Origin of the sequence: Sphingomonas sp. Leaf28, assembly GCF_001421685.1 — a bacterium.
Taxonomy (GTDB): domain Bacteria; phylum Pseudomonadota; class Alphaproteobacteria; order Sphingomonadales; family Sphingomonadaceae; genus Sphingomonas; species Sphingomonas aurantiaca.
The window spans coordinates 455758-570141 of the sequence record NZ_LMKX01000008.1 but is presented as its reverse complement, the minus strand read 5'-3'; the positions used below and the strand labels follow the sequence as shown (position 1 = coordinate 570141).

Genomic DNA, 114384 nt, shown 5'->3' with positions numbered 1-114384 from the left:
AAGCGACGGAAAATCATCGGTCGCGGGAGTGCGCGCGGGACTGGTACTGCCATTCCCGGGGAGGCGGGAACCGATCGTGGCTGGGTGGAATAGCACCGCCTTATCCTTCTCCCCTCGGGGGAGAAGGTGGCCCGGCAGGGCCGGATGAGGGGGCGTGAGGCTCAAGACCTCACCACTCCCCTCACCCTTCCCACGGCCAGGCGGCCGCGGGCCCCTTCCCTATCCCCGTAGGGGCGAGGGAAAGAGTCAGCTTACGCCTGCGGAACGCCCGACGCTGCAGCAACCTCGGCTGCGAAGTCGGACTGCTCCTTCTCGATGCCTTCGCCGAGCTGGAAGCGGACATAGTCCACCAGCTTGATCTCGGCGCCCGCATCCTTGCCGGCCTTGGCGACGACGTCGGAGATCTTGGTCTTGCCGTCCATCACGAACAGCTGGCTGACCAGCGCATGCTCCTTGCGGTACTTGGCGATACCGCCTTCAACCATCTTGGCGATAATGTCGGCAGGCTTGCCCGATTCGGCGGCCTTCTCGGTCGCGATCGCGCGCTCGCGCTCGATCTCGCCCTCGTCGAGGTCGGCTTCGTTCAGCGCCTTCGGGAAGGCGGCTGCGATGTGCATCGCGAGCTGCTTGCCGAGCGCCTGGAGAACCTCATCCGAAGCCTCCGATTCGAGCGCGACGAGCACGCCGATCTTGCCGAGGCCGGGGGCAGCGGCATTGTGGATGTAGGGCACGACCGCGCCCTTGCTGACTTCCAGCGTGCGCGAGCGGCGCAGCGACTGGTTCTCGCCGATCGTCGCGACGTTGTTCGTCAGGACTTCCTCGACGGTCTTGCCCGACGGCATCGCCTGCGACTTGAGCGACTCGATGTCGCCACCCTTGGCGAGCGCGATCTGCGTCACGTCACGGACGAACGACTGGAACTGGTCGTTCTTGGCGACGAAATCGGTCTCCGAGTTGACTTCGACCGCAGCACCCTTGGTGCCCGACACGGCGACGCCAACCAGGCCCTCGGCCGCGGTACGGCTGGACTTCTTGGCAGCGGCAGCGAGACCCTTGGTCCGCAGCCAATCCATCGCCTGATCCATGTCGCCGGCGTTCTCGCTGAGCGCCTTCTTGCAATCCATCATGCCTGCGCCGCTCTTTTCGCGCAGATCCTTGACCATTGCTGCCGTGATATCGGCCATGTCTCTCATCCTTGTTTAGGTCTGAATGTAGTTGCGGGCGAGGCAGAGCCAATGCCCTACCCCGCCCGCATGACGGTTCGACGACGACGCTTACGCGTCGATCTGGCGCTCACCCTCAGCTGCGAACTCGGCAGCGGTATCGGCATTCGCCGCAGCCTGCGTCGTGTCGGCGGTTGCCTCGACGGTCGGCTCGGCCATGGCCTCTTCCTTCGGCGGCTCGATCATCGCGCCGACGTCAGCACCGGTGCGGCGCTGCTGCTCCTGGCCGCCACGCGTCGCGGCGATCGCGATCGCCTCGCAGTACAGGCGGATGGCGCGGGCGGCGTCATCGTTCGCGGGGACCGGGAACGCGATGCCGTCCGGCGAGACGTTCGAATCGAGGATCGCCACGACGGGAATACCCAGCGTGTTCGCTTCCTTGATCGCCAGCTCTTCCTTGTTCGCGTCGATCACGAACATCACGTCGGGAATGCCGCCCATGTCGCGGATGCCGCCGAGCGAAAGCTCGAGCTTGTCCTTCTCGCGGGTGAGCTGAAGGACTTCCTTCTTGGTCAGGCCGACGGTGTCGCCCGACAGCATTTCCTCGAGCGTCTTGAGACGCTTGATCGAACCCGAGATGGTCTTCCAGTTGGTGAGCATGCCGCCCAGCCAGCGATGGTTGACGAAGTGCTGGCCCGAACGACGCGCTGCGTCCGCGACGGGCTCCTGCGCCTGACGCTTGGTGCCGACGAACAGGACCTTGCCACCACCGGCGACGGCCGACGAGACGAACTCGAGCGCGCGTGCGAACAGCGGCACGGTCTGCGAGAGGTCGAGGATGTGGACGCCGTTACGATCACCGAAGATGTACGGCTTCATCTTGGGGTTCCACCGGTGAGTCTGGTGGCCGAAATGCGCGCCCGTTTCGATGAGCTGCTGCATGGAGACGACTGGTGCCGCCATAGGGATATATCCTTCCGGTTGTGCCTCTGGGAAGCGGATGACGTCCTGGCCGAATGACCGTGACGCACCGGGCTATGATGCCTCCCATGCGGGGTTAGAGGCGCGCCCCTTAGCGTGGCTTTACCCGAAACGCAATCGCTCAACCACAGCTTGACTCATGGAACGCAATGAGAACATAAAGGGCTCAGAGAGGAACAGATGTTCGACTCGGCGCGGAATCACCCCGGCAGGGCGAGATTCGAAATGCGACGAGTGGAACGATGTTTCTGACCAAGTGTTTGCGGATATTAGGAATTTGTTCGCAACTCATAGGAAGGCGGACGTGATGTTGGTTCTGAGCTTCATGGTTTTTGCAGGTGCATTCGCGGTCGCAGGCATGATGATCGTATCGTCGATCGCGCCACAATGGGATCGCATCGTCCGGCTTGCGCTGGGCAATGTCGAACCCGCCTTCCAGCCGCTCCGGACGCTCGCAGTCGCCGAGCGCCGGATCGCTGTCAGGCGCTGGGCGTCGACGACGACTCCGTCGTCCGCGCGCCGCTGGAACGCTGCCGCCTGATCTTGGCGTAGCTGGCGATGCTGAACGGCATCGAGATCAGGTACAGCACGCAGATGATGCTGAGCGTATGCCATGGCGCGCTCACCATCGCGGCACCGAGCAGGACGACGAGCGCGAGGGCCTCGAACCGCACATTGCTACGCAGCTTGAGCGAGCCCCAGGAATAGGTCGCGACGCTTGATACCATCAGCAGCGCGATGAATGCGACCCATGGCGCGACGAAATAGGGCGATGCGAAGCGCGCCTCGTCGGTCCAGAACCAGAAGAACATCGGCATCAGTGCAAGGCCGGCGCCGGCGGGCGCTGGCACGCCGGTCAGGAAACCGGCAGATTTATGCGGCTGGTGACTTTCGTCGATCTTGGCGTTGAACCGCGCGAGGCGCAGCGCGCAGAATACCGCGAAGATTAGCGCGCAGATCCAGCCCACCCGCGGCAGCGCGGCGAGCGACCAGAGATAGACGATCAGGGCCGGCGCAACGCCGAACGAGATCGCGTCCGACAGCGAATCGAGTTCGGCACCGAACCGGCTCTCGCCATGCAGCATCCGCGCGATCCGGCCGTCGAGGCCATCGAGAACGCCCGCGACCATGATCATCGCAACGGCGCTTTCCCATTGCCCGCCGATTGCGAATCGCACGCCGCTGAGACCCGAGCACAGCGCAAGCGCCGTTACCGCGTTGGGCGCGACCGCGCGCAAGGGAAGCCCACGCGGCGCACGGCGCGTGCGGCCGAAGCGTCCCCGCCCGCGGCCTTCGATCGAATCGGTCGAGCCGTCGTCGATATCGTCGCGGTCCATCACTGCGCGATACCCCCGACTGGCACGCCACCGACACGACCCAGGACGGTCTCGCCCGCGATGCTGCGCTGGCCGAGGCATACCTGCGGCACGACATGATCGGGCAGATACACGTCGACCCGGCTGCCGAACCGGATCAGGCCGATCCGCTGGCCAGCTGCGACCATGTCACCCGCCTTCACGAAGCCCAGGATACGGCGCGCAACGAGGCCGGCGATCTGCGTGAAGCCGATCCGCATTCCGGTGCGGTCCTCGACCACGAAATGCTGGCGCTCATTCTCTTCGCTCGCCTTGTCGAGATCGGCGTTGAGGAACTTGCCCGAGATATAGACCACCTGACGGATCGTCCCAGCAATCGGGGTGCGGTTGATGTGCACGTCGAACACCGACATGAAGATCGAGACGCGCACCAGCGGCGCATCGCCGAGGCCATTTTCGCCGGCGAGCTCGCGCGGGATGGGAACGCGCTGGATCATCGTGATCAGCCCGTCGGCCGGTGCGACGACCAGCCCCTCGCCCTGCGGTGTGGTGCGGACCGGATCGCGGAAGAACGTCGCAACCCAGATCACCACGCCAACCATCGGCCAGAACAACACGTGGCTGACCATCGCCAGCAGCAGCGTGACGCCGGTCGCGATCGCGACGTATTTGTGGCCTTCCGGATGGACTGCGGGAAATCGCCATTTGACCGTGGAGGTCGTGACGGGCGGCTTGTCGAGCGATGCCATAACGCGCGGGTCTATCCGTGCACGACGCGCGATACAACGATGAACCGGCTTTTCCTTACAGGGCCAACGGTTGCCGGGTGGTTGGCCAACGGTTGATCGACGCGACGCGCTCCCCTAGACGCTCGTCAAACCCCTCCCCCGAAGGACGCGCACATGGCGAAGATCAAGGTAAAGAATCCGATCGTGGAGATCGACGGCGACGAGATGACCCGGATCATCTGGGAATGGATCCGCGAGCGCCTGATCAAGCCGTATCTCGACATCCAGCTCGATTATTACGATCTCGGCGTCGAGCATCGCGACGCGACCGACGACCAGGTCACGATCGACAGCGCGCTCGCCACGCAGAAGCACGGCGTCGCGGTGAAGTGCGCGACGATCACGCCCGACGAGCAGCGCGTGACCGAATTCGGCCTGAAGAAGATGTGGAAGTCGCCGAACGGCACGATCCGCAACATCCTCGGCGGCACGATCTTCCGCGAGCCGATCGTCATCAAGAACGTCCCACGCCTGATCCCTGGCTGGACTCACCCGATTGTCGTTGGCCGTCATGCGTTCGGCGACCAGTATCGCGCGACCGATTTCCTCGTCCCCGGCCCCGGCAAGCTGCGCCTCGTGTTCGAAGGCGATGACGGCGCGACGATCGACCGCGAAGTGTTCCAGTTCCCGTCGGCGGGCGTCGCGATGGCGATGTACAATCTCGACGATTCGATCCGCGATTTCGCACGCGCCTCGATGCATTACGGCTTGAACCTGAAGTGGCCGGTGTACCTGTCGACCAAGAACACGATCCTCAAGGCCTATGACGGCCGCTTCAAGGATCTGTTCGCCGAGGTGTTCGAGGCCGAGTTCAAGGACAAGTTCAAGGAAGCGGGCATCGTCTACGAGCATCGCCTGATCGACGACATGGTCGCCAGCGCGCTCAAGTGGAACGGCGAGTTCGTCTGGGCCTGCAAGAACTATGACGGCGACGTCCAGTCGGACCAGGTCGCGCAAGGGTTCGGGTCGCTCGGCCTCATGACCTCGATCCTGCTGACCCCGGACGGCAAGACCGTCGAGGCCGAAGCCGCGCACGGCACCGTCACGCGCCACTTCCGCATGCACGAGCAGGGCAAGGCGACCTCGACCAACCCGATTGCGTCGATCTTCGCTTGGACGGGTGGCCTGAAGTATCGCGGCAAGTTCGACGATACGCCCGACGTCACGAAGTTCGCCGAGACGCTCGAGCGCGTCTGCGTCCAGACGGTCGAGAACGGCCACATGACCAAGGATCTCGCAATCCTGATCGGCCCCGACCAGCCCTGGATGACGACCGAGCAGTTCTTCGAGCAGGTCCGCGCGAACCTCGAAGCTGAAATGGCCAACTGGGCGTAACTGGATTCCCCCGCTCCCCGATGACGGGAGCGGGGTTTTTCTTCGGCCACTGCCCCCTTCCTGTCATCCTGACGAAAGTCAGGATCAAGAGTAATAAAGGACCGTCCTTCGTGGCTCTGGATCCTGACTTTCGTCAGGATGACGGAGGGGGAGATCAGACCCGAACACCACATGCCACCCATGCAACACCACGGGTGACAATTCCGCCACGCCTCCCCTAAGGTTGCAGGCATGGCATTACGGCTCGACAACCACAGCTTCAGCGACGCGCTCGTCATTCTCGGCGCTGCCGGGCTGGTGATCCCCGCATTTGCGCGATTCAAGGTGAGCCCGGTCATCGGGTTCATCCTGGTCGGATTGCTCGTCGGCCCCGCCGGGCTTGGTGCGCTCACCGGCGTCGCGCCGTGGCTCTATTACCTCACCATCTCGAACCCCGAATCGATCGAGCCGTTCGCCGAGTTCGGGATCATCCTGCTGCTGTTCTCGATCGGGCTCGAACTCTCGTTCAAGCGGCTATGGTCGATGAAGCGGCTGGTGTTCGGCACCGGCGCGGCCGAGCTGATCGGCTCCGCGCTGATCATCGGCGTCGCGCTCCACTTCATCGGCCAGGGATGGGCCGGCGCGATCGGGCTGGGGTTCGCGCTCGCGCTGTCGTCGACCGCGCTGGTCCTGCCGCTCGTCGGCACCACCGGCGCGGTCGGGCGCGGCGCGTTCGCGATGCTGTTGTTCGAGGATCTGGCGCTCGTCCCGATCATCTTCGTGCTCGGTGCGCTCGCGCCGACTGCAAGCGCCGATGGCTGGGCGGATATCGCCGGGGTGGCGTTACGCGGGGGCCTGACGGTGGTCGCGATGTATGTCGGCGGGCGGGTCGTCCTGCCGCGGCTGTTCGGACAGGCCGCGCGGACCAAAAGCCCCGAGCTGTTCCTTGCAGCGTCGCTGCTGGTCGTCATCGTCGCCAGTGTCGCGACCACCGCCGCCGGGCTGTCGCCGATCGTCGGCGCGCTGCTCGCCGGGCTGCTGATCGCGGAAACCGAATACCACAGCGAGGTCGAGGTGATCACCGCGCCGTTCAAGGGCCTGGCGCTCGGCGTGTTCCTGATCTCTGTCGGCATGAGCCTCGACCTGCGGCTGATCGCGCAGAACTGGCCGTCGCTGCTGCTCGCGGTGACGGGCGTCGTCGCGGTCAAGGCGATCGTGACGTTCCTGTTCCTGCGCGTCGCCAATTCGCGGCGCGGCGTGGCGGCCGAGACCGGCCTGCTGATGGGCAGCCCGTCCGAGACGACGCTGATCGTGCTCGCCACCGCCGCGCAGGCGCAGCTGATCCTGCCCTCGACCGCGACCTTCTGGCAGACCGTCACTGCGATCGGGCTGACGATCACGCCGCTGCTCGCCAAGCTCGGCCGCACCGTCTCGCGCCATCTGGAGAGCCGGTCGGTCGCCGATACGAGTGATATCGAGATCGACGACGACGGTCCGGGCACGGTCGTGATTGGCTTCGGCCGGGTCGGGAACATGGTGGCGGACATGCTCGCGGTCCACGGTCAGAAATATGTCGCGGTCGAGGCGGATATCGATTCGGTCGAAGCCGCGCGGCGGCAAGGGCACCCGGTGCTGTTCGGCGACGTCTCGCGCGCGGAACTGGTCGATCGGCTGAAGCTGCACACGGCGAAGGCACTGATCCTGACGATGGACGATCCCGTACTGACGGTGCGGCTCGCGCGGCGCGTGCGTGCGTTGGCACCGGACCTGCCGATCGTCGCGCGTGCGCGCGATACCGCGCACGCCGCCGAGCTCTACCGCGCCGGTGTGACGGACGCGGTGCCGGAGACGCTGGAGAGCTCGCTGCAACTGGCCGAGGCGGTGCTGGTCGATCTCGGCGTGGCGATGGGGCCGGTGATCGCCTCGATCCACGAAAAGCGCGACGAGCTTCGGCAGGAGATCAAGAAGGCGGCGGACATGCTGGTCGAGCCGCGTATCCGGAAGGCCAAGCGCACGCCGCGCTCCGCGTAGCGCGGCCGGTCATAGCGCTCCTTGTTCTCCCGCGAAGGCGGGAGTCCAGTCTGGGTCCCCGCCTTCGCGGGGAAACAGGGTTGGTGGATTGCTGAACGCCCATCCCTCCACGACGGATGGCGAGTTCAGCCATGCCAACCCACGCACCACCCCGGCGAAGGCCGGGGTCCAGTTGGAAAGGTCGTTGTAACGGAGCTCCGCTACTCGTTACCTCCGTCCCCCAACTGGGCCCCGGCCTTCGCCGGGGTGGTAGATGTATAGTCGTAGCTCAGTCATGCCCGCCTCCGGCGCAGGGCCGCGCAATCTAAGCCACGCTCGCCCGACTGGTCATCAGCGGCTGGATCCGCGTCCCGAACGCCTCCACCCCTTCGAGGAAATCGTCGAAGGTGAGCAAAACGCCGCCGGTGTTCGGCACCGCAGCCATCTCGTCGAGCATCCGCGCGACGCTTTCATACGAGCCGACCAGCGTGCCCATGTTGATATTCACCGCGCCTTCGGGGGCGGCGAGCTGGCGGACGTTGGTGTCCTTATTGTGCGTGTCCTTCGCGCCCTGATCCATCAGCCACGCGATCGCCTCGACATCGACGCCCGCGTTGTAATGCTGCCACTTGGCCATCGCCGCGTCGTCGGTTTCGGCGGCGATGATCATGATCAGGACGAAGACCTGCACGTCGCGACCGGTCTTCGAAGTCGCAAGCGCGAGGCGTTCGTTGTTGACCGCGAACGCGGTGGGCGTGTTGACGCCCTTCCCCAGACAGAAGGCATAGTCCGCCCATTTGGCGGAGAAGGCGAGGCCGTCGTCGGACGATCCGGCGCAGATGATCTTCATGTCGCCGGTTGGCCTGGGCCAGACCCGGCAGTCGGTCATCTGGTAATAGTCGCCCTTGAAGTCGGACGTCCCCTCGTCCCACAGCTCGCGCAGGATGTGCGCATATTCGTCGAGCATCGTGTAGCGGTTGCGGAAATGCTCGTCGCCGGGCCACATCCCCATCTGCGTATATTCGGGCGGCTGCCAGCCGGTGATGAGGTTCAGCCCGAACCGGCCATGGCTGATCGAGTCGATCGTGTTGCACATCCGCGCTGCATAAGCGGGCGGGATGAGCAGAGTCGGGCAGGTCGCGAAGATCTTGATCCGCTCGGTGACCGCAGCAAGCCCGGCCATCAGCGTGAAGCTCTCCAGCCCGTAATCCCAGAACTCGGTCTTGCCGCCAAAGCCGCGCAGCTTGATCATCGACAGCAGGAAATCGAGCCCGTGTTTCTCGGCCGCCTGCGCGATCGCCTTGTTGAGATCGAAGCTCGGTTTGTACTGCGGCGCGGTTTCGCTGATCAGCCAGCCATTATTGTTGATGGGAACGAAGACGCCGACCTGCATATGCCGCTCCTATTCGCCGTCGAGCCAGTCGAGCAGCCACATGTTGAAATGCGCCGCCCGCGTGACGTTGCAGGCGTGCGCGCCCACCGCCATCCGCGCGAGCAGCGCACCGGGGATGCCGGCGGCGAGCTTTTCGGAAGCGGACGGCGGCACCAGCATGTCGTCGTCCGACGCGACCAGCAGCGTCGGCACGCGAATCTCGTCGAGGCGGCCGGCGATGTTGAAGCGCCGCACCGCCGCCACCCGCCGCTCGATCATGTCCGCGCCGGGGAAGTGCGCGAGGAGCACCTCCTCCTCGTCCTGGAGCGCATCATGGTGATCGGCGATCCATTGCGGCGGGTAGAGGAACAGCGGCTGCGCGTGGAGATAGGCGCGCGGGCCGCTGTTGCGCAGCAGTGCGAGCCGCGTGTCGAAACAGCGCGCGGTGTGGAGGTCGAGCTTGGCCCAGCCGTTGATCACGACGAGCCGGTCGAGCCGGGTGGGCGCTGCGAGCGCGAGCGCGAGGCCGATATGCCCGCCGAGCGCGTGGCCGATAAAGGTGCAGCGATCGATCCCGATCGCATCGATCAGCGCGACGACGTCGGCGGCCATCGCCTCCACGGTGAGATCGCCCGCGACATGGCGATCGGAGCGGCCGGTGCCGCGGTGATCATAGGTGATGACGCGGTGGCGGGCGGCGAGCGCGGCGAGATTAGGCTGCCAATAGCTGCCCGATCCGCCAAGACCGCTCGACAACAGGATCGCCGGCCCGTCCGGCTGGCCGTGCGACTCCCAGTGGATGCCGCCTGCGTCGGGCATCAGGCGAGGTGGGCGATGCTGGCGATCTCGACAAGGCAGTCGGGTTTCACCAGCTCGGTCTTGATGCAGTAGCGTGCGGGCTTGGGGCCGGGGAAATACTCGGCATACACCGTGTTGAACGCGGCATAGTCGGCGAGGTCTTTCAGGAAGATGTGGTTGAAGGCGATATCCGCCATCGTCGCGCCCGCGGCCTCGAGCGTTGTCTTGATCGTCTCCAGCACCGCGCGGGTCTGCGCCGCGGCGTCGCCGACATGCAACACGATGCCCCCCTCGCCCAGCGCCAGCACCCCCGAGACGTACACCGTGTTGCCGGCCTTCGCCGCCGCCGAATAGGGCGCGATCGGGGTCGGGAACTGCGGCGGGTTGATGGCGTCGAACGGCATGGTCGGCTCCTCTACCTCCGTTCGCCCTGAGCGACGTCGAAGGGCATGGGTGGTGGCGGGGCTTCGAGTTCGCTCAGCACGAACGGGCGTGTGCGGTGCGTCACTTCGGCAACTGCCCGAACGAGCCGCAGAAATCGCTGACGGTGCTGACCCAGCCGAAGAATTTCTCGACATTGTAGACGGTGGCCGCCTGCATCTCGGGCGGCCCGAGGTGATGCGTCGCATCCTCCAGCATCACACCGAAATATTCGAGGTGGAAGCCGTCGCGCAGCGTGCTCTCGACGCAGACGTTGGTGGCGATGCCGACGAAGACGAGGTTGCGGATGCCGCGCGACCGCAGGATGCTGTCGAGCTGCGAATTGAAGAACGCCGAATAGCGCGTCTTGTGGACGCGGATGTCGCCGGGCTGGGGTTTCAGCGCATCGACGATCTCGTAATCCCAGCCGCCGCGCGCGAGGAATTGGCCGTGCAGTTCGGCGCGCGCGCGCATTGTCTTGAGCGCATTGGACTTGTGCCAGTTGGGCGAGCCGGGGCCGCCCGCCTCGACATAGTCCGCGTCCCAACCGTTCTGGAGGAAGACCACCGGCATCGCCGCGGCGCGCGCGGTGGCGAGGACCTTGGCGATCTGCGCGATCGTGGCGGCCGCGCCGGCGATGTCGAAGCCCGCGGTGTCGACATAGCCGCCGGGCGACGCATAGGCGTTCTGCATGTCGATGACGATCACCGCGGTTTCGGTGGGATCGAGACGCAGCGCCTCCGGCCGCGCGGGCAGCGTGACGGCGTTCGCCTCGTTCGCACCAGTACGCAGGATCGGGGGGCCGACTGTCATTGTGACAAGCTCGCTGGATCGTCGGCATTGTGCAAGTGCGAAATGATCTGGGGTGGAAGCGTATCCAGCCAGCCCCAAACAAGTGTGTATCCCCGCGAAGGCGGGGACCCAGACTGGGCTCCCGCCTTCGCGGGAGAACAAGGAAGCGAGAACCGCACGCGCATCGCACCTCACCCCAGGCACGCCACGCACCAGCCACCATCGTCATCTCAGCGAAAGCTGGGATCTCCCGGTTCGGGCCGCAGCGCATGCCACGTGAAGGTCCCAGCTTTCGCTGGGATGACGGGCGGTGCTGTGCCCGACTTTGGTGTCTCAAACGTCGGTGACACGACGCGTCCCTCCGCCGCCGTCGCCCTACACCGCCACCAGCGCATAATCCTTGAACCGGTCGCGCAGCGCCGTCTTGAGCAGCTTCCCCGTCGCCGTATGCGGCAACTCGTCGACGAACACGATCGCGTCGGGCAGCCACCATTTGGCGACATGCCCCGCCAGATGCGCGAGGATCGCCTGCTCGCCAACCTCGCTGCCGGGCTTGCGCACGACGATGAGCACAGGCCGTTCGTCCCATTTGGGATGGTACACGCCGATCGCCGCCGCCTCCGCGACGCCCGGACACCCGACAGCCGCGTTTTCGAGATCGACCGAGCTGATCCATTCGCCGCCCGACTTGATGACGTCCTTCGAGCGATCGGTGATCTGCATCGTACCGTCGGTATGGAGCATCGCGACGTCGCCGGTGTCGAACCAGCCCTCCGCATCGACCGCATCCTCGTCCGCGCCGAAATAGCGCTGGACGACCCACGGCCCGCGGACCTGGAGCTTGCCCGCGATCGACCCGTCGCGCGGGAGGACGGTCCCCTCGTCGTCGACGATGCGCAGTTCGATCCCGAAGGGGACGCTGCCCTGCTTGCCGACGAGATCGAGCTTCTCGTCATGCGTCATGTCGTCCCAGTGCGGCGGCGCGAAGCCCGCGGTGCCGATCGGCGAGGTCTCGGTCATGCCCCAGAGGTGCTTCACATCGGCGCCCATCCGCATGATCCGGTCGATCATCGCGCGCGGCGCCGCCGAGCCGCCGATCGTCACCAGCTTCAGATGCTCGGGCGCCTCGCCGGTCGCATCCATATGGCCGAACATCGCCAGCCACACGGTCGGCACGCCCGCCGAATGCGTGACGCGCTCCTGATTCATCAACCGGCACAGCACCGCGGGATCGTTCACCGCCGAATAGACGACCTTGGCCCCCGACAGCGCGCAGGCGAACGGCAGCCCCCAGGCGGCGGCGTGGAACATCGGCACGACCGGCAGCACCACCGCGCTCGGCGACAGATCGAATACCCAAGGCGCGACCTCCGCCATCGCGTGGATCATCGTCGAGCGGTGCGTGTAGAGCACGCCCTTCGGATTACCCGTGGTGCCGCTGGTGTAGCAAAGCATGCACGGATCGCGCTCGGGGCCCTCGACCCAGTCATAGTCGCCATCCTCGGCATCCAGCAGCGCCTGGAAACCGTCGGGCCCAAGATCGTCGAAGCAGATATAATGGCGGACGCTGGTCCACTGGCCGCGCAGCCGGTCGACGAGCGGCTGGAATGCCTTGTCGTAGAGCATCACGCGGTCTTCGGCGTGGTTGGCGATGTATACGAGCTGTTCGTCGAACAGGCGCGGGTTGATCGTGTGGATCACGCCGCCCATCCCGATCGTGCCGTACCAGGCGACGAGGTGATACGCATGGTTCATCGCGAGCGTCGCGACGCGGTCACCGGCCGCGACGCCGAGCTTTTCGAGCGCCTGCGCGAGCTTGCGCGCGTCGCGGGCAATGCCCGACCAGGTCGTGCGCGTCTCGCGACCATCGGCCCAGTAGCTGACGAGTTCCCTCGCCCCGTGTTCGCGCGCGGCGTGGTCGATCAGCCGGGGAACACGAAGCTCGAAATCCTGCATTCCACCCAGCATTCTCGCTCTCCCAAGCTGTTATCCGACCAGAGCGAGCCTCGTTTCAGAGGTCTTCAGCTCCACCTTGGTCACACCGTGCAACGACTCGATGTGCTCCGCAAGTTCGCCGTCGAGCAGGAAGTCGCGGCCGAGCAGCACGCACAGCTCGCCATCGGGCAGTTGCGCCTTCACCCGCACCTCGCCGCGCGCACCGCGATGGTCGGCGAGCAACGATGCGAGACCGGCGAACGCGGCCATGTCCGAGATCGTCACCACGACCTGGAACCGCGCGAGGTTGGCGAGCCCCTCGAACGGCTGGATCCGCTTGATGCTGACGCGCGGCGTGTCCTCGCCGGGCTTGCGATCGAGCTCGACGGTGATGAGCCCGCAGCCGCCGGCCTTGGCGGCTTCCTCCAGATCCTTCGAGACCTGCTCGTCGAAGCACGTCGCCATGAACTGGCCGCTCGCGTCCGAACACTGCGCCATCATGAACCGCTTGCCGCGCGCGGACGTGCGGTAGCGCGCGTCCTCGACCAGCACCGCCATCGTCGCGCCCGCGCGGCTGCCGTCGTCGGGGATGTTGAGTTCGGACAGCGCGGTATAGGCGCGCGCGCCGTGGCTGTTGGCGATGTGGCGGTGGCGATCGACCGGGTGCGCGGAGAAATAGAAGCCGAACGCCTCCTTCTCCTGGTCCATCCGCTGGCTGAGCGTCCAGCGCACCGACGGCGGCAGCTTGATCGCGTCGCCCGCGGGTTCGGCATCGCCGAACAGCCCGCCCTGCCCGCTGGTCTTCTGCTCGTGCGTGCGCGCGGCGATCGCGAGGATCGTCTCGGCGGTGGCATGGATGCCCGCCCGGTTGGGCTCGAACGAGTCGAACGCGCCCGCGGCGGCGAGCGTCTCGAGCTGGCGCTTGTTGAGCAGGCGCGGATCGACTCGCTTGGCCAGCTGGTCGAGCCCGGCGAACGGACCGTTCTCGACGCGCTCGACGACGAGCTTCTCCATCGCGCCTTCGCCGACGCTCTTGAGCGCACCGAGCGCATAGCGCACCGCCAGATTGCTTCCCCGCGAAGGCGGGGACCCAGTCTGGGCACCCGCCTTCGCGGGTGAACAGTCTTCTTCCTCGTTGTCGGGCAGGACCTCGACGTCGAACTCGGCCTGGCTCGCATTGATGCACGGCGGCAGCGTGACGATGCCCAGACGCCGCATGTCGTCGGTAAAGATCGCCAGCTTGTCGGTCTGGTGGAGGTCGTAGCACATCGAGGCGGCGAAGAATTCGTGCGGGTAATGCGCCTTCAGCCACGCGGTCTGATAGGCGAGCAGCGCATAGGCGGCCGCGTGGCTCTTGTTGAAGCCGTACCCTGCGAACTTGTCGATCAAGTCGAACAGCTCGTTGGCCTTCGCCTTCGGGATGTTGTTCACCTTGGCGCAGCCCTCGACGAAGATCGCGCGCTGCGCGTCCATCTCGGCCTTGATCTTCTTGCCCATCGCGCGGCGCAGCAGATCGGCGCCGCCGAGCGAGAAGCCGGCGAGGATCTGCGCGGCCTGCATGACCTGTTCCTGGTAGACGAAGATCCCGTAGGTCTCCGACAGGATCGTCTCGAGCGCGGGGTGCGGATATTCGATCGTCTCGGTGCCGTTCTTGCGGCGCCCGAACGACGGGATATTGTCCATCGGGCCCGGTCGGTACAGCGACACGAGCGCGATGATATCGCCGAAATTGGACGGGCGCACCGCGGACAGCGTGCGGCGCATGCCCTCCGATTCGAGCTGGAACACGCCGACCGTGTCGCCCTTCTGGAGCAGCGCGTAGACGCCGGCATCATCCCATTCGAGCGCGTCGAGATCGACCTTGACGCCGCGCTTGGCGAGCAACTGCACGCCCTTCTGGAGCACCGACAGCGTCTTCAGCCCGAGAAAGTCGAACTTCACGAGCCCTGCGCCCTCGACATATTTCATGTCGAACTGCGTGACGGGCATGTCCGAGCGCGGATCGCGGTAGAGCGGCACGAGCTGTGCGAGCGGCCGGTCGCCGATCACCACGCCCGCGGCGTGCGTCGACGAGTGGCGCGGCAACCCCTCCAGCTTCATCGCCAGATCGAGCAGCTTTCGCACGCCATTGTCGTTGGCATATTCCTTGGCGAGCTCGCCGACGCCGTTCAGCGCGCGCTCGAGCGTCCAGGGATCGGTCGGGTGGTTGGGGACGAGCTTTGCGAGGCGGTCGATCTGGCCATAGCTCATCTGGAGCACGCGGCCGGTGTCCTTCAGCACCGCGCGTGCCTTCAGCTTACCGAAGGTGATGATCTGCGCGACCTGGTCGCGGCCATATTTCTCCTGGACGTAGCGGATCACCTCGACGCGGCGGGTTTCGCAGAAATCGATGTCGAAATCGGGCATCGACACGCGTTCCGGGTTCAGGAAGCGCTCGAACAGCAGCCCCAGCTTGATCGGATCGAGATCGGTGATCGTCAGCGCCCAGGCAACGACCGAGCCTGCGCCAGACCCACGGCCCGGGCCGACCGGAATGTCGTGATCCTTCGCCCATTTGATGAAGTCGGCGACGATAAGGAAGTAGCCGGGAAAGCCCATCTGCACGATCACGTCGACCTCGAACGCGAGGCGCTTGCGATACACCTCACGCCAGCCGTCCTCGCCCTCTCCCTGCAGCTCGGTGATGCGCGCCAGACGCTTTTCGAGCCCGGCCTCGGCGTCGTCGCGCAGCAGCTTGGCCTCGCCCTCGATATCGCCGGCGAGGCTGGGGAGGATCGGCTTGCGGTACGGCGCCATCACCGCGCAGCGCTGGGCTACGACCAGCGTATTGGCGATCGCCTCGGGCAGGTCGGCGAACATCTCGTGCATCACCGGGGCGGGCTTCATCCATGCTTCGGGGCAGCTGCGGATGCGGTCCTCGGTCTCGACATAGGTCGAATGCGCGATGCAGAGCATGGCGTCGTGCGCGTCGCCGAACGCGCTTTCGGTGAAGCAGCACGGGTTGGTCGCGACCAGCGGCAGGTTGCGCTCGTACGCGATGTCGATGAGATCGGCCTCGGCCGCCATCTCGGTCGCATCGCCGCGGCGCGACAGCTCGATATACAGCCGGTCGCCGAACAGCCCCTGAAGGCGGTCGAGATAGGCGCGGGCGCGGTCGGGTTGGCCTTCGGCGAACAGCCGCGCGAGACCACCCTCGCCGCCCGCGGTCAGCGCGATCAGCCCGTCGGTGTGGCGTTCGAGCGCGGCGAAATCGACATGCGCGGGCATTTCGATCGGGCGGTCGAGATGCGCCATCGACACGAGTGCGCAGAGGTTGTCGTAGCCCTTTGCGTTCTGCGCATAGAGCGCGATCCAGTCGAACGGGGTGGCGACGCCGTCGGGCATGTCGGGGCGGCTGAGGCCCAGCATCACGCCGATGATCGGCTGCACGCCGTCCTTCTTGGCGGCGTCCGAATAGGCCATCGCGGCGTACAGCCCGTTGCGGTCGGTCAGCGCCGCCGCGGGAAAGCCCAGCGCGCGCGCCTGCTTGGCAATCGCCTTCGGATCGATGGCGCCGTCGAGCATGGTGTAGCAGGAGAAGACGCGGAGCGGGACGTAACCGGAATGCATCGATAGCAGGTAGGCGCTCGGGCGTGATTCGACCAGTCGCGTTGGGGGATGAGCAGGGCTGGGACGCGATGAATTGAGGTGGGAGTGTGGACGGCGGGGCTTGCGGCGCCTCCGCCCAAGCTTCGTCCGTCATCCTGGGCTCGACCCAGGATCCAGAGCCGCGGGCGACGGACTGCGTGGCTCTGGATCCTGACTTTCGTCAGGATGACGGGAGTGTGGGTTGAGGACGGCGCCGGCACGCAAGACGGGCGCACTCGAATATTCGGTAGCATTGTTCCCCCGCGAAGGCGGGAGCCCAGTCTGGGCCCCCGCCTTCGCGGGGGAACACGCTTCTTCTCGCGGGTGCCCCCCAAACACCACCCCGGCGAAGGCCGGGGCCCAGTTGGGGGACGTTGCTAACTAAGGTCTACGCTTTGTTACTGCGACCTTTCCAACTGGGCCCCGGCCTTCGCCGGGGTGGTATGGGGGTGCAGGGGTGGCAGTCGAAGTGCCGGTGGTAGCGGAAGTTCTACAGCAGCTTCTCGATATCCACCCGAATATCCGCCGGCTTGGTCGTCGGCGCGTACCGATCGACCACCCTCCCCTCCCGATCGACCAGAAACTTGGTGAAGTTCCACTTGATCGCCTTCGACCCGAGCACACCCGGGGCATCCGCCTTCAGCCGCTCGAACAGCGGATTCGCGTCCCCACCATTGACGTCTACCTTCGCGAACACCGGAAACGTCACGTCGTAGGTCAGCGAACAGAAATTCGCGATCTCCGCCGCATCGCCCGGCTCCTGCCCGCCGAACTGGTTGCACGGAAACCCGAGCACCTCGAACCCGCGCTCGGCATAGTTGCGGTGGAGCGCCTCGAGCCCCTCATATTGCGGTGTGAACCCGCATTTGGACGCGGTGTTGACGATCAGCAGCACCTTGCCGCGATACGCCTCGAGCGCGGCGGGCGTGCCGTCGGCGGCCTTGACGGTGAAATCGGTGATCGCGGTCATGCAGCACTCCCGTGGCGGCTAAGCAGATACGTCAGGTTCTGACGGACGCCCGGCCATTCATGCGCCAAGATGCTGTACACGACAGTATCGCGCAAGCGGCCGTCCGCCATCACCTGATGCCCGCGCAGCACGCCGTCGCGTTTCGCGCCGAGCCGTTCGATCGCGGCCTGCGACCGCTTGTTGAGGCTGTCGGTGCGGATCTGGACGCATGCGCAGCCGAGCGTCTCGAACGCATGCGTCAGCAGCATCAGCTTGGCATCGGTATTGACGCCGGTGCGCTGCACCGCGGTCGCGTAGAAGGTGCCGCCGATCTCGAGCCGCCTGTGCCCCGCGTTCATCCGCATGAAGCGGGTGCTCCCGACGACGGTGTCACCTGCGACCACCGCGAAGATCCGCGCACGGCCGAACGCCTGCTCGCGGAACGCGGCGTCGAACCAGCGATCGGGCGCCTTCATCATCGCGACGTTGGCGTAGAACAGGTCCCACAGATCGTCCGCCGACGCGGCGGCGACGAGCGCGTCCTTGTCGTCGGCGACCAGCGGGCGGAGCGTGACGTGACGCCCGACGAGCGTCGGCGTCGCGTCCCAGGTCACGCCAGCCGACCTTCGTGGAGCCGGAACACGCGGTCCATCCGCGCGGCGAGGCGCTCGTTATGCGTCGCGACCAGCGCCGCGGTGCCCTGCTCGCGGACCAGCCGGACGAATTCGGCGAAGACGATGTCGGCGGTATGCTCGTCGAGATTGCCCGTCGGCTCGTCCGCGAGCACCAAAGCCGGCTTGTTCGCGAGCGCGCGGGCGACCGCGACGCGCTGCTGCTCGCCGCCCGACAGCTGGCTCGGCCGGTGCGTCAGGCGGTGGCCAAGGCCGAGCTGCGTCAGCAACTCCGCCGACCGCGCATCCGCCTCGGCGCGCGTGGCGCCGTGGACGAGCTGCGGCAGGACGACGTTCTCGGTCGCGTTGAAATCCGGCAGCAGATGATGGAACTGGTAGACGAAGCCCAGGCTGTCGCGGCGCACCACCGTGCGTTCATGCGCGTTGAGCTTCGACGCCTCGGTGCCCGCGATCTTGATCGATCCCTGGAAGCCACCTTCGAGCAGCCCGACCGCCTGCAACAGCGTCGACTTGCCCGACCCCGACGGCCCGAGCAGCGCGACGATCTCGCCCGGCGCGATCGCGAGGTCGACGCCGCGCAGCACGTCGATCGTCGCGCCACCCTGCGTGAAGCTCTTGGTCAGCCCGCTCGTCTCCAGGACATAGCCATAGGCCTGCTCGCTGCGACGATCGATCGGAAGGCCATTATTCATAACGCAGCACCTGCACGGGGTCGGTACTCGCCGCTTTCCAGGCCGGATAGAGCGTCGCGAGGAAGCTGAAGACCAGCGCCATCAGCGCGATCACGATGATCTCGACCGGGTCGGTCTTCGACGGCAGCTCGGTCAGATAGCGGATCGACGGATCCCACAGATCCTGCCCGGTGACGAGCTGGACGAAGTTCACCACGCCCTGCCGATAGAACAGGAAGACGAAGCCGAGCGCGAGCCCCGCGACCGTGCCGAGCGCACCGATCGTGGTGCCGACGACGATGAAGATCCGCATCAATCCGCCGCGCGTCGCCCCCATCGTCCGCAGGATTGCGATATCGCGAGTCTTGGCGCGCACCAGCATGATCAGCGACGACAGGATGTTGAACACCGCGACCAGGATGATGATCGACAGCACGGTGAACATCGCGACCCGCTCGACCGCGAGCGCCTCGAACAGCTGCGCGTTCATCGTCCGCCAGTCCTGGATGATCGCGCGGCCGCCGATCTTGTCCGCCAGCGGCTTGAGGATCTCGCCGACCTTGTCCGCGTTCACCGTCTTCAACTCGACCATGCCGGCCGCATCGCCCATCAGGAGCAGCGTCTGCGCATCCTCGATCGGCATGATGATATACGCCTTGTCGTAATCATAGACGCCGATCTCGAAGATCGCGCCGACGGTGTAGCTGACGATACGCGGGACCGTGCCGAACGGCGTCGTCTGCCCCTGCGGGCTGAACAGCGAGATTTCCGACCCGACCTGCGCACCGAGCGATTCGGCGAGCCGCGAGCCGATCGCGATCCGGCCGCTGCCTTGCGTGATCGAGGACAGCGAGCCCATCAGGACCTTGCCCTGGATCGTCGAATTGCGCCGGATGTCGTCGACGCGCATCCCGCGTACCAGCACCGCCTCGGCGCGACCATTATAGGTGGCGGCGAGCGGCTGCTCGATCAGCGGCACCGCGCTGGTCACGCCCGGAGTCGCGCGCGCCTGCGCGACGATATCGCGCCAGTCGGGCAGCTTGCCACCGACGCCCTGCACCACCGCATGGCCGTTGAGCCCGACGATCTTGTCGAACAGCTCGGCGCGGAAGCCGTTCATCACGCTCATCACGATGACGAGCGCGGCGACGCCGAGCATCACCGCGACCAGGCTGATCGAGGCGACGAGGAAGATGAACGCCTCGCCCTTGCCCGGCAGCAGATAGCGGCGGGCTATCATCCGTTCATAGCGGGACAGGATCATGGGCAGCCGGGTTCGATCGTTAGGGAAACAGTCCTGCGGCTCTAGGACGCGGCCCCGCGCGAGGCAACTGCGCCCGCGCGGACCGCCACCATGGGTATGACCGCGCCCGATGGCTAGATTGGTATGTTGCGCAATCGCCACAGCGCGTATCCAATCGTGCCGCCGCCCTCGCAAATATCGTGACAAAGCCCGCTGACATAACTAGCAAAAACCTTGCTGAGACACAGGCAACGGCCGTGGTTCGGGGACTGCTTTTACGCCGCACCGAAGGTGCAGAGCGGAAGCACAAAAATGGGGGCTGACGAGCGATCGTCACGCAGGCGCCCGGATCGGCAACGATCCGGGCGTTTGCTTGTCCGGTAGAGTTCATCACAGTCTCTATACTTTGCGGCGCCGTTCGGAATGGTGATCGCGCCGTCGCGGCTGCTACCGCCAGAACACTCCGCGACGATCATTACTATCGACGCACGTATTCTTCCGGAAAGATGCCGCGCCTGCATGACGGGGCGCTCCGTGCAGTCTCGTCTGCTACGCGCGGCCCATCTACCCTTCCGTAAGCGATCGACAGGGACGGCACAGATGTTCAGCCGGCCAAATCTCGAGGATGGAAGCGAGCCTGGCCCCGCCTGTTATGTCTTCTGCTCTTCCCCAGGCACGCCGCTATAGGGCGTCGCCTTGTTCTCGCTCGGCTTGGCGTCGAAGCTGTTCGATCGCTTATGGTCGCTGCACGCCCCCAGGATCAGCAAAAGACCCGGCAGCAGGACGCGCATGTGAAGTTCCGATTTCATGGTTCCCGCCGCTACGCCCTATCGTGTCGCAACCCGGCATGATTTCGGTGCCAACGCTGAAACGGGAGGTTCAGGCTTCCCGCATTCAGGCGTGGCGAACGGGGCTTTGGCTGGAAGGCACTGCGCGCTCGCTGCGCCCCCAGCAAAACGGTTAGTCCGCGTCCGACCCGGCGGCCAGACGCTCGGCGACCAGTGCGGTGACGACGGCCTGGAGGACGTGGATCGCCCAGCGCTCTGCCGCCTTGCGCGGTCCGGCGTTGATTTCACCATCGGTGATGCCGAGGACCGGCGCGATCCCGGCGATATTCACGACGTACAATGCCGTGCCGTACAGCACGCCGATCGCGGCGGGCGACAGCGACGGCGCCGCGCGCTGGATCGCGGGCAGCGCCGCGGCGAACGCGGCCGAAGCGCCGAGATGGTTGGCGAACTCGACCGCGCTGGTGCCCGCGTCGCCGATCACCGCCCGCGATCCCGTCACGTCGTCGATCCAGTCGACCGCATCGCGATCGAGCGTCTTCGTGAGCACGCCGGTCTTGCGACCCGCCACCATCACCGCCGTCGTGACCAGGCCAGCCACTAGCCCTCCGGCAATCGCTGCTTTGTACCGCTGCATGTGAAACTCCCGTCGATCGTTCTACGCCAAGCGCCAGTAACGCATCGGCGATCGGAAGCGGTCCCGAACAGGTAAAGCGAGCAGTTCATTGATATCGCAGCGCCCGTGCGGGTTCGCTCCGCGCGACGCGGAGCGTCTGGCCCAGGATCGTCGCCACCGCGATGCTCGCGGCGAGCGCGACGGCGCCAACGAACAGCCAGGGCGACAGCGCGACCCGGTCGTCGAACCCGGCCAGCCAATGCTCCATCGCGTAATAGGCAAGCGGCACCGCGATCATCGTCGCGATCAGCACGGGTTTCAGAAACTGCCCGATCAGGAGCCGCAGCACGTCGGTCGTCGAGGCGCCGAGCGTCTTGCGGATGCCGATCTCCTTCACGCGCCGCGCGGTATCGAACGCCGCAAGGCCATAGAGCCCGATGCAACCGATCGCGACCGCGAGGACCGCACCGATCATGAACAGCCGCGATCGCTGGACGTCCTGGCGATAGAAGGATTCGTAGAGTTTCTGATCGACCGTCACCGCGGCCGGGGGCACCGCCGGCGCGATCCGATGCCACAGCGTCTCGATGCGCGCGAGCACCGGCGCGGCATCGCCCGCAGTCCGGACGACCTGAACCGAGCGATAGCCGCCATCGGGCCGGTAGCTATAGGCCAGCGCATCGACCGGATCGCGCGGCGTGCCGAACCGCATGTCGTCGACGACACCGACGATCCGGACCGCGCCGGCATCGCGGGCCACCACCTGATCGATCGCGTCCGCGGGGCGCGCGAACCCCAGCCTCCGGACCGCGGTGCGGTTGAGGATCACATTCGGCAGTCGCGCGGGCGGATCCTTCTCGCCATTGCCGATGTCGAGCACGAAGCGGGCGGGATCGAACAACCGCCCCGCAATCAGTCTCGCGCGATAGGTTTCGAAAAAGGCGTCTCCGACCGTGCCCTGGACGATCATCGGGGGGTCGCCGGTCGCCCCCGCGCGGTGCATCTTGCCGATCGCGAAGCTCCCGCCGCCGGGCACGATGCCGCTCGTCGTCACGGCCGCCACGCCCGGGATAGCGCGGATCGCGGTCGCGAGTTCGGTCCGCTGCGCCGGATCGAGCGCGCGGTCGCCAAACCCGTTCACGAGTATCAGGCCATCACGACCGAAGCCGATATCGGCATTCTGGACGTGGCGGGCCTGCGCGACGAGCACCGCCGTGCCGATCATCAAACTGGTCGCGATCGCGAACTGGAGCACGACCAACGCCTTGCGGACGCGGGCCCCGGTGCGGTCGCCCCCCGGAGTCTGTGCCGCGGCGAGCACCGCGGCGGGCTGGAACCGCGAAATCACGAAGGCGGGATAGAAGCCTGCGAGCAGCGTCACGAGCACGACGAGCGCGGCGAGCGCCGGCAGGATCGATCGCGCGCCCCAATAGACCAGCATGAGCCCCGTCCCGCCGATCGCGTTGACGAACGGAAGCGCGATCTCCGCCAGCGTCAGGCCGACCAGCGCCGACAGCGTCACGGCGACCAGCGCTTCGCCGAGAAGCTGGACGACCAGCATGCCGCGCGTCGCCCCGAGCACCTTGCGCATCGCGATCTCGCGTGCGCGCATCCCTGCCCGCGCGGTCGCCAGGTTCACATAGTTGAGCATCGCCAGCAGCAACGCGACCGCCCCCACGGTGCCAAGCACGGTCACGACCGTGCGGCTGCGCCTGTCCGCGAGGTGCAGGTCGGCGAGCGGCGTGATGTCCTCGGTCAGGAACTTGATGCTGTCCGCGTTGAAACCCGGATCGGGGTGGCGACGGATGAAGGTGGTGATCCGATCCGCGCTCGCGGCATCGGGCAACGACAGGAAGGTCGTCACGCCGTAGCCGGCGGATTGTTCGTCGGCGGCGGGCCGCGCGGGCATCGCCGCGAACAGATCGCTGACATAGGTCGTGTTCGCGGGCAGGTTCGCGATCACCGCACCGATCCGGTAGACCGCGGGCTTGCCGTCGCGCGCGACCGTCAAGGTACGGCCCAGCGCGCTGGCCCTGCCGAAATAGGTCTCGGCGACCATGCGGGTGACGACGATGCCATCGGGGCGTGCGAGCGTGCTCGCGATATCGCCCTCCAGCACCGGCGACGGAAAGATCCGGAAATAGCCCGGATCGACCAGCGCGAGCCTGGCGGTGGCGCTGCTCTGCCCCGTCAACACCGTGGCGGTGTCGTACGGTGTCATCCGCACGCCGACGAGCCCGGGAAACGCGGCCCTGAGCTGCGCCAGCAGCTCGGGCGACGAGGGGATCTGGAACCGCGGATTGCCCGGAAACTGGATGCTGCGCTCCACCTTCCACACCCGCTCCCACCCCGGCAGCACGCGGTCATAGCCCGTCTCGAACCGCACGAAGAGGAAGAGCACCAGGAACACGGCAACGCCCAGCGCGAGCCCGCCGATGTTCAGGATCGCGTACAGACGATGCCGGGCGAGCGACCGGTACAGGGTCAGCAGTGCAGCGTGCATAATGATGATCCTATTCGTAGCGCAGCGCGCGCGCGGGCTCGGCGCGCGAGACGCGCCACGCCTGGCCGAGGACGGTGGCGCTCGCGATCAGCACCGCGGCGAGCGAGGCGCCCAGGAAGACCAGCGGCGACAGCGCGATGCGGTCGTCGAACCCGGCCAGCCAGCGTTGCATCGCGACATAGGCGAGCGGCCAGGCGACGATATTGGCCAGGATCACCGGCCGCATGAACTGCCCGATCAGCAGCATGAGCACGTCCGCGGTCGACGCCCCGAGCGTCTTGCGGATGCCGATCTCCTTGACGCGTCGGGTCGTGTCGAACGCGGCGAGGCCGTAGAGCCCGATACAGCCGATCGCGATCGCCAGGACCGCCCCGATCGTGAACAACCGCGAGCGCTGCGCATCCGCCTTGTAATAGCGCCGGAACAGATTGTCCTCGACCGAGCGCGCGTCGAACGGAACGCCGGGCACGACTCGCTTCCACGCCGCCTCCATCGCGGTCGCCATCGCCTTGGGATCGCCGGCATAGCGCGCCGCGGCATAGGGCGAGAGGATGTCGATGCTGTTGTAGCTATAGGCGACCGGATCGACCGGATCGCGCGGACTGCGGAACCGCACGTCGTCGACCACGCCGATGATCGTCGATGGCCGACTGCCGTCGTTGATCGCCTGCCCCAGCGCTGCGGCGGGCGATGCGAAGCCCAAGGCGGTGGCCGCCTTGCGGTTGATCACGATATTGGGCCCGGTCCGCTTGCGCTGCTCGAGCGTCAGCAGCGCGCGATCATCGGCATGCGCGGTATCGAACAGGCGACCGGCAATAAGCCGCGCGCCATAGACCCTGAAATAGTCGCGGCCCGTATCGACATCCATGACCGACGTCTTCACGCTGGAGCCGCCCGGTCGGGTATAGCCAGAGAAGTTCGTCGTGCTCTGGTCGCCCGGCGCGTTGTTGCCGACCGTGACGCCGGTCACGCCCGGCACCGCCGCCAAGGCGCGCAGGATCGCCGCGCGTTGCGGCGCGTCGATCCCGCCCGTCATGAGCGACCGCACGATCATCAGCCCGTCGCGCCGGAAACCAAGATCGGCGTCGCGCATATGCGCAGTCTGCGCCAGCATCGTCGCGGTCGCGATGGCGAAGGCGATGGCAATCGCGAACTGGATCACGACCAGTCCGCCGCGCAGCCGTGCCCCGGCGCGACCACCGCCCGGCGCGCGCGTCGACGCGAGCACCGCGGCGGGCCGGAAGCTCGACAGCACGAAGGCGGGATACAGCCCGGCGACGAGCGCAATCCCCAATACCAGCGCCACGAGCGGTGGCAGGATGCCGTCTGCCCCGAGATACCCGACCGCGAGCTTCGTTCCGCCGAGCGTGTTGACGAACGGCAAGGCGATCTCGGCCAATGCCAGCCCTATCAATGCGGCCACCGCGACGGTCGCGAGCGCCTCGCCCAGAAACTGTCGCATGAGCGAACGGCGCGTGCCGCCGAGCACCTTGCGCATCGCCACCTCGCGCGCGCGGAGCCCCGCGCGTGCGGTCGCCAGGTTGACGTAATTGACGATCGCGATGAGCAACGTCAGCAGCCCGACCGCGCCCAGCGTCGTCACGATCGCGCGGTCGCCAGGGGTGTACAGGTGCATCGCGGTCATCGGACGCAACGACTGGAAATACTCGCCCTTCTTGATGTTGCCGCTATAGGCGTGCGCGTCGAGGAACGAGGGCAATTGCGCCTCGAACGCGCGCGCTGCCGCGACATCGGGAAAGCGCAGGATCGTCGTCAGCGATGTGCTACCCCAATGATCCCACCATTCGTTGCCGAACCGCGCGCGGACGAGTTGCGCGAACATCTCGCTCTTGATGCTGACATTGTCGGGCATGTCGCGCAGCACGGCGCCGATACGATAGGGATAGGTGTTGCCATCGATCGATAGCTGCAGCGTCTGACCGATCGCCGGCTGGCTGCCGAAATATTTGCGCGCGGCGGCCTGCGTAACGACGAGCCCGTTGGGATCGGCGAGCGTGGCGGTCGGGTCGCCCTCGATCGCCGGATAGCGCATCAGATCGAAGAAATTCGGATCGACCGTGGCCAGACTTTCGGCGGTCGCCTGCGCACCTTGGCGGACGGTCGCGGCGACATCGGCATAGCGCGTGCCGACGAGTTGCGGATAATCGGCCTTCAGGATCGTCAGTTCGCTGCCCAGCGTCTCGGGGCTGGTGTCGGCCGGATAGCCGGGCATCGCATAGCGCTCCTCGAGCACCCACAGCTTGTCCTGCGCAGGCAGCACGCGGTCGAACCCGGTCTCGAACTGCACGAACAGGAACAGCACGAGGAACGTCGCGATCCCCAATGCCAGGCCGCCGATGTTGAGTGCGGCAAACAGGCGGTGGCGCGTCAGCGACCGATAGAGGCTGGTGAGAACGGACACAGGCGGTTCCTTCAGGCGTCGCGGGCGGGTTTGGTCGCGGCGAGATGGCGGACGAGGACGACGACGAGTAGCAGCAACACCAGCGTCCCGAGCGATCGGCGGATCATGCCACCCGCCGCGCGGACGACAGGATACGACCGTCGAGCATGTGCACCGTGCGCTTGGCGATATCGGCATGCGACGGGCTGTGCGTGACCATCACGATCGTTGCGCCCTCCGCATTCAGCTGGCCAAGGATGTCCATCACCTGCGCGCCGTTCTCGGTATCCAGATTGCCCGTCGGTTCGTCCGCCAGGATCAGCCGCGGTTCGCCGACGATCGCGCGCGCGATCGCGGCGCGCTGCTGCTGCCCGCCGGACAGCTGGTGCGGATGGTGGCGCTGGCGGTGCGCGATACCGACTCGGTCCATCGCCGCCGCCACCCGGTCCTTCTTCTCCCGCGCGGGCATCGATCGATAGGCAAGGCCGAGCGCGACATTCTCCGCGATCGTCAGCTCGTCGATCAGGTTGAAGCTCTGGAACACGAACCCCAGCCGATCACGACGTAGCTTGGCCAGTTCGGCCTCGGGTGCGCGCGCGATGTCGGCGCCTTCGAACAGGTAGCGGCCATCGGTCGGCCGATCGATCGTGCCGATGATGTTGAGCAAGGTCGACTTGCCGCATCCCGACGGCCCCATGATCGCGACGAATTCGCCCGCCTCGACGGCCAGGTCGATCCCGCCGAGCGCGGTCGTCTCGATCTCGTCGGAGGCATAGGTGCGGCTGAGGTCCTGAAGATGGATCATGATCGGTCCTATCGGATGAGAAGCGTCTGGAAGGGGGCGTAGGTGTTGAGCGCGGTCGTCACGATCCGCTCGCCGGGTGCGAGGCCGGAGACGATCTCGACCTGGTCGGGATTGCGCCTGCCGGTGACGATCGCGCGGCGCACCGCCCTGGCGTCACCGTCGAGCACGAATGCGGTGGTCCCGCCCGCGTCGAGCCAGCCGCCCGACGGCACGACCACCGCGGGCCGATCCGCACCGAGCACGAGCCGCACGTCGAGGGTCTGGCCGCGGTTCAGCCCGGTGGGCGCCGCGCCGCGAAACGCCAGTTCGATACGAAACCGGCCCTCGGTCACCTGCGGCAGGACCTTGAGCACCGCCATCGGGTAGCTGCGCCCGTCGAGATCGGCGGTGGCGGCGAGCCCGGTACGGACGCGCCCCAGATAATATTGATCGACGTCGGCGGTCAGCTTCCACTGTCCCTCCGAATCGATCTGCCCGACCGGATCGCCGCTCTTGAGCGTCTGTCCCGGCTGCAGCGTGAACGCGGTCAGCCGTCCCGCGACCGGCGCGCGCAGCACGAGCGCGGACAGGCTCGCGCGCACCATCGCGAGGCTTTCGCGCAACTGGCGTGCGGTCGCGGCGATCCCCGCGGACTGATCCGCGAGCGTCGCCCCCGCCTGCGCCATGCCGGCATCGAGCGCGGCGACGCGCGCGGTCTGGAACGTCACGTCCTGGCGTACCGGATCGATCGCGGCACGCGTGATGATCCCCTTGTCGAACAGCACCTGTTTCTGCGCGAGCAACGTCTGCGCCTGGGACAGCGCGTTGCGCGCGTCCGCGACGTCGCGGCCGCTGGTCTGGCGCGCGGTCTGCACCGACAGCCGCTGTCCGCTGATCGCGCTAAGCTGTCCGGCGATATCGGCAGAGCGGCTGGCGACATCGAGTTCGAGCGCAGGATTCGACAGCCGCGCGAGCGGCGTGCCCGCGGCGACCATCACGCCGTCGCTCGATGCGATCTCGGCGACCTGCCCGCCCGAGATCGCGGTCACGAACACGGTGTGCAGCGGCGCCACCTCGGCCCGCAGCGGCACGTAATCGCGGAACGGCGCTCGCGTGACCTCTCCGGTGCGGATCGCCGCGGCATCGACGGTCAGCGCATTGGCGCCCGGCATCAGTAACCACAGCATCCCCGCCGCGACGACGATCGCGAACAGGATCGCACCGCGCACGATGCGCTTGCGCCGCTTCGCGTGCGGGCGCTCTATGCGCCGATCCATCGCGGCGCCGGTTCCGGCCAGGGTTTCCGTCATGCGGGCAGTGTACGCGACCGTCGGACGATACCCTAAGATACTGGTATTGTTCGAGAGTTCGTGATCAGCTTGGATGAACGAACACCATAACTGTACCGACTGTCCGTTTCCGGACACTATGGCGGGCATGTCAACCGAATCGCACATCCTCGTCATCGACGACGATCCCGACATCGCCAAGGCAGCACGACTGTTGCTCGAGCGGCACGGGATGCGCGTGTCGACCGCGGCCGACCCGGACTCGGCATGGGTCCTGCTGGCGGGCGAGCCGGTCGACGTCATCCTGCTCGACCTGAATTTCGCACGCGGGCGGACGAGCGGCGACGAGGGGTTCGCGATGCTCGACCGGCTGATCGCGGCGGATGCGCGCGCGGTCGTGATCGTCGTCACCGGGCATAGCGGGATCGCGGTCGCCGTGCGCGCGATGCGCAGCGGGGCGGCCGATTTCGTCATCAAGCCGTGGCACAACGAACGCCTGCTGACGACGGTCGAACGCGGCGTGGCGCTGCGCCGCGCGAGGCTGGAAACCGCAGCAATCCCGCCAGTGTCGGGCGGCGTCCTGCTCGGCGACAGCGCGGCGATCGCCCGCGCGCGCGACATGATCGCACGGATCGCGCCCACCACCGCGCCGATCCTCGTCCACGGCGCCGCGGGCACGGGCAAGACTTTGCTGGCACAGCTGATCCATCAGGCCTCGGCGCAGTCGCACGGGCCGCTCGTCACGCTGGATGCCGAGGCGGCAGATGCGGCGAGCATCGCCGGTTGCGCCGCCGAAGCGGCGGGCGGAACGCTGGTGATCGATCATATCGACCGCCTGCCGCGCGCGCTGCACGCCGATCTGCTGCGCAGTCTCGGCACCGTCCGCACGGTCGCAACCACGCGCCGCGACGGCGAAGGGCTGCGCACGGGGATAAGCGAAGATCTGCTCGACCGGATCGGCACGATCCCGATCGCGCTGCCGCCGCTTGCCGAGCGCGGAGACGACGTGCTGCTGCTCGCGCGGCATTTTCTCGCGCTGTTCGCCTATCGCCACGGCAAGCCCAACCGGCCGCTTGGCGACGATGCGGCACAGGGAATCGCGGCGGATCGCTGGCCGGACAATATCCGCGGCTTGCGGCTGGCGATGGAGCGCGCGGTGCTGCTCGGCAACGGCGCTATCTACACCGCAGGCGACATCCTGCGGTCGCCCGACGTGACTGCGCCGCAGCCGCTCGCGCCGGATCTGTCGCTGGCCCGCAACGAGGGAACGCTGATCGCCGCGGCGCTCAACCGCCACGCCTTCAACGTCAGCCGCGCCGCCGCCGACCTCGGGCTGACGCGCGCTGCGCTCTATCGACGAATGGCGCGCCATGGCCTCTGACCGGGTTCGCCGCATGCTCCGCACGCTGGTCGTCGCCGCGGTCGGCGCCGCCGGCGCGGTTGCCGCCACGCGCGGCCTCTATGCGACGGCGGTGCTCGCCGCGCTGATCGCGGTGTGGACTGCCGCGCTCGACCTGGTCGACACCCGCCCGCAGCGACCGGTACCGCCGCCGCCTGTCCCTGTTTCGCCCGGCGAGGAGGAGCGGCGGCGGCTCACCGCCTATCTCGATCTGTCCCCCGCCCCGCTGGTCGCGCTCGACGATGGTCGCCTGCACGTCGTCAACCGTGCCGCGCGGCATCTGCTCGGCGCGAACGACAGGGTCGTCGATCCACCCAAGGGCCTTGTCGCTGCGCTCTCCGACACCCGCCCCGGCCGCACCGCCACGATCGACATCGGCCGTGACACCAATGTCCGCAGCTTCGCGCTGGCCACCGGCGACCTCGCGCTTGCCGGGCGGATGACCCGGATCGGCGCGCTGATCGATATCGATGCCGAGTTGAAGGGGGCCGAGGCCGCGGCGCTGCGCGATCTCGTCCAGGTGCTCAGCCATGAGATCGTCAACGCACTGACCCCGATCGCCTCGCTCGCCGAGACCGCGGTCGCGATGCTCGACGATCCGGACCCCGCGCTGCCCCAGATACGCGATGCGATTCTGACGGTCGCGCGTCGCGCCGCCAGTCTCCACCGTTTCGGCGAAAGCTACCGCGCGCTTGCCAAACTCCCGGCACCCGCCCCGGAGCGCCTATCCGTCACGCCGTTCGTGAGCGATCTCGAGGCGCTGTTCGTCACCCGCTGGCCGACGATCGCGTTCAGCACGGACCTGCGCGAGGCACCCGCTCACATGCACGCGGATCCGGATCAGCTGACCGCGGCGATCTGGGCGGTCCTGCAGAACGCCGCCGAAGCGTTGCACGCCACGCCAGCCCCGAGCGTCACCCTGGCGATCCGCGCGCAGGTCGGGCAAACGCTGGTCACGATGACCGATAACGGGCCAGGCATCCCGGTCGGCAACCAGGCCGACATCTTCCGCCCATTCTTCACCACCAAGAAGGAGGGGTCCGGCGTAGGACTGGCCCTCGCCCGCCAGATCCTGCGCGGCCACAATGGCGATCTGACGCTCGCGCACTCCAGTGCAGGCGCGACCCGTTTCGAGAGCATGGTCCCGTCGATCGCAGCCGGTTGACCGCGCCTGGGCTTACCGCAGGACCAGCATGACGTCGGCAAACCCCGACGCCATGCTGGTCACCGTCACATCAGAAGCGAACGCCCATCGCATACACGACCTGTTGCCGGGTCGGCTTCAGGCTCGCGGTCAGCACGTCGGTCTCCGCCGAGACACGACCATAGTTGGTATAGACATACTCCAGTCGACCATAGACGCCGCTGCCGACCGAGGCTTCGATACCACCGCCCACATGGAAGCCGTCGAACGTGCGGCCTACATTCTCGTCCGGGAGAATGAATTCATAGTCGCGGTAGTCGACCGATACGCGGCCGTTTGAATACCCGCCCTTGCCATAGATCAGGAACTTCTGGTCCAGGACGACGCCCACGCGAGCGCCCGCCGTGATGTTGCGCCCAGCACGCAGGCACAGGCGATCCGCGCCGTACAGTTCGCCGCAGGCCTTGACCGTGGAACCTTCGAGGCCCGCATAGGCACCGATGACCATCTTGTTGTCGGGGCTGAAATCGTAACCGACTTCGCCACCATAAGACACGCCGCTCTTGTCGGCCGACTGGCTGACGCGATTGCCCGCATCCTGCAAGGTCGCGCGAATATCGGGGTTATCCCAACCGGCGCGCAACTCTATGCGCGGCCCGTTGAACGTCTGGACGATGTCTTGCGCCGAGGCCGACGTGGATACGAAGGCAGCCGCGACAACGGCTCCCATGGCAACGATCTTCATTGATTCCTCCCGTAGCGAGCGCGATCGCCAGCTCCGGCCTTAAAAGCGGAATTGAATTAACAAACTGAATAAAATGGTACTATTTCTGTCCAAAAGCGGCAGTTGCGCGAAATCGGTGCAACGCGACGCCGCGAGTAGATCGCTGCGCTCCTATCGACAAAGGCGATGGCTGAGGCGCGGTGTCAAATCAGCAAATCTGAGGGCGAGTATCATGGCGAGAGAGCCGGCATGGCTGAAGGCAGCCAAGTCAAAACTGGGTACCAGAGAGGCTGACGGATCCGCAAACAGCGCGACCATTCTCGGCTGGGCGAAGCGGCTCGGCACGAAGGTGCTGGGCATGGTCTACAACGCCGACAGCGTGCCGTGGTGCGGCGTGTTCGTCGCCTATTGCCTGCAGGAGGACGGGATCGCGCCGGTAGCGATCGCCGTGCGCGCGACGTCGTGGGCGACATGGGGTCAGGCGCTTCGCCCCGAACGGCTGGCGCCTGGCGCGGTGCTGGTATTCGAACGTCCGGGCGGCGGTCATGTCGGCTTCTATGTCGGCGAGGATGACGCGGCGTATCACGTCCTCGGCGGCAATCAGGGCGATGCCGTCACCATCGCAAGGGTTGCCAAGGATCGGTGCATCGCGCGGCGCTGGCCGGACGGCCGCCCCGTCATCGGCAAGCCGGTCCAGATGGCGGCCCGCAAGCCGATCTCGACGGACGAGGCATAGTCGAGGCAACCGGAGCTTAACGATCGCGCGGTACAGCGGCGCGCTCTACTTCAAGGATCCGCGATGAAGCGCCTCTGGTCTTGCGTCCTCCTACTCGCGATCGCGCAGCCGGCCTGGGCCGGCGGCGATGATGCGCCCTATTATGGCCCGATGAAGCGACGTGGGATCGGCTTCGAGATCGGCTACAAGGACAGAACCGAAAAGGACGGATCATGGCGCATCGACGCCGCGATCCATGCCCGCGGCGATGCGATCGACATGGCGTTGTACCGCGCCGCCGAGCGTGCCCATGATCTGGGCTACCGCTATCTGTTCCTGCTGGGGGGCAGCGAATCCAGGTCACGCGCACTCAACATGGCGACGGTCTATGCTCGACCGAGTCAAGACGCGGGGCCGCCGATCGGCTGCCGGTCCAGGAAGATGACGAGCTGCTACACGGCCGACGTGCTCGAGATCCTGCGCATCCTCGGCGGTCCGGACGGTGCTCAGCCCGGGGTGCCGATCTTGGCAAGCCGCGACGCGTTCGGTCGGGAGGTGTATCTGTCGGGCTATGGAACCGGGGGTGTCGCGTCGCTGGTACCCGGCGGCATCGCGCGAAGTGGCATGACGACGATCGTCGATGGCGGAACCTATATCCGGGGTTCGAACCTCCGGCCATCCAGGCGCGCGGTCGACCCCGTCGCCGGCGCTGCCCTGCCTTTGCCCGCGCCCACCGCGATCGTCGCATCTCCGGTCTTCAGATACGTGCCGCCCAGCAGTTCGCCCCCCACCGCCGAGGTCGACGCCGATGCGCGCTTCGACCGGGCGCTCAAGGCAGCCCAGCCCGTGCGCGGACGGGATCCAAAACTCGGCTGGACGATCAGCGATTGATCGACCGGGCTGAACGCGACGATCGTTTCGTCAGCGGATCGCCCGGTGTTTTCCGGTTGCCCGTCGCGCCAAAGCGCGTTTGGTCCTCGTCGCGGTAGCTTGCGAAGGGTGTGATGCTGCCAATGCGAGATCGGGACTTGGCTAGCGGCTTCCCCCTATAGTGCCATTCGTACCGAACTGCCTAGGTAACGCGAACAATAAAAATCATGCTTTTATTAGTACTTGCTGTAACGCCCCCTAAAAGGGGGCCTAAAAACTTGTAAATATGGGCTCATATCATCCAGATGAGTCATCTAAGCCAATTCGGTTATATCTGCTCTTATGGTTACCACCTAGTGAGGGGTAGCCATGATCTTAACGTGCATCATGCAGCGGGTTTTTCGAACGAATATTCCCGCTATACATAATTGGTTTGTGACGACCGGCATGGCGGGCATGGCCCTGCTGACTATCTGCACACCGGCGCACGGTCAGGCAACGACGATCTCCGATTTTGAGGGCGTCTGGAAGATAGCGAAACCATCCAACAGCCTCGAAGCTTCGACGCCGGTCGTGCTGACCGCGGAAGGACGCAAGGCTCTTGCGGAAAACAAGCGCCTCAGATCGCAACACAAGTACGACGATTACGATATCACGATATCGCGCTGTTCGAGCCCGGGCGTTCCGCGGCTCATGCTGACGCCGATGCGGTTCAGGATCTGGCAGCGGCTGGGCGTCGTCACGTTTGACTTCGAATGGAACCGCGCCCTGCGTCAGATCGACATGCGCGGGCGGCCGACCGAACCATTGCTCGCGCCGCAGATGACCGGCCAGACCACCGGGCGGTGGGAGGGCGACGCGCTGGTCGCCGAGACGGTCGACGTAAGCGATCGCACGCTGATCGACGATATCATGCCGCACAGCAGTGACATGAGGGTCACCGAGCGCATCCGACTGGTCGATGCCGACACGCTGGAAGACCGGATCACGATCGACGACCCGATCTATTACGCAAAACCCTGGGGTGGCGTGGTCACCTACACGCGACAGCCCGCCACGCCGTTCTTCCCGGAGCATGTCTGCCTCGACCGTCGCGACACCGCTGCGCGCGCCATGCGTGGGAAATGAGCAGCGCGAACGAACTCGGAGCATCCAGCATGACCGCTTACCGCAAGCATTCATCCCGCGCCCGCATGCTGGCCCTGACGGCCGGCATCCTCAACCTCGGCGCAGGCGTCGCCGTTGCTCAGATGGCGGCACCGCCGCCCGGTGGACCTCCGTCGGGCAACGCCCCCGCCCCTCCACCCCCGGGCCGCGGTCCCGGGGCGGGGTTGGCTCCGCCGCCGCTCCCGCCGCTGACGGAGGCGCAGAAGATCCTGACCGCGCTACCGCCGCCGATGAAGGCCGGGCTTTTTCCGCAGCCGCCGGTAACCGCCGACGACCCCGTATCGCCCGCGGATCCCCGCGATTTCCAGGGCATATGGTATCACGATCAACCGCTCGAAGTGCGCATCCAGAAGGACATGTACGGGGCGGAGCCGCCCGTGACGATGGCCGGCGCCAATGTCATCGCCCGCCGCGTCCGATCCGCCGAGGCCGGAAAGCCGTTCATCAACGCCTCCGCCAAATGCCTCCCACCAGGTCCGCAATGGCAGCGCGATCTCAATTTCCCCTTCCAGATCGTGCAGGGAAAGACCTGGGTCGCGTTCATCTTCGAGGAATATCATGGTCGATGGAACATATCCCTCGACCCGAAGACCACGCCACTGCCCGGCGGCACCGACTTCATGGGGCGCTCGATCGGTCATTGGGAAGGCGATACGCTCGTCGTGGAAAGTACCGGTTTCAAGCAAGCGCTTTGGCTCGATGTCGACGGAACGCCGCTCTCGCCCAATGGTCGCCTGGTTCAGCGCATCCGCAAGGTGAACCTTGGCGACGGCAAACCCTTCCTCGAGATCATAACGACCATCGAAGACCCGCAATATTACACCCACCCCTGGAACATCGTCAGGCGGTTCGCGTGGCATCCCAATCTACCGGTCTTCAAGGAATATAATTGCGAAGAACAGGTCGGCGATCCGAGCGGCGTAACCGATGCCGGGCTCGTCGCCGAAACAGCGGATTAAAAACAAAAACAGAGGGTGGATGCTATGAACAGGAAGGTTTTGCTGCTGATGGCGGCGAGTCAGGCCGCACTCTTCGGCGGGACCGGAGCAGCCAGCGCACAGACCACGCCGGTCGCGGCCCAGACGACACCGGCGAACGCGACGGACACGCAATCGTCGAGCGAGCTGCCCGACATCGTCGTCACTGCGCAGCGCCAGTCCGAGACGCTGCAACGTGCTGCCGCCTCGGTCAGCGTGCGCTCGGGATCGGATCTTCTGGCCGCGGGCAAGTTTGCGCTGAGTGCCATACTGGAGGACGTGCCCGGTGTCAGCGGCGGCGCCGCGGCGACCCCGACCGGCATGGCGGGATCGTCGTCGGGCAACGACTCGCCCGCCGCCGGGCTCACCATTCGCGGCATTCCGTCCAATTCCGGCGTCGGTGGATCCGCGACATCGATCGCGACGTCCGCCGCGATCTATGTCGACGGCATCTACAATGGCGTCGGCAGTTCGTACGATATCGACCGCGTCGAGATCCTGCGCGGTCCGCAAGGCACGCTATACGGCCGCAGCGCGACCACCGGTGTCGTCGTGATCAAGACGCGCGACCCGGCGCTCGGCATCGTCGAGGGCAACATCGCCGCAGAGGCCGGCAACTATGATCTCGAGCATTATTATGGCGCGGTGAACGTCCCCCTCGTGTCCGACGTCATCGCGCTGCGCGTTTCGGGCAATTACTACAGCCGCGACGGATATGACACGCATGACGTCGACAAGGGCGAGCTCGGCTATCGCGGCGGCGCGATGCGGAGCACCGATTTCCGCGCAAAAATGCTGATCGCGCCGACCAGCACCTTTTCGGTCCTGCTCGGCGTCGCCGGCCAGAACAACAAGATCTACAGCTCCGGCAATTCGATGAACCTGCAGGCCGACGGGACCTACGACAAGCTCTATGGCGACGTCGGGCCGGGCACCAACAAATTCCGCCAATATTGGGCGGAGTTCAATCTCGACCTTGGCGGCGCCAATCTAGTGTATATCCCGGCATTCCGCACATGGACGTCGAGCGCGTTGAATTACGGACGCGTGCCGGCCATCGGCCTGGCCGTCGATCAGGACATCTCCACGCCCAAGGACGAGTTCATGACGCACGAGCTTCGGCTCGCGTCGCAGCAGGGCGGCAAGCTGAAATGGCAGATCGGCGCGCTATATTATCAGAACGACCTGCGCAGCATCGTGAAGGCGACCGACGGCTATTCCGGCGCGCTGTTGTACAACTCCGACGTCGCCAAGAAAACGACCGCGGCCGGCGTGTTCGGCGAGGCCACATACGCGCTGGCCGACACCACGCGGCTGAACGCCGGGCTGCGCTACGATTACTCCAAGGTCGCGGTCGACCAGACCTATACGGCCAATCTCAACCTGTGCTGCGGCGGCCCGCTCGGTTCGACGACCTATGGCTATCCGGAGATCCTGCAAACCCAGACGCTGTCCGGTCAGGAGGGGAAACGGACGTATCGCAACGTCACGTACAAGGTGCGCCTCGAACATGACCTGAGCCCCCGAAACCTCCTCTATGCGCTGACGTCGTCCGGGTTCTCACCGGGCGATCTCAGCGTGACAACCGGCAGGACCGGCGCCCCGAGCGCGGTCGAGTTCAAGACCGAAACGCTGACATCGTATGAAGTGGGATCGAAGAACCGATTTTTCGGCAACCGCCTTCAGGTCAATGGATCCGCCTTCTACTATGTCTATGGCGGCTATCAGGTCGGCAACATCAACATCAGCGACATCATCGGGCTGACCGCGTTCACTGCCATCTCCGCCCCGGCCCGCGCCTATGGCGGCGAGCTGGAAATCTCCTTCCAGCCGACGCCGCGCGATCGCATCGGAATAAACTCGAGCTACACCAAGGCGTATTTCGTCGACAGGCGCGAACAAGCAGTTCCCGGCAGCACCAGGACCTTCGACTATTATTTTTCGCGCAAGGACATTCCGAACGTCATCCCCTTCCGGACTCAGGTCAATTACGATCACGACATCGACCTGTCGGATGGGTCGAGCATCACGCTGCATGGCGACGTTCGGTTCCTGAGCACCTTTTACTCGGCCCCACTCAGGCAGAACCTGGTGGACGGCGCGCTGGACGCCGCGCGCACGGGATCGCAATTCGTCGAGGACGTTACCGCAACATGGCGGTCGCGCGATAACCGGCTGTCGCTGTCGGCCTATGTCCGGAACGTCAGCAATAATCGGTACAACATCAATGCCGGGGTCAACCTGGCGGGCGTGAACGCGACCGGACAGGGCCTGATCGCGGCCACCCGCGAACTGTCCGATCCGCGCACATACGGCCTCGTTCTCAGCACGAAATTCTAGACCGCCACGAAACGGCGGCGGTCGAGCGCATCAATCGCAAGAGGAGATGATGGGATGATGGTTGCCAAGAAACGTGCCGGCATGCGGTTGGCGTGGCTGCCACTTCTGACGGGCGTGGCGTTGAGCACGCCTGCACCGGCCGCGACGAATACGCCCGCCGAGATCGTCAACGAGAACCTCGTCCTGGACTTCTACCGCGCGCTCGACGCCGCCAACGCGGCCGGGACCATGGCCCAGCAGGCACGACACATCGCTGAGCGCTACCTCAGTCCCGATTACATCCAGCATCGCGAGGGCGAGTCGGGACAGGGCACTGCGCGCGAAGCGTTTATCCGCAACGCCGAGGCCGTTCCTGCCGGCCCGCTTCCCCCCGGCATGAACCAGCCCGCCAGGCGCGTCGCGCTGATGGCCGACGGCGATCGCGTCATCCTGGTCACCAGCCGTGACGTTCCCGACGCATCGGGTCGCATCCGCCCGGTATTCCTCTTCAACATGTTCCGGATCGCGGGCGGTAAGCTCGCAGAACATTGGGATGCGATCCCCGCGCAGATCGGCAGCCCGCCACCAGATGCGCGGCCCATGCCCCGCTGACACTGGCATGACGCCCTCGGGCATCGGTTACGCATAGCTCTTCTCTGGGGCCCGGGCGCATCGTCCGGTCGGCGCGAAACGAGGGCAGATCCGCCCCTTGCGGGACGGGATGAGACCGGTTGCTATGGGAAGTTGGCGGAGAGGGTGGGATTCGAACCCACGGTACCCTCGCGGGTACGCCGCATTTCGAGTGCGGTACGTTCGACCACTCTGCCACCTCTCCGCAGGTCATCCGAAGCTCTGCGAACAGCGCCTCCGATCGGTCGAAGCGCGGCCTCTAATGAAGTGATCCTGGGGACGCAAGCGGATTTTGGCCCTGCGCGCACCGCTCGGCGCGTTTTCCTTGTGCGGCGCAAAACAGCCCCTAAATTGGCGGATATGCCCCGACACGATAGTATTGCCCACGACATCACCAGTCCGCTCGTCCCCGTCGAGGTGGTCGCGCCGCCGATCTCGCACGCGAATTTCTCGATCGGCGACGTCGTGCGCCACCGGCTGTTCGATTTCCGCGGGGTTATCTTCGACGTCGATCCGGTCTTTGCGAACAGCGACGAATGGTATGCGGCGATCCCCGAGGATATTCGGCCGTCGAAGGACCAGCCCTTCTACCATCTTCTCGCCGAGAACATGGAGTCGAGCTACGTCGCCTATGTCAGCCAGCAGAACCTGGTGCCCGACGATAGCGACGAGCCGGTCGACCATCCGGCGATCTCGGGCCTGTTCAGCGATTATGCGGACGGCCGGTACGCGCTGCGACAGGTTCACCGGCACTGAGGCGAATCGGACCGCTGGCAAAAGCCGGTTCCAGATCCGACGCGCGAGTCGGGCCTGGTCCGCCGTCCGTGCGGCGGAATAATTCCGCATCCGGGCCCTGACGATGCGACGGCAGGCGGACGACCTGCACCCTTAAACACCCCGTCGCCGCCCCTTCACGGTTGACAACGCCCCCCCCCTCGCTTAGCTGCCCGGCTTCTCCCGGCGGACCTTGCGTTCGTGGGGCACATGTATTTGGAAAGTGACAAGGGCCATGTTCGCAGTCGTGCGCACGGGCGGCAAGCAGTATCGCGTCGCCGCCGGAGATAAGATCGTCGTCGAAAAGATCGAGGGCGATGCAGGGGCGTCGGTGACGCTGGGCGATGTGCTGCTGGCGGGCGAAGGCTCGGAGCTGCGCTCGGTCGAGGGTTTCACCGTCGCCGCAGAGATCATCGCGCAGGCGAAGGCGGACAAGGTCATCGTCTTCAAGAAGCGTCGTCGTCACAACTATCGTCGCAAGAACGGCCATCGCCAGCAGCACACGATCCTGAAGATCGTGTCGGTCGGCGGCCACACTGCAAAGAGCAACGAGGGCGAAACCGCCCCGGCCGCTCAGGCATAAGGAGTAGCTTCAGATGGCACATAAGAAAGCAGGCGGCTCTTCGCGCAACGGTCGCGATTCGGCCGGTCGTCGTCTCGGCGTAAAGAAGTTCGGTGGCCAGGCGTGCGTCGCTGGCAACATCCTCGTGCGTCAGCGCGGGACGAAGTTCTACCCGGGCACCAATGTCGGCATCGGCACGGACCACACGCTGTTCGCGCTGGTCGATGGCCGCGTCGTGTTCAGCCAGGGCAAACTTGGTCGCAAGTTCTGCTCGGTCGAGCTGGCAGCGAACGACGTTGCCGACATGGCAGCAGCAGCCGAATAACATCGGGTAACCATCCGGGTTGCCCACCAGGGTGACCCGGGTCGCGAAAGCGAACCTGAACAAGGGAGACGGGTCACCCCGGCTCCCTTTTTTATTGCTCCCTCCCCCTCGCCTGTCGCTGCCCTGTCATTCGGACATGGCAGGGCGTCAGGCGCGATGCGTGAAGGAGAGAGCCGTGTTCGCGCGCACCAAGAGACTGACGTTGCGGCCAGGCTGGCCGGAAGATGCGCCTGCATTGGCACGGGCGATCGGCCATGAGTCGGTCATCGCCAAGCTGGCGCATGCGCCCTGGCCCTATACGCTGGACGATGCCGAGGCGTTTCTGGCGCAGCCGCGTGGCGCGCACGACCCCCATTTCCTGATCGAGACGATGGACGTCGGTACGCCGCGACTCGTCGGCGGGATCGCCATCCGGGCGGCGGAGGCGGGCCATGAACTCGGCTATTGGCTGGCGCCGGACGCCTGGGGTCGCGGCTATGCGACCGAGGCCGGCGTGGCGGTGGTGGCAATGGCCCGCCACGCTCTGGGCCTGCGCCGGCTGGACGCGTTCCACTTCGTCGACAACCCGGCGTCGGGGCGTGTGCTGGCGAAGCTCGGGTTCCGACCCACAGGTCGGATCGAGCCGCGGACCTCGCGCGGGCGCGGGGGCGAGGCGCCCGCGGTGATGTTCGAACTCGATCTCGATGACGATCGATGCGCGCCGATGCCGATGGCGGCGTGAGCCGCGCGCCTTTCCCCTGAGAGTACGACTCCACCCCGGCAAAGGCCGGGGCCCAGTTGGCATGGTCGTCGTAACGACGCGATGATTTCCGTCGGTACCGTCCCCCAGCTGGGCCCCAGCCTCGCCGGGGTGGTGCATCTGGTGACGGGGCGACTCCCCCCACCTCCCTTTGGCCCGCAAAAGCGGGGATCCCGAATCGGCAGGCATGGTTGCTTTCCCCACGGAAACCTCCAAACAGGGATCAACATTCTTTACTTACAGCGATGTAAATAGGTTCCCGTCCCGTGACGTCACCACCGCGCAAGCGCCTCTCCCCCACCGAATCGCGTGACGCCGCCGTCGAGGCCGCGCGCGCGCTGCTCGTCGAAAGCGGCCCCAGCGCCGTCACCTTGAAGGCGGTGGCGGGCCGGATCGGGCGGACGCACGCCAATCTGCTCCACCATTTCGGCTCGGCGGAAGCGCTGCAGACCGCGCTGATCACGCGGATGGCGGCGGATATCGTCGGCACGATCGGCGCCGCGGTGCTGCGGGTGCGCGCGGGCGAGCTTGATCCGCGCGAAGTCGTCGAGATGACGTTCGACGCGTTCGGCAAGGGCGGTGCGGGCGCACTGGCAAGCTGGATGATCCTGTCGGGCAATACCGACGCGCTCGACCCGATTCTGACCGCGATCCACGATCTGGTCGACGAACTCGCCGAGGGCGACATGCCCGGCGACCAGCCGATCCAGGACCAGACGCTGACGCTGGTGTTGATGGCGCTCGGCGACGCACTGATGGGGGCGCCGATGGCCCGCGCGCTCGGTTTGCCCGCGACCAGGGCACGCGAACTCGCGCTCGACGCACTGCTCGCGAGCAAGGACGCCGCCGCCTGCCCATCGGGCTGAGCGTCACCGAATCGGAACCCGAATCGCAGACACTGGCGATTTTCGCCAATTTCGCTATGGGGCGGCGATGCATTTTCTAGACCAAGCCAAGATCTACGTCCGTTCGGGTGAGGGCGGCCCCGGTGCCGTCAGCTTCCGGCGCGAGAAATATATCGAATATGGCGGCCCCGACGGCGGCAATGGCGGCAAGGGCGGCGACATCGTGTTCGAATGCATCGCCGGCCTGAACACGCTGATCGACTTCCGCTACACGCAGCATTTCCGCGCACCACGCGGCTCGGGCGGATCGGGCTCGAACCGCACCGGCGCGGGCGGCGAGGATCTCGTGATCCGCGTTCCGCTCGGCACGCAGGTGCTGTCGGAGGACAAGGAAGAGGTGCTGATCGACTTCACGCAAGTCGGCCAGCGCGAAGTGCTGTTCCGCGGCGGCGACGGCGGGCGCGGCAACGCCAGCTACAAGACCTCGACCAACCGCACCCCGCGCCAGCATGGCACTGGCTGGCCCTATGGCGAGGCGTGGGTCTGGCTGCGGCTGAAGCTGCTCGCCGATGCGGGTCTTGTCGGGCTGCCGAACGCGGGCAAGTCGACCTTCATCAACCAGGTGACGAACGCGCAGGCCAAGGTCGGCGAATACGCCTTCACCACCACCCGGCCGCAGCTGGGCGTTGTGCGCCACAAGCAGCGCGAATTCGTCGTCGCGGATATTCCGGGGCTGATCCAGGGTGCTGCCGAGGGCGCGGGCATCGGTGACCGCTTCCTCGGGCATATCGAGCGGTGCCGGGTGTTGCTGCATCTCGTGGATGCGAACGACGCGGACGTCGCCGAATCGTACCGGATCGTGCGCGACGAGCTCGAGAACTACGGCGAGGGGCTGACCGACAAGAACGTCATCGTCGCGCTCAACAAGATCGACATGCTCGATGCCGAACTGATCGCGGCGTTGTCGGCAGAGCTGGCGGAGGCCAGCGGCGCCGAGGTCATGGCGATCTCGGGCGCGAGCGGTGCCGGGATCGAAGCGGTGCTCGACAAGCTGATCGGCGCGATCGGCCCGGCCCCCGGCGCGGCGAAGGACCTCGAAGAGGGCGAAGTCCCGGTCGCATGGTCGCCGCTGTAGGCCAACGATCGGTACCGCGGTGGATGCCAACGTGCTGATCAACGAGCGTATCCGCGAAGAGCGGCGACGCGGGCGTAGCGTGATAAGAGGGAGCAGTGATGTTTCCACCTTCGTCCTGCGCGCGGCTGATCGTGAAGATCGGCTCGGCGCTGCTCGTCGATCCCGACGGCAGCGTCCGACGCGACTGGCTCACGGGCCTCGTCGCCGATATCGCCGCGCGCACCAGCGAGGGCCAGCAGATCGCGATCGTGTCCTCCGGCGCGATCGCCTTGGGCGCACGCCGACTCGGGCTTTCGAAGGGAGGCCGCGCAAGTCTCGAGGACGCGCAGGCCGCCGCCGCCACCGGCCAGATCGCGCTGAGCCAGGTCTGGGCCGAATTGCTCGCCGCGCAGGGACTCAACGCCGCGCAGATGCTCGTCACGCTCGACGACCTCGAGGACCGCCGCCGCTATCTCAACGCCGCCTCGACGCTCAACCGCCTGCTGTCGCTCAAGGTCGTCCCGGTCATCAACGAGAACGACAGCGTCGCGACCGAGGAAATCCGCTTCGGCGACAATGACCGCCTCGCCGCGCGAGTCGCGCAGGCGGCCGGTGCGCAAGGGGTGATCCTGCTCTCCGACGTCGACGGGCTCTACACCGCCAACCCGCACACCGACCCGTCCGCGACGCATATCGCCAGCGTCCCCCGGATCGACGCGGTTGCGGGCATGGCGGACGACGGGTCGGGCTCGGGCATGGGCTCGGGCGGCATGGCCTCGAAGATTGCCGCGGCGCGGATCGCGACCGGCGCCGGCATCCCGCTGGCGATCGCCTCGGGCCGGGTCGCGCATCCGCTCTCCACCCCTGCCCGCCACACGCTCTTCACCGCCGAACGCACCGCGTCGGCGCGGAAAGCCTGGCTGGCGGGCGGCCTGACCGCGAAGGGTGCGATCCATGTCGATGCGGGGGCGGCAGCCGCGCTCGGCCAGGGCCGGAGCCTGCTCGCAGCCGGCGCGACCCGGATCGACGGCGGGTTCGCGCGCGGCGACCTGGTGACGATCGAGGGGCCTGCGGGCACGATCGCGCGCGGCCTCGCGGAATACGACGCCGCCGACACCGCACGCCTGCTCGGCCGGCACAGCGACGATCATGCGGCGATCCTCGGCTACGCGCCGCGGTCCGCGCTGGTCCACCGCAACCATCTGGCGCTGCTGTGATCGGCCGCGCTCTGTTCACCCCGGGAACGCGACCATGATTCTGGCCATCACCGGCGGCACGGGGTTCGTCGGCAGCCACCTTATCGACCATGCGCTCGAGACCGGCCACACGATCCGCGCGCTCGCCCGCAAGCCGCAGGCCAAGCGGACCGGCGTCACCTGGATCGAAGGCGCGCTCGATCGCCCGATGAGCCTGGGCAAGCTGGTCGAGGGCGCGGACGTCGTGATCCACGTCGCGGGCGTCGTCAACGTGCCCGATCGCGCCGCTTTCGCCGCGGGTAATATCGCGGGCACCGAAGCGATCCTGAAGGCGACCCGGCTCGCCGGCATCCGCCGCTTCGTCCATGTCTCGTCGCTCGCCGCGCGCGAGCCAGCGCTGTCCAACTATGGCTGGTCGAAGGCCGAGGCGGAGACGCGCGTCGAAGCATCCGGGCTCGACTGGACAATCGTCCGCCCGCCCGCGATCTTCGGTCCGCGCGATCATGACCTGCTCGACGTGTTCAAGGCCGCCAGGTCGGGCTTCGTACCCGTGCCGCCGGTGGGCACGCGCATCTCGCTGCTCTATGTCGAGGACCTGACGACGCTGTTGCTCGCGCTCGCCGAGATCCCTGCCGCGCCGTCGATCATGGAGCCCGATGACGGCGTCGCGACCGGCTGGGACAATCGCGATTTCGCGCGCGCGATCGGCACCGCGGTCGGCAAGTCCGTCCGCGTGATGCCGACTCCGCGCGCGCTGATGCTGCTGGCCTCCGCCGCGGATCGCCTCGTCCGCGGCAAGAAGGCGCGACTGACGCGCGACCGGGTAAGCTATTTCTGCCACCCCGACTGGGTGTCGCACGCGCCGCCCCCGCCTGCGCTCTGGACGCCCGCGGTCCCGACCCCACAGGCGCTCGCGCAAACCGCCGCATGGTATCGCGCCGCGGGGCTGCTATAGCGCCGAAAAGCCGCCGCAATTTCCTGTCAGGAATGGTGGCGACACCGAAGGAATTATCATGAGCGACCGCCAGCAGATCTACGACACCGTCACCGCGCAGATCGAGCCCTTCAACAAGAAGGGCGTCGCGCTGACCGACGCGACCACCTTCCAGGGCGATCTCGAATGGGACAGCCTGACCGTCATGGATTTCGTCGCCGCGATCGAGGACGAATTCGACATCATCATCACGATGAACATGCAGGCCGAGATCGAGACCGTCGGCCAGCTGGTCGACGCGGTCGCGAAACTGAAGGCCTGACCCCATTGCCGTTCGTGCCGAGTAGGGATCGAGCGTAGTCGAGAGCCCGTATCGAGGTACATGTCCTTCGATACGCCATCTCGACAAGCTCGATGACTACTCGGGACGAACGGCTTGAGGCGTTATCAAATTCCAACCTCTTGGAACCGAACATGACCGAAGCCGCCACCACCGCCCACGCCCTCCCCCTCGACGTCGCCGAGGTCGCCCCCGAACACGACCTGATGTCGAAGTTCGACGGCCTCATCGCCGAACGCGAGGCGCTCGTGCGGTCCGGCGTGCGCAACCCGTTCACGATCGTGATGGACGAGGTGAAGTCGCCGACCGAGGCGGTGATCCGCGGCAAGGACACGATCCTGCTCGGCACCTATAATTACATGGGGATGACGTTCGACCCCGACGTCATCCAGGCCGGCAAAGACGCGCTCGACGCGTTCGGGTCGGGCACCAATGGCAGCCGGATGCTCAACGGCACGTTCCACGACCATGTCGACGTCGAGCAAGCCCTGCGCGAGTTCTACGACGTGACCGGCGCGATCGTGTTCTCGACCGGGTACATGGCCAATCTCGGGATCATCTCGACGCTCGCCGGCAAGGGCGAATACGTCATCCTCGACGCCGACAGCCACGCCTCGATCTACGACGGCTGCAAGCAGGGCAATGCCGAGATCGTCCGCTTCCGCCACAACGACGTCGCCGATCTCGACAAGCGGCTCGGCCGTCTACCCAAGGAAGCCGGCAAGCTGGTGGTGCTCGAGGGCGTCTATTCGATGCTCGGCGACATCGCCCCGCTGAAGGAGATGGTCGCGGTCGCCAAGAAGCATGGCTGCATGGTGCTGGTCGACGAAGCGCATTCGATGGGGTTTTTCGGCCCCAACGGCCGCGGCGTGTACGAGGAGATGGGGCTGACCGACGAGGTCGATTTCGTTGTCGGCACCTTCTCGAAGTCGGTCGGCACGGTCGGCGGCTTCGTCGTGTCGAACCACCCCAAGTTCGAGATGGTCCGCTTCGCCTGCCGTCCCTACATCTTCACCGCCTCGCTCCCCCCCTCGGTCGTCGCCACCGCCGCGACCTCGATCCGCAAGCTGATGACCGCGCACGACAAGCGCGCACAGCTCTGGAAGAACGCGCGGGCGATGCATGCGGGCCTCAAGGCGATGGGCTTCAAACTCGGCACCGAGACGTCCGATTCGGCGATCATCGCGATCATCCTCACCGACCAGGAACAGGCGATCGCGATCTGGCAGTCGCTGCTCGAGGGCGGGCTGTACGTGAACATGGCGCGCCCGCCGGCAACGCCCGCGGGCACGTTCCTGCTGCGCTGCTCGCTCTGCGCCGAGCATACCGACGCGCAGGTCGCGACGATCCTCGGCATGTTCGAGGCCGCGGGCCGTGCCGTCGGGGTGATCGACTGACCCTCGATCCTCCCCCCCCGGGGGAAGGATCGGACAGGCCGGCTGCGTTAAAATTGACATCATTGCGCAGGGGCAACGACTCGCTAGGATGGGACGGTGATGCGCAGCGAGGCCCAGACCGCAGCCCTGGGGGGCGGAGCGACCTGGCGGACTATCATGCTCGTCGTGATGGGGCTGCTCGGCGCGGCGGTGCTCGTCGCGATGATCGTGACGCTCGGCAGCGCCAACCGCCAGCGCGACCAGGCACTCGACCTGCAAGCGCATAGCTATGACGTGATGATCCTCGCGCGGACGCTGTCGGGGACGATCGCGCGGTCGGAGGCGTCGCTCGGACGCTACGTGATCAGCGGCGACAAGCAGCTCGGCCAGCTCTATTTCGACGAATGGGTACTTGCCGGATCGCAGATCGACCGTCTCGACCGGATCACCGGCGACAATCCCGAGCAGCAGACCCGGATCGACCGGCTGCGCGCCGCCTATGATGCGCGCGGGCGCGAACTGTCGCTGACCGCGCTGAACACGAGCTACGGCAAGAACAGCCAGGCGCTGGCGCGCTATTACCAGGCGCGCAAGGCGCCGACGCTCATCGAGATCAACGCCACGCTCGACACGCTGATCGCCCGTGAACGCGCGCTGCTCGACGAGCGGACTGCGAGCGCGATGGGGTCGGTCGATCGGTCGAGCCGGGTTGCGGGCGTGCTGGCGGTGTTCGGCGTGCTGCTGGTGCTCGGCGCGATCCTGCTCGGCTGGTTCACGATCCGCGCGGTCGGCGAGCGCGCGACCGCGCTGGCCGACGCCGAGCTTGAACGCGAGCGCGCCGCCGAGCTGACTGCCGCGGTCGCCGCCGCCACCGCCGAACTGCGCGTGCAGGAGGCCAAGCTGCGCCAGATCCAGAAAATGGAGGCGGTCGGCCAGCTAACCGGCGGCATCGCGCACGACTTCAACAACATGCTGGCGGTCGTGCTGGGCGGGCTGGAACTCGCGCGGCGGAGCATCGGTGCCGATCATGCCGACGCACGCCGCCACATCGACAACGCCACCGAAGGCGCGAACCGCGCGGCCGCGCTGACCCGCCGCCTGCTCGCCTTCAGCCGCGAGGATTCGCTAAAGCCCGAATCGATCGACGCCGCTGCACTGGTCGCGGGCATGTCCGACCTGCTCGACCGCACGCTCGGCGATGCGATCACGCTGATCGCGCGCGCGGAGACGCCGGGGGGATGCGTGCGCGCCGATCGAGTCCAGCTCGAGAACGCGGTGCTCAACCTGGCGGTCAACGCGCGCGATGCGATGAACGGCCGCGGCACGCTGACGATCGCCACCGGCACCGCAACGCTGGCGGCGGGGCAGGTCGGCCAGTGCGCGGCGGGCGCATATGTCACGATCAGTGTAGTCGACGATGGCTGCGGGATGACGCCCGACATCGCCGAGCGCGTGTTCGAGCCGTTCTTCACCACCAAGGACGTCGGCAAGGGCACGGGTCTCGGGCTCAGCCAGATCTTCGCGCTGGTACAGCAGCTGGAGGGAGAGGTCGCCATCGCCTCGACGCCCGGCGAAGGCACCGCGGTCACGCTCTACCTCCCCCGGACCGCCGACGCCGTGGCCGTGGCCGTGCCGTTGCCCGCGTCCGTGCTTCCGGTGTCGACCAACGTCGCACCGGCCGCACCGGCGGCGGCAATGCTCGACATCCTCGTCGTCGAGGACGATCCGCGCGTGCTGACCGCGACGATCGGCGCTCTCGAGGAGATCGGCCACCGGGCGATCGCCTGCGACGATCCACTCGCCGCGCCCGCGCTGCTCGCGGCGAACCCGACGATCGGGCTCATCATCTCCGACGTGCTGATGCCGCGGCAGACGGGGCCCGAGATGATCGCAGCGCTCAGCCCACTGTATCCGCATATCGCCGTCCTGTTCGTCACCGGCTTTGCGGGCGAGGTGAATGTCGCGCAGTTCGGCGGGCATGACGTGCTGCGCAAACCCTTCACGCTCAACGGGCTTGAACGCGCGGTCATCGCGGCGTTGGCAGCGGAACGCGCCCCCTCCCCCGCGCAGCACGAGCGGATCGCGGCGGAATAAGGGCTTGGCGACGTGCAATCCATTGCGGTGCGATTGGGGATGACGCCTCGGCTGCGCCCCCCTATACCCCTTCGACCCAGCATACCGAGCCCTATCCGCGCATGAAATCCATCGACCGCTACATGGCCCGGCTGATCGCGGTGCCGCTGTTTTCGACGCTGCTGATCGCCGTCATGCTGTTCGTGCTCGATCGCATGCTCGGGCTGTTCAATTTCGTCGCGACGCAGGGCGGCCCGATCAGCGTCGTCTGGCGGATGCTCGCCAACCTGCTGCCCGAATATCTGGGGCTCGGCATTCCGATCGGGCTGATGCTCGGCATCCTGCTCGCGTTTCGCCGGCTGTCGACCTCGTCCGAGCTCGACGTGCTGCGCGGCGTCGGCATGAGCTACAACCGGCTGCTACGCGTGCCCTATATGTACACGATCGCGCTGGCGCTGCTGAACCTCGCGATCGTCGGCTATGTCCAGCCGATCGCGCGCTATTATTACGAGGGGCTGCGGTTCGAGCTGCGCACCGGCGCGCTCGGCGCCTCGATCAAGGTCGGCGAGTTCACCAATCTCGGCAGCAAGATGACGCTGCGGATCGAGGAGAGCAAGGACAAGGGCCGCGAGCTGTCGGGCATCTTCGTCCATGCGCAGAGCCAGAATGGCGACTGGCTGGGGGTGACCGCGGAGAGGGGCAAGTTCCTGGCGACCGACGATCCCAACGTCATCATCTTCCGGCTCGCCAACGGCACGCTCGTCCACAACCGGCCCGAATTCAAGACGCCGCGCGTGCTGACCTTCACCAGCCACGATCTGCCGATCAACCTGCCCAAGTTCGAGAGCTTCCGGGTCCGCGGCGGGCGCAATCTCGAATATACGCTGCCCGAACTCGCCAAGCAGGGCCAGCGCGGTGCGACGCTGGAGCAGCGCGACGGCAGCCGCTCCGAATTCCATTTCCGCCTGGCGGAGGTCGCGACGATGTTCCTGTTGCCGCTGCTGGCGCTCGCGCTCGGCGTACCGCCCAAGCGATCCTCGTCCGCGCTCGGCGTGTTCCTGTCGATCGTGATGATCGTCACCTATCACAAGGTGAACCAGTACGCCGCCGATGTCGGCGAGCTCGGCCGGATCGACCCGATCGTCGCATTGTGGGTGCCGTTCACGATCTTCGCCGGGTTGATCCTGTGGATGTACTACACGATCGCCTATGTCCCCGGCGGCCAGCCGATCGGTGCGCTAGAACGCGTCTTCTCGAAGACGTTCAAGGCCATCACGAAACGCATTCCGGGCTTCCGCAAGAGCAAGGCCGCATGAAAACCGTCAGCTTCTTCCCGTCGCGCACGGTCGCGATCTACATGGGCCGGATGTTCCTGTTGCGGACGTTCGCCGTGCTGGCCGCGCTCGTGCTCGTCCTCCAGGCGCTCGACCTGTTGAGCGAGTCGGGCGACATCCTTGCCTTTCCCGGCAACGGCGATGCGCAGGTGTGGCAATATGTGTCGCTGCGCGTGCCGCAGATCGTGTCGCGCTTCCTGCCCTTCTCGGTGCTGCTCGGCACGATCCTGACACTAATCACGATGAACCAGAACAGCGAGATCGTCGCGCTGAAGGGCTCGGGCCTGTCCGCGCACCAGGTGCTGGCGCCGCTGCTAGTCGCCAGCCTCGGCGTCGCGGTGATCAGCTTCGTCTTCAACGACCGGGTGGTGGCGCGCGCGACCGCGACGCTCAACCAGTGGCAGAAGGTGAATTACGGCAAGCTTCCGATCGACCGCGGCGACCGCGCCAATGTGTGGGTGCGCGACGGCGACGACCTGATCGAGGTGGCGCAGATCCGCGGCCGCGGCGATGCGACGCGGCTTGGCGGAATCACGCTGTACGATCGCACGGGCGGCAATCTCGTCGCGATCCTGCGCGCCGATCATGGCAAGCGCGCCCCTGCCGGTGGCTGGCTGGTCGGCCCTGCGACCCGGTTCGACGTCGCGCGCGGCACCGATACCAAGCTCGGGTCCGTGGTGATCGGCAAGGATGTTCGACCCGATCAGTTCACGCTGGCGAGCGTCGATGCGGACGGGCTGTCGTTCGGCGCGCTCAAGGCCGCGATCGCCGACCTGTCCGACGCAGGCCGACCCACCAAGGCGCTCGAGGGGTCACTGTGGCACAAGCTGTCGGGGCCGTTGTCGTCGGTGTTGATGCCGCTCCTCGGCGCGGTCGCGGCCTTCGGTATCGCACGCTCGGGCAAGCTGTTCGTCCGCGCGGTGATCGGCATGGCGCTGGGCTTCGCGTTCTTCGTCGCGGACAATTTCGCGCTAGCGATGGGCAATCTCGGCGCCTACCCACCGTTCCTCGCCGCCTGGGCGCCGTTCCTGCTGTTCTTCCTGATCGGCGAAGCGGTGCTGATCCGCTCCGAGGAATAATCCGGCGGTTGGCCTCCCGCCGCAGCGGGAGGCCAGTCTCAGCGGCGGACCATCGTGCTGCGCGCGATCTTGCTGACCAGCCCCGGCAACCCCGGATAGCTCGCCTTGTGATAAGGCGACATCGCATCCAGTTCCGCCGAGATCCGGCGATGCGCCTCGCCCAACGCGTGATAGGGCAGCCCCGGCAACAGGTGGTGCAGCGCGTGATAGCGCAGGCCCACCGGCGCCCACAGCGCCGGCAGCAGCGCCGGCGGCGGCACGTTGACCGTGTCGAGATACTGCGCGGTCACCGTCATCGGCTCGCCGTCATTCTCCCACAGATGCGCGACCAGCGTGCGGACCTGGTTGAGCACCGCAAACGCCGATGCCACGCCAAGGATCGTCAGGAACGCACGCAGCGGCAGCACGCCCGCCACGGTGATCCCGATCAGCGTGATCGCCCACAGGCTCGCGGCTACTTCGAGGCGGTTCCAATAGGCCTTCGCCTCGCCCTCCGGCGCACGACGACGGAATTGCGGGTTGATCGCGAGCGCCGAATAGCGCTCGACGACCATCGTCCGCAGCTTGGGCGACAGCAGCGAGAGCGGCGACAGGATCGCAAACCGGATCAGCAGCGCGATCGGTGCCAGCGCGGAAACGACGATGAACAGCGGCAACGTCCACGGCTTCATCAGCGCGAGCGGCAGATATTCGGGATCCTCGACCGTGCCATATCGGGTCTTGGCGTGATGTAGGTTGTGGACGCCCTCATACATGAACGACGGCGTCATCATCGGGACGCCGACGAGGATGTTCCAGCCCAGCCGGAAGTTGGGCACCGACGCGTGCTTCATGTGGCTGACTTCATGGATGAAGCTCAACCCACGGTACAGCCCGAGCACCGACACGATCGCGGCGACCACCACGACCACGGTCGAACCGCTCGTCGCCGCCACCACCAGCGCGCCATAGCCGAGCGCGACCGACGCGATCAGGTCGCCCCAATAGACCGACGGCCGCGGCTTCACGAGATCGCGCGTCAGATCCGCGGCCGCGCGCAGCATCGCCTTGTCGTCGGCGATACGCACCACCCCGGCACCGGCTACGGGTGTGGCTGGAACGGGAGCGGCCGTGCCGCGAGCGAGGCTGAGCGAGGTGTCCATGGGCATATCCATTGCCCGAAGATAGTGGCCACAGCGTGGCATTTACAGGCCGTGCCGTTGCCGCCGCTCCAAGGAAACACGATCACCCTGACAGGATTTTACGATGACCCATGTCACTCTCGCCTTTATCCGCCGTGCTGGCTAGACACGCTCGACTGCGTAATCGGGAACGACACATGGCTAACATCAACATTCGACCGGTCGAGACGCTGAAGGATCGCAAGATCTTCATCGATCTGCCGTTCCGCCTGTATGCCGACGATCCCAATTGGGTGCCGCCGCTGAAGTCGGAGGCGCTCGGGCTGATCACGCCAGAGAAGAATGGCTGGTTCAGCCATGCCAAGGTGCGGCAGTTCCTCGCCGAGGAGGATGGCCGCGTGGTCGGTCGCATCTCGGCGCACATCGACACGCTCGCGCTGACGATGCCCGCCGAGCAGGGCTTCGGCCCCGGCGTCGGCCAATGGGGACTGATGGAGGCCGAACGCCAGGACATCTTCCAGGCGCTGCTCGCGCGCGCGGAAGGCTGGCTGCGCGACCAGGGCATGACGCGTGCGATCGGCCCGATCAGCATGTCGATCTGGGAAGAGCCGGGGCTGTTGATCGACGGCTATGATCATCCGCCGACGATCATGATGGGCCACGCCAAGCGCGAATATCGCGGCTGGATCGAATGGGCGCAGTATCGCCCGATCAAGCAGCTGATGACCTATGAGGTCGACGTCACGAAGCAGTTCCCGCCGATCGTCCAGCGCATCATCAAATCGGGCGAGAAGAACCCGCGCATCGTCATCCGCAACGTCGACAAGACCAAGTTCGAGGAGGAGGCGGCGATCATCCTGTCGATCCTCAACGATGCGTGGAAGGACAATTGGGGCTTCGTCCCCCTCACTCCGCCCGAGATCAAGGATGTCGGCGTCAAGCTGAAGCCGATCGTCTTCAACGACCTGATCCGCATCGCCGAGGTCGACGGCCGGCCCTGCGCGTTCATGATCACGCTCCCCGATTTGAACGAGGCGATCAAGCCGTTGAAGGGCAGCCTGTTCCCGTTCGGCTGGGCCAAGCTGTTGTGGTGGCTCCGCAAACCCAAGGTGCGGACGGTGCGCGTGCCGCTGATGGGGGTGGTCAAGGACTTGCAGGCCTCGCGGATGGCGAGCCAGCTCGCCTTCATGATGATCGAATATATCCGCCGCGCCTCGGTCGAGCATTACGGTGCCGAGCGCGCGGAGATCGGCTGGATCCTCGATGACAACCAGGGGATGCGATCGATCGCCGAGACTATCGAGAGCCGGGTGAACAAGGTCTATCAGGTCTACGAACGGACGCTGTAGAGCGCGCAACAGTGTTTCCCCGCGAAGGCGGGGACCCAGTCTGGGCTCCCGCCTTCGCGGGAAAACAGGGTGGCGGGGACCGGCGGCGGGAATGCCCGGGCTACTCCCGCGTTCCCTTCCCGAACGGAATCCTCAGCGTCACCGCTACCCCCTGCCCGGACGCACCGGGCAACTCGGTACGGATCGCGTGGACATTGCCCCTGCCCCCGCCTGGCAGCCGGAACGACAGCGGATCGGAACGCGGAGGCTGGACCGGCTCGGCCAGCGTCGCGAGCCGCTGGTCGGTCGGCCGCGCGCAGACGACGATATCGCCATTGGGATCGGCCTGGACCGGGCACGGCATCGTCGCACGCGGCCTGCGCCTGCGCAGTTCGGGCGGGAGCGGCGGCCCTGCTACCGCTTGCAGCAGGAGCAGGCCGACGAGCATCTAGAACCGCCGCGATATACCGGCATAGAGCCGGGCATCGGGCGTATCGGCGGTCAGCCCCGCCGCACCGAGTATGTCGAACTGCAGATCGTCGTTCGCCATCCATGCCAGCGACAGCGCCGCCACGCCCTGCGTCGCATGCTGATCGGGGTCATCGTCGCGCAACGCCTGCAGCTCGCCGGTCAGCGTGAACGCCTTCGAAACCTTCACCGAAAGGCCGGCGGTCGCGCTATAGGCGAGATGCCGGCCATTGCCGTCCTCGTCGACCGCCGCATCGATCTCGGGCGTCAGGTCGAGCGACACTGCATCCGACAGTTCGTACGTTACGGGGACGAGAAATCCCGCCCCCCAATCACCCGCACCGATCGAGGACCGCCCAACCGGCAGCGTCACGAACGGCAGGACCGATACCGACAGGTCCGATCCGTCGGGGTGCAGGAGGTTCGCCTTCATGCCCAGCGAAACGTCGCCGATCCCGTCGACCGACTCGACCCCGGTCGAATCGCGCATCCGATTATGGCCGAACGGCGTGAAGCCGATCCGCGCTTCGATTGTATCGCTGACACCGACGCGGACGAGCGTGTCGCCGAACAGGATGTTGTCCTCGCGCGATCCGGGCTGGTCGTCGCGCGTCCAGTCGGCCAGCGACGTCTCGACCGAGATGCGCCCCGGTGCGATCGTGCACGCCGGTGTATCGATGCCCGGCCGGTCGGGGCAATATTCACGCTCCTGTGCCGCGGCGGCACCGGAGAGACCCAAGCTGGCGAGCGCGACGCCGATCAGCGCCCGCCTCACCGCAAGCGGACCCAGGTCGGCGCATGGTCGCTGGCCTTTTCGCGGCCGCGATACGCCTTGTCGACGCCAGCATCGATCATCCGGTCGGCAGCCTGCGGGCTGAGCAGCAGATGGTCGATCCGGAAGCCTGCATCGCGCTGCCAAGCGCCTGCCTGGTAGTCCCAGAACGTCCACACGCCACCCCTCGGAAACTGTGTACGCAGCGCATCGGTCCAGCCCTGCGCCACGAGCGCGCGATAATGCTCGCGGCTTTCGGGCTGCATCAGCGCATCGTCCTGCATCGCGCGCACCGAGTAGGTGTCGTCGTCATTCGCGATGACGTTATAGTCGCCTGCGAGGATCGCCGGCACTTCCTCGGCCAGCAACACGCGCGCCCGCGCGGCCAGGCGGTCCATCCAGCGCAGTTTATAATCGAATTTGGGCCCCGGCTGTGGGTTGCCGTTGGGCAGATAGAGTGCGGCGACGATCAGGCCGTCGACCTCCGCCTCGATATAGCGGCTGTGCTCGTCCTCGGGCTCCCCGTCGAGACCGCGCTGGCGGACATCGGGCGTGCGTCCCTTGGCGAGGATCGCGACGCCGTTCCACGCCTTCTGCCCATGCCAGACCGCACCATAGCCGACCGCCTCGATATCGGCGATCGGGAAGGTGTCGTCGCTCGACTTGAGTTCCTGGAGGCAGACGATGTCGGGCTGCTCTTCGACGAGATATTCAATCAGCCGCGGCAGTCGCGCCTTGATGCCGTTGACGTTGTACGTGACGATTTTCATGGAAAACTCAGACCGAGAAGCTGGAGCCGCAGCCGCAGCCCGAGGCGGCGTTGGGGTTCTCGACCTTAAACGCGGCGCCGGCGAGCGATTCGACGTAATCGACCGCGCACCCGCGGACCAGGTCGATGCTCACGCTGTCGACGACCAGCTTTACGCCGTCATGCTCGGCGATCACGTCATCCGGTTCCACCGCATCGGCGAACCCGAATTTATACTGGAACCCCGAACAGCCGCCGCCGTCGACGGAGAGCCGGAGGATCGCCGGCTTCCCCTGCTTGACGGCGATCGCGGCGACGCGCGCCGCGGCGGAGGGGGTGAGGATGATGTCGGGAGCCAGCGTTGCCATGGGCTGGAGATAGGAGGTTGCGCTATCCGCGGCAACCTTGGGCTTGCCCGTGGGGCGGAGGGCTGGCTCGCCGGGGCGACTGCTAGGGCGCCGTTATCTTTTACTGATGGTCCGTCCCCGTGGAGGGATATCCCAGCTTTCGCTGGGATGACGGGTCGGGCTTGGGGTGATTGGCTGGGCTTGTGCCCGTATCAGTCCTGCGCGGCGGGGCCGCCGGTCGAGACCGGGATCGCGTTGACCGAGCGATCCTGTGCCGCAAGCAGGTAATCTGCCGTCGTCAGGAACGGGATCGGGTTGACGGCGTGGCCGTCGATACGGACTTCGTAGTGAAGATGCGAACCGGTCGAGCGGCCGGTCGAGCCCATCAGCGCGATCAATTGACCGCGGGTGACGCGCGTATTGTCGGCAACCAGGATCTTCGAGAGATGGCCGTAACGGGTGGCGATGCCCTTGCCGTGGCTCAGTTCGACCATGTTGCCATAGCCGCCCTGGCGACCCGCATGCGCCACGACGCCGTCGGCGGTCGCGTAGATCGGCGTGCCGATCGGGCCGGGAATATCGACGCCGGCATGCATCGCCGCGGTGCCGCGGAACGGATCCGAGCGAATGCCGAAATTGCTGGTGAACGAGAGCGAGTGAACCGGCTGGACCGACGGGATCGCGATCACGCCCTGCTGCGTGGCGTCAAGCTTCTTCCAGGTCTGGAACAAGGTGCGGAACTGCGCGTCGGCGCGCAGATCGGCGCTCGCCTCTTCGGTGTTGGCGGCGATCATCGGGCCGCCCTTGCCCGTCTCGACCGTGCGGTACGCGACCTTTTCCGCGGTGGCGTGCGGCGCGACCTGCGCCTCGGCCGTGGCGCCGAAAGCGGCCAGACCCATCACCGTCGCGGCCATTGCCAACCGGCGACCCGTAAACGCCTTATACACCACGATCACGCCCTTGAGACGGGTCACGATCGCTGCACCGGTAAAATCGACCATTGGTCCCCGACAAAAAAATGCAGGGCCGTTCGCTCTTAAAGCGGACGGCTCTGAAACTCTGTCCTGACTCGCAGCCCCTCCGCGCACCAGACATTGTGGGTTAGGCCGGATCCCACTGCCCCGAGCAATAGCATTGCGCCATCCGCGCGGCGGAGCGGCAGGTTGTTGCGGCGAGTTGAAGCGAATCGATACGATCGCTGTGGAACAGGATGAGACCGCGGATCTTCGGCGCGAAATGTCGGCGAATCTCCACGTGTTACTACCTAGTCTTTAGAGTGCCTTTGCGGCTGCCAGAACCGCCTCCGCATGGCCGGGAACGCGAACCTTGCGCCACGCCTTTGCCAGCGTCCCGTCGGCGCCGAACAGGAAGGTCGCGCGCTCGATCCCCATATATTTGCGGCCGTACATCGCCTTCTCGACCCAGACGCCGAACGCCTCGCACGCGGCGCCCTCGACATCGCTGCCCAAGCGCACGGTCAGGCCATGCTTGGCGGTGAACTTCGCATGCGACGCGGGCGTATCCTTCGATACCCCGACGACCGTCACGTCGGCGGCCCCAAAAGCGTCGGCCAACGCGGAAAAGTCCTTCGCTTCGGTGGTGCAGCCCGCAGTGTCGTCCTTCGGGTAGAAGTACACCACCAGCGGCCGGCCAAGCGTCGCCAGCGACAAGGCCGCATCGTCGATCGTCACCGTCACGTCGGGTATCGTCGACCCTTCATCCATCCTGCTCTCCCGTCGCCTGCGTCCAGAAACCGCGAACCTCCTGCCGGGTCGATCCGAGCGTGGCAATAACCGCCGCCCAATCCGCCACGCCGATCGCGCGCGCGATCAACGCTTCGGTCGCATGGCCCGGCGGCGTCGCATCGGGCGCGACCAGCCGCAGCGTGACCAGAAGGCGGATCAGCACGTCATGCGCGGCACGTAGTGCAGGCGGGGCCAGCCCCTGCTCGACCAGACGATCGATCGCAGCCCCCAGATTGGGGTCGAACCCGGTCCGGTTCACAAGCTGGACGACGTGCACCGCAAATTCGAGATCGACCAGGCCGCCCGGAAGCAGCTTGGCATCGAGCGGTCCCGCGGGCGGCTTGTGCGCGGCCATCTCGGCGCGCATCGACCTGGCATCGGCGACCACGTCCCGTACCGGCCGCTCCCCTTCAAGCACGCCGCGGATGATCGCAGCCACCGCGTCCCGCGCACCGGTCGATCCGAACACCGGACGCGCGCGGGTGAGCGCCATATGCTCCCACGTCCACGCATCGTCGCGCTGGTAGCGCGCAAAGCTGTCGAGCGTCACGACGAGCGGCCCCTGCCCGCCCGACGGCCGCAGCCGCGTGTCAATCTGATAAAGCGGGCCTGCCGCGGTCGCAACCGACAGCGCGGCGGTCACGCGCTGCGCGAGGCGGTTGTAATAGAGCGTCGCGCCGAGCGGTTTGGGACCATCCGATTCCGCGGCGAAATCGCCCGTAAACAGATAGATGAGGTCCAGGTCGGACGCGTGCGTGAGCATCGCGCCGCCCATCCGGCCAAGCGCCAGGATGACGAGTTCGCTGCCCGGCACCGTCCCGTGCGCCTTGGCGAATTCAGCAATCGTAGCGCCCGCGAGCACGCCGATCGCGGCCTCCGCGACGCGCGCATAGCCGGCCGCGACGTGCAGCGGATCGGAGGCGCCCGCCACAATCTGCGTGCCGAGAGCGAACCGCAACTCGCCGACGACACGGCGGACGTGATCGAGCCGCGCCTGGTAATCGCTGCCCGCGTCGTCCGCGCGCATCGCGGTCTCCAGCGCCGCGATATCGCCCACCGGCGCGAACGCGGTCGCATCGATCAGCCCGTCGAGCAACGTCGGGCGGCGCCCCAGATCATCGGCGAGCGTCGGCGCATGGCTGAGAATCGCGGCGAGCAAGGTCGCCAGTCCCGGCCGCGCCTCGAGCAGGCGGAAGATGTTGATCGCGCTGGGCAGACGTTCGAGCAACGCATCGAGCCGCAGCAGCGCCGATTGCGGAACGGGCGCGGTGGCAAAGGCTGTCACCAGCGTCGGCAGCACCGCCTCCAGCGCCTCGCGGGCAGCGGCACTGCGCAGGGCGGGATAGGCGCCGGCGCGCCACGCCTCGATCCGCTGCCGCGCGGGCTCGGGCGAATCGAACCCTGCGGCAACGAGATCCTCCTCCAGCGTCACTGGATCGTGCGAGAAGGCAGGTCGGACGGTATCGTCGAGCGCATCGTAGATCCGCCCCGTCGCCGCCACCCGCGGCGCCAGCAGCGCGAGCAACGCGCCCGCATCCTCCACGCCGTGCAGCTTCGCCACGCGGTCGAGCGCGTCGCCAGTCGGCAGCGCATGCGTCTGCCGGTCGTCGATCATCTGGACGCGGTGCTCGATCGTCCGCAACAGCGTGTAGCCATCGGTCAGCGCACGCGCTTCGTCGCCGCCGATCCACCCCGCCTCCGCCAGGCGGGCGAGCGCATCGCGCGTCGCCGGCGCACGGACCGTCGGATCGCGCCCGCCATGGATCAGCTGGTGGATCTGCGCGAAGAACTCTGCCTCACGAATGCCGCCCCGCCCGCGCTTGAGGTCGTAGCCGGGGCCAAAGGCCTGGCCCTGCAGATGGTGATCGCGGATACGCGCAGAGATCCCGCGAATCTCGCGGATCGCGCCGAAATCGAGCGTGCGCCGCCACACGAACGGCCGGATCGCATCGAGAAACCCCTGCCCGAGCGCGATGTCGCCAGCAGCCGCGCGGGCGCGAATGAACGCCGCGCGCTCCCAGGGCAGCGCCTGCGCCTCGTAATAGCCGATCGCCGCCTCGACCGGCAGGACGATCGGCGTGATTTCGGGCGAGGGCCGCAGCCGCAGGTCGACGCGCAGTACATAGCCGTCGCCATCGCGCGCCTGGAGCAGTTCGACGACACGCTTGCCGATCCGCACTGCGGCCTGTTCGGGCTCCTCGCGCGGCTTGCGCGGCAGAGTCAGCGGATCGAACAGCAGGATCGGATCGATGTCGGACGAGTAATTGAGCTCGCCGCTCCCCTGTTTGCCGAGCGCGATCGCGGTGAAGCCGACCGGTTCTGCGCCCGGCGTCCGCTCCTCGATCGCAGTCCGGATCGCGGTGTCGAGCGCATAGTCGGCAAAGCGCGTCAGCGCGCCGGTCACCGCGGTGAGATCGAGGATTCCCGCAAGGTCGCCGATCGCGACGTTGACCGCCATCGCGCGGCGTTCGAGCCTCAGCCGCTTGGGAACCGGCATGTCGGGGGTCGCGCTCGACAGCGTCAAATCGAGCTGCCCGTCGGACAACGCCGAGGCCAGCGCGGTCTCGCGATCGAGAATCATCGACAGGAAGGGCGACCATTGCCGGGCGCGATCCACGGCGCTGTTTATCGCCTGTTCAGTATTCATGCCGGTCATTGCAGAATAGTATCGCAGTCAAGTGTTACTTGACATATGAAAGCAACGAATTCGCCATGAGCTCGTTATTAGCGGCATGACGTACTCGTTCCTCACCATCAAACCCGACACGGGCGGCCAACAGGTCGTTCGCCGTCCTCGTCCGACCGACGTCATTGGCCATTCGCTGCGCGACGCGTTCGGCCAGAGCACGCGCTTGCCGCGGGATATCGACCGCCTGCTGCGCTCGCTCGACGGCGTTGCACACTAGAACTGCGAGCTTACCTTACGAGTTGTAGCCAAGCGACGAGACACGCGCGGCGCCAAGACGTCAGCGACCGCGGCTCAGATGTTCGACGTCACCCATAATCGAATCCAGCGCCGTCTTGCTCGTATCGGTCTCATGATCACGACGCGACGGCAGTGACCCATCCGTAAGGATCGTCTCGAGCGCGACACGACCACGCGCGACACGGCTCTTGATCGTACCGACCGCCACGTTGCAGATCTCGGCGGCCTCTTCATACGCGAAGCCGCCTGCCCCGACGAGGATCAGCGCCTCGCGCTGCGGCTGCGGCAGGTGCATCAACGCACGCTGCATATCACCGAGCTCGACGTGACGGTCCTGGCTCGCCGGTGCGGCGAGAATGCGATCGGCGACGAGATCGTCCCATTCGCCCTTGAAGCGCGCACGGCGCATCTGCGAGAGATACAGGTTGCGCAGGATGATGAAGGTCCATGCGCGCATGTTCGTGCCTGCCTGGAAGCGCAACCGCGCCGCCCAGGCCTTCAGCAACGTCTCCTGCACCAGATCGTCGGCAAGATCGCGGCTACCGGAGAGCGAGCGCCCGAACGCACGCAGATGCGGGATGACCTGCGCCAGCTGGACCTTGAACTCGGCGTCGGACAGCGAGACATGCTCCACCGGTGCGACGACTTCGTCGATATCGTCCTCGCCATCGGTATGGGGAGCAGGCTGAACCATGAAAATCCTGTCAGTTTCGATCATGATCTCGACGACATACCGTCAGGCATGGCCTCGATCACGCGTCGCCTTGTGTGAGCGAACATAAGCACTCGCGACGCCGAACCTATACGCCGGCGCTTAACTTATGTCAGCGTATAATAAGAAAGCCGAAAATCGCGATGATCAGCACGAGCGAGATGACGAGAATGTATCGCGTCATGTGCGGCGTCGAGCCTGCGCGGGCCTCTTCGGTCGAGATATGAATACGTTCGTTCGGGTCAGCCATGTCGAGTTAAACCCCCGAAAACCGTTTTGGGTCCGCAACCATTTACGGAAGCGAACCCAAGATGCAGTGTTATGGCCGCGCGATCAACCCATTGGTTTCGCGAGGCAAGCCGCGCTGCGATCAGACGACGGGAACGGTCGCCTGGTCGAAGAACAGCGCCTGGCTTATCGCCGCCTTCACCGTGGACCGCTGGAACGGCTTGGTGATCAGGAACGTCGGCTCGGGGCGCTCGCCGGTGAGCAGGCGCTCGGGGAACGCGGTGATGAAGATCACCGGGACCTCGAACTCGGCAAGGATGTCCTTGACCGCGTCGATGCCCGAGCTGTCGTCGGCCAGCTGGATATCGGCGAGCACGAGGCCCGGCCGCGTTTCCATCGCCAGCGCGACCGCCTCGTCGCGCGTGACGGCAACGCCGGTAACGTCATGACCCAGGTCGCGAACGATCGTCTCGATATCCATCGCGATGATCGGCTCGTCCTCAATGATGAGGACCTTTGCCCGCGTCTGGCTTTCGATTTCCGACAGTGCCTCGGCGACCAGATCGTCGACTTCGCTCGAGTCCACCTCGATCAGATAGGCGGCGTCCTCGGGCGTGAAGCCTTCCATCGCAGTCAGCAACAGCGCCTGGCGCGACAGCGGCGTCATACGGGCGAGACGCGCACGGGCAACCGCCTCGTGACCGCCGGACTCCTGAACACTCTCGTCGGCGACCTCGTCGAAATTGGCCGAGTTCCAGATGACCTGGAACATGCGGTACAGCCCGAGCCGGGGATCGACGTCGCGCGGAAATTCTTCTGGTGCGGCAACGATCGCCTCGAGCGTCGCGCGCACATATTTGTCACCGTGCATCTGACTGCCGGTCAGGGCCCGGCCGTAGCGCCGCAAGAAGGGAAGATGCGGTGCGAGTTGCTGTCCAAGCGACATGGGTAACGAATACTCCCTGATCCTACGCGGCCCCTCATGTGTCGGGTGGCTCGCGTCATTGCAATGGCGGTAGCCGAAAAAGCACCCCCGCACCCGCTGCGCCGGCGGGTTGCGCGTCGTCGGAGTACGAAGGTTCGATTTTCGCTTGTACATGGAACTAACGAGAGCGAGTTTGGTTTCACCGACATCATTGGCGAATCCGCAACCCGTCAGACCTTTGTCTGGACAGGCGAGGATTTCGTCTATTTGTGACATGGTATACCAGATGATCAGCGTTGCGTCGTGCAGGGGGAAGTTTTGAGTTTGGGCCACGACACGGAAAAGACGGTGCCTGCCTCCAAGTCCGCCAAGGTGCCGGACAAGGATCAGCAAATGGGCTCGGCTCTTCGCTCGGTTTACCAGAAGACCGTCGATGAGGCGATTCCGGACGATCTGCTCGACCTCCTCGGCAAGCTCGACTGAGCGCGGGCCGGATGGCCTCGTCGCACACTCAAGAACCCGTCCCGATCCCCGCGACAGACGCCGACGGCACCCCCGTCGGATCTGCTGAGCCACGCCTGATCTCGGCGATGGGACGGCTGCCCACCGGCGCCAAGCTGTTCCTGATCCTGAGCGCAGCCCTGCTGCCGCTGGCGTTGATCGCCGTCTTCGCGACATTCCAGACGACCAGGCTTGCCGACACAGAGGCCCGCGCGCGCCTGCGCGTGACCGCCAACGAGAGCGCACGCGCGATCGCGATCGAACTCGTCGGCGACATGACCGCGCTTCGCGTGGCGGTAAACGCTTTGGGCAACGATCCTGCCGACGCGCCGAGTTGCGCACGCGCGCAAGGCGTGTTCGCGCAACAATCCTCCGCGGGCACGCGATTCGTGATCACCGACCGCGAAGGCGCTGTCCTCTGCGGTACGCCGATCCCCATGTCCGCGGCGTTCCGCCAGGTGGACATGCCGATCACCGCGGACATCATTCCGCATCGCGGCCTCGTGCTCGCAATCTCGGGGCCGAGCGGCGACACCTTTGCCCGCGCCTATTTCCCCCAGTCCTTCCTCCGCAACATCGGTCGCCCCTCTAGCCGCGCACTAACGTTCAGCAGCGCATTGGTACTCGACGAGGATGCGCTGACGCTCGAGACGATCCCCGACGAACGCCCGCTCGATCGCATGGAGACGATGCGCACCGATCTCGGCGTCGCCGGGATCGGTCTGCGCACCAGCATCCGCAGCGCACCCGTAACCTCGTCGCTCGTGGTCGCGATGCTGCTCCCTCTACTGATGTGGATCGCCGCGGCGAGCATCGCGTGGTTCGTGGTCGACCGCCTGCTGATCCGTCCTCTGCGTCGCCTGCGCGGTGCGGTCGCCGCGTTCACGCCCGGCGAGACACTCGATCTCGGCGCGGTCCGCACGCTGCCCGCGCAGGAGATTCGCGATCTCGGCGAGACCTTCCAGGCGATCAGCCAGACCGTTGCGCTCCACGAAGCCGGCCTGGCCGAAGGGCTGGTCCGCCAGACCAAGCTCACCCGCGAAGTCCATCACCGGGTGAAGAACAACCTGCAGGTCATCTCCAGCCTCATCAATTTTCACGCGCGCAGCGCACCGAGCGCGGACGCAACCGCGGCCTATGCCTCGATCCAGCGCCGCGTCGACGCGCTCGCGGTGGTCCATCGCAACCATTTCGCCGAGCTGGAGGAAAATCGCGGGCTCAACCTGCGGACGATGATCGGCGAATTGTCCGCGAACATTCGCGCGACCGCATCGGATCGCTCGCACGGACTTGGCATAACGCTCGATATCGACCCGTATCTGGTCAACCAGGACGTCGCCGTGGCGATCGCGTTCCTTGCGACCGAGACGATCGAGCTGGCGATGTCGTGCGACCCCGCGGCGCAGATCCGGATCGTGGTGAAGCCCGCCGACACGCCCGACCGCGCGCTGCTGCGTGTCGTCTCGCGCGCGCTGGTCGAGAGCGATGCCCTGCGCGAAGCGGCAACGCGGTATGGCCGCGTCATGGAGGGCCTGTCACGCCAGTTGCGCTCGCCGCTGCATCACGATCCGCTGGTCGGGGCATACGAGATCGCATTCGCGATCAAGGGGCGAGATTGATCTAGAGCAGGCGAATTACAGTTACCGTTTGTTTGACTCTAGTTTTTTTCAAATGATCGTCGGAACCCCGGAACACTTTGACGCGATCGCCGTTGGATGTTTCGGACAGCGACTTTATGCCCCCCCGCTCTCGCTGTCCAAGTCATAGGCCCAGACGCATCACCCTCCCCCCCCCCGGTGATACGTCTGGGCCTTTATCGTTTCGCTGGCGTTGCCGGGCGCCCTGCGCCGCAGCCACCGGAAATTGTGGCGGGTTGTCAGGAACGAACTGCTATCCCGATCATTTCACCCACGGTGGCATTCGTGCCTTTTCTAGGAGGAATTATCATGCGTAAGTTGGTTGGTCTGGCGATTGTGGCCAGCGCTCTGATGGTGTCGGCATGCAACACGGTCGAGGGTGCAGGCAAGGACGTGGCTTCGGCAGGCAAGACCGTCGCCAAGACCGCGGATAACGCCAAGTAAGCCATTTGCGCTATTGGTAAGGACGCGGGGCCCGGTGCACGCGCACCGGGCCCCGTTTTCGTATCAGCGCTCGACGAGGTCGGTGGGGTCGCTCTCGCCGTCACCCTCATCGGCCTTGGCCTTGGCGCGGCTGCGTTCGGTGAACCAGATTCCGATCAACGCGAGCTCGTACAGGATCACCAGCGGGATCGCGAGCAGCAGCTGCGAGCCGATATCGGGCGGTGTCAGCACCGCGGCGATCGCGAACGCCGCGACGATCGCATAGCGCCGCGCGCCGATCAGCTGCTTGCGCGTGACGATCCCGGCCCGCTCGAGCAGCATCAGCAGGACGGGCAGCAGGAACGAGATGCCGAAGCCGAACAGGAACTGCATCGTGAACGACAGGTAATTGCCGATCGCAGGCAGCGCCTCGCGGTGGATGCCGCCGACCATCCCGTCGAACCCGAGCAGGAAGTGCAGCGCCATCGGGATCGCGACGTAATAGGCCATTGCCGCGCCGGTCAGGAACAGCACCGGCGTTGCGAGGATGAACGGCAGGAGCGCGCGCTTCTCCTTCTTGTACAAACCGGGCGCGACGAACTGCCAAAGCTGGTTCGCGATCACCGGGAAGGACAGCATCATCGCGGCGAAGAACGCGACCTTGATCTGGACGAAGAACGCCTCGAAGATCTCGGTATAGATAACCTTGTTCTGCCCCGCCGCGAGCAGCGGGTGGACAAGGAAGCCGAAGATATCCTCGGCAAAGTACATCGCGATCCCGAACGTCACGACCAGCGCGGCGATGCAATAGAGCAACCGCCGACGCAGCTCGATCAGATGGTCGAGCAACGGTGCCCGGCTTTCGTCGATCTCGCTCATGCTGTGCTTTCGGCGCTATGGGGGGCAATCACGCGGGGAGCGCTCACGATGACGCTACGTCGGACTTGCCGGTCTTGTCGTCGGGATGGGGTGCTGCCGGGGCAGCCGCCGGTGCCTCGACCGGGTCGGGACCGCGATCGCCGACGGACGTTTCCGCCGCCGGCGATGCGTGCGTCGGTGCCGCGGCAACCACCGGCTTCTCGACCAACACCGGCTCGCTCGTATGATCGTCGACCTCGTCGATCGAGCGATAATCGCGGCGATGCTCCTCCGTCTCCGGCGAATGCACGACCTGCGTGGTGTCCACGGCCGCGCCCGTCTGCGGATGCTCGCGCATGATGCGTTCGTTTTCCGACGCCCAGCGCTTTTCCATTTCCTCAAGTTCGGCCTCGCGGACCATCGAATCGAAACCCGAACGGAACTGCCGCGCGACGCCACGCGCCTTGCCGACCCAATAGCCGACCACGCGCATCGCCTTCGGCAGATCCTTCGGGCCGATCACGACCAGCGCGACGAAAGCCACGAGCAGAAACTCGGAGGGCGCGATATCGAACATTCAGCCGCGCCTATCTAAAGTCTTCAAGTCCGCCGGCTTCAGGCAGGACGGTCGTCACGGACGCGATTGCCGTCGCGGTCGAACGCGGGATCGGCCGACTTCTGAGCTTCGATCCGCGCCGAAGGCTTGGCCGGCGTCTCGTCGTCGTTCTCGGACATGCCCTTCTTGAAGTTCTTCACGCCCTTGGCGACATCGCCCATCAGGTTCGAGAATCGGCCACCGCCGAGAAGGAGGATCGCGACGACCGCGAGCACAAGCAAGTGAATCGGGCTAAAACCGCCCATGGCAATTCTCCTGGAAACTGAACCCTATCTAAGCCTCATCCCGCCGCATTGCCAGCCACCTCGCCATCTTCACCGTCGTCGAGCCGATCGAAGGCGAGATCGACCGGATCGAGCAGCCCCGCAGCGCGCAGATCGTCGATCCCCGGCAGGTCGCGGCGGCTCGTCAGACCGAAATGGACGAGGAATTCGGGCGTCGTCGCGAACATCAGCGGCCGCCCCGGCACCTCGCGCCGCCCCGCCGGTTTCGCCCAACCCGCCTCCATCAGCACATCGAGCGTCCCCTTCGAGATCTGCACGCCGCGAATCGCCTCGATTTCCGCGCGCGTGACCGGCTCGTGATAGGCGATGATCGCCAGCGTCTCGATCCCCGCGCGACTGAGCCGGCGCGGCTCCTCGCGGTCGCGGCGCAGTATGTGCGCCATCTCCGGCGCGGTCTGGAACTGCCACCGGTCGCCGCGCTGGACGATGACGATCCCGCGGCCCGCATAGTCGTCGACCAGCCGATTCAACGCGGCACGGACGTCCCCTGCCCCGACATGCGCGCGAATCATATCGACGGTGAGCGGCGCGTCGGCGGCGAACAGCACCGCCTCCACTGCCCGCGTAAACGCATCGGGCGGCGTCACGACGCGCAAGCGCGCAGATAGAGCGGCGCGAACGGCTCGGCCTGGCGCAGCTCGATCCGCCCTTGCCGCGCGAGTTCGAGCGCCGCGACGAAGCTCGACGCAAGCGCGGAGCGGCGCAGCCTTTCGCCCGCCTCGGGCAGGAAACTCTCGATCGCGCTCCAGTCGATCCGTTCGCCGACCAGCGTCGAGACGCGGTCGAGCGCCGCCTCCAGCGTCATTACCTCGCGATCGGCGACGACGTGCATCACCGGCCGCGTCCGCGCCGAGATTCGGCCATAGGCGGCGATCAAATCAAATATCTCCGCCTGCCACACCGCCTTGCGCACCGTCCGCAAGCCTTCGGGTGCGCCGCGCGCGAACACGTCCCGCCCACTGCGATCGCGTGCCATCAGCCGCGCGCCCGCCTCGCGCATCGCGTTTAGTCGCTCGAGGCGGCGTTGCAGCCTGAACGCCAACGCCTCCGGATCGGGTTCGGTCAGCGGATCGCGCGGCAGCAGCAACGCTGATTTCAGATAGGCGAGCCACGCCGCCATCACGAGGTAATCCGCCGCGAGTTCCAGTTTGAGCGCATGCGCGGACTCGACATAGCCCAGATACTGCTCGGCCAGCGCCAGGATCGAGATCCGCCGCAGATCCACCTTCTGTCCGCGCGCGAGCGTCAGCAACAGGTCGAGCGGCCCCTCCCACCCGTCCAGCTCCAGCGTCAATTGTGCGTCGTCCATCGCCCGACGGTACAGCATCGCACCCGATTGGGCAGCGGTGGATGTCGGCGCGATCGTCAGCGGGAAAAGGCAGCGATCAGGCGCAATCCGGCCACCAGTGCCGACTTACGCCCGCCATCGGCGAAGGCGCGACGGATATACTGGACGTCAGGCTGGACCGACAGGAACGGCGCCACCTTGTCCTGATAGGTGAGTTCGACTCCCGTCTCGGCGGTATCGGCGGACTCACCCGAATCGCGGAGCATACGGCGGAACGCATTCGACAACCGGCCCTGTGCGAGACCGACCGACAGCTGGCCGTCGGGGCGCCCCGGAGCCAGCCCGTTTGCGAGCAGCCCCAGCTGAAATCCGCCGCGGAACGGCGTCGTCCGCCCTTCCGACACGCCTGCGCGAAAGAACAGATCAATGCCGTGGTGCTCGTCGCCCGACAGATGCTGGTCGATCAGGACATAGGCCCCGGTCGCGGTCCGCCGGAGGGGCACGCCGCTGCCGTCGCACGCGGCCATGTCGTCCTGGTGCCGCGTATAGCGCCAGCCGCCGATCGCCAGCTTGCCGTTCGTGCGCGTCCCCGCCTCGGCGATCAGCAGCGCGCCGTCATGCATCCCGAAATCGATTCCCGCGGTATCGCCCAGCACGCCCGCACGCGCATTCACGACCGCCGCGCGGACATAGCCCGAGCTGGCGATCGCCACGTTCAGCCGCAGCGTCAACGCGGTCGAGGGAAAGATTGACGGTCCGTTGGGGCCTGTCGCCGCGAGTTCAGACCCGATGCCGAACGCCGGCGCGACCAACAGCCCAGCCGAATCATTCTGGTAGAAATCGACGTTCAGGTCGGACAGTCCGACCAGCAACGCCGCACGACCACCGGCAATGTCCTGCTCGACCCACGCCTCGTACAGTTTGGCGCGTCCCTCGGCGACTTCGATATTGTCGACGCCCTGCAACGTCCCCGCCAGCGTGTTGATCGCCCCGCCATGATTGCCCAGCAGATGCAGATGTGCGCGCGCGCCGCCCCAGCCCGCCAGCCGGTCCAGATCGCCGTCCGCGGTCAGCTCGGCATTGCCCAGCACACGTGCGCCTCGTTTGTCCCCGCCGGCGACGTTGCCCATGAGATCAAGGACGTAGCGCCCCTCGACCGTGACGGCGCGGGACGCGGATACGGGCGCGTCGGACTGCGCGGCAGCAGGATGGGTCCAGGCCGCCGAGAGTAAAAGTGCCGGCAGGGCAAATCGAGACACTGCCACAATATTCACGCGCCATCCTCCGGCCAATCGAGCTTGTCCTATTATAGGATTGTAATTTTGCCCGAGTCCGGAAGAGGTCGCCGAAACATGTCACACTCGAAGTCCAGAGCGCGCGATGCGATGTCGCTGAACCGTGCCATCCGTATTTCAGGGGCGGTCCTGTTCGGACTGATGCTGCTCTGCGGCGCGACCGGCATCGCCGCCGCCTGGATGCAGGCCGCTGCGCTGAACCGCCAGACGGCGGCGGCAGCGCTCTTCGCGAACCACGAAGCCGCAGACATGATGCATGACGCCATTCGCAGCGACGTGCTGGCCTCGTTCCAGGCCACCGAGCCGGGCAGTGCGCTCAAGAGCACCGACATACTGAACGACTTCCGCGGCCATCTCGTCGAGCTGCGCAACGGCATAGCGGCGGACTCGGCCTATACCGGCGACGCCTCGGTCGCCGCGGTAACCTCGAAACTGGCGGCGCCGATGGAGGCTTATGTCCAGTCCGCCGAAAGGCTGATCGATCGCATCGGCACCGACCCCCGCGCCGCGCGCGCGATGCTGCCGGGATTCTTCGATCAGTTCCGCGGCCTCGAGGTCGCGATGGCTGCCGCGTCGGACGCGATCGAGGCGAATTCGCACCGGTCTGCGGACGATGCCGAGCGGGTCGGGCAGATCGCGATGATCCTTCTCGTCATCACGCTGGGGATCGGCATCGCAGGGACGATCGCGTTCGTGACGCTGGCAGTGCGCCGGGTCGTCAAGCCGCTCATCGTCCTGGCGGATACGATGCGCGAGCTAGGCGACGGTAATCTCGACGCCGAAGTGACAGGGGCAGATCGCGGCGACGAGCTGGGCGACATGGCCAAGGCGATGCTGGCGTTCCGCAACCAGCTACAGGCGGCCGAGGCTGCGAAACAGGCGCAGGCCGCGCTGATCGTCGACAGCCTGGGCACGGGCCTGACCGCGCTGGCGGATGGCGATTTGACCGCCAAGATCGATGCCGATCTCCACGCGCCGTTCACCGGACTTAAGGATAATTTCAACAGCGCGATCGATAGCCTGCGCGGATTGATCGGATCGGTCGCGCAAGGGACCACGATGATCAGCACCGGATCGCAGGAGATCGCGCAGGCGAGCGAGGATCTCGCCCGCCGCACCGAGGGCAATGCTGCCAGCCTGGAGGAGACCGCCGCCGCGATCGCGCAGATGGACCAGCGCCTGCAGGCGACCGCGGTCGCCGCCGGACGGACGGTCGAGCGCGCGGACGGCGCGATCACCACGGTCGCCGGCGGCCGAGAGATCGCCGACGAGGCGGTCCAGGCGATGACCCGGGTCAGCGAGAGTGCAAAGGGCATCGACAGCGTGATCGAGGGGCTCGACAAGATCGCGTTCCAGACGCGCGTGCTCGCGATGAACGCCGCGGTCGAGGCGGGGCGTGCGGGCGAGGCGGGACGCGGGTTCGCGGTCGTCGCCGACCTCGTATCCGCGCTGGCGATGCGCGCCGAGGAGGAGGCCGGGCGCGCGCGCGACCAGCTGACCGCGACGCAGGCCGATATCGGCACCGCGGTGGAACGCGTGCAGCGCGTCGACGGCGCCTTGTCGGCGATCTCGGCGGATGTCCGCGGCGTGCACACGCTGCTCGCCGAGATCGCCGGCGACAACCGCGCGCAGTCGACCGCGATTACCGATATCAGCACCGCGGTCACCGCGATGGACCAGGCGACTCAGCAGAATGCAGCGATGGTCGAGCAGACCTCGGCCGCCGCGCGCAACCTCACCTCGGAGGTCGCCGCGCTGACCGAACAGGCGGCGAAGTTCCGCATCGGCGCGCCGTCGGGACAGGCGGGCCGGTTCGTGAGCGGGTACGGGGGCGGCCGGGCCGCGCTTCGAGCGAACTCACCGCAGCGTGAGGCTCGGATGTCGACGGCGAAGGTCCCCGCCACGGCGGACGCCGGCGCGTTCGACGACGACGGGTTCGAGTCCTTCTAACGCCGCCCCGGCCACGCGTTACGCCGCGCCCGACGCCTGCAACAAGGCGTCGCGCGTGGCGATCAGCGCCGCGAGATCGCCGGTGGCGGTGCCGACCGACGCCATCGCGCGATCGAGCCGCGCGCGCGACACGGCGGACATCGGCGCGAGCCGGTCGGCGATCTCCACCATCTCGTCCATGCGCGCCCAGCAATCGAGCACCACGTCGCACCCCGCGGCGATCGCGCCGGCCGCCTTGTCGCCCGCGGTCCCCGACAGCGCCTTCATGTCGATATCGTCGGTCATCAACAACCCATCGAACCCGATCCGGTCGCGAATGATCCGCTCGATCACGATCGGCGACAAGGTCGCGGGGCGATCGGCGTCCCAGGCATCGAACACGATGTGCGACGTCATCCCCATCGGCGCATGGGCGAGCGTGCGGAAGGGTTCGAGGTCGACCGCGAGCTCGGCATCGGTCGCGGTGACGGTCGGCAGGTGATGATGCGTGTCGAGCTTCGCGCGACCATGGCCGGGCATGTGCTTCACGATCCCGACGACGCCGCCCTCGGCCAGCCCCTCCAGCATAGCCCGCCCCAGTGCCGCGACGCGCATCGGGTCCGACCCGTAGGTGCGACAGGACACCGCCTCGGTCGTATCGGGCTGCGACACGTCGAGCAGCGGCGCGCAGTCGACGGTAATGCCGACCTCGGTGAGCATCACCCCCAGCGCCTGCCCGTTCGCGCGCGCCGCCTGGATCGCGGTCATCGGCGCACGCTCATAGGCGGCATCGAACACCGGCCCCGCCGGAAACGCCGGCCATTCGGGCGGGCCCATCCGCGCGACGCGGCCGCCCTCCTGGTCGATCAGGATCGCGAGATCGTCGCGACCCGCCAATGCGCGCAGCGAATCCGTCAGCGCGCGAACCTGCGCGCGGTCGACGATGTTGCGCTTGAACAGGATGTAGCCCGCGGGCTCGCAGTCGGCGAAGAACGCGCGCTCGGCGGCGGTAAGGACGGGGCCGGACAGGCCGAAGATGACGGGCTTCATGACTGGGTCCTAAACCGAAAGCCTGCCCTTACCGTGCAGCCGGGCAAGGGTCACCTCCCCGGCGCAGGCCGGGGCCCAGTTGGGGGACGAAAAAAACGAAGGATCGTCCGCCGTCACGACGGCCTTGCCATCTGGACCCCGGCCTTCGCCGGGGCGGCTTTGGCTCGCAGGCATAGGATCCGGGATATCGCTCAATAATCCTTCGACACGCGCACGTTCGCGCTCTGGCGGCCGAGCGTGGAGATGCTCGACAGCAGCGACAGCCAGCGCGTGACCTGGAACTCGACCTGCGTCGCCGAATAGCCCTGCCCGTCGGTGACGATCTCCGCATACAGCCGCCGCGTAACGTATTTGCCCGCCGCGATCGACGTGCCCTGCCCAGTCTGCGGATCGGCGGGCAGGATTCGCAGCCGGTCGAGCCCGGCGGCGCGGCGCACCGCGTTGATCGGGTTCAGGCCGTTGCCGCCCCCCTGCAACGCCGCCACCGCCGCGGCCAGCTGCAACGCCTCGGGCGCGGACAGGTTGGTGATCGAGGTGCCGAACAACAGGCGCGAGAGCAGCTCGTCCTCGGGCAGCGCGGGCGTGCTGGTGAAGCCGATCTCGGGTTTGAGCGCATAGCCCGTCACCCGGATTGACGCGCTCAGCCCCGTCGAATCCGCATTCGCCTCGATATCGAGCGCGGGGTTGGCGGGCACTTGCCCGTCGAAGCGGATGACGCCGCGCGCGAGTTCGAACTGGCGGCCGGCAAACTCGTAATCGCCGCGGATCAGCGTGGCGCGGCCGGTGATCGCGGGGTTTTCGGGCTGGCCAGCGATCTGGAGGTTGGCGGACCATTCGCTGGTCAGCCCCAAGCCGCTGACCATCACCTGGTTCGGCGCGCGCGCCTTGATCGCGAGTGCCCAGGGCTTGGCGGGCGTCGCGACTTCCTCGCCGCCGTCGGGCAGGTTGATCTCACGGATGTTGAGCTGCGGCACCGCGCTGGCGGCGGTCGCCTGGCCGAGGCGATAGCGGCTCTTGTTGAGCACCACGTCGCCCGCGATCGTGCCGCCCGAGCCGTTCGACCTGAACGTCAGCGGCCCCGAGACGGTCGCGCCGATATCGTCGCGGTTGATCATCACCGCCTTGTCGGCCTGCAGCGTCAGGTCGAGCCCGATCCCCGCGGCGGCGGCGAATTCGAACTGGCCGCTGCCGGTGACTCGCCCGCCCTTGCCCGCGTCCGCGCCGAACCGGTCGATCACGAGCCGCGATCCGCCGAACCGGCCCGTTGCCTGCACGTTGGTGAGGACGGTGCCCGTGGTCGCGCTCTCGATCCGCGCGCCGTTCGCCTGGACGACCCCGCGCAGCGTCGGGTTGGCAAGCGTGCCGACGACGTCCGCGCCGATCGCAACCGGGCCGGACAGATCGAACAATTCGACCCCGGTGAGCCGCCAAAGCGTGTCCGCCGGGCCGCTGTAGCGCAGCTGCCCGAACAGCCGCGCGTTGCTGATACGCGACGCAAAGTCCCCCTGCCCGAGAGGCGCGAGCTGCGCCTGCGCGCGCCCGATCGTCTTGCCGCCCGACGCGATCACCGCGCGCAGGCCGAGCTTGTCGGGCGAGAGCACCGCCGCGACGCCGACGTCGATCGGTCGCGACGACAGGACGAGGCCGGCGCGCGCAAGCCCGCGGATCGTCAGGTCGGCCTTGCCGGTCGGTGCCGCGCCGTTCGTGGTGGCAAGGTTGAACCGCCCCGACGCCGACCCGCTGAGCCCCAATCCGGGATAACCGATGTCGAGCACCGCGAGCGGCATCCGCGTCAGGCTCGCGTCGATCGCGGTGCTGGTCGCGGTGAAGCGGCCGCCGACCTGCGCCTCGCCGCCGCCGAAACTGAGCCTGGTCGGTGCGAGATGCCAGCCATCCTCCGCCTGGGTGACGACAGCCGGCGTCAGCAGCTTGAGCGGGCGACCATCCAGCGTGCCTTGCGCCGCGATCGCATAGCTGGTCGCGGTGACCTGCGTGACGCTCTGGATATCGAACGCGCGCCCGCGCGACCCCGCGATCGACGCGCGGATCGTGCCGACGCCGCCGCGCAGCGAGGCGCTGCCGTTGAACCGCGCAAGGCTCAGCGGACCGCGCCGCAGCCCGAGCCCCGTCGCGGTTGCCTCGATCGACGTTCCGGCAGGATCGAGCAAGGTGACGAAATCGAGCTTGCCCTGGCGCAGCGCGACGGTGTCGAGCGTCGCGCCCCTGGCGGCGAGATGCCCCTCGATCCGCTGGATCTGGCCGACCGGGCGGAACAGGAGTTCGCCCGAGAGGCCCCCGCCGGAAACCGCCAGCTGCCCGTTGAAGCCGCCATCGACGACCGCGACAGCGCCGCTCGCGCGCGTGCCGGCGACGTTCAGCGCCGCGATCTGGATCGTTGCCCCCGCGCCCGGTGGCAGCAGGATCGCGCCGTTGCTGGTGAACGGCCCAAGCCGCGATCCGCCCGCCGCGGTGAACGCGAAGCCCTGCGGCGTCGGATGGAGATGCGCGCGGACGCTCGACAGGCCTAGCGTCGCGTTGGGGCTCGCGAACAGGAGGTCGAGCGTCGGCTTGTCGATCTGGCCATCGAGCTTGAGCGTCACCGGACCGTAGATGGCCTGCCGCCCGCCGCCCTCGAAGTGGAACGTCCCGTCACGACGGCGATAGCCGTTGCCGGTCAGCCGGATCTGCGGCGCGGTCAGCACCAGATTGGTGAAGTGCAGCACGCCGTCGGTGGTGCGTTCGAGATTGGTGGTGATCCGCGGCAACCCGCCCGCCAGGCTGCGGAAGAACGCGTTGTCGAGCCGCGCCATCTGCGCGCTGCCCTGGCCGATCACGCGCGTGCCCTTGCGGCTCGGGCCTGGCACGACGCGCAACGTCGATTTCACGTCGACGATGCCGAGCCCGGGGATCAAAAACCGGCCGAGCCCGCCATTGACGCCCACCTCGAACTGGCCGTTGCGCAGATCGACGATCAGGTTGATGCTGCCGGTGAGCTTGTCGGACCGCAGACGGAGCGCGTCGCCAGTGAGCAGCGTCGGCGTCACGCGAAGCTGCCCGTCGACCGACAGGTTGCGCAGGATCCCGCCCGCGACCGCGCCGATCCCGGTCACGCGCGCGGCGGTGAAGCGGATCGGCACCGTCACGGGCGCGGCGGACAGGCGCCCCTTGCCCGCGGCATGCGCATCCTCGAACCCGGTCTGGTCGAAGGCGAAACGGCGCGCGTCGATCCGGTAGTCGAACGCCGCGGTCGCGAACGGTCCGTCGAGGATCGCGCGGAGTTCGACCATCGCCCCGCTCATGTTGTCGAACAGCGCGGGCGGCTTCAGCAACCGCGCCTTGATCCGCACGTCGCGATACGCGTTCGCCCCCAGGTCGACGATGCCCGTCGTATCGACCGCCAGCGCGGGCGTGCGCAGCGACAGTTGCCCCTCGAGCCGTCGGTTGGCGAACCCGGCGCTGCCGGCGACCAGCACGCGGGGTGCGGTCAGCCGTTGCAGCCGCCCTTTCAGCAGCGACGACGGCGCAAGCGTGCCCGACAGCGTGTAGCGCCCGGCGACCTGCGCCAGCGCGAGATCGACGACGCGGGTCGTGCCGATCATGCCGTTGGCGCGCCCGGTCCATTTCGCCCAGCTGCCATCGCCGGTCACCGCCAGCGCGACCGGGCCCTTGGCCTTGACCATCCGTGCGAGCACGCCGTTCGCGGCCCCGCGCGCCGCGACGTCGATATCGAAGCGATCGCGCGCCGGTTCGGCGTCGATCCGCAGCTTCAGATCGTCGCTGCCCGCAACGCGCGCCTTCAGATCGACCAGCGCGCGACCCGAGCGGATGTCCGCGCGCCCCGCGACCTGCGCGACGCGCTCGGTCCCCAGCACGCGTTTGGCCAGCGTCAGCCGCCCGACCGACAGCGTGCCGATATGGATGTCGAACTCGGGCAGGATCGGGCCGCGCGTCTTCGACGGCCTGGTGCGCGGCGTGTGCGTCAGCACCGCGCGATCGATGATCAGCCGGCGGATCTCGAGCCGGTTCGAGAACCAGTCGAACGGCGACCAGTCGAGCGTGACGTTGGGCGCCGCGAAGACCAGCCCGTCGAGATCATACACGCGCAGATCGGCCAGCCGCGTATCGCCGTACAGCGATCCGTCGATCCGCCCGACCGTGAAGCGCAGGCCGTTGGCGGTCCTGATCGCCGCGATCCGGTCCGCGACGAAGCGGTGCCCGATATCGGTATCGACGATCAGCAACACCGCGCCCAGGATCGCGATGAGCCCGGCGACCGCGCCGACGATCCAGCGCCACCACCGCACGCCACGCCGGGGAACGGGTGTTTCCTCGGTCAAAACGCCTGCCCCAGCGACACGTACACCGCGATACGGCTGTCGCCCGGCTGCGGATTGATCGGCGTGCCGACGTCGAGCCGGATCGGCCCGAAGTTCGAGTAATAGCGCACGCCGATCCCGGTGCCATATTGCAGCCCGGTGAACTTGGGCAGCGGCGAGGTATAGATATTGCCCGCGTCGAGGAACGGCACGATGCCGAAATTGCCGAACGCCTTGATCCGCGCCTCGATCGAGAATTCGGTCAGGCTGCGGCCGCCGATCGGGTCGTTGTTGGGATCGCGCGGGCCGATCGACTGATAGCCATAGCCGCGCACCGACGCGCCGCCGCCCGCATAGAAGCGCCGCGACGGCGCCACCTGATCGCGCGGCGCGCCGACGATCGTGCCGAGCCGGGTGCGCGCAGCGAGCACCACGCTGTCGCCGAACGGCTGGTAGACGCTGCCGTCGAACTGCGTGCGCGTGTAGCCAAACACCGCGCCCTGCAGCGACACCTCGGGGCTGAGCCGCCCCCCGAGCCGGAAGCCCTTGGTCGGGTTGAGCAGGTCGTCCGACCCGTCATAGTTCAGGCTGGTCGGCAGCGCGCCGATAAAGAACGTCCGCCGCCGCGGATCGCCCGTCGACACGATGACGTCGCGCTCGTCCGACGCGATCAGCTCGGCCCCCGCCGACCAGGTCCAAGTCTTCTGGAAGAAGATGTTGGTCTGGCGCTCCAGGCTGCCGGCGAGCGAGAAGGTCTTGGCGTCATACGCATCGCGATTCGTGTGCACCCCCGACGCCTGGAGCGTGAGGACCCGGTCGCGCGCGTGGAAGTTGTTGCGCCGGAACACGATCGAGCCGAGCTGCTCCTGCGTCCCCAGCACGCCGCGCACCGTCAGCGCGCCCTCGGGCGGGAACAGGTTGCGGTGCGTCCAGCTGAGTTCCGCGCGCGCGCCCTCGCCGGTGCCATAGCCGAGCTCGCCCGCGACAGTATGCGGCGGCGCCCGATCGAGCTTCACCGCGACATCGACGGTGTCAGGCGTCGCGCCCTGCACCGGCTTCAGGTCGACCGCGGAGACGAGGCTGGTCTGGATCAGCGCGCGGCGAAGATCGTCGAGCTTGGCCGCATCATAGACGTCGCCAGGCGAGAAGCGCGCAATCTCCGCGACATGGTCCGCGCCGAACACGCGGTTGCCGGGCAGCGCGACGACCTGCCCGAACTTGCGCTGGCCGCCGGGCTGTACCGACAGGTCGAGCGTCGCGGTGCGGGTGGCGTGATCGACGACGATCGCCGGATCGCCGACCTTGGCGAACGGAAACCCCTCGCGGCCGATCTGCGTCGTCAGCTTGGCCTGCCCCGCGACGATCGCATCCGAATTGACCGGATCTGCGGGCTTCACGCCGAACGCGGTCACCAGCCCCGGCGCCTTGTCCCCCGCCGCGGCGATGCCGTCGATCGTCACGCCCTTGAAGGTGTAGAGCGTGCCCGGGCTCGCCGCGAGCACGACCATCGGTTTGGCGCCCGGCTCGACCCGCGTGACGACGGTGGCGTCGTAATAGCCCTCGGCGCGCAGCAGGCTGTTGAGCAGATCGGCATCCTCGCGCGCGCGGCGATCGAGTTGCGCGGCGTTGGCAGGCTGGCGATCGTTCGCGTCGAGCGTCGACAGCGCGGCGAACCGCTGACGGAGAAGCGTGTCGTTGATCCCGTCGATCCCGTCGATCCGCCACGCATAGCGGCTTTCGGTATTGGCATCGACGGCGGCGACCGTGGCGGCGGGATCGATCGGCGCAGACGCGAGATCGGGCCAGTCGACGCCGATATCGGGCAGCACGGCGAGCGGCGAATTGGGGTCGAGCGACATCGGCGTGTCGGTGGGTGCGCGGGCCGGAGTCTGTGCCACCGCAGGCGCGGTTTGCGCGCCCGCGTCCGGAACGCCAACCGAGGACACGGCCCCGGCTGTCGTCAGAACGAAAAAGGCGGCGGCCGGCCCGGCTCGCCCGACGCGGAACACCATCTCCGGCTCCTAGCCGGGCTTGTCGTGGCGGAACAGTATGTAACGCCGTATTTCCGCCACGTTTCGTCGGGGTGACCGATTGCGCGTGGCGGGCGCCGATGGGTGCGGCTGGCATCGCAGGGTCGCCCGTGGCAGGACATGCCGATGGCCGATCCCACTTCCCGCGACACCCTCCCCCCCCACAAGGATCCCAGCGCCGCGGGCGGGTTCCTCGTCGCGCTCGGCATGCTGGGCGGCGTCGGCGTCGGCTTCGCGATCGGCCAGGCGACACCGGGGTTCCTGGTCGGGACCGCGATCGGCGTCGCGGCGGCGGTCTTGGTGTGGCTGAAGGATCGGCGGTAGGCCCCGGTACCTCCGCCCCCAGCCGTTCGTCCTGATTAGCCGTCGAGTAGTCGCCGCAGGCGGCGTATCGAGACGGCGTATCGAAGGACAGGTTGGCGCACGAAACGCATGCTTCGATACGCGTCTTCGAAGCTACTCGGTCACTACGCAGCACGACCGGCGTGGGGTTGAGCCGCGGCCCTAACGCGGCTCGCGCATCTGCCAGACGACTCGGCCGATCACGACGATAGGGCCGTCGGGAACCGGTCCCGCCGCGCGATTGTCGCTCGTCGCCACCAGCGTCCTGCCCGAGAGCACCACCCGCTTCACCATTACCGCGTCCTCGATCCGGATCACGTAGAGCCCGCCCTTGCTACGCGGCGTCCGGTCCGCCGTGTCGACCACGATGTGATCGCCGTCGAACAGCCCCGGCTCCATTGACGTACCGCGGACTCGGATGATCGCCGCCTGTCCGTCCTTCAGCCCGAGCCTGCGCGCGAGGCCGGGGTCGAGCGTATCGGTCCCCAGCACGATCTCGCCATCGACCTGCGCGCCCGGCCCCGCGGACGCCACGACGTCGAGCTTGCGGATCCGGAACGCTGCCATGCGGTCGGCCGGCGCGCCGAGAACGCCCTCGCTCACCCCGAGATACGCGGACAATAGTCGCCGATCGCGCTCGCCGAGCACCCGCGGCGACCCCCGCCGCACATATTGCTGGAGATAGGCCGGGTTGCGCCCGAGCATCGCCGACAGCGCCGCCAGACTGTCGCCGCGCGCCGCCGCCAGCGCGGCGAGCGCGGTTCTCGGATCGGGATCGGATGCGGTTTTCGACACCGCCGGATCGTAGCGTAGGAAATTTCCTAGACAAGTAGGATTTGCAGGAACAGATCAGGAACGAGAGGCACAAGACTCGGGAGGAGCGACCGTGACGATTCTGGTGAAGATCGATCGATATCTGCGGCAGACAGGCATGCCGATGACCAAGTTCGGACGGCTTTCGGTGGGCGATCCGCGACTCGTCCACGACCTGCGCCGCGGCCGACAGGCGCGCGCGCCGATGGTGGCGCGGATCGAATCGTTCATCGAAGGCACCGGAGCATGAGGATGGACGCGCTCCGCGGCCCCGACGCCGGGACCTTGCTGATCCGCGCGCTTCGAAACAACGCGCTCTCGGCCGGCGTGACGATGCACGTCGCGACGATCGCGTGCACGCCATGGGCGAGCGCGACGTTCGTCGGTACGCAGCACCAGCTGACAATCCTCGCCGATCCCGTACCCGGTCTTCGAGACTGGATCGATTCGCTCCCCGATGCCGAGTTCGTGATACGCGGGCATATCGTCGCGGATCTGGCGATCGACCGCGTCGAGTCGATCGACGGCCGGCAGCATGTGACCCTCGCCATACTGACGCTGATCGATACGTAAACCGTTCGCGCGCTCGCCGTGGGGGGTGGACTTTCGACCGCCGAACCACGAAGTCGGCGGTCAACGAAGGAGATGACGATGGCCGGGATGGGCAAGTTCGACTGGGCAGATCCGTTCCTGCTCGACGATCAGTTGAGCGAGGACGAGCGGATGATCCGCGACAGCGCGAAGGCCTATGCCGACGACAAGCTAGCGCCGCGGATCATCGACGCGTTCCAGCACGAGCATACCGATCCCGCGATTTTCCGCGAAATGGGCGCGCTCGGGTTACTCGGGCCGACCATCCCCGAGGAATATGGCGGCGTCGGCGCGTCGTACGTGGCCTATGGTCTGGTCGCGCGTGAGGTCGAACGGATCGACTCAGGCTATCGCTCGATGATGTCGGTGCAGTCGAGCCTCGTCATGTACCCGATCAACGCGTTCGGCTCCGAAGAGCAGAAGAAGAAATACCTGCCCAAGCTGGCGACCGGCGAGTGGATCGGCTGTTTCGGACTGACCGAGCCCGATGCCGGCTCCGATCCGGGCGGCATGACGACACGCGCCAAGAAGACGGCCAATGGCTATGTCATCTCGGGCGCCAAGACGTGGATTTCGAACTCGCCGATCGCCGACGTGTTCGTGATCTGGGCGAAGTCCGACGAGCATGGCGGCGGCATCCGCGGCTTCATTCTCGAACGCGGCATGAAGGGGCTGGAGACGCCCAAGATCGAGGGTAAGCTGTCGCTGCGCGCATCGATCACCGGCATGGTGATGATGGACGAGGTCGAGGTTGGCGAGGATGCGCTGCTCCCCGACGTGCAGGGGTTGAAGGGGCCGTTCGGCTGTCTCAACCGTGCGCGCTACGGGATTTCGTGGGGCGCACTCGGCGCCGCCGAATTCTGTTTCCACGCCGCGCGCCAATATGGCCTCGATCGCAACCAGTTCGGCACGCCGCTCGCTGGGCGCCAGCTGTTCCAGAAGAAGCTGGCAGACATGGAGACCGAGATCGCGCTCGGGTTGCAGGCAAGCTTGCGCGTCGGGCGGCTGATGGACGAGGGCCGGTTCGCGCCCGAGATGGTCTCGATCGTGAAACGCAACAATGTCGGCAAGGCGCTCGATATCGCGCGGATGAGCCGCGACATGCACGGCGGCAACGGCATTTCGGGCGAGTATCAGGTGATGCGCCACCTGATGAACCTCGAGACGGTCAACACCTACGAGGGCGCGCACGACGTCCACGCGCTGATCCTCGGCCGCGCGATCACGGGTATTGCGGCGTTCTAGTGATAGGCCGCGTGCTGGCTCACCACCCCGGCGAAGGCCGGGGCCCAATTGGGGGACGCACCTTGGCTGGTGCTGCGTCCAGTTACGCCGACCTTCCCAATTGGGCCCCGGCCTTCGCCGGGGTGGTGGTGTAATCGTGGAACGGAAGCCCACCCCCCTCGCCGGCCTCAAGGTCGTCGAACTAGCGCGCATCCTCGCCGGCCCCTGGGCAGGCCAAGTCCTCGCCGATCTCGGCGCCGACGTCGTCAAGATCGAGAGCCCCGCCGGCGACGACACGCGCAGCTGGGGCCCGCCGTTCATCGACAACCCCGACGGCACCCGCGACGCCGCCTATTTCCACGCCGCCAACCGCGGCAAGCGCTCGGTCGTCGCCGACTTCACCACCCCCGAAGGCCAGGCGATCGTCCGCGACCTGATCGCCGACGCAGACGTCGTCATCGAGAATTTCAAGGTCGGCGGGCTCGCCAAATACGGGCTCGACTACGTCAGCCTCGCCGCGCTCAACCCGCGCCTCGTCTATTGCTCGATCACCGGCTTTGGCCAAGACGGCCCCTATGCCCCCCGCGCCGGCTACGACTTCATTGTCCAGGGGATGAGCGGGATCATGGACCTGACCGGCGAGCCCGACGGCGCGCCGCAGAAGATCGGCGTCGCGTTCGCCGACATCATGACCGGGCTGTATTCCGTCATCGCGATCCAGGCAGCACTCGCGATGCGCGAGCGGACCGGCAAGGGTCAGCAGATCGACATGGCGCTGCTCGACACGATGACCGGCGTGCTGGCGAACCAGGCGATGAACTGGTTCGCCAGCGGCGTCTCGCCGACCCGCGTCGGCAACGCGCACATGAACGTGTGCCCCTATGCCGTCTTCCCGACCAGCGACGGGTGGTTCATCCTCGCAGTCGGCAACGACGGCCAGTTCCGCCGTTTCTGCGATGCGATGGACCTCCCCGCGATGCGCGACGATCCGCGGTTCGCGACCAATGCCGGGCGCCTCGCCTTCAAGGACATATTGTTCGCCGGCATCGAGGCGGCGACCTCGCAGGTGCCCAAGCTGGAATTGCTCGCGCGGCTGGAGGCGGTCGGCGTGCCCGCCGGGCCGATCAACACCGTCGCGCAGGCGTTCGACGATCCGCAGGTGATCGCGCGCGGGATGCGGATCGATGCCGAGCGAGCGGATGGCTCGACCATCCCCGGCCTCCGCACGCCGATCCGCTTCTCCGACGCCAACCTCGCGACCGGCCGCGCCGCGCCGCCCCTTCCGCGTCCGTCATCCTGACGAAAGTCAGGATCCAGAGCCACGAGCGTCATCCGCCGTGGCTCTGGATCCTAGGCCTAGCCTAGGATGACGGAGGGTTCAGGCGACCGCTTCAGTCACCGGCTTCCGCGCATACAGCCCATAGGCCAGGATCAGCGCATAGCAGATCGCCGGGAGCAGCAGCGCGAAGTGCAGGCTGCCCGACGTGTCCGCGAGCATACCCGTCAGATACGGGATGATCGCGCCACCGACGATCGCCGTGGCAATCACGCCCGACCCTTCGGCCGCGCGCTTGCCAAGACCTTCCGACGCCAGCGAGAAGATCGTCGGGAACATCACCGCGTTCATCAGACCGATCGCCAGCAACGCCCAGCCCGAGATCGCACCCTCGGTGTTCGCCGAGATCAGGATCAGCGCCAGCGTGCCCGTCGCGACGCCCGCAAGCACCTTGCCCGGCGAGACCTTGTTCAGCACATACGCGCCGATGAACCGGCCGACGAGCGCGCCGCCCCAGTAGAACGGCACGTGCTTGCCCGCCGCGACGTCGCTCAGGCCCATCACGCTTGGCTGCATCAGATAGTTTACGATCAGCGATCCGACCGCGACCTCGGCCCCGACGTACAGGAAGATGCACGCCGCCCCCATCGCGAAGCGCGGGCGCTTGAGCAGCGTGAACGCGTGGAAGATGCTGCCGGTCTGGTCCTGCTCCTCGTTGAGCCGGTTCCGCCTCGTCCACACGACCGCTGCGACGATCAGCAGCGCGATCGCGAGGCCGATATAGGTGTGCACCACGGTGCTCGACGATTCGCTGCGATACGCGTCGAGCGCGGCACCGGTCAGCTTGGAGGAGTCGACTGTGGCGAGCCCGCCGAGGATCAGCGCGGAGCCGACATACGGGAAGATCGTCGTGCCGAGCGAGTTGAACGCCTGCGCGAACGTCAGCCGGCTCGAGGCGGACTTGGGATGACCAAGCGCGGAGATCAGCGGGTTGGCCACGACCTGAACCACGGTGATCCCGGCACCGAGCACGAACAGCGCGAACAGGAACATGCCGAAGCTCGCCTGCCCGGCGGCGGGAATGAACAACAGGCAGCCCGCGGTCATCGTCACGAGGCCGATCGACGCGGTGCGCATATAGCCGGCTTTCCGGACGATCGCCGCGGCGGGGATCGAGAACAGCGCATAGGCGAGGAAGAACGCCGACTGGACCAGCATCGCGGTCGCATGGTCGAGCGTGAACAGCTCCTTCATCTTCGGAATGATGATGTCGTTGAGCGAGGTGATGCCACCGAAGATGAAGAACAGCGCGAACACGAACACGCGCAGGTCGGGCGCGTCATAGCCGTGGCTGGCATCGCCCCCGGCTGCTGCGGTGGATTTGGTATCGACGTGCATCGTGTAGCGCCCTCTCGCGGTATTTGCGCGCGACATAAGCCGGGGTGGCGACGCGTGGCAATGCCGCGTGGTGCGATCCCGCCCCCCGGGCTAGGACGACCGCCATGAGCCGCCTCACCGTCAACGACGAACCGATCGACTATAAGCTCGATCCCGACACGCCCCTGTTATGGGCGCTGCGGGACGCATCGAACCTGACGGGCACCAAATATGGCTGCGGCACCGGCCAGTGCGGCGCGTGCACGGTCGATATCGACGGGCACGCGGTACGCAGTTGCCGAGTCCCGATCGGCTCGATCGAGGGCACCTACGTCACGACGATCGAGGGGCTGTCGCGCGAGCGCAATCATCCCGTGCAGCTCGCCTTCATCGCGGAGGCCGTCCCGCAATGCGGGTTCTGCATCCCCGGCATGGTCATGGCAGCCGCGGCGTTGCTGGCGCGGAATTCCGACCCGAGCGAGGAGCTGATCCGCGCGCAGATCACCAATTTGTGCCGGTGCGGCGTGTATCCGCGCGTCGTCGAGGCGATCCAGCGCGCCGGGCGGGCGATGCGCGGGGAGGAAGTCATCCCCGCGGGACCGCGGCCGGGGATCGATCCGGCGGACTCCGCGCGACTGGTCCCAGCACTGGTGCCGCCGCCTGCGCGGTAGCGCACGTAGTAGCGGGCGCCGCTCCGAACCAAGCTTGCTCTCCCGCGAAGGCGGGAGTCCAGTCTGGGCTCCCGCCTTCGCGGGAGAACAAGGAGGCACCGTCCGACGCGTTGCGCTGGGTACCACACCCGACTGCCACCAACGTACCCGGCGCCTCCACCGCCTTACCACGCCGGCGAAGGCCGGGTGGATATGTTTGAACGGGTGCCAGGCATCCCAACCAAACCTGTCTGATCGCTGACGGCCCCATTCAGCCTTCCCACACACCGCTTCGCCTAGACCGAACCCATCATAGGAGCCGGCTCGTGCGCCGGCAGTCGAGGACGACGGCGATGACGGGGAAGTTTCTCAAACTCTTGATGGCAGCGTCGGCATTGGTGCCGGCAACCACGATGGCGACCGCCGCCACCGCGCAGCAAATCGACCAGGATCGCGGCGACCGCGGTGACCGCGGCGGTAACGACGGTCCGCGTCAAGATCGCGGCCAGCGCCCCGATCGCGGACCGCGACCGGACGGCCAAGGCTTCCAGCAGCAGCGCCCGGACCGTCCCGCCGCGCCCAACGAAGGCCTGCGCCCGCAACGCGCCGATCTCGGCACGCAGCCTCAAGTCCGCAGCGGAGGCCCCGATGGCCGCGGCCGTCCCGACTGGAACGGCCAGCGCGGCGACCGCCAGGGCTGGAACGGTCAGACGCGGCCCGATCAGCAGGCAGGCCAGCCGCGCGGCGACTGGAACCGCGGCCCGGGCCGCCCCGGCCCCGATCGCCCGGGTTTCGATCGCCCCGACTCAGGCCGCCCCGGTTTCGATCGTGGCGACCAGCAGGCGGATCGCGGCCGGTTCGATCGCGACGGCGACCGTCCGGATCCACGCGGCAACGGATGGGACGGACGGGGCCGCGACGGCTACCAGAACCGCCAGCCCAACCGCGCCTATGGCAATGTCCAAGGCTATGGCCGCGGCGGTTATGACCGGGGCGGCTACGACCAGCGCCGCTACAATCAGGGCGGCGCGTGGAATCGCGGCTGGCGCACCGACAACCGCTACGCGTGGAGCAACTACCGCGCGTCGAACCGGGGCGCCTATCGCCTCCCGCGCTACTATGCCCCGAGCGGCTGGGGGTCGGGCTATCGCCGCTTCGGGGTCGGCTTCTCGCTGAACCGGATCCTCTACAACCAGAATTACTGGATCCAGGACCCGTACACCTATCGCCTGCCCGAGGCGTACGGCCCGTATCGCTGGGTACGCTATTACAACGACGCGTTGCTGGTCGATCTCGACAGCGGCCGCGTGGTCGACACGGTGTACGACATCTTCTGGTAGGCGCCGGCCTGCCCGTCACGCAGTAACAGGGGAGAGCCCCGCGGCGATACACTCGCCGCGGGGCTCTTGCGTTTCGGGCCCAGTTCGCCAAATCCTGCGGCGTGGGTATCTTTTCAAAAGCCAAGAAGGTCGATCCGGCCATGGCACTCCGCCAGGCCGCCGGATCGCAGGTCGCCGCCCGGCTCGACGCCAACCCGGCGGTGCAACGCATCGCGATGGCGACGGTCCAATTCTATTACCAGGCCGACTTCCTCGATCCCAAGACCTGCAAGCAGCTGATCGCGATGATCGATTCGAAGCGGCGGCCGTCGACCCTGCTGTCGGATCGCCCCAACAGCAGCTTCCGCACGTCGGAGAGCTGCGACATGGATCGCTGGTCCCCCGAGGTGCAGCCGACCGACGAGGCGATCGCGACGCTGCTTGGGATCGACCTGCTCCACGGCGAGACGATGCAGGGCCAGCGCTACGCCCCCGGCCAGCAATTCCGCGCGCATCACGACTATTTCCACGAGTCCGAAAGCTATTGGGCCAAGATGCAGGAGCAAGGCGGCCAGCGCACCTGGACCGCGATGGTGTTCCTCAACGACGTCCCCGAAGGCGGCGCGACCTGGTTCCCGCAGGCAGGCATCAAGATCGCCCCGAAGCGCGGCATGCTGCTCGCGTGGAACAACATGAACCCCGACGGCACCCCCAACGGCCTGACGCTGCACGAGGGCATGCCCGTCATGGAGGGTGTGAAGTATATCGTGACCAAGTGGTTCCGCGAGCGCCCCTGGATCAAGTGACGCCGCGGCCGCGCGTTCTTCGGCCATCGCCCCAGCCCAACCGTCATTCCCGCGCAGGCGGGAACCCATAATGGCTATCCCCGCGATTCGTCCGCACCGGCATAGGATATGGATCCCCGCCTGCGCGGGGATGACGGACTTCGATCCCGTTTCTGTGCCCCCTATTCCCCGTGCCGGTCCCCACCCCCGTTCGTCCTGAGTAGCCGTCGAGTAGCTGCAACGCAGCGTATCGAGACGGCGTATCGAAGGACAAGTTGACGCACGGAACCCTGCTTCGATACGCGCCCTCGATACGCTTCTACGAAGCTACTCGGTCGCTACTCAGCACGAACGGGATTTGGGGCATGCCATTCCGCCACCCTGTTCCCGCCTCCGCCCCCACCCCGCTCCGCCGCCACCAAGGTCGACAAACCCAGCACAACCACTACGTCAGGCCCCATGACAGTTCTCGGCGTAACCTCGTCCATCCTCGGCCAGCCCTGGCGCTGGCGCGCACTCGCCGCAGACGGGCGCGATGGCTTTACCGGCGATGATCTCGTCACCACGCTGCTTCTCGCCCGCGGCTGCCCGCGCGAGGCGCTCGACGCGCACCGCACGCCGTCGATCCGCGCGTTCATGCCCGACCCCTCGATCTTCCGCGACATGGACCGCGCCGCAGAGCGCCTCGCCGATGCGGTGCAGGCCGGCGAACAGGTCGCGATCTTCGGCGATTACGACGTCGACGGCGCCACCTCCGCCGCGCTGATGATCCTCACCCTGCGCGATCTCGGGATCGAGGCGCGTCCCTACATCCCCGACCGCCTGCTCGAAGGTTACGGCCCATCGGGCGAGGCGCTCGTCCGCCTCGCCGCAGAGGGCGCGTCGCTGATCGTCACGGTCGATTGCGGCGCGCAGGCGTTCGACGCGCTCGACGCCGCGCGCGACGCGAAGGTCGACGTGATCGTCATCGACCATCACAAATGCTCGACCGCGCTGCCGCACGCGCTGGCGCTGGTAAACCCCAACCGCCTCGACGAGACCGAAGGCGCCGCGCACGGCCATCTCGCCGCAGTCGGCATGTGCTTCCTCGCCGCCGCCGCACTCGTCCGCACGCTGCGCACGCGCGGCTTCTTCAAGGACCGCGCCGAACCCAAGCTGATCGACCTGCTCGACATCGTCGCGCTCGGCACCGTTGCCGACGTGGCCCAACTCCGCGGGCTCAACCGCGCATTCGTCGCGCAGGGCCTGAAAGTCATGGGCGCGCGCAAGAATATCGGCGTCGCCGCGCTGATCGAGGCGTCGCGGCTCACGCGCAACCCGACCTGCACCGATCTCGGCTTCGCGCTCGGGCCGCGCATCAACGCCGGCGGCCGCGTCGGGCGCGCCGATCTCGGCGTCCGCCTGCTCACCACGCAGGACGCCGACGAAGCGCGCGAGATCGCCACCGAACTCGATCGCCTCAACGAGGAACGCCGCGCGATCGAGACCGCCGTGCAGGAAGCCGCCGACCTGCTTGCCAGCCGCGACCGAGCGGTCGCGGTGGTCGCCGGGCATGGTTGGCACCCGGGCGTGATCGGTATCGTCGCCGGCCGCCTCAAGGAAAAGCTCGGCCGCCCCGCGATCGTCATCGCCATCGACGAGAACGGCATCGGCAAGGGTTCGGGCCGCTCGATCCCCGGCGTCGATCTCGGCGCGGCGGTGATGGCCGCGCGCGAGCATGGCCTGCTCGTCGCGGGCGGGGGCCACGCGATGGCCGCCGGCCTGACGATCAGCGAAGCCGCGATCCCCGCCTTCACCGACTTCCTCGAAGAGCGCCTCGCCGACGCCGTGGAGCGCTCGAACGGCGACCGCGCGCTGTTGCTCGACGCGGTGCTGGCGGCGGGCGGGGTCAACCCCGGGCTCGTCGAATCGATGGAGGCTGGCGGCCCCTACGGTATGGGCTGGCCCGCGCCGCGCGTCGCGATGGGCCCGGTGCGCGTCATCAAAGCGGATATCGTCGGCAACGGCCATGTCCGCACGATCGTCGCAGGCGACGACGGCCGCAGCATCAAGGCGATGGCGTTCCGCGCGGCGGAAACCCCGCTAGGCCAGGCACTGCTGGGCGCCGCGCCCCACCGCAAGCTCTGGCTCGCCGGTCGCGCGAAGATCGACGACTGGTCCTCGCGCCCCTCGGCCGAACTTCATGTCGAGGATGCGGCATGGGCCGACTAAATTCTTGTACCGAAACGCTTGACGCACCGCCCCCTTCCCCTTAGTCGGCCTCCACCACGCAGGCCCCTTCGTCTAGCGGTTAGGACGCGGCCCTTTCACGGCTGAAGCACGGGTTCGATTCCCGTAGGGGTCACCATCATCGAAACCAGCTGGTTATCATGATGGTGCATAGTCTGCCTTCCCCCCCTGGGGCATTGATTTTCTTTCTCATCTGAAAAGCGTGTGCGACCAGCCTTCAGACGTCGTAGCGTTCTGCTATCAGCAAGCGACGGCCGTAATCACGGCGCCTCGCCGGCCCGGTCCAGTATCGCGCGCGCCTGTTTCAGATGCGGGGCGTCCACCATCCGGCCATCGACCTGCAACGCACCCGCATCCGGCTGTGCGGCGAAGGCTGCGACCATCGCGCGCGCCTGCGCGACCTGCGCGGCGTCGGGCGTGAACGCGGCGTTGATCGTCGCCACCTGCGCCGGGTGGATCGCCATCATCCCCGTAAAGCCGTCGCGCGCCGCGCGCCGTGCATAGGCCGCCAGCCCGACATCGTCGCGAAACGCCGGATACACCGTCTCGATCGCCGGCACCCCGGCCGCATGCGCACCGAACAGCGCCAGCGAACGCACCATCTCATAGGGCGGGGTGTAGCGGCCATCATCGTCGCGCGACGTCGCCGCGCCGATCGCAGCGGGCAGATCCTCCGCCCCCCAGGTCAATCCGGCCAGCCGGACGCCCGCCCCGGCATAGCTGCCGAGCTGGAAGATCGCGGCCGGCGTCTCGGTCGCGATCGGCAGGATCGGCGAGACGATCCCCGCCGCCGCCAGCCGATCGGCGAGCAGGCGGACGCTGGCCGCGCCTTCCGCCTTTGGCAGCACGATCGCGTCGGGCGCTAGGCCGTGCAGCGCACCAAGGTCCGCCACGCTCAGATCGGTATCGAGCGGGTTGATCCGCACGAACACCGCGACGTCGCCGCGCACGGCCCGCAGGCGAGCCGCGACCGCCGCCCGAGCGCTATCCTTGGCGGACGCCGCCACCGAATCCTCCAGGTCTAGGATCAGCGCATCCGCACCGCTGGCGGCGGCCTTGTCGAACCGTTCGGGTCGGTCGCCCGGCACGAACAGCAGCGATCGCAGCCTCATGCCGCGGATCGCTTGATCAGCGCGCTGCGCAGGCACTGGCAGACGATCTCGTCGCGCTGGTTGTGCAGGCGGTGCGCGAAGGTGACGATCCCCGCATCGGGTCTCGACCGGCTCTCCTTGAGCGCATGGACCTCGGTCTCGGCGCGCAACGTGTCGCCGATGAACACGGGCTTGGGCATCACGAGTTTGTCATAGCCCAAATTGGCGACCAGCGTGCCAAGCGTGGTGTCGCCGACCGACAGCCCGACCATCAGCGCGAAGGTGAAGGTGCCGTTGACCAGGATCTGCCCGAACTCGCTCGCGCGCGCCGCCTCGGCGTCGAGATGCAGCGGCTGCGGGTTGTGCGTCATGACGGTGAACAGCAGATTGTCCGTCTCGGTCACGGTACGCCGGATCTCGTGGACGATCATGTCGCCGACCGTCCAGTCGTCATAGAAACGCCCGGCCATCATTCGCTCTCCTTGTCGGTCGTCGCCGGGGCGTCGATCGCCGCGGGCTTCTCGATCCGCGCGAGCATCGTGCCCTCGGGCACCTGCGCGCCCTCGCTGACCTTGAGCGCGGCGACGACGCCGTCGAACGGCGCCACCAACGCCTGCTCCATCTTCATCGCCTCCAGCACCAGCATCCGCTGGCCCTTGGTGACCGCCTGCCCGGATTCGACCAGCACCGCGATCACGCGACCCGGCATCGGCGCCAGGATCGCGCCGTCGCCCTCGCCCGCGCCGGCGATATGGTCGGCGCGGCGTGGACCGAACGGCCAGGCCTCGCCGTCCAGGAACAGCACACCGTCCGCGACGACAGCTGCCGACCCCGGCTGCTCGGTGACGAGATACGGCTTGCCCGCAACCTCGACCTCGATCCGGCGCGACGCCTCGGCGTTGGCGCGGAACCCGCGCAGGCTGGTCCACGGATCGCCCGCCGCCTCGGGCAGGATCGCCGCCGCCGCCGCCGCGAGCACCGCCGGCGAAGGCTCGGCCGGCGGGATCAGCGTCTCGGCATGGCGTTCGATGAACCCGGTATCCACGCGCCCCGCGACGAAGTCCGGATGCGCGGCGGCACGCGCGAGGAACGCCGCGTTGGTCCTGACCGGCCAGACCTGCGTCCCGCGTGCCGCCGCCGCCAGCTTTGCCGCAGCCTCGCCCCGCGTCGCGCCATGGACGATCAGCTTGGCGATCATCGGATCATAATAAGGCGTTACTTCGCCACCTTCCTCGACGCCGCTGTCGATGCGGACCCCGGCGGGAAAGCGCAGCCGGTCGAGCGGCCCGGTCGACGGCAGGAACCCCGTGCTCGGGTTCTCGGCATAGAGCCGCGCCTCCATCGCCCAGCCGGTGATCGACAGCGCCTCCTGCGCGCACGGCAGCCGCTCGCCCGACGCGACGCGCAGCTGCCATTCGACCAGGTCCTGCCCCGTGATCGCCTCGGTCACCGGATGCTCGACCTGCAGCCGGGTGTTCATCTCCATGAACCAGATGCGGTCGGCGCGCAGGCCCTCCGATCCGTCGGCGATGAACTCGATCGTCCCCGCGCCGACATAGTCGACCGCGCGCGCCGCCTTGACCGCCGCCTCGCAGACCGCGGCGCGAGTCGCCGCGTCCATGCCGGGCGCGGGCGCTTCCTCGATCACCTTCTGATGGCGGCGTTGCAGCGAACAGTCGCGCTCGAACAGATGGACCGCGCCGCCATGGCTGTCGCCGAACACCTGCACCTCGATATGCCGCGGCGAGAGGATGTATTTCTCGATCAGCACCTGCGTGTTGCCGAACGATGCCGCGGCCTCGCGCTTGCAGCTTTCGAGCATCTCGGCGAAGTCGGCCTCCGCGTCGACCTTGCGCATGCCCTTGCCGCCGCCGCCCGCCACCGCCTTGATCAGCACCGGATAGCCGATCGCATCGGCCTCCGCCTGCAGCCGCTCGGGCGACTGGTCCGCACCCAGATAGCCCGGCGTCACCGGCACGCCCGCGGCGATCATCCGTTGCTTGGCGGCATCCTTCAGCCCCATCGCGCGGATCGCGGCGGGCGGCGCACCGACCCAGACGAGCCCTGCGTCGATCACGCGCTCGGCGAACTCGGCATTTTCCGACAGGAAGCCATAGCCCGGGTGGATCGCCGCGGCGCCGGTCGCGCGCGCCGCCTCCAGAAGGCGATCCTGCCGCAGATAGCTGTCGGTCGCGGGCGCGGTGCCGATGCACACTGCTTCGTCGGCCTCGCGGACGAACGGCATGCCGGCATCGACGTCGGAATGGACCGCGATCGTGCGGATGCCCAGCCGCCGCGCGGTGCGGATGATGCGACGGGCGATCTCGCCGCGATTGGCGATGAGGAGACTCTGGATCATGCTTAGCTCTCCAGGCGCAGCGCGACGGCGGCGGTGCCGCGTTCGGCGACCGCGTCCATGATGACGGTGACGATGCGATCGAACCGCGCGCCGATCGTCGCACGCGCCGCCGCGGCGTTGACGATGTGCAGGCGTATGGGCGGCGCGACGACCGCGACGAGCAGGTCGAACAGCGCATCGAGGCTGCCGCCATACCAGTCCACGCCCGATGCCTCGCGGATCAGCGCATGGAAGGCGGCTTCGTCGGGAATCGTCGCGCCGTCGATGGTCAGGTCCATGCCGCTCACATCCGGAACAGGCCGAACTGCGCGCGCTCGGGGATCGGCGCGTTCAGCGTGGCGGCAAAAGCGAGGCCAAGGACGTCGCGCGTCTGCGCCGGGTCGATGATCCCGTCGTCCCACAGCCGCGCGGTCGCGTAATAGGGATTGCCCTCGTCCTCATATGTCTGGCGGACCGGCGCCTTGAAGGCTTCGGCCTCCTCCGGCGTCCAGCGATCCGCGTCGCGGTGGACGGTCGCCAGCACGCTCGCCGCCTGTTCGCCGCCCATCACCGAGATCCGCGCATTGGGCCAGGTGAACAGGAAGCGCGGGGAAAAGGCCCGGCCGCACATGCCGTAATTGCCCGCCCCGAAGCTGCCGCCGATCAGCACGGTGATCTTGGGGACCGACGCGGTCGCCACCGCGGTCACCAGCTTGGCCCCGTTCTTGGCGATCCCCTCGGCCTCGTATTTGCCGCCGACCATGAAGCCCGAGATGTTCTGGAGAAACAGCAGCGGCACGCGGCGCTGGCACGCCAGTTCGATGAAATGCGCGCCCTTCAGCGCGGATTCGGAGAACAGCACGCCGTTATTGGCGAGGATCGCGACGGGCATCCCCCAGATCCGCGCAAAGCCGCAGACCAACGTCGTGCCGTACAGCGCCTTGAACTCGTGGAACTCGGACCCGTCGACGATCCGCCCGATCACCTCGCGCACGTCATAGGGCGCGCGGACGTCCTGCGGCACGATGCCGTACAGCTCCGCCGGATCGAGTTTCGGCGCGCGCGGCGCGGTAATCTCGATGTCGACGGCCCCCGGTCGCTTGGGGGCTCGGTTGAGCGTCGCGACGATATCGCGGACGATCAGCAGCGCGTGCTCGTCATTCTCCGCGACATGGTCGACCACGCCCGACTTGCGGCCATGCGTGTCGGCCCCGCCCAGTTCCTCGGCCGAGATCACCTCGCCCGTTGCCGCCTTCACCAGCGGCGGGCCGGCGAGGAAGATCGTGCCCTGGTTGCGGACGATCACGCTCTCGTCCGACATCGCTGGGACATAGGCGCCGCCCGCGGTGCAGCTGCCCATCACACAGGCGATCTGCGCGATGCCCTCGGCGGACATTTGCGCTTGGTTGAAGAAGATCCGGCCGAAGTGATCGCGGTCGGGAAACACCTCCGCCTGGTGCGGCAGGTTGGCCCCGCCGCTGTCGACCAGGTAGATGCAGGGAAGCCGGTTCTCGCGCGCGATCTCCTGCGCGCGCAGATGCTTCTTCACGGTCATCGGGAAATAGGCGCCCCCCTTCACGGTGGGATCGTTCGCGACGATCATGCACTCGCGCCCCGACACGCGGCCGATCCCGGCGATCATCCCCGCGCCGGGCGCACCGCCCTGCCCGTCCTTGTCCAGGTACATGCCGTTCGAGGCGAGCGCGCCGATCTCGAGGAAAGGCGATCCCGGATCAAGCAACCGCTCGACCCGGTCGCGCGGCAACAGCTTGCCCCGCGCGACGTGGCGCGCCCGATGCTGCTCCGACCCGCCGAGCGCGGTCGTCGCGACGGTCGCGCGCAGCGACTCCGCCAGCGCCCGGTTATGCGCGGCGTTCGCGCGGAACCCCTCGGACGTCGCATCGGCCTGCGTCGTGAGCGTCGGCATTACTGGGCCTTCGGCGCATCGTGGCCGATCAGCTCGCGCCCGACCAGCATCCGCCGGACCTCGTTCGTCCCCGCGCCGATATCGAGCAGCTTGGCGTCGCGCCAATAGCGCTCGACCGGCCAGTCCTTGGTATAGCCGGCGCCGCCCAGCGCCTGGATCGCCTCGTTCGCCACCTTCACCGCGTTCTCGGACGCGAGCAGGATGCACCCCGCCGCATCGAACCGCGTCGTCTGGCCCGCGTCGCAGGCCTTGGCGACCGCATAGACATAGGCGCGCGACGAATTGAGCGCGACGTACATGTCCGCGACCTTCGCCTGCATCAGCTGGAACTCGCCGATCGGCCGGCCGAACTGCTTGCGCTCGCGAACATAGGGCAGCACGACGTCGAGACAGGCCTGCATGATCCCCAGCTGGATGCCCGATAGCACCACACGCTCGTAATCCAGCCCCGACATCAGCACCCCGACGCCGCCGTGAAGCGGCCCCATCACCTGCGCATCCGACACGAAACAATCGTCGAACACCAGCTCGGCGGTCGGCGACCCGCGCATACCGAGCTTGTCGATCTTCTGCCCGATCGAGAAGCCGGCAAAGTCCTTTTCGATCAGGAACGCGGTGATCCCCTTCGATCCGGCATCGGGGATCGTCTTGGCGTAGACGACCAGCGTATCGGCATAGGTCGCGTTGGTGATCCAGAACTTGGTGCCGTTCAGCCGCCAGCCGCCATCGACCTTGTCCGCGCGCAGCTTCATCGACACGACATCCGACCCTGCGCCCGCTTCCGACATCGCAAGGCTGCCGACATGATCGCCAGAGATCAGCTTGGGCAGATATTTCGCCTTCTGCTCGGGCGTGCCCCAGCGGCGGATTTGGTTGACGCACAGATTCGAATGCGCGCCATAGCTCAGCCCGACCGATGCGGACGACCGGCTGATCTCCTCGCACGCGATCAGATGCTCGAGATAGCCGAGCCCCAGGCCGCCATCGGCTTCCTCGACGGTGATGCCGTGCAGCCCCAGCGCGCCCATTTCGGGCCACAGCTCGCGCGGAAAGCTGTCCTCCGCATCGATGCGCGCCGCGATCGGCTCGATCCGGTCAAGCGCAAACCGCCGCGTCGTCTCGCGGATCGTGTCGGCCATCTCGCCAAGCGCGAAATTCAGGTCTGCCATCATCATCTCCTGTCGGTCTTTTGCCGGCCTTGTACGGGAACCCCCGATCGCTGGAAAATTGAAAGATCGCGATCAACGCTATAGATAAAAGCTATGATCGATCGCTATCATCTCCGGTATTTCCTGTCGGTCATCGACACTGGCAATTTCTCCCGCGCGGCGGCCGCGTGCAACGTGTCGCAACCTACGCTTTCGGTCGGGATCGCCAAGCTCGAAACCGCGCTGGGCCACGCGCTGTTCAACCGCACCAACCGACGCGTCGCGCTGACCGATGCGGGCGCGCGGCTGGTATCGCATGCGCGCACGATCGAGGCGACCTTCGCCGCCGCCGAGCGCGAGGTGATCGGTACGCCGACGCAGCAGACGCTGCGGCTCGGCGTGCTGGCGACGACGCCGCGCCGCTGGATCGAGGATTTCCTGCGCGAGCATCGGTCGCGCGGCGCGGGCAACCAGATCGAGATCGTCGAGGGCAAGGAGCGCGACCTGCGCGAGCGCCTCGCGCGCGGCCGGATTGACGTGGCGCTGATGCTGCTGCGCGACGGCGATGACTACGCCAGCCAGCGCCTCTTCACTGAGGGGTACAGCCTCGCGCTCGGCACCGCACACCCGCTGGCGGGTCACGACGTGATCCGCGTGGAGGAACTCGGCAACGATCCGATGATAGTGCGCCGCCACTGCGAGCTGCTGCCCGAGACCAGCCGCTTCTTCACCACGCGCGGTGTCCGCCCGGTCTTCGCGTCGCGCACCACCAGCGACGACAAGGCGCTCAGCTATGTCCGCGCAGGGCTTGGCGTCACCGTGATGCCCGATTGCTTCGGCGAGCCCGGCGTCGTGCGCGCGCATCTCGAAGGCTTCGACTTCACCCGCGACATCGGCCTCGTCTTCGCCCCGCACGCCGACCCGCAGGAGCTCGCGCAATCGCCGACGATCGTCGCGCTCGTCACCGCGATCGGTCCCGACGAGGTAGCCTAGCGCCCGTCGGGCCCGCGCAAGAGCCGCTTTACTTCTTGTCCTTGGTTTCGGGCATCGCCAGCACGTACAGCCCCAGCCCAAGCGCCGCGATCGTCGCCAGCGTCAGGAAGCTGGCGGTATAGCCGGCCCAGACGATGATCCCGCCCGCCAGCGTCGCCGACAGCGCCGCGCCCAGCCCCTGCGCGCTCGCCACCGCGCCCTGGCTGACGTTGAACCGCCCGGTGCCCTTGGTGAGGTCGGCGATCACGACCGGGAACAGCGCCCCGAAGATCCCCGCGCCCACGCCATCCATAGCCTGGACGCCGACCAGCCACCACGGATTGTCCGAGACGGTGTACAGCGCACCGCGCGCCGCGAGGAAGGCGAAGGCAACCAGGAACAGCGGCTTGGTCCCCCAGCGATCGGTATTGCGCCCGACGACGATCGCCACCGGCACCATCACCAGCTGCGCCGCGACGATGCACGCCGCGGTCAGCGACGTCGCCTGATCCTTGCCCACCGTCCGCGCGAGCAGCTGGCTGACCGACGTCAGCATCGCCGCGTTGGCGAGATGGAACAGGAAGGCCGTGACCGCGAAGATCATCAGCGGCTTGTTCTCGAGCAGCGTCTTCCAGCCGCTCGGTTCCTCGCAGGCCTCGTCCCCGTCCTCGGGTTCGCAGTCGAGCCCGCGCGCGACCGCATTGTCGATATCGTCGTTCTTCAGCCGCGACGCGGTGACGATGCTCGCGACGGTCAGCCCGCCCATCAGCCAGAACACCACGACCGGCCCGAACTTCCACGCCAGCACGCCGGCCAGCGCTGCCGACACCGCGTTGCCTGCATGGTTGAACGCCTCATTGCGACCGACTCGCTTGGCGAACAGCTTTGGCCCGACCAGCCCGAGCGTGATCGCCGAGATGGCGGGGGCGAACACCGCGCCGGCGACTGCTGCGATCGACTGCGTGACGGCCACAGCGGTAAAGCCGCTGACGATCGGCAGCGAGATGCTGCTGAGCGTGACGAGCAGGGCGGCGATCATCACGATCCGCGGCTTGTTCTTGCCGCGGTCGATCAGGCTGCCCGCGGGCGTCTGCGAGATCAGCCCCACGATCCCGGCGATCGTCAGGATCGCACCGACCGTCGCCTCGTTCCAGCCCTGCGCCGGCCCGCGCACCGCGATCAGGTAGATCGCCAGATACGGCCCGAGCCCGTCGCGGACATCGGCGAGGAAGAAGTTCAGCGCGTCCAGAGTCCGCGTCGGCACCTTGCTCGCGGGTCCGTCGCCGCGTCGGGATTGTGCCCCGCTATCGTCCGCCTTGCTGTCGGTAAGTGTTGCCATGGCCGGTCCCTCTCGTCGGTTGCACTCGACCGGCGCGCATCGTGGCGGGGCGATATCGGTCGAGCGCTAAAGACTTCGCAGTCGGCAAAGTTTCAGGCCGGTCCAAATATAGTTGATCCGATAATCTCCAACGATCCCGATAAGTTAAACCGAAACTGAACGGGCTCGTTAAGCCTCGTATCATGAACATTATGTCACGGAACGATTGCGGCACCTTCTCGCTTTTGAGCGATCGCTACGCTCGAGTTGAAAGCAATTATAATGGCAGGGTGCCTTACCTGGATTCATTTTGGCGACCTGCATGTCGATGAGGCAGATGGGTACGAAGGACTGTCGCGCTTTCGCGAACTCGCAACGATAGCGCAGCATCACTTCGGCGGTTCTGGCCCTGATGCTACAGGCGGCAAGGTCGACTTCGCGTTCCTGCCGGGCGACAACGCCAACCACGGCACCGACGCGCAATATGCCGGGATCGCCGATGCGATGCGCGGCCTGACGCTACCGTGGCACGTACTCGCGGGCGATCATGATTTCGAGCCCGGCGACCTGACCGCGATGCGCGCCATCACGTCCCGGCTCGCGCCCTACGCGGTCACGCTGAACGGGTATCGCTGCCTGTTCCTCGACATCGTATCGGCGGGCAAGGGCGGCCCCGATTTCCGCATCGCCCCCGATCAGCGCAGCTGGATCGAACGCGAACTGAGCGCTGCGACCGCTGCCGATCTGCGCAGCGTCGTCTTCATGCACGCCTATCCCGGCGACCTGCGCGACGATCCCGACGGGATCGCCGGGCTGTTCGCCGCGCACCGCGTTGCGTTCGTCGACACCGGGCACACGCATTACAACGAGCTGCTCAACGACGGCCGCGTCGTCTATGGCGCCACCCGCTCGACCGGGCAGATCGAGGAGGGCGCGCCCGGATTCTCGATCGTGACGCTCGACGACGGCGTGCCAAGCTGGCGGTTCCAGGCGATCGAGGATTCCTGGCCGCTCGTCCAGATCACCTCCCCCGCCGATCGCCGCCTGCTCACCGATCCGGACCGGGTCGATCACGTCCCGACCGACACCGTCGTCGTCCGCGCGAAAGTGTTCGGCCACCCCGCCCCCGCCACGCCATCCGCTCGGCTCGACGATGGCGCCACTGTCCCGATGACCTGCAACGCGGCCGGCCTGTGGGAGGTAACTCTCGAGAACGCCACCGACGGACTCCACCGACTGACCGTGTCCAGCGGGAGCAGCGCGGACGTGATAGAAATACTCGTCCGAGCCCCCCGAGCGCTCGACCGTCCCGGCCCGCCCCGACTGAAACGCAATGCCCCGACCGCGCTCGGCCGCGACGTCACCGCGATCGGCGCTTGGCCCTCGCGCGGCATCGATGGCGCGCAGCGTGGCCCCAATAAGAACGGCATGGACTGGTGAGCGGAATGACGAAGCGATCGGCCGACACGATCGGCGCCCCCCTGCAATGCAACGCCCCCGACCGAGCACCGCGGGCGTGACGAATCCCGACATGGTGGCCCGGTTCGCGATCTGGGCAATTTGCGGAATCGCGACGTTCGGCGTCATCTCGCGGCCCTTCAAGCTTCCGGAAGCGGTCTGGGCGGTGCTTGGCGCGGTGGTGCTCGTCGTATTCGGTCTGCTCCCGATCAGCGACGCATGGCGCGCGGTACTCAAGGGCGGCGACGTCTATCTCTTCCTGATCGGCATGATGCTGCTGTCCGAGGTCGCGCGAGCCGAAGGGTTGTTCGACTGGGTCGCGGTCCATGCGGTGCGGCTGGCCAAGGGATCGACCAGCCGGTTGTTCGCACTCGTGTTCGGCGTTGGCATCGTCGTGACCACCTTCCTGTCGAACGATGCGACCGCGGTCGTGCTTACGCCCGCAGTCTATGCCGCGGCGAAGAAGGCGAAGGCAGATCCGCTGCCCATGCTGTTCGCCTGCGCACTGATCGCCAACGCGGCCAGTTTCGTACTGCCGATTTCGAACCCCGCCAATCTCGTCCTGTACGGCGGCAAGATGCCCACGCTCGGCGCATGGATGGCGTCGTTCGCGCTGCCCTCGCTGATGGCGATCGGCGTTACGTTCCTCGTGCTGCGCTGGATCGAGCGCGACCGGCTTTCCGGGCAATGCGAGACCGAGGTCGAGGCCATGGCGCTGCCCCGCGGCGGCCTCGTCGCGCTGTGCGGGATCGTCGCCACCGCGGTGCTGCTGATCGTCGCGTCGGCGCGCGGCTATGATCTGGGACTGCCGACGTGCCTTGCCGGTATCGCGACAACCGTCGCCATCTGCATCGGCAGTCGTAAGTCGCCCGTGGCGACGATGCGGTCGGTATCCTGGGCGGTGCTGCCGCTGGTCGCCGGGCTGTTCGTGCTGGTCGAGGCGCTGGCGAGCACCGGCGTCATCGCGATGCTCGCGCGCTGGCTGGCCGAAGGGGCCGCCGCCTCGCCGACCGCCACCGCCGGGATCGCCGGCACGATCCTCGCCTTCGGATCGAACCTGATGAACAACCTGCCGGCGGGATTGATTGCGAGCACCACGCTCGGCCAGTCGCACGTGCCGCAGATCGTCACTGACGGGCTGTTGATCGGCGTCGACCTCGGGCCGAACCTCTCGATCACCGGCTCGCTGGCGACGATCCTCTGGCTGACCGCGATCCGTCGCGAGGGCGAGGATGTCGGGTTCTGGCGCTTCCTGAAGGTCGGCGCGGCAGTCATGCCCCCCGCCCTGTTCGCCGCTTTGGGCGTGCGACTGCTGATCGGCTGACGCACGCAAACGCGACGCGGGCGCTTCCGCCCGCGTCGCGCATCGCCGTTAGGCGGCCAGCTTGGCCGCAGTCTCGGCGATCCGCTTGCCCTGATAGCGCGCACCGTCGAGCTCGTCCTTGCTCGGCTGGCGGCTGCCGTCGCCATCGGCGATCGTTGACGCGCCATAAGGCGTGCCACCCTTGACCGCATCGACACCCATCTGCGCCTGGAAGCCATAATCGAGGCCGACGATCGTCATACCGTGATGCAGCAGGTTGGTAATGATCGAGAACAATGTCGTTTCCTGGCCGCCATGCTGGCTCGCGGTCGCGGTGAACGCACCACCGACCTTGCCGACCAGCGCGCCCGAGAACCACTGCGCACCCGTGGTATCCCAGAACTGCGCCATCTGCGCGGGCATCCGGCCGAAGCGGGTCGGCGCGCCGACGATGATCGCGTCATAGTTCACGAGCGCGTCGGGGCCCTCGATCTCGGCATGCTTGGTGTCGGTCTTGAAATGCGCGGCCTCGACCACCGACTGCGGCGCGGTCTCGGCGACGCGACGGATGTCGACCTCGGCGCCACCGGCGCGCGCGCCCTCGGCGACGGCATCCGCCATCTGCTCGATATGGCCGTAGGACGAGTAATAGAGCACGAGAACCTTGGTCATTGTCAGTCTCCAATTTGATTCCCCTCCCGCTTGCGGGAGGGGTTAGGGGAGGGAAGTTCCGGGCGAGGCGCGAGAAGGAAGCCCCTCCCCCGACCCCTCCCGCAAACGGGAGGGAAGTATTATTCCGAGTCTACCAGAACGATCTCGGCGTCCTCTTGAGCCGTGATCGTCACCGTCTGGCCGCCCAGCAGCGCCGCTCCGTCGCGCGCACCAAATGCTTCGTCGCCGATCGTGATCGCACCGGTCGCGGGCACCAGGTACACGTGGCGACCATCGTCGATCGCATAGTCGACGCTGTCGCCGGCCTTCAGCGTCGCCGCCAGCACGCGGGCATTCGCGCGGATCGGCAAGGCGTCGACATCCCCGTCGAACCCGCTGGCCAGCGTCACGAACTGGCCCGAACGCTCGCCCTTGGGAAACGGCTTGGCGCCCCAGCTCGGCGAACCGCCCTTGCGCGACGGCTCGATCCAGATCTGGAAGATCGTCGTCGTCTCGGGCTCCAGATTATATTCCGCGTGGCGGACGCCCGTGCCCGCGCTCATCACCTGCACGTCGCCCGCCTCGGTACGGCCCTTGTTGCCGAGCGAATCCTGGTGCGTGATCGCGCCGCTGCGGACATAGGTGATGATCTCCATGTCCTGATGCGGATGCGGCGGGAAGCCCGAGTTCGCCGCAATCTGGTCGTCGTTCCACACGCGGATCGCGCCCCAGCCCATCCGTGCGGGATCATAATAGCTGGCGAACGAGAAATGATGCCGCGCGTTCAGCCAGCCGTGATCGGCATGGCCGAGGCTGGCGAAGGGGCGGCGGTCGATCTTGGTCATCGTCGTGGTCGTCATGAGAGGTCTCCACTGGTTGATCCCAAGATAAGCGCACCGATAGGAACGTAAATAGAAACGCTGGAAACCGATCGTTTCGGTGCTAGCGTTGCGATCGTCCCAATCATCGCGGAGATCATCATGCGCCTGCCCGACCTCGAAGCCTGGGCGATCTTTGCCAGCGTGGTCGAGCACAAGTCGTTCAGCGCCGCGGCGGACGCGATCGGACTCAGCAAGGCGACCGTGTCGAAAGCGATCACGCGGCTCGAGGCACATCTCGGCCAGTCGCTGTTCCACCGCACCTCGCGCCGCCTCGCGCTGACCGAGGCGGGCAAGCCGCTCGCCGAGCACGCCGCGCGCATCCTCACCGAAGCGCGACTCGCCGAGGAATCCGCCAACGACGCCGCCAGCGCGCCCACCGGCCGGGTCCGGCTGGCCGCCCCCATGAGCTTCGGGGTCAAGAACGTCGCGCCGCTGCTCGCCGAATTCCTCGCCGCGCATCCCGGGATCGAGGTCGACCTGCATCTGTCCGATGCACGGGTCGATATCGTCGCCGAGGGGTTCGACATCGCGCTGCGCATCGCCGAGCTGCCCGACAGCTCGCTGCGCGCACGCCGGCTCTGCACGATCCGCACGCATATCGTCGCCGCCCCGCGCTATCTCGAGGCCAATGGTACGCCGACGCATCCCGCGCAGCTCGGCGAGCACAAGCTGTTCGGCTATTCCAACGTCGTCGGCCCCTGGCGCTTCCACGGCCCGGGCGGCGCGGAGGTTTCGGTGCGCGTGCACGGCCCACTGACCGCCAATAGCGGCGAGGCGATCATGCCTGCGCTGATCGCCGGGCTCGGTATCGCCCGGCTGCCCGATTTCATCATCGAGACGTGTCTTGCGAGCGGCGCGCTCACGACGATCCTGTGCGACTGGGCGCCCGCGCCGATCGGTCTGCACCTGCTCACGCCGCCAAGCCCGCTTCGCCCCGCGCGAGTCGAGGCGCTGATCGAGTTCCTCACGCGACGCCTCCGCGACCCGCTTCCGGCCTGACGCGCGTGGAGCTCGGTGGCGCATGTTTCGCACCGGCCCGACTTCGTTCTGACGCGCCAGCGACTCGGCTCGGCGTCGCGCCCGCATCCCTGGGCCACGAGGCACCGTTCCTGTTGCCGCTTGAACCCGGCGTCGTCGCACGACGTCCTGTACGCAACTGCCAACGATCGAGATCATCTTGCCCCCTACCGTTACCGCCGCCGACTGCGATCGGCTGGCCGATGCCGAGCTTAACGCCGCCGCCGCCGCCGAAACACTGGATCAGCGCCGCGCGCATCTCGACCGGGCTTCGGTCTACGCGACCCGCAGCGAGAGGATTCGCCGCAAGCTCAGCCAGCAACCTGCGCGAAACCATTGACCTCGCCGCAGTCTTTCCCGAAGCCCGGTCATGGTCTGCGGTCGACCGCATCGGTCTTCGCCGGCGAGCCTTAGTTCGAAATTAACCTTTTGCCTTCAGAAGTTGTGTGGTTAATGAATCGAAGTCGAGCTGCAGACATGGGGTGTCGAGCGGTCTCGCGACAAGGGGACGACGCATGCGGGTGCTGCTGATCGAGGACGAGCCGACCACGGCGAAGGCTATCGACTTGATGCTGACGACCGAGGGGTTCAACGTCTACATCACCGATCTCGGAGAAGAAGGCCTCGATCTGGGCAAGCTGTATGATTACGACATCATCCTGCTCGATCTGAACCTGCCCGACATGCACGGCTATGACGTGCTCAAGCGCCTCCGGGTCGCGCGCGTATCGACGCCGGTGCTGATCCTGTCGGGGGTCAACGAAATGGATTCGAAGGTGCGCAGCTTCGGCTTTGGCGCCGACGACTATGTCACCAAGCCGTTCCACCGCGAGGAACTCGTCGCGCGCATCCACGCCGTCGTCCGCCGCTCGAAGGGGCACAGCCAGTCGGTCATCCGCACGGGCAAGCTCGCGGTCAATCTCGACGCGAAGACGGTCGAGGTCGATGGCAGCCGCGTCCACCTGACCGGCAAGGAATATGCGATGCTCGAGCTGCTGTCGCTCCGCAAGGGCACGACGCTCACCAAGGAAATGTTCCTCAACCACCTCTATGGCGGGATGGACGAGCCTGAACTGAAGATCATCGACGTGTTCATCTGCAAGCTCCGCAAGAAGCTCAGCCTGGCGTGCGATGGCGAGAATTACATCGAGACCGTCTGGGGTCGCGGCTATGTGCTGCGCGAGCCCGACGAGGCACTCGAAGCCCAGGTCGCGTAACTCCCCAGTCTTTTGGGAGCGCTAAAGGCCGCGGTACCGGGGGGTGCCGCGGCCTTTTGCGTTCGCGACCTACTTCTTCCGCCGCAGCCGCCGGAACAGCCCGCGATTGTCGAGCGACTCGAACATCTCCTCGGGCCCCTCGGGATCGAGCACCTCGTTGTCGGCCAGCCATTCCTCGACCGACGTCAGGTCGGGCACCTCATAGGGTTGCACCGTCTTGCCCTCGCCACGCAGCCGCTCGATCGTCTTGATCAGCGAGCCCGTCTCGGCGATCAGGTCGCTTACTACCTGCTGCTCGACGCCCAGATGCTCGGCAATCAGCCCGTCGCGGATCGCGGTGATCGCCGCCGACGTGGCATCGTCGGTCGATCGGATCGCGAGGTCGCATTCGGTATCGAGCCGCAACGAGCGGTTGTTCATGTTCGACGAGCCCAGCCGGAACACGTCGTCATCGGCGATCAGGATCTTGGCATGGCAATAGATCGCCTCGCCGCCCTTCGTGAACGGATGATACATGCGCAGCCGGTTGTGCGTGTCGCGCCGGTGCAGCGCCTCCATCAGCCGCGCGCGCGCGGTATCCATCGCGATCGGCTCGAGCCAGCCTTGCGCGGTCGTCGGGTTGATGATGACGATCTCGGGACCGTCCGCCTCGTCGAGCCGCTTGGCGACCGCCTCGGCGATCTTGCGCGACGCGAAATACTGGCTCTCGATGTACAAATGCTTCTTCGCCCGCGCGATCTGGCCGAGGAACAGCGCCTCGCTCTCGTACACGGGCTCCTGGTCGGACATTTCGGGTTCGCTGCGCGCGATCGCGACGTCGACATCATGGAAATCGACCTCCAGCCCCTCGGGCCAGAACGTCCCGCCCGGCTGTCCGGCCGCCATCTTCTTGCCGCCCGCCAGATGCCAGCGCCGCCGGAACAGCTCGCCCAGCGCATGCGCGACGGGACCCTGTACCGCGCTGATCGCGTCGTGCCACGGCTTGTACGGCTTGCCCGATGGCTGGATACGGTGCGGATCGTCGTCGCGGTGATCGCGCGTGTCCCAGCGGTCGCCGGTCATGTCGATCCCGCCGCAGAACGCCAGCGCATCGTCGATGATGACGATCTTCTGGTGATGCGACGCCGCGGTCGGATGATGCCCGTCGAGCTTGGTGTGGATGCGCGTGTGCTTCATCCATTTCATCATCGTGAAGATCGTCGAGCCGCGGAACAGCGACTTGATCGCGCCGGTATCCCAGCGCAGCACGAACACCTCCAGATCGGGTTCGCGCTCGACCAGCCACAGCATGAAGTCGCCGAGCTTCTTGGGTTCGCCGGGGCGGTCGACGCCGGGCTCGAGTTCGATGCGCGCGTCGAAATCCCATCCGATCAGCAGGATGCGACGTTTGGCGCCCATCATCGCGACTCGCGCGGTACGGAAATACTTCTCCGCATCGACGATCACCGCCATCTGTTCGGCGCGCTCGACCCGCCAGCATTCCTTACCGACCTGCATTCGCGTCCCTTTATTTACCCGTCGGCAGTACCCACAGCCGCGCGATTGGTTGCGGATGCACCCTGTATCGCCGCCGCCCGCACGCCTATCTAGGGCGCTGATGGTTCCTCCTACCCAGCCTCCCGCCCAGCGCAAGGTGATCCATGTCGACATGGATGCCTTCTATGCCTCGGTCGAGCAGCGCGACGACCCGTCGCTCAGGGGCAGGCCCGTCGCCGTCGGCGGGTCGCGCGCGCGTGGCGTCGTAGCAGCCGCTAGCTACGAGGCGCGTGCGTTCGGCGTGCGCAGCGCGATGCCGTCGGTCACCGCGATCCGCCGCTGCCCCGACCTGGTGTTCGTCCCCCCGCGCTTCGACGTCTACCGCGAAGTGTCCGACCGGATCCGCGCGATCTTCGCCGACTATACCGACCTGATCGAGCCGCTGTCGCTCGACGAAGCCTATCTCGACGTCACCGAGGATATTCGTGGGCTGGGCACCGCCGCTGCGATCGCCGAGGAGATCCGCGCGCGCATCAAGGCGGACACCGGCCTCACCGCGTCGGCGGGCGTCAGCTACAACAAGTTCATCGCCAAGCTCGCCTCGGACCAGAACAAGCCCGACGGGATCTGCATCATCACGCCGAAGCGCGGCGCGGCGTTCGTCCAGTCGCTGCCCGTCAAGCGCTTCCACGGCGTGGGCCCGGTGACCGCGCAGAAGATGGAGCGGCTCGGCATCCTCACCGGCGCGGACCTGTTCGGCCGAAGCCTCGCCTTCCTACAGGCGCATTTCGGCAGCTATGCCGACTATCTCTACCGCGCCGCACGCGGGATCGACGACCGCCCGGTGCGCGTCAACCGCGCGGCCAAGTCGGTCGGCGCCGAACGCACGTTCGAGACCAATCTCAACACCGCCGAGGATCTTCGCGCCGCGCTGCACCGGGTGGCGGATGCGGCCTGGGTGCGGATCGAGCGGCACGGCACGCGCGGCCGGACGGTCACGCTGAAGCTGCGCCACGCCGATTTCCGCACGATCACGCGGGCCCGCTCGTCGCAGGCGGCAGTCACCGACAAGGCGGCGTTCCTCGCGGCGGGGCTCGACCTGCTGATGGCACAATTGCCCGTGCCGGACGGCGTACGCCTGCTCGGCCTGACGCTGTCGGGAATCATGGGCGACGAGGACGAGGTGCAGCCGAGCCTGTTGTAATGGACGCCGTCCGAACCGGTAGCGCTACGCCGCCTTCGAGACCGCCGTCTCCACCGCATCCAGCGTCAGCGTCGCGACCGCGCCAAGCCCCGGGCCATCACTTTCCAGCCGCAGCGCACCGTGCATCGCGGCCATCGAATTGGCGCACCAGTGCAACCCCAGCCCGCCCGACTTGTGCGCCCGCGTCGAAAACCCGCGCTGGAACAGCAGCGCGCCGGCCTCGAGGGAAAAGCCCTCGCCATCGTCACGGATCGCGACGGTGACGCGGCCCTGCGCCTGGCTGATCGTCGCGACGATCGATCCGCTGCCCGTGCCACGCGCGACGATCGATTCGACCGCATTGCCGAAGAGATTGCCGATCACCTGGCTCAGGATCACCCGGCTTGCCATCACCGGGCTCGGCCCCGCGGGAAAGCTGAACGCGATCGAGGTGCCCAGCGCATAGCGCGCGATCGTCGCGTTGCGCGCGATGATGTCGCTGACGTCGCACACCTCCAGCGCGGGGCGTTCGTGCGCGGCGCGCTGTTGCTGGCCGATGATCTCTAGGACGTCCGCCATCGCCTCGCGACCGACGACCATCTCGCGGCGCATGGCATCGCGATCGGCGCTCTCGGCCTCGACCGCGGCGGCGACGAACGCGGCGAGCTTGCGCCGGCGCGCCTCGGGCACGTCGCCCTGCGCCAGTTCGGCGATCGCGCGATCGATCGTCGCCCGGTCGATCGCGGCAGACTGCGCGATGCCCTGGCTCAGGATCGTGCTGATCGGGTTCAGCGCGTTGCGCACATTGTGCATGACCGCGACCGCGCTCTCGCTCCGCCCCAGGTCGAACGACTGCGCCTCGATCTGCTCGCGCAGATCCTTCAGCTGGCGCAGCATCGCGTTGAAGCTCCGCCCGAGCGAGCCGATCTCGTCGCGCCGCTCGTCCTCCTCCAGCAACGTCAGCGACCCCGACACGCGCACCCGCTGCATATGGCTTTCGACCCTGTGGAGCGGGCGCAGCACGAGCCGCTCGATCATCCGCCTGAGCACTACCAGCACCAGCAGCAACAGCACCGTCGATCCTGCCACCGCGAGCAGCAATACGCGGCGCCCCAGCAGCGAAACGTCGCGTGGAATCGTGAACCGCGCGCCGGCGACCGCATGGCCGTCGGCGCCGATCAGCGGCACGACGAGAGTCAGCTTGGACGCCCCCGCGGTGACCGCGACGGCGTCGCCCTGCGCGGCGGTGTCGATCCGCGCGCCGGCGGGGAGCAGCGTCGCCAGCTGCTGCGGCGTGATCACCCGCGCCATCAGGACATAGCCGCGCGGGATGCCGCTGCCGTCTGACCGCCGGACTCCCGCCACCCCGATCGCCGCGACCCTATCGCCGATACGCGCGTAGAACCGCCCCGAGCTGCGCCGCCCGAGCACCGCGGCAAGATCGGTCCGCGCGATCATCGCGGTCAGCCGCGCGCGCTGGACGCCGCCCTGCGCGCCGCGGACCGGATCGTGCCAGCGGGCGATCACGACCCGGCTCGCAGGGCTGACATAGGCCATGCCGTTGATCCCGAGATCGGTCATCGTGCGCGGCAACGGTGACGCCTGATCCGGCCCGGCGCCGGGGTCGGCCATATAGGCGTAGCTGGCGTTCCAGTCGCCAAAGTCGCGCACCGTGCTCTCGACGCCGGCGGCATAGTCGGACAGCGCGGTGCGCGCGCGCCCGACATGCCCGGCGATCGCCTTGCCCTCCAGCTTGGTGAAGCTCGGCGTGATGATCCCCGCGAGCAGCAGCGTGATCGCGATCGTCGCGACCAGCCCGACCGCAGTCATGATCGCCACCAGCTTGGCGCCGAGCGACGAGCGTGTCCGCATCCGTCCGAACTGCCGCCCGAGGATGGGCGGCAGCCGACCCATCCCGGCCGACGGCATCAGCCGTGCATCCCTACTCGCGCCATCAGCTGCGCATACCGAACGTCTGGCGGATCCGGTGATCGTCGGTCGAGACGTCGTCACTGCCGCTGACCGTGCCCTTGCGCGCCATCTCGAGCGCGCGTTCGGCGTTTACCGGACGCGAGAAGAAATAACCCTGCATGTGGCTCGCGCCCGCAAGGCGCAGCGCCTGAACCTGCGCCTCGGTCTCGACGCCTTCCGCGATCACGCCCAGGCCGAGCGCCCGGCCGAGGTGGATGATCGAATGGACGATCGCCGCGCTCTCGCGCTCGCGGCCCATGCCGTCGATGAACGACTTGTCGATCTTAAGGCAGTCGAGCGCGAACTTGCGGATATTGTACAGGCTCGAATAGCCGGTGCCGAAATCGTCGAGTGCGATCCGGAAGCCCATCTGGCGCAGCTTGTACAAAGTCTCGGCAGCGCGTTCGGCATCGTCGAAGATCGCGGTCTCGGTGATCTCGATCTGCAATCGCGCCGGCGCGATCCCTGCGCGCTGGACGCTTTCCATGATGTGGCCAACGAAATTGTGCCGGCGGAACTGACGCGGGGAAAAGTTCACCGAGACATATTGCCCCGGCCATTGCTGCAGCACGTCGAGTGCCTGGCCAAGCACCCAGTCGCCAAGCTCGTGGATCAGGTTCGATTCCTCGGCGATCGGAATGAAGGTTGCCGGGCTCATCAGTCCGTATTCCTGCGTGTTCCAGCGCACCAGCGCCTCGAACCCGACCACGTCGATCGCATCGCGCGACACGATCGGCTGATAGGCGAGGCTCAGCTCGCCCTTGGCGATCGCCTGGCTCAGGCCCGATTCGACCCGGCGGCGAAAGCGGATGCCCTCGTCCATGCTCTCGTCGAACACGCGCACGATGCCCCGCCCGCCGCGCTTGGCATCGTTCAGCGCAAGGTCGGACCGGCGCATCACGTCGACCGGGTCGCGGCCCTGTCCGCCGGGCGTCACGACCAGCCCGGCCGAAGCGCCGCCCTGCACCGAACTGCCGAACACCTGCAGGCTGACCGAGCAGGCCGCTACGATCAGCTCGCACGCCATCACCGCCGCCGCCTCGCCCGCGGTTTCGAACAGCACCCCGAACTCGTCGCCGCCAAGCCTTGCGACGAGCGCGCCATCGGGGGTCGACCGGTTGAGGATCACACAAATCTCGCGGATCAGCGCGTCGCCGGCGAGATGCCCGAGCGTGTCGTTGACCAGCTTGAACCGGTCGAGATCGATCATCACCGTCGCAAACAGCCCGTCATCGCGAGTCCGCGCCGCCAGCGCGCGCAGAAAGGCGAGCCGGTTGGGCGCGTCGGTCAGCGAATCATGCGTCGCCATGTGCAGCGCGCGGCTCTCGTTCGCGGCCAGCTCGGCCGCCTGCTCCTCGAGCTGCACCACCTGCGCCGCAAGCAGGTTGCGCGCGGTCGCCAGGTCGCAGTCGTTCCGCCAGCGCTGCGCAAGCGCGGTCGCGGTCTGCAGGATCTCGGCGACCTCGAACGGCTTGGCGATGTAGAAGATCTTGTCGGCGGGGCCTGCGACCTTGCTGATCTCGACCGGCGAGAAATCGGAGAAGCCGGTGACGATCACGATGTTGACGTCGGGATCGAGCGCGCGGATCCGCTTGGCGGTTTCGCGCCCGTCGATCCCCGGCGGCATCCGCACGTCGATGAACGCGACCGCGAACGGATCCGCATCGGCCAGCGCCTGCTCGACCGCGGCGATCGCCTCGAGCCCCTGCTCGCAATAGGTCAGCGCGAATGCGGGCGCGTCGGCGACGCTATTGTCCAGATCGTCGCCGAACAGCTCCGCCGCCATCGCGTCCAGCGCGGATCCGTCGCTCGATCGCGGCCCGGCGAAGCTGCGCCGGTAGCTGTCGTGCATCGGCGGCTCGTCGTCCACGATCAGAATACGCATTCGAACACCGCTCCCCGGGGGGCACGACCGTCGCCGTCCAGCGATGGCTTACGTGCCGTCAGTTCTCACAATCATGTGTTAGTGAGATGCGGTTAAGACGGCGTAAACGATGTTTCGAGTTGCTGGCCAAGTGCCTGTCCGCCCAGCACTATCGCTCCCAGCGGCCCGGCATTGTTGCCAAGCGCGGGCGGCACGATGAACGTGTCGGTCAGCGCCACCTCGGGCAGCGTGATATAGCCGCCCAGGCTGCGCGTCATCGCTGCCCGCACGCGCGGAAACAAATGCGACGCGCCCATCACGCCGCCGCCCATCACGATCCGCCGCGGGATGCCCGTCAGCACCAGCGTATGGCACAGCTGGCCCAGCGCATCCGCGACGCCGTCCCACACCGGATGGTCGGCGAGCGCTTCGTCCGCGGGGTGGCCGATCCGCGCGGCGATCGCCGGGCCGGCGACCAGCCCTTCGATGCACGCGCCGTGGAACGGGCAGTTGCCGATCCAGTCGTCGCCATGGAACCGCGCGGGGCGGATATGGCCCAGTTCGGAATGCGTCAGCCCGTCGACCGGGCGGTTGTTCGCGATCATCCCCGCGCCGACGCCGGTGCCGACGGTGACATAGGCGATGTCGGGCAGGCCCTTTGCCGCCCCCCAGAACGCCTCGGCGAGCGCCGCGCCGACGACGTCGCTATGGAAGCCGGTCGGCACGCCGTAGCGTCGCTGCAACCGGCCCGCGATATCGGTGCCCGCCCAGCCCGGCTTGGGGGTCGAGGTGATGTGGCCATAATTGGCCGCGTGGCGATCGATCGAAACCGGACCGAAGCTTGCGATGCCGATCGCGACGAACCCGCTCCACCGATCGAGCACCGCCTCGATCGCGGCGAGCGTCTCGTCGGGGCGGGTGGTCGGGATACGCACGGTTTCCTCGATCTGATCGGGCCCGCGCGCAAGAATGCAAATGCATTTTGTCCCGCCGAGTTCGATCCCTGCGACCAGAGGTGCTTCCGTCATCCCAAACTCCCAACATTTTGCGCCCGCCCGCTTCCTTTGCCCGCGCGCTCCCGTCAAGAGGGACGCGCCGGGTCCCCGCGCGGCTGGGCGGCGCTGGCACTCACAGTGAACGACGATTTCGTCTGCCTCGATTTGCCCGATCGTGCGTTATGCCTGTCGAGTTCATCCAAACAGACAGGAATTTGCGATGGCGAAGAAGCCCACCAAGCCCACCGATCTCGCCGGCGCCGTCTCGGCCGAGGCACAGCCGCAGTACAAGGTCGAGTATCGCGAGATCCAGCCCTACGGCACGCTCAAGCGCCTGCCGATCGCGCTCGAGGACAATGCCCGCGCGCAGAGCGTGGCGACGCTGAACCAGGTCCTCGCGGACACGATGACGCTGCGCGACATGTACAAGAAGCATCACTGGCAGATGTCGGGTGCGACCTTCTACCAGCTCCATTTGCTGCTCGACAAGCATTACGAGGAGCAGGCCGCCCTCGTGGATCTTGTCGCAGAACGCATCATGGCCCTAGGCGGCATCTCGATCGCGATGTCGCACGACGTTGCCGAAATGACGACGATCCCCCGTCCGCCCAAGGGCCGTGAGGACGTACCGACGCAGCTCGCGCGGCTGCTCGAAGCGCATGAAATCATCCTGCGCCAGGCTCATGAAGGTGCCGAAGCCGCCGACGAGTCGGGCGATGACGGCACGAATGACCTGCTGGTGAGCAATATCATCCGCACGCACGAGCCGCAGGTCTGGTTCCTGGCCGAGCACCTCGCCGCCACCGAACTGGTCCGCGACGACAAGTAAGGCCGCCCCCCCTCCCCCCGCATTCCCTCGATTGAGGGGATGCGGGGAAATACCGCACTCGGCTCACGCACCGCGACGCGTTCCGCCCTTCCCACGTCATCCTGACGAAAGTCAGGACCCAGAGTACCAGGCGCAGCGCTCTGCGGCTCTGGATCCTGACTTTCGTCAGGATGACGTCGGCCGTTATTCGACGGTAACGCTCTTCGCCAGATTACGCGGCTGATCCACGTCCGTGCCCTTGAGGACCGCGACATGATACGCCAGCAACTGCACCGGCACCGCATAGACCAGAGGCGCGATCAGTGGGTGCACCTTGGGCATCGTGATCGTCGCCATGCAGCCCTCGCCAGCCGCCTGGATCCCGTCATAGTCCGAGATCAGCACGACCTTGCCGCCGCGTGCCATCACTTCCTGCATGTTGCTGACGGTCTTGTCGAACAGCGGCCCCGACGGCGCGATGACGATGACCGGGACATGCTCATCGATCAGTGCGATCGGCCCGTGCTTCATCTCGCCCGCGGCATAGCCCTCGGCGTGGATGTAGCTGATTTCCTTCAGCTTCAGCGCGCCCTCGAGCGCGAGCGGGTAATCCGTCCCACGCCCCAGGTACAGCACGTCGCGCGCGCCGGCGATGTTGTGCGCCATCGCCTCGATCGCCTCGTCATACGCCAGCGCACCGTTCAACGCGGCCGGCGCCTCGGCGAGATGCCGGACGATCTCGCGCTCCTGATCCTTCGACAACAGACCCTTCGCGCGCGCCAGATTGGCGGCGAGGGCGGCCAGCACCGCGAGCTGGCAGGTGAACGCCTTGGTCGACGCCACGCCGATTTCGGGGCCGGCATGCGTCGGCAACAGCAGGTCCGCCTCGCGCGCCATCGAGCTGGTCGGCACGTTGACGACGACCGCGATCTTCTGCCCCTCGGCCTTGGCATGGCGCAGCGCCGCGAGCGTGTCCGCGGTCTCGCCCGATTGCGAGATGAACAGCGCGAGACCGCCCTCCTCCATCACCGGCGCGCGGTAGCGGAACTCGGACGCGACATCGAGGTCGACGGGCACGCGCGCGAACTGCTCGAACCAGTATTTGGCGACCATGCCGGCGTAGAAGCTCGTCCCGCACGCGACGATCGTGACGCGCTTGATGGTCGACAGGTCGAACTCCGGGATCGGGAGCGAAACCTCGCCCTCCATCCGCTTCAGGTACGAGCGCAGCGTCTGCGCGACGACGATCGGCTGCTCGTAGATCTCCTTCAGCATGTAATGCTTGTGGTTGCCCTTCGAGATCACCTCGCCGGTGATCCCCGACAGCGTGATCGCGCGCTCGACGGGCGTGTTGTCGCGGTCATAGACCTGCGCCCCGTCACGCGTCAGCACGACCCAGTCGCCCTCGTCGAGATAGGCGATACGCTGCGTCAGCGGCGCGAGCGCGAGCGCGTCCGAACCGAGATACATCTCGCCCTCGCCGTGTCCGACGACCAAGGGCGAGCCGAGCCGCGCGCCGATCAGCAGGTCGGGATGCTGGCGGAACAGGATCGCGAGCGCAAACGCGCCGTGCAGCCGCGGCAGG

General features: G+C 66.9%; 103 protein-coding genes, 2 tRNA genes and 1 pseudogene (1 of these 106 only partly in view). 48 read left to right on the top strand and 58 right to left on the bottom strand.

Features of this window, described 5'->3' with window-relative positions; translation table 11 throughout:
• Positions 1–251: 251 nt before the first annotated feature.
• Together tsf and rpsB are read right to left on the bottom strand one after the other, a co-directional pair.
• Positions 252–1184 (bottom strand): translation elongation factor Ts, encoded by a 933-nt coding sequence (gene tsf, locus ASE79_RS13080; protein ID WP_056417135.1) that lies wholly within the window; start codon positions 1182–1184, stop codon positions 252–254.
• 90 nt (positions 1185–1274) lie between these two features.
• Complete coding sequence (gene rpsB, locus ASE79_RS13075) at positions 1275–2126, bottom strand: 30S ribosomal protein S2 (protein WP_056417133.1); 852 nt, start codon at positions 2124–2126, stop codon at positions 1275–1277.
• Positions 2127–2451: 325 nt separating this feature from the next.
• Here rpsB and ASE79_RS13070 point away from each other — a divergent pair, with 325 nt between their 5' ends.
• Positions 2452–2685, top strand: a complete 234-nt coding sequence (locus ASE79_RS13070; protein ID WP_235516923.1) for a hypothetical protein — start codon at positions 2452–2454, stop codon at positions 2683–2685.
• Here ASE79_RS13070 and ASE79_RS13065 read toward each other — a convergent pair.
• Together ASE79_RS13065 and ASE79_RS13060 are read right to left on the bottom strand one after the other, a co-directional pair.
• Positions 2624–3481, bottom strand: a complete 858-nt coding sequence (locus ASE79_RS13065; protein ID WP_056417126.1) for a CDP-alcohol phosphatidyltransferase family protein — start codon at positions 3479–3481, stop codon at positions 2624–2626. The genes ASE79_RS13070 and ASE79_RS13065 overlap by 62 nt on opposite strands.
• Positions 3481–4209 (bottom strand): phosphatidylserine decarboxylase, encoded by a 729-nt coding sequence (locus ASE79_RS13060; protein ID WP_056417121.1) that lies wholly within the window; start codon positions 4207–4209, stop codon positions 3481–3483. The genes ASE79_RS13065 and ASE79_RS13060 overlap by 1 nt, the downstream gene beginning before the upstream one ends.
• A 153-nt stretch (positions 4210–4362) precedes the next feature.
• On the opposite strand from ASE79_RS13060, the gene ASE79_RS13055 reads away from it, so the two are divergent.
• Together ASE79_RS13055 and ASE79_RS13050 are read left to right on the top strand one after the other, a co-directional pair.
• A complete protein-coding gene (locus ASE79_RS13055) occupies positions 4363–5583 on the top strand; it encodes an NADP-dependent isocitrate dehydrogenase (RefSeq protein WP_056417119.1) in 1221 nt (406 codons plus the stop codon).
• A 231-nt stretch (positions 5584–5814) separates the two neighbouring features.
• A complete protein-coding gene (locus ASE79_RS13050; protein ID WP_056417116.1) occupies positions 5815–7593 on the top strand; it encodes a cation:proton antiporter in 1779 nt (592 codons plus the stop codon).
• A gap of 304 nt (positions 7594–7897) precedes the next feature.
• Here the strand turns inward: ASE79_RS13050 and rutA are convergent, their stop codons facing one another.
• From rutA to ASE79_RS12975, 16 genes are all read right to left on the bottom strand, one after another.
• Entirely contained in the window at positions 7898–8965 is a 1068-nt protein-coding gene (gene rutA, locus ASE79_RS13045; protein WP_056417113.1) for a pyrimidine utilization protein A, read from the bottom strand.
• Between the two features lie 9 nt (positions 8966–8974).
• The gene (gene rutD / locus ASE79_RS13040) at positions 8975–9763 is read right to left on the bottom strand and encodes a pyrimidine utilization protein D (RefSeq protein ID WP_056417110.1); all 789 of its coding nucleotides are present in this window, start codon (positions 9761–9763) and stop codon (positions 8975–8977) included.
• Complete coding sequence (gene rutC, locus ASE79_RS13035; protein ID WP_056417107.1) at positions 9763–10146, bottom strand: pyrimidine utilization protein C; 384 nt, start codon at positions 10144–10146, stop codon at positions 9763–9765. Before rutC ends, rutD begins: the two co-directional genes overlap by 1 nt.
• 100 nt (positions 10147–10246) lie before the next feature.
• On the bottom strand, positions 10247–10975 hold the full coding sequence (gene rutB / locus ASE79_RS13030; RefSeq protein ID WP_056417102.1) for a pyrimidine utilization protein B: 729 nt from the start codon (positions 10973–10975) through the stop codon (positions 10247–10249).
• Between the two features lie 354 nt (positions 10976–11329).
• Complete coding sequence (locus ASE79_RS13025; protein WP_056417101.1) at positions 11330–12922, bottom strand: long-chain fatty acid--CoA ligase; 1593 nt, start codon at positions 12920–12922, stop codon at positions 11330–11332.
• 18 nt (positions 12923–12940) lie between these two features.
• Positions 12941–16498, bottom strand: a complete 3558-nt coding sequence (gene dnaE / locus ASE79_RS13020; protein WP_056417098.1) for a DNA polymerase III subunit alpha — start codon at positions 16496–16498, stop codon at positions 12941–12943.
• Between the two features lie 508 nt (positions 16499–17006).
• A complete protein-coding gene (locus tag ASE79_RS13015; RefSeq protein WP_056417094.1) occupies positions 17007–17486 on the bottom strand; it encodes a glutathione peroxidase in 480 nt (159 codons plus the stop codon).
• Entirely contained in the window at positions 17483–18079 is a 597-nt protein-coding gene (locus ASE79_RS13010) for a GNAT family N-acetyltransferase (RefSeq protein WP_056417091.1), read from the bottom strand. Before ASE79_RS13010 ends, ASE79_RS13015 begins: the two co-directional genes overlap by 4 nt.
• The gene (locus ASE79_RS13005; protein WP_056417089.1) at positions 18076–18789 is read right to left on the bottom strand and encodes an ABC transporter ATP-binding protein; all 714 of its coding nucleotides are present in this window, start codon (positions 18787–18789) and stop codon (positions 18076–18078) included. Before ASE79_RS13005 ends, ASE79_RS13010 begins: the two co-directional genes overlap by 4 nt.
• Positions 18782–20032, bottom strand: a complete 1251-nt coding sequence (locus ASE79_RS13000; RefSeq protein ID WP_056417086.1) for a lipoprotein-releasing ABC transporter permease subunit — start codon at positions 20030–20032, stop codon at positions 18782–18784. Before ASE79_RS13000 ends, ASE79_RS13005 begins: the two co-directional genes overlap by 8 nt.
• A gap of 629 nt (positions 20033–20661) precedes the next feature.
• A complete protein-coding gene (locus ASE79_RS20985; protein WP_156359675.1) occupies positions 20662–20820 on the bottom strand; it encodes a hypothetical protein in 159 nt (52 codons plus the stop codon).
• A gap of 151 nt (positions 20821–20971) precedes the next feature.
• Positions 20972–21436, bottom strand: coding sequence for a hypothetical protein (locus ASE79_RS12995; protein WP_056417083.1), 465 nt, complete (start codon positions 21434–21436; stop codon positions 20972–20974).
• A gap of 85 nt (positions 21437–21521) precedes the next feature.
• Positions 21522–23918 (bottom strand): ABC transporter permease, encoded by a 2397-nt coding sequence (locus ASE79_RS12990; protein ID WP_056417081.1) that lies wholly within the window; start codon positions 23916–23918, stop codon positions 21522–21524.
• A gap of 10 nt (positions 23919–23928) precedes the next feature.
• Positions 23929–26340, bottom strand: coding sequence for an ABC transporter permease (locus tag ASE79_RS12985; RefSeq protein ID WP_056417078.1), 2412 nt, complete (start codon positions 26338–26340; stop codon positions 23929–23931).
• 103 nt (positions 26341–26443) lie between these two features.
• Positions 26444–27124 (bottom strand): ABC transporter ATP-binding protein, encoded by a 681-nt coding sequence (locus ASE79_RS12980; protein WP_056417075.1) that lies wholly within the window; start codon positions 27122–27124, stop codon positions 26444–26446.
• A gap of 8 nt (positions 27125–27132) precedes the next feature.
• The gene (locus tag ASE79_RS12975) at positions 27133–28413 is read right to left on the bottom strand and encodes an efflux RND transporter periplasmic adaptor subunit (protein WP_235516921.1); all 1281 of its coding nucleotides are present in this window, start codon (positions 28411–28413) and stop codon (positions 27133–27135) included.
• Positions 28414–28540: 127 nt separating this feature from the next.
• Between ASE79_RS12975 and ASE79_RS12970 the strand changes: the two genes are divergently transcribed.
• Both ASE79_RS12970 and ASE79_RS12965 read left to right on the top strand, forming a co-directional pair.
• Positions 28541–29773 (top strand): sigma-54-dependent transcriptional regulator, encoded by a 1233-nt coding sequence (locus ASE79_RS12970; protein ID WP_056417369.1) that lies wholly within the window; start codon positions 28541–28543, stop codon positions 29771–29773.
• A 13-nt stretch (positions 29774–29786) separates the two neighbouring features.
• On the top strand, positions 29787–30956 hold the full coding sequence (locus tag ASE79_RS12965) for a sensor histidine kinase (RefSeq protein ID WP_235516919.1): 1170 nt from the start codon (positions 29787–29789) through the stop codon (positions 30954–30956).
• A gap of 70 nt (positions 30957–31026) precedes the next feature.
• Here the strand turns inward: ASE79_RS12965 and ASE79_RS12960 are convergent, their stop codons facing one another.
• Positions 31027–31680 carry an outer membrane protein gene (locus ASE79_RS12960; protein ID WP_056417069.1) on the bottom strand — a complete coding sequence of 218 codons (654 nt, stop codon included), beginning with the start codon at positions 31678–31680 and terminating at the stop codon, positions 31027–31029.
• A 211-nt stretch (positions 31681–31891) separates the two neighbouring features.
• Here ASE79_RS12960 and ASE79_RS12955 point away from each other — a divergent pair, with 211 nt between their 5' ends.
• The 6 genes from ASE79_RS12955 (at position 31892) to ASE79_RS12930 (ending at position 38319) form a co-directional block, all read left to right on the top strand.
• Positions 31892–32395 carry a TIGR02594 family protein gene (locus ASE79_RS12955; protein ID WP_056417066.1) on the top strand — a complete coding sequence of 168 codons (504 nt, stop codon included), beginning with the start codon at positions 31892–31894 and terminating at the stop codon, positions 32393–32395.
• 63 nt (positions 32396–32458) lie between these two features.
• Complete coding sequence (locus ASE79_RS12950; protein ID WP_056417062.1) at positions 32459–33265, top strand: hypothetical protein; 807 nt, start codon at positions 32459–32461, stop codon at positions 33263–33265.
• Between the two features lie 426 nt (positions 33266–33691).
• On the top strand, positions 33692–34372 hold the full coding sequence (locus ASE79_RS12945) for a hypothetical protein (RefSeq protein WP_056417058.1): 681 nt from the start codon (positions 33692–33694) through the stop codon (positions 34370–34372).
• Positions 34373–34401: 29 nt separating this feature from the next.
• The gene (locus ASE79_RS12940; protein ID WP_082445301.1) at positions 34402–35370 is read left to right on the top strand and encodes a hypothetical protein; all 969 of its coding nucleotides are present in this window, start codon (positions 34402–34404) and stop codon (positions 35368–35370) included.
• A gap of 24 nt (positions 35371–35394) precedes the next feature.
• Entirely contained in the window at positions 35395–37728 is a 2334-nt protein-coding gene (locus ASE79_RS12935) for a TonB-dependent receptor (protein ID WP_056417053.1), read from the top strand.
• Between the two features lie 54 nt (positions 37729–37782).
• Positions 37783–38319, top strand: a complete 537-nt coding sequence (locus ASE79_RS12930) for a nuclear transport factor 2 family protein (protein WP_056417049.1) — start codon at positions 37783–37785, stop codon at positions 38317–38319.
• A gap of 133 nt (positions 38320–38452) precedes the next feature.
• Here ASE79_RS12930 and ASE79_RS12925 read toward each other — a convergent pair.
• Positions 38453–38542: transfer RNA gene (locus ASE79_RS12925), tRNA-Ser, on the bottom strand.
• A gap of 155 nt (positions 38543–38697) precedes the next feature.
• On the opposite strand from ASE79_RS12925, the gene hspQ reads away from it, so the two are divergent.
• The 13 genes from hspQ to lptG all read left to right on the top strand — a co-directional run bounded on the left by hspQ (position 38698) and on the right by lptG (position 51028).
• Positions 38698–39093 (top strand): heat shock protein HspQ, encoded by a 396-nt coding sequence (gene hspQ / locus ASE79_RS12920; protein WP_056417366.1) that lies wholly within the window; start codon positions 38698–38700, stop codon positions 39091–39093.
• A 253-nt stretch (positions 39094–39346) separates the two neighbouring features.
• On the top strand, positions 39347–39694 hold the full coding sequence (gene rplU, locus ASE79_RS12915) for a 50S ribosomal protein L21 (protein WP_056417047.1): 348 nt from the start codon (positions 39347–39349) through the stop codon (positions 39692–39694).
• A gap of 13 nt (positions 39695–39707) precedes the next feature.
• Positions 39708–39998 (top strand): 50S ribosomal protein L27, encoded by a 291-nt coding sequence (gene rpmA / locus ASE79_RS12910; protein ID WP_056417044.1) that lies wholly within the window; start codon positions 39708–39710, stop codon positions 39996–39998.
• 175 nt (positions 39999–40173) lie between these two features.
• Positions 40174–40719 (top strand): GNAT family N-acetyltransferase, encoded by a 546-nt coding sequence (locus ASE79_RS12905; RefSeq protein WP_235516917.1) that lies wholly within the window; start codon positions 40174–40176, stop codon positions 40717–40719.
• A gap of 284 nt (positions 40720–41003) precedes the next feature.
• Entirely contained in the window at positions 41004–41603 is a 600-nt protein-coding gene (locus ASE79_RS12900) for a TetR/AcrR family transcriptional regulator (protein WP_056417041.1), read from the top strand.
• Positions 41604–41670: 67 nt separating this feature from the next.
• Positions 41671–42717 (top strand): GTPase ObgE, encoded by a 1047-nt coding sequence (gene obgE, locus ASE79_RS12895; RefSeq protein WP_056417038.1) that lies wholly within the window; start codon positions 41671–41673, stop codon positions 42715–42717.
• 98 nt (positions 42718–42815) lie between these two features.
• Positions 42816–43913: a glutamate 5-kinase gene (gene proB / locus ASE79_RS12890; RefSeq protein ID WP_056417035.1), complete on the top strand. Its 1098-nt coding sequence runs from the start codon at positions 42816–42818 to the stop codon at positions 43911–43913.
• A 34-nt stretch (positions 43914–43947) separates the two neighbouring features.
• Entirely contained in the window at positions 43948–44847 is a 900-nt protein-coding gene (locus ASE79_RS12885; protein WP_056417032.1) for an NAD-dependent epimerase/dehydratase family protein, read from the top strand.
• Between the two features lie 58 nt (positions 44848–44905).
• On the top strand, positions 44906–45148 hold the full coding sequence (locus ASE79_RS12880; protein ID WP_056021671.1) for an acyl carrier protein: 243 nt from the start codon (positions 44906–44908) through the stop codon (positions 45146–45148).
• A gap of 152 nt (positions 45149–45300) precedes the next feature.
• Positions 45301–46563: a serine palmitoyltransferase gene (spt, locus tag ASE79_RS12875; protein WP_056417030.1), complete on the top strand. Its 1263-nt coding sequence runs from the start codon at positions 45301–45303 to the stop codon at positions 46561–46563.
• Positions 46564–46662: 99 nt separating this feature from the next.
• Positions 46663–48636: an ATP-binding protein gene (locus ASE79_RS12870; protein WP_056417027.1), complete on the top strand. Its 1974-nt coding sequence runs from the start codon at positions 46663–46665 to the stop codon at positions 48634–48636.
• Between the two features lie 101 nt (positions 48637–48737).
• Positions 48738–49931, top strand: coding sequence for an LPS export ABC transporter permease LptF (gene lptF / locus ASE79_RS12865; protein ID WP_200910373.1), 1194 nt, complete (start codon positions 48738–48740; stop codon positions 49929–49931).
• Positions 49928–51028, top strand: coding sequence for an LPS export ABC transporter permease LptG (gene lptG / locus ASE79_RS12860; protein ID WP_056417025.1), 1101 nt, complete (start codon positions 49928–49930; stop codon positions 51026–51028). Before lptF ends, lptG begins: the two co-directional genes overlap by 4 nt.
• 38 nt (positions 51029–51066) lie before the next feature.
• On the opposite strand, the gene ASE79_RS12855 is transcribed toward lptG, so the two are convergent.
• On the bottom strand, positions 51067–52170 hold the full coding sequence (locus ASE79_RS12855) for a fatty acid desaturase family protein (RefSeq protein WP_056417357.1): 1104 nt from the start codon (positions 52168–52170) through the stop codon (positions 51067–51069).
• A gap of 176 nt (positions 52171–52346) precedes the next feature.
• Here ASE79_RS12855 and ASE79_RS12850 point away from each other — a divergent pair, with 176 nt between their 5' ends.
• On the top strand, positions 52347–53498 hold the full coding sequence (locus ASE79_RS12850) for a hypothetical protein (protein WP_056417022.1): 1152 nt from the start codon (positions 52347–52349) through the stop codon (positions 53496–53498).
• A gap of 100 nt (positions 53499–53598) precedes the next feature.
• Here ASE79_RS12850 and ASE79_RS12845 read toward each other — a convergent pair whose 3' ends face one another.
• The 7 genes and pseudogenes from ASE79_RS12845 to ASE79_RS12815 all read right to left on the bottom strand — a co-directional run bounded on the left by ASE79_RS12845 (position 53599) and on the right by ASE79_RS12815 (position 60204).
• Entirely contained in the window at positions 53599–53925 is a 327-nt protein-coding gene (locus tag ASE79_RS12845; RefSeq protein ID WP_056417020.1) for a hypothetical protein, read from the bottom strand.
• Complete coding sequence (locus tag ASE79_RS12840) at positions 53926–54720, bottom strand: transporter (protein ID WP_056417017.1); 795 nt, start codon at positions 54718–54720, stop codon at positions 53926–53928.
• On the bottom strand, positions 54717–55487 hold the full coding sequence (xth, locus tag ASE79_RS12835; protein ID WP_056417015.1) for an exodeoxyribonuclease III: 771 nt from the start codon (positions 55485–55487) through the stop codon (positions 54717–54719). The genes ASE79_RS12840 and xth overlap by 4 nt, the downstream gene beginning before the upstream one ends.
• 7 nt (positions 55488–55494) lie before the next feature.
• A complete protein-coding gene (gene erpA / locus ASE79_RS12830; RefSeq protein ID WP_056417012.1) occupies positions 55495–55833 on the bottom strand; it encodes an iron-sulfur cluster insertion protein ErpA in 339 nt (112 codons plus the stop codon).
• 191 nt (positions 55834–56024) lie between these two features.
• Positions 56025–56618, bottom strand: a pseudogene (locus ASE79_RS12825) (M23 family metallopeptidase); the annotation flags it as partial.
• A gap of 465 nt (positions 56619–57083) precedes the next feature.
• On the bottom strand, positions 57084–57536 hold the full coding sequence (locus tag ASE79_RS12820) for a peroxiredoxin (protein ID WP_056417003.1): 453 nt from the start codon (positions 57534–57536) through the stop codon (positions 57084–57086).
• Positions 57529–60204: a bifunctional [glutamine synthetase] adenylyltransferase/[glutamine synthetase]-adenylyl-L-tyrosine phosphorylase gene (locus ASE79_RS12815; protein ID WP_056417355.1), complete on the bottom strand. Its 2676-nt coding sequence runs from the start codon at positions 60202–60204 to the stop codon at positions 57529–57531. The genes ASE79_RS12820 and ASE79_RS12815 overlap by 8 nt, the downstream gene beginning before the upstream one ends.
• A gap of 85 nt (positions 60205–60289) precedes the next feature.
• Between ASE79_RS12815 and ASE79_RS21445 the strand changes: the two genes are divergently transcribed.
• Positions 60290–60463, top strand: coding sequence for a hypothetical protein (locus tag ASE79_RS21445; protein ID WP_200910372.1), 174 nt, complete (start codon positions 60290–60292; stop codon positions 60461–60463).
• Between the two features lie 60 nt (positions 60464–60523).
• Here ASE79_RS21445 and ASE79_RS12810 read toward each other — a convergent pair whose 3' ends face one another.
• From ASE79_RS12810 to ASE79_RS12800, 3 genes are all read right to left on the bottom strand, one after another.
• Positions 60524–61177, bottom strand: a complete 654-nt coding sequence (locus ASE79_RS12810) for a sigma-70 family RNA polymerase sigma factor (RefSeq protein WP_056417352.1) — start codon at positions 61175–61177, stop codon at positions 60524–60526.
• Between the two features lie 130 nt (positions 61178–61307).
• On the bottom strand, positions 61308–61445 hold the full coding sequence (locus tag ASE79_RS21440) for a hypothetical protein (protein WP_056417000.1): 138 nt from the start codon (positions 61443–61445) through the stop codon (positions 61308–61310).
• A gap of 120 nt (positions 61446–61565) precedes the next feature.
• The gene (locus ASE79_RS12800; RefSeq protein ID WP_056416999.1) at positions 61566–62369 is read right to left on the bottom strand and encodes a response regulator; all 804 of its coding nucleotides are present in this window, start codon (positions 62367–62369) and stop codon (positions 61566–61568) included.
• A 303-nt stretch (positions 62370–62672) separates the two neighbouring features.
• On the opposite strand from ASE79_RS12800, the gene ASE79_RS21710 reads away from it, so the two are divergent.
• The 3 genes from ASE79_RS21710 (at position 62673) to ASE79_RS12785 (ending at position 64930) form a co-directional block, all read left to right on the top strand.
• Positions 62673–62831 (top strand): NepR family anti-sigma factor, encoded by a 159-nt coding sequence (locus ASE79_RS21710; protein ID WP_235516915.1) that lies wholly within the window; start codon positions 62673–62675, stop codon positions 62829–62831.
• A gap of 107 nt (positions 62832–62938) precedes the next feature.
• Positions 62939–64468, top strand: coding sequence for a sensor histidine kinase (locus ASE79_RS12790; RefSeq protein ID WP_056416992.1), 1530 nt, complete (start codon positions 62939–62941; stop codon positions 64466–64468).
• A gap of 327 nt (positions 64469–64795) precedes the next feature.
• A complete protein-coding gene (locus ASE79_RS12785) occupies positions 64796–64930 on the top strand; it encodes an entericidin A/B family lipoprotein (RefSeq protein ID WP_056055798.1) in 135 nt (44 codons plus the stop codon).
• Between the two features lie 63 nt (positions 64931–64993).
• Here ASE79_RS12785 and tatC read toward each other — a convergent pair whose 3' ends face one another.
• The 6 genes from tatC to ASE79_RS12755 are packed head-to-tail and all read right to left on the bottom strand — an operon-like array spanning position 64994 to position 69229.
• Positions 64994–65788 (bottom strand): twin-arginine translocase subunit TatC, encoded by a 795-nt coding sequence (gene tatC / locus ASE79_RS12780; protein ID WP_056416989.1) that lies wholly within the window; start codon positions 65786–65788, stop codon positions 64994–64996.
• Between the two features lie 43 nt (positions 65789–65831).
• Positions 65832–66344 (bottom strand): Sec-independent protein translocase protein TatB, encoded by a 513-nt coding sequence (tatB, locus tag ASE79_RS20400; RefSeq protein ID WP_082445284.1) that lies wholly within the window; start codon positions 66342–66344, stop codon positions 65832–65834.
• A gap of 38 nt (positions 66345–66382) precedes the next feature.
• Complete coding sequence (locus ASE79_RS12770; RefSeq protein WP_056416986.1) at positions 66383–66628, bottom strand: Sec-independent protein translocase subunit TatA; 246 nt, start codon at positions 66626–66628, stop codon at positions 66383–66385.
• Between the two features lie 35 nt (positions 66629–66663).
• Positions 66664–67254 carry an SMC-Scp complex subunit ScpB gene (scpB, locus tag ASE79_RS12765; RefSeq protein WP_056417349.1) on the bottom strand — a complete coding sequence of 197 codons (591 nt, stop codon included), beginning with the start codon at positions 67252–67254 and terminating at the stop codon, positions 66664–66666.
• On the bottom strand, positions 67251–67994 hold the full coding sequence (locus ASE79_RS12760; protein ID WP_416354510.1) for a segregation and condensation protein A: 744 nt from the start codon (positions 67992–67994) through the stop codon (positions 67251–67253). The genes scpB and ASE79_RS12760 overlap by 4 nt, the downstream gene beginning before the upstream one ends.
• Positions 67995–68032: 38 nt before the next feature.
• Positions 68033–69229: a carbohydrate porin gene (locus ASE79_RS12755; protein WP_235516912.1), complete on the bottom strand. Its 1197-nt coding sequence runs from the start codon at positions 69227–69229 to the stop codon at positions 68033–68035.
• A 78-nt stretch (positions 69230–69307) separates the two neighbouring features.
• On the opposite strand from ASE79_RS12755, the gene ASE79_RS12750 reads away from it, so the two are divergent.
• A complete protein-coding gene (locus tag ASE79_RS12750; protein ID WP_082445283.1) occupies positions 69308–71200 on the top strand; it encodes a methyl-accepting chemotaxis protein in 1893 nt (630 codons plus the stop codon).
• 18 nt (positions 71201–71218) lie between these two features.
• Here ASE79_RS12750 and ASE79_RS12745 read toward each other — a convergent pair whose 3' ends face one another.
• From ASE79_RS12745 to ASE79_RS12735, 3 genes are all read right to left on the bottom strand, one after another.
• Positions 71219–72229 carry a glycoside hydrolase family 3 N-terminal domain-containing protein gene (locus ASE79_RS12745; protein ID WP_056416983.1) on the bottom strand — a complete coding sequence of 337 codons (1011 nt, stop codon included), beginning with the start codon at positions 72227–72229 and terminating at the stop codon, positions 71219–71221.
• 191 nt (positions 72230–72420) lie between these two features.
• Positions 72421–76533: a translocation/assembly module TamB domain-containing protein gene (locus ASE79_RS12740; RefSeq protein ID WP_056416981.1), complete on the bottom strand. Its 4113-nt coding sequence runs from the start codon at positions 76531–76533 to the stop codon at positions 72421–72423.
• A gap of 29 nt (positions 76534–76562) precedes the next feature.
• Positions 76563–78557 (bottom strand): autotransporter assembly complex protein TamA, encoded by a 1995-nt coding sequence (locus tag ASE79_RS12735; RefSeq protein ID WP_056416978.1) that lies wholly within the window; start codon positions 78555–78557, stop codon positions 76563–76565.
• 144 nt (positions 78558–78701) lie between these two features.
• On the opposite strand from ASE79_RS12735, the gene ASE79_RS12730 reads away from it, so the two are divergent.
• Positions 78702–78899, top strand: a complete 198-nt coding sequence (locus ASE79_RS12730) for a hypothetical protein (protein ID WP_056417340.1) — start codon at positions 78702–78704, stop codon at positions 78897–78899.
• 180 nt (positions 78900–79079) lie between these two features.
• On the opposite strand, the gene ASE79_RS12725 is transcribed toward ASE79_RS12730, so the two are convergent.
• Complete coding sequence (locus tag ASE79_RS12725; protein WP_056416976.1) at positions 79080–79712, bottom strand: S24 family peptidase; 633 nt, start codon at positions 79710–79712, stop codon at positions 79080–79082.
• 91 nt (positions 79713–79803) lie between these two features.
• Here ASE79_RS12725 and ASE79_RS21435 point away from each other — a divergent pair, with 91 nt between their 5' ends.
• The 4 genes from ASE79_RS21435 to ASE79_RS12710 all read left to right on the top strand — a co-directional run bounded on the left by ASE79_RS21435 (position 79804) and on the right by ASE79_RS12710 (position 82845).
• Positions 79804–79980, top strand: coding sequence for a hypothetical protein (locus ASE79_RS21435; protein ID WP_165391799.1), 177 nt, complete (start codon positions 79804–79806; stop codon positions 79978–79980).
• A gap of 2 nt (positions 79981–79982) precedes the next feature.
• Positions 79983–80303, top strand: a complete 321-nt coding sequence (locus tag ASE79_RS12720) for a hypothetical protein (RefSeq protein WP_056416972.1) — start codon at positions 79983–79985, stop codon at positions 80301–80303.
• A 78-nt stretch (positions 80304–80381) separates the two neighbouring features.
• Positions 80382–81566 (top strand): acyl-CoA dehydrogenase, encoded by a 1185-nt coding sequence (locus ASE79_RS12715; protein ID WP_056416968.1) that lies wholly within the window; start codon positions 80382–80384, stop codon positions 81564–81566.
• Between the two features lie 136 nt (positions 81567–81702).
• Positions 81703–82845, top strand: a complete 1143-nt coding sequence (locus tag ASE79_RS12710) for a CaiB/BaiF CoA transferase family protein (protein ID WP_200910370.1) — start codon at positions 81703–81705, stop codon at positions 82843–82845.
• A 78-nt stretch (positions 82846–82923) separates the two neighbouring features.
• Here the strand turns inward: ASE79_RS12710 and ASE79_RS12705 are convergent, their stop codons facing one another.
• Positions 82924–84219 (bottom strand): sugar MFS transporter, encoded by a 1296-nt coding sequence (locus ASE79_RS12705; RefSeq protein WP_056417338.1) that lies wholly within the window; start codon positions 84217–84219, stop codon positions 82924–82926.
• Positions 84220–84323: 104 nt separating this feature from the next.
• Between ASE79_RS12705 and ASE79_RS12700 the strand changes: the two genes are divergently transcribed.
• The 5 genes from ASE79_RS12700 to ASE79_RS12680 all read left to right on the top strand — a co-directional run bounded on the left by ASE79_RS12700 (position 84324) and on the right by ASE79_RS12680 (position 89299).
• Positions 84324–84869, top strand: coding sequence for a (2Fe-2S)-binding protein (locus ASE79_RS12700; protein WP_056416962.1), 546 nt, complete (start codon positions 84324–84326; stop codon positions 84867–84869).
• A 332-nt stretch (positions 84870–85201) separates the two neighbouring features.
• The gene (locus tag ASE79_RS12695; RefSeq protein ID WP_082445298.1) at positions 85202–86188 is read left to right on the top strand and encodes an RcnB family protein; all 987 of its coding nucleotides are present in this window, start codon (positions 85202–85204) and stop codon (positions 86186–86188) included.
• A 101-nt stretch (positions 86189–86289) separates the two neighbouring features.
• A complete protein-coding gene (locus tag ASE79_RS12690) occupies positions 86290–86973 on the top strand; it encodes a prolyl hydroxylase family protein (protein ID WP_056416957.1) in 684 nt (227 codons plus the stop codon).
• Positions 86974–87411: 438 nt separating this feature from the next.
• A complete protein-coding gene (gene recJ / locus ASE79_RS12685) occupies positions 87412–89163 on the top strand; it encodes a single-stranded-DNA-specific exonuclease RecJ (RefSeq protein ID WP_056416954.1) in 1752 nt (583 codons plus the stop codon).
• A gap of 61 nt (positions 89164–89224) precedes the next feature.
• A tRNA-Glu gene (locus ASE79_RS12680) sits at positions 89225–89299 on the top strand.
• A 142-nt stretch (positions 89300–89441) separates the two neighbouring features.
• Here ASE79_RS12680 and ASE79_RS12675 read toward each other — a convergent pair.
• The 6 genes from ASE79_RS12675 to ASE79_RS12650 are packed head-to-tail and all read right to left on the bottom strand — an operon-like array spanning position 89442 to position 95706.
• Complete coding sequence (locus tag ASE79_RS12675) at positions 89442–90293, bottom strand: HpcH/HpaI aldolase/citrate lyase family protein (RefSeq protein ID WP_056416952.1); 852 nt, start codon at positions 90291–90293, stop codon at positions 89442–89444.
• A complete protein-coding gene (locus ASE79_RS12670; protein WP_056417335.1) occupies positions 90290–90742 on the bottom strand; it encodes a MaoC family dehydratase in 453 nt (150 codons plus the stop codon). Before ASE79_RS12670 ends, ASE79_RS12675 begins: the two co-directional genes overlap by 4 nt.
• Positions 90742–92631, bottom strand: a complete 1890-nt coding sequence (locus ASE79_RS12665; RefSeq protein WP_056416949.1) for an acetyl/propionyl/methylcrotonyl-CoA carboxylase subunit alpha — start codon at positions 92629–92631, stop codon at positions 90742–90744. The genes ASE79_RS12670 and ASE79_RS12665 overlap by 1 nt, the downstream gene beginning before the upstream one ends.
• A gap of 2 nt (positions 92632–92633) precedes the next feature.
• On the bottom strand, positions 92634–92909 hold the full coding sequence (locus ASE79_RS12660) for a barstar family protein (RefSeq protein ID WP_151990459.1): 276 nt from the start codon (positions 92907–92909) through the stop codon (positions 92634–92636).
• A 5-nt stretch (positions 92910–92914) separates the two neighbouring features.
• Entirely contained in the window at positions 92915–94537 is a 1623-nt protein-coding gene (locus tag ASE79_RS12655; protein ID WP_056416944.1) for a carboxyl transferase domain-containing protein, read from the bottom strand.
• Positions 94537–95706: an isovaleryl-CoA dehydrogenase gene (locus ASE79_RS12650; protein ID WP_200910369.1), complete on the bottom strand. Its 1170-nt coding sequence runs from the start codon at positions 95704–95706 to the stop codon at positions 94537–94539. Before ASE79_RS12650 ends, ASE79_RS12655 begins: the two co-directional genes overlap by 1 nt.
• 93 nt (positions 95707–95799) lie before the next feature.
• Between ASE79_RS12650 and ASE79_RS12645 the strand changes: the two genes are divergently transcribed.
• The gene (locus ASE79_RS12645) at positions 95800–96678 is read left to right on the top strand and encodes a LysR family transcriptional regulator (protein WP_056416941.1); all 879 of its coding nucleotides are present in this window, start codon (positions 95800–95802) and stop codon (positions 96676–96678) included.
• A 28-nt stretch (positions 96679–96706) separates the two neighbouring features.
• On the opposite strand, the gene ASE79_RS12640 is transcribed toward ASE79_RS12645, so the two are convergent.
• Positions 96707–97996, bottom strand: a complete 1290-nt coding sequence (locus ASE79_RS12640) for an MFS transporter (protein ID WP_056416937.1) — start codon at positions 97994–97996, stop codon at positions 96707–96709.
• Between the two features lie 261 nt (positions 97997–98257).
• On the opposite strand from ASE79_RS12640, the gene ASE79_RS12635 reads away from it, so the two are divergent.
• Both ASE79_RS12635 and ASE79_RS12630 read left to right on the top strand, forming a co-directional pair.
• Complete coding sequence (locus ASE79_RS12635) at positions 98258–99415, top strand: metallophosphoesterase family protein (RefSeq protein ID WP_056416935.1); 1158 nt, start codon at positions 98258–98260, stop codon at positions 99413–99415.
• Positions 99416–99506: 91 nt separating this feature from the next.
• Entirely contained in the window at positions 99507–100757 is a 1251-nt protein-coding gene (locus ASE79_RS12630) for an arsenic transporter (protein ID WP_056417329.1), read from the top strand.
• A gap of 48 nt (positions 100758–100805) precedes the next feature.
• Here ASE79_RS12630 and wrbA read toward each other — a convergent pair whose 3' ends face one another.
• Positions 100806–101408 carry an NAD(P)H:quinone oxidoreductase gene (gene wrbA, locus ASE79_RS12625; protein ID WP_056416931.1) on the bottom strand — a complete coding sequence of 201 codons (603 nt, stop codon included), beginning with the start codon at positions 101406–101408 and terminating at the stop codon, positions 100806–100808.
• A gap of 119 nt (positions 101409–101527) precedes the next feature.
• Entirely contained in the window at positions 101528–102247 is a 720-nt protein-coding gene (locus tag ASE79_RS12620) for a pirin family protein (RefSeq protein ID WP_056416928.1), read from the bottom strand.
• A gap of 120 nt (positions 102248–102367) precedes the next feature.
• On the opposite strand from ASE79_RS12620, the gene ASE79_RS12615 reads away from it, so the two are divergent.
• From ASE79_RS12615 to ctrA, 3 genes are all read left to right on the top strand, one after another.
• Entirely contained in the window at positions 102368–103267 is a 900-nt protein-coding gene (locus tag ASE79_RS12615) for a LysR family transcriptional regulator (protein ID WP_056416925.1), read from the top strand.
• Between the two features lie 178 nt (positions 103268–103445).
• Positions 103446–103625, top strand: coding sequence for a hypothetical protein (locus ASE79_RS12610; protein WP_056416920.1), 180 nt, complete (start codon positions 103446–103448; stop codon positions 103623–103625).
• Positions 103626–103800: 175 nt separating this feature from the next.
• Complete coding sequence (gene ctrA, locus ASE79_RS12605) at positions 103801–104502, top strand: response regulator transcription factor CtrA (protein ID WP_056416917.1); 702 nt, start codon at positions 103801–103803, stop codon at positions 104500–104502.
• 69 nt (positions 104503–104571) lie between these two features.
• Here ctrA and ASE79_RS12600 read toward each other — a convergent pair whose 3' ends face one another.
• Positions 104572–105999 carry a phospholipase D-like domain-containing protein gene (locus tag ASE79_RS12600; RefSeq protein ID WP_056416914.1) on the bottom strand — a complete coding sequence of 476 codons (1428 nt, stop codon included), beginning with the start codon at positions 105997–105999 and terminating at the stop codon, positions 104572–104574.
• A gap of 100 nt (positions 106000–106099) precedes the next feature.
• On the opposite strand from ASE79_RS12600, the gene dinB reads away from it, so the two are divergent.
• Complete coding sequence (dinB, locus tag ASE79_RS12595; RefSeq protein WP_056416910.1) at positions 106100–107182, top strand: DNA polymerase IV; 1083 nt, start codon at positions 106100–106102, stop codon at positions 107180–107182.
• Between the two features lie 24 nt (positions 107183–107206).
• Here the strand turns inward: dinB and ASE79_RS12590 are convergent, their stop codons facing one another.
• The 3 genes from ASE79_RS12590 to ASE79_RS12580 all read right to left on the bottom strand — a co-directional run bounded on the left by ASE79_RS12590 (position 107207) and on the right by ASE79_RS12580 (position 112024).
• Positions 107207–109090: a CHASE4 domain-containing protein gene (locus tag ASE79_RS12590; RefSeq protein WP_235516910.1), complete on the bottom strand. Its 1884-nt coding sequence runs from the start codon at positions 109088–109090 to the stop codon at positions 107207–107209.
• Positions 109091–109115: 25 nt separating this feature from the next.
• Positions 109116–111017 carry a putative bifunctional diguanylate cyclase/phosphodiesterase gene (locus tag ASE79_RS12585; protein ID WP_056416906.1) on the bottom strand — a complete coding sequence of 634 codons (1902 nt, stop codon included), beginning with the start codon at positions 111015–111017 and terminating at the stop codon, positions 109116–109118.
• A gap of 92 nt (positions 111018–111109) precedes the next feature.
• On the bottom strand, positions 111110–112024 hold the full coding sequence (locus ASE79_RS12580) for an ROK family protein (protein WP_056416903.1): 915 nt from the start codon (positions 112022–112024) through the stop codon (positions 111110–111112).
• A gap of 187 nt (positions 112025–112211) precedes the next feature.
• On the opposite strand from ASE79_RS12580, the gene ASE79_RS12575 reads away from it, so the two are divergent.
• The gene (locus ASE79_RS12575) at positions 112212–112820 is read left to right on the top strand and encodes a Dps family protein (protein WP_056416898.1); all 609 of its coding nucleotides are present in this window, start codon (positions 112212–112214) and stop codon (positions 112818–112820) included.
• 183 nt (positions 112821–113003) lie between these two features.
• Here the strand turns inward: ASE79_RS12575 and glmS are convergent, their stop codons facing one another.
• A protein-coding gene (glmS, locus tag ASE79_RS12570) for a glutamine--fructose-6-phosphate transaminase (isomerizing) (RefSeq protein ID WP_056416895.1) crosses the window boundary here: on the bottom strand, positions 113004–114384 show its 3' portion. It continues 443 nt past the right edge of the window; the window shows 1381 of its 1824 coding nt (coding positions 444–1824); its start codon lies off the right edge, out of view; its stop codon occupies positions 113004–113006.

What these genes read in the sequence shown, in the direction of transcription:
- ASE79_RS13015 (WP_056417094.1), bottom strand. Translation starts at nt 17,486, where the DNA reads ATGACCGCGATCACCGATTTCACCGTCAAGGCCGCCGACGGCACGCCC.
- ASE79_RS12845 (WP_056417020.1), bottom strand. Translation starts at nt 53,925, where the DNA reads ATGCTCGTCGGCCTGCTCCTGCTGCAAGCGGTAGCAGGGCCGCCGCTC.
- ASE79_RS12995 (WP_056417083.1), bottom strand. Translation starts at nt 21,436, where the DNA reads ATGCAGCGGTACAAAGCAGCGATTGCCGGAGGGCTAGTGGCTGGCCTG.
- ASE79_RS12700 (WP_056416962.1), top strand. Translation starts at nt 84,324, where the DNA reads ATGAGCCGCCTCACCGTCAACGACGAACCGATCGACTATAAGCTCGAT.
- ASE79_RS12855 (WP_056417357.1), bottom strand. Translation starts at nt 52,170, where the DNA reads ATGGACACCTCGCTCAGCCTCGCTCGCGGCACGGCCGCTCCCGTTCCA.
- lptG (WP_056417025.1), top strand. Translation starts at nt 49,928, where the DNA reads ATGAAAACCGTCAGCTTCTTCCCGTCGCGCACGGTCGCGATCTACATG.
- ASE79_RS12930 (WP_056417049.1), top strand. Translation starts at nt 37,783, where the DNA reads ATGATGGTTGCCAAGAAACGTGCCGGCATGCGGTTGGCGTGGCTGCCA.
- ASE79_RS12630 (WP_056417329.1), top strand. Translation starts at nt 99,507, where the DNA reads ATGGTGGCCCGGTTCGCGATCTGGGCAATTTGCGGAATCGCGACGTTC.
- rutA (WP_056417113.1), bottom strand. Translation starts at nt 8,965, where the DNA reads ATGCAGGTCGGCGTCTTCGTTCCCATCAACAATAATGGCTGGCTGATC.
- ASE79_RS13060 (WP_056417121.1), bottom strand. Translation starts at nt 4,209, where the DNA reads ATGGCATCGCTCGACAAGCCGCCCGTCACGACCTCCACGGTCAAATGG.
- ASE79_RS12760 (WP_416354510.1), bottom strand. Translation starts at nt 67,994, where the DNA reads ATGCTGTACCGTCGGGCGATGGACGACGCACAATTGACGCTGGAGCTG.
- rpsB (WP_056417133.1), bottom strand. Translation starts at nt 2,126, where the DNA reads ATGGCGGCACCAGTCGTCTCCATGCAGCAGCTCATCGAAACGGGCGCG.
- ASE79_RS20985 (WP_156359675.1), bottom strand. Translation starts at nt 20,820, where the DNA reads ATGAAATCGGAACTTCACATGCGCGTCCTGCTGCCGGGTCTTTTGCTG.
- ASE79_RS12990 (WP_056417081.1), bottom strand. Translation starts at nt 23,918, where the DNA reads ATGCACGCTGCACTGCTGACCCTGTACCGGTCGCTCGCCCGGCATCGT.
- ASE79_RS12580 (WP_056416903.1), bottom strand. Translation starts at nt 112,024, where the DNA reads ATGACGGAAGCACCTCTGGTCGCAGGGATCGAACTCGGCGGGACAAAA.
- xth (WP_056417015.1), bottom strand. Translation starts at nt 55,487, where the DNA reads ATGAAAATCGTCACGTACAACGTCAACGGCATCAAGGCGCGACTGCCG.
- ASE79_RS12810 (WP_056417352.1), bottom strand. Translation starts at nt 61,177, where the DNA reads ATGGTTCAGCCTGCTCCCCATACCGATGGCGAGGACGATATCGACGAA.
- ASE79_RS13070 (WP_235516923.1), top strand. Translation starts at nt 2,452, where the DNA reads ATGTTGGTTCTGAGCTTCATGGTTTTTGCAGGTGCATTCGCGGTCGCA.
- ASE79_RS12800 (WP_056416999.1), bottom strand. Translation starts at nt 62,369, where the DNA reads ATGTCGCTTGGACAGCAACTCGCACCGCATCTTCCCTTCTTGCGGCGC.
- ASE79_RS12790 (WP_056416992.1), top strand. Translation starts at nt 62,939, where the DNA reads ATGGGACGGCTGCCCACCGGCGCCAAGCTGTTCCTGATCCTGAGCGCA.
- ASE79_RS12615 (WP_056416925.1), top strand. Translation starts at nt 102,368, where the DNA reads ATGCGCCTGCCCGACCTCGAAGCCTGGGCGATCTTTGCCAGCGTGGTC.
- ASE79_RS12935 (WP_056417053.1), top strand. Translation starts at nt 35,395, where the DNA reads ATGAACAGGAAGGTTTTGCTGCTGATGGCGGCGAGTCAGGCCGCACTC.
- ASE79_RS12635 (WP_056416935.1), top strand. Translation starts at nt 98,258, where the DNA reads ATGGCAGGGTGCCTTACCTGGATTCATTTTGGCGACCTGCATGTCGAT.
- ASE79_RS12645 (WP_056416941.1), top strand. Translation starts at nt 95,800, where the DNA reads ATGATCGATCGCTATCATCTCCGGTATTTCCTGTCGGTCATCGACACT.
- ASE79_RS13055 (WP_056417119.1), top strand. Translation starts at nt 4,363, where the DNA reads ATGGCGAAGATCAAGGTAAAGAATCCGATCGTGGAGATCGACGGCGAC.
- ASE79_RS13050 (WP_056417116.1), top strand. Translation starts at nt 5,815, where the DNA reads ATGGCATTACGGCTCGACAACCACAGCTTCAGCGACGCGCTCGTCATT.
- ASE79_RS12640 (WP_056416937.1), bottom strand. Translation starts at nt 97,996, where the DNA reads ATGGCAACACTTACCGACAGCAAGGCGGACGATAGCGGGGCACAATCC.
- ASE79_RS12735 (WP_056416978.1), bottom strand. Translation starts at nt 78,557, where the DNA reads ATGGTGTTCCGCGTCGGGCGAGCCGGGCCGGCCGCCGCCTTTTTCGTT.
- recJ (WP_056416954.1), top strand. Translation starts at nt 87,412, where the DNA reads ATGACAGTTCTCGGCGTAACCTCGTCCATCCTCGGCCAGCCCTGGCGC.
- ASE79_RS12695 (WP_082445298.1), top strand. Translation starts at nt 85,202, where the DNA reads ATGACGGGGAAGTTTCTCAAACTCTTGATGGCAGCGTCGGCATTGGTG.
- spt (WP_056417030.1), top strand. Translation starts at nt 45,301, where the DNA reads ATGACCGAAGCCGCCACCACCGCCCACGCCCTCCCCCTCGACGTCGCC.
- ASE79_RS12665 (WP_056416949.1), bottom strand. Translation starts at nt 92,631, where the DNA reads ATGATCCAGAGTCTCCTCATCGCCAATCGCGGCGAGATCGCCCGTCGC.
- ASE79_RS12820 (WP_056417003.1), bottom strand. Translation starts at nt 57,536, where the DNA reads ATGGATGAAGGGTCGACGATACCCGACGTGACGGTGACGATCGACGAT.
- rutC (WP_056417107.1), bottom strand. Translation starts at nt 10,146, where the DNA reads ATGCCGTTCGACGCCATCAACCCGCCGCAGTTCCCGACCCCGATCGCG.
- tatC (WP_056416989.1), bottom strand. Translation starts at nt 65,788, where the DNA reads ATGAGCGAGATCGACGAAAGCCGGGCACCGTTGCTCGACCATCTGATC.
- tatB (WP_082445284.1), bottom strand. Translation starts at nt 66,344, where the DNA reads ATGTTCGATATCGCGCCCTCCGAGTTTCTGCTCGTGGCTTTCGTCGCG.
- ASE79_RS12750 (WP_082445283.1), top strand. Translation starts at nt 69,308, where the DNA reads ATGTCACACTCGAAGTCCAGAGCGCGCGATGCGATGTCGCTGAACCGT.
- ASE79_RS12870 (WP_056417027.1), top strand. Translation starts at nt 46,663, where the DNA reads ATGCGCAGCGAGGCCCAGACCGCAGCCCTGGGGGGCGGAGCGACCTGG.
- ASE79_RS12590 (WP_235516910.1), bottom strand. Translation starts at nt 109,090, where the DNA reads ATGCCGTCGGCCGGGATGGGTCGGCTGCCGCCCATCCTCGGGCGGCAG.
- ASE79_RS12600 (WP_056416914.1), bottom strand. Translation starts at nt 105,999, where the DNA reads ATGCAGGTCGGTAAGGAATGCTGGCGGGTCGAGCGCGCCGAACAGATG.
- ASE79_RS12880 (WP_056021671.1), top strand. Translation starts at nt 44,906, where the DNA reads ATGAGCGACCGCCAGCAGATCTACGACACCGTCACCGCGCAGATCGAG.
- ASE79_RS12975 (WP_235516921.1), bottom strand. Translation starts at nt 28,413, where the DNA reads ATGACGGAAACCCTGGCCGGAACCGGCGCCGCGATGGATCGGCGCATA.
- ASE79_RS12950 (WP_056417062.1), top strand. Translation starts at nt 32,459, where the DNA reads ATGAAGCGCCTCTGGTCTTGCGTCCTCCTACTCGCGATCGCGCAGCCG.
- ASE79_RS13000 (WP_056417086.1), bottom strand. Translation starts at nt 20,032, where the DNA reads ATGATCCTGTCCCGCTATGAACGGATGATAGCCCGCCGCTATCTGCTG.
- tsf (WP_056417135.1), bottom strand. Translation starts at nt 1,184, where the DNA reads ATGGCCGATATCACGGCAGCAATGGTCAAGGATCTGCGCGAAAAGAGC.
- ASE79_RS21440 (WP_056417000.1), bottom strand. Translation starts at nt 61,445, where the DNA reads ATGGCTGACCCGAACGAACGTATTCATATCTCGACCGAAGAGGCCCGC.
- ASE79_RS12965 (WP_235516919.1), top strand. Translation starts at nt 29,787, where the DNA reads ATGCTCCGCACGCTGGTCGTCGCCGCGGTCGGCGCCGCCGGCGCGGTT.
- ASE79_RS12705 (WP_056417338.1), bottom strand. Translation starts at nt 84,219, where the DNA reads ATGCACGTCGATACCAAATCCACCGCAGCAGCCGGGGGCGATGCCAGC.
- ASE79_RS12770 (WP_056416986.1), bottom strand. Translation starts at nt 66,628, where the DNA reads ATGGGCGGTTTTAGCCCGATTCACTTGCTTGTGCTCGCGGTCGTCGCG.
- ASE79_RS13025 (WP_056417101.1), bottom strand. Translation starts at nt 12,922, where the DNA reads ATGCTGGGTGGAATGCAGGATTTCGAGCTTCGTGTTCCCCGGCTGATC.
- rpmA (WP_056417044.1), top strand. Translation starts at nt 39,708, where the DNA reads ATGGCACATAAGAAAGCAGGCGGCTCTTCGCGCAACGGTCGCGATTCG.
- ASE79_RS12940 (WP_082445301.1), top strand. Translation starts at nt 34,402, where the DNA reads ATGACCGCTTACCGCAAGCATTCATCCCGCGCCCGCATGCTGGCCCTG.
- ASE79_RS12585 (WP_056416906.1), bottom strand. Translation starts at nt 111,017, where the DNA reads ATGCGTATTCTGATCGTGGACGACGAGCCGCCGATGCACGACAGCTAC.
- ASE79_RS12655 (WP_056416944.1), bottom strand. Translation starts at nt 94,537, where the DNA reads ATGCCGACGCTCACGACGCAGGCCGATGCGACGTCCGAGGGGTTCCGC.
- ASE79_RS13065 (WP_056417126.1), bottom strand. Translation starts at nt 3,481, where the DNA reads ATGGACCGCGACGATATCGACGACGGCTCGACCGATTCGATCGAAGGC.
- lptF (WP_200910373.1), top strand. Translation starts at nt 48,738, where the DNA reads ATGAAATCCATCGACCGCTACATGGCCCGGCTGATCGCGGTGCCGCTG.
- ASE79_RS12850 (WP_056417022.1), top strand. Translation starts at nt 52,347, where the DNA reads ATGGCTAACATCAACATTCGACCGGTCGAGACGCTGAAGGATCGCAAG.
- ASE79_RS12620 (WP_056416928.1), bottom strand. Translation starts at nt 102,247, where the DNA reads ATGACGACCACGACGATGACCAAGATCGACCGCCGCCCCTTCGCCAGC.
- ASE79_RS12970 (WP_056417369.1), top strand. Translation starts at nt 28,541, where the DNA reads ATGTCAACCGAATCGCACATCCTCGTCATCGACGACGATCCCGACATC.
- rplU (WP_056417047.1), top strand. Translation starts at nt 39,347, where the DNA reads ATGTTCGCAGTCGTGCGCACGGGCGGCAAGCAGTATCGCGTCGCCGCC.
- ASE79_RS12730 (WP_056417340.1), top strand. Translation starts at nt 78,702, where the DNA reads ATGGCCGATCCCACTTCCCGCGACACCCTCCCCCCCCACAAGGATCCC.
- ASE79_RS12815 (WP_056417355.1), bottom strand. Translation starts at nt 60,204, where the DNA reads ATGAATACTGAACAGGCGATAAACAGCGCCGTGGATCGCGCCCGGCAA.
- ASE79_RS12660 (WP_151990459.1), bottom strand. Translation starts at nt 92,909, where the DNA reads ATGGACCTGACCATCGACGGCGCGACGATTCCCGACGAAGCCGCCTTC.
- hspQ (WP_056417366.1), top strand. Translation starts at nt 38,698, where the DNA reads ATGCCCCGACACGATAGTATTGCCCACGACATCACCAGTCCGCTCGTC.
- ASE79_RS12650 (WP_200910369.1), bottom strand. Translation starts at nt 95,706, where the DNA reads ATGGCAGACCTGAATTTCGCGCTTGGCGAGATGGCCGACACGATCCGC.
- ASE79_RS12670 (WP_056417335.1), bottom strand. Translation starts at nt 90,742, where the DNA reads ATGGCCGGGCGTTTCTATGACGACTGGACGGTCGGCGACATGATCGTC.
- ASE79_RS12945 (WP_056417058.1), top strand. Translation starts at nt 33,692, where the DNA reads ATGGCGGGCATGGCCCTGCTGACTATCTGCACACCGGCGCACGGTCAG.
- ASE79_RS12885 (WP_056417032.1), top strand. Translation starts at nt 43,948, where the DNA reads ATGATTCTGGCCATCACCGGCGGCACGGGGTTCGTCGGCAGCCACCTT.
- ASE79_RS12960 (WP_056417069.1), bottom strand. Translation starts at nt 31,680, where the DNA reads ATGAAGATCGTTGCCATGGGAGCCGTTGTCGCGGCTGCCTTCGTATCC.
- ctrA (WP_056416917.1), top strand. Translation starts at nt 103,801, where the DNA reads ATGCGGGTGCTGCTGATCGAGGACGAGCCGACCACGGCGAAGGCTATC.
- dnaE (WP_056417098.1), bottom strand. Translation starts at nt 16,498, where the DNA reads ATGCATTCCGGTTACGTCCCGCTCCGCGTCTTCTCCTGCTACACCATG.
- ASE79_RS12720 (WP_056416972.1), top strand. Translation starts at nt 79,983, where the DNA reads ATGGACGCGCTCCGCGGCCCCGACGCCGGGACCTTGCTGATCCGCGCG.
- ASE79_RS21445 (WP_200910372.1), top strand. Translation starts at nt 60,290, where the DNA reads ATGACGTACTCGTTCCTCACCATCAAACCCGACACGGGCGGCCAACAG.
- ASE79_RS13005 (WP_056417089.1), bottom strand. Translation starts at nt 18,789, where the DNA reads ATGAATAATGGCCTTCCGATCGATCGTCGCAGCGAGCAGGCCTATGGC.
- ASE79_RS12785 (WP_056055798.1), top strand. Translation starts at nt 64,796, where the DNA reads ATGCGTAAGTTGGTTGGTCTGGCGATTGTGGCCAGCGCTCTGATGGTG.
- proB (WP_056417035.1), top strand. Translation starts at nt 42,816, where the DNA reads ATGTTTCCACCTTCGTCCTGCGCGCGGCTGATCGTGAAGATCGGCTCG.
- ASE79_RS12955 (WP_056417066.1), top strand. Translation starts at nt 31,892, where the DNA reads ATGGCGAGAGAGCCGGCATGGCTGAAGGCAGCCAAGTCAAAACTGGGT.
- ASE79_RS12745 (WP_056416983.1), bottom strand. Translation starts at nt 72,229, where the DNA reads ATGAAGCCCGTCATCTTCGGCCTGTCCGGCCCCGTCCTTACCGCCGCC.
- obgE (WP_056417038.1), top strand. Translation starts at nt 41,671, where the DNA reads ATGCATTTTCTAGACCAAGCCAAGATCTACGTCCGTTCGGGTGAGGGC.
- wrbA (WP_056416931.1), bottom strand. Translation starts at nt 101,408, where the DNA reads ATGACCAAGGTTCTCGTGCTCTATTACTCGTCCTACGGCCATATCGAG.
- ASE79_RS12980 (WP_056417075.1), bottom strand. Translation starts at nt 27,124, where the DNA reads ATGATCCATCTTCAGGACCTCAGCCGCACCTATGCCTCCGACGAGATC.
- ASE79_RS12715 (WP_056416968.1), top strand. Translation starts at nt 80,382, where the DNA reads ATGGCCGGGATGGGCAAGTTCGACTGGGCAGATCCGTTCCTGCTCGAC.
- ASE79_RS12675 (WP_056416952.1), bottom strand. Translation starts at nt 90,293, where the DNA reads ATGAGGCTGCGATCGCTGCTGTTCGTGCCGGGCGACCGACCCGAACGG.
- erpA (WP_056417012.1), bottom strand. Translation starts at nt 55,833, where the DNA reads ATGGCAACGCTGGCTCCCGACATCATCCTCACCCCCTCCGCCGCGGCG.
- rutD (WP_056417110.1), bottom strand. Translation starts at nt 9,763, where the DNA reads ATGCCCGACGCAGGCGGCATCCACTGGGAGTCGCACGGCCAGCCGGAC.
- ASE79_RS12575 (WP_056416898.1), top strand. Translation starts at nt 112,212, where the DNA reads ATGGCGAAGAAGCCCACCAAGCCCACCGATCTCGCCGGCGCCGTCTCG.
- dinB (WP_056416910.1), top strand. Translation starts at nt 106,100, where the DNA reads ATGGTTCCTCCTACCCAGCCTCCCGCCCAGCGCAAGGTGATCCATGTC.
- rutB (WP_056417102.1), bottom strand. Translation starts at nt 10,975, where the DNA reads ATGACAGTCGGCCCCCCGATCCTGCGTACTGGTGCGAACGAGGCGAAC.